A 115,343-nucleotide genomic window follows, 5' to 3' on the forward strand; every position below is an offset into this window, starting at 1 on the left:
TAACTGTTCTTCCGGAACAGGAACCATTCCACAGTGTTCACAATGAATAATAGGAATCGGTTCTCCCCAATATCTTTGACGATTGAACGCCCAGTTTTTCATTTTGTAGTTTGTTTTTGCTTCACCTAATTTATTTTCCTCAATATGACGGATGATTGCCGGAATCGCTTCTTCTACAGTCAAGCCGTCGAATTTGTCAGAATTTACAAGGATGTCTTGTGGTGAAGTTTTGTATACTTCATTTTGAACATCTCCGCCTTTTACGACTTCTACGATTGGAATATTGAATTTCTTTGCAAATTCCCAGTCTCTGCTGTCATGAGCAGGCACAGCCATAATTGCGCCGGTTCCGTATCCCATCATTACATAGTCGGAAATCCAAATAGGAATTTCTTTTTTTGTTAGAGGGTTGATTACGGTCAATCCTTTGATTTCAACTCCTGTTTTATCTTTTGCAAGTTGAACTCTTTCGAATTCGGTTTTTCTGGTAGCTTGTTCTTGATAATCTTTGATTTCATCCAAGTTTTGCAGCTTAGCTTCATATTTTTTGAGATAAGGATGTTCAGGAGCCATAACCATAAAGGTAACACCGAATATGGTATCCGGCCGAGTTGTGTAAATTCTTAAGAAATCTTCTGTACCCGAGATAGGGAAGTTGACTTCTGCACCATTGCTTCTCCCAATCCAATTTTCTTGTTCTAATTTGATTCGAGGTAAGAAGTCTAACTCTTCCAATCCATCTAATAATTTGTCTGCATATTCTCTGATTTTTAGAAACCAAACATCTTTTTCCATCTGAACAACATCATGTCCGCAACGATCACAAACACCGTTTTGAGATTCTTCATTTGCCAAAACCACCTTACAATTGTTACAGAAATTTACATAAGTGGTGTCTTTGTATGCAAGCTTGTGTTTGAACATTTGTAAAAAAATCCATTGTGTCCATTTGTAATAGTTTGGGTCGGTTGTATCAATAGTTCGTTCCCAATCAAAAGAATAACCTGCGGACTTTAATTGATCGGTAAATACTTCAATATTACGATCAGTAACAGTTCGCGGATGTTCTCCGGTCTGCATAGCATAGTTTTCTGTCGGAAGTCCGAATGCATCCCAACCGATAGGGAACAACACATTATATCCTTCCAGTCTTCTTTTTCTGGAAATTACTTCAAGAGAAGTATAGGCTCTGATATGTCCGACATGAAGTCCTGCACCTGATGGATATGGAAACTCAATCAAGTTAAAATATTTCTTTTTATTGTGGTCGATTTCAGAGCGGAATGTGTGGTTCTTTTCCCAATGGGATTGCCATTTTTTTTCAATTTGATTTGGATTGTATTCTCTCATAAACTCACTCCTTTAGATAATTTAAATAGCTTATTTTACAATATTTAACAGAGAATCATGAGTTCTATAAAAATTATGTTCTTCAAGAGATGGTATCAATAGAAATCTTACATTTTTCAGAAACAACTCTTTTAATGCAATAAAAAAATCTTCCTCTCTAAACGATAGAGACGAAGATTCGCGGTACCACTCTAATTGATAAAAAATTGATTTTTTATCCTCTTGAAGGATTTAACGCATTCCTTACGTCTGATTTTTCAGAAACTCCAAGACAAGTTCAAAAAGTTGATTTTATCGTTTTTCAGCAAGCAACGACTCTCTGTAAAAATTTTCTTTTTTACTACTTCTTTTCTTCGTTAAATATTTTATAATGTAGTTATATTATCAAAAAATATGAGATAACGCAACCACCAAACAAAATATTTCACAAATTATCAAAAAATATTTGACAAATGAAAATATGCGTATTATACTGTAAAAAATTAAAAAAACATATGTGCTAAAAGTCGTTTTTTTGTTATTTTTTTATAATAAAAGAACGGAAATTTAGTTTCGTGATTTCAAAAAAAGACAGCATTAACCTAATTTTTGAATAAATTTTTAAGGGTTTGCAAAATTTTTTTGCCCTTTTTCAGATTTTGCAAAATTATGAAAATGCTACAGATATCCTGATATTTCAATCTAAAATGTGTTTTTGCAACAGTTTTGAGAATTGTTTTGATGGAGTACATATCATAAAATAATTCAGTTTTATGATAATATGATAAAAGGAAATAATTTGGATTTGTGTATGTTCACAGTAGAATACACAATACTTGTTATTGAAAAAACATTCACAGGAGGCAAATTATGAAAAGAATTGTAGTGGCACTTGGTGGAAACGCATTAGGAAACAGTCCTGAAGAACAAATGCAGAAAGTAAAACATACTGCAAAACCTATTGTTGATTTGATTGCTGAGGGAAATGAAGTGATTGTTGCACATGGAAACGGCCCTCAAGTAGGTATGATAAACCTTGCGATGGATACGGCATCTAACAGTGAAGCAAAAACTGCAAAAATGCCGTTTCCGGAATGTGGAGCGATGAGTCAAGGATATATTGGATATCATCTTCAAAATGCAATTCGTGAAGAGTTAATTAACAGAGGAATGAATAAACCTGTTGCAACTATCATCACTCAAGTTATTGTTGATAAAAATGATGCAGCTTTTGAAAATCCTACAAAACCGATTGGTGCTTTCTATACCAAAGAAGAAGCGGAAAAAATGTCGAGTGAAAGAGGAGAAACTTTCAAAGAAGATGCCGGACGTGGATACAGAAGAGTTGTACCATCTCCACTTCCAATTGATATTGCAGAAAAAGAGACAATACAAGCCTTGATAGATGCAAATCAAGTAGTGATTACAGTAGGTGGAGGGGGAATCCCTGTCTATGAGGATGGAAATAAGTTAGTAGGTGTTCCGGCTGTAATTGATAAAGACTTTGCATCTTCCAAGTTGGCAGAAATTGTGGATGCAGATTATTTAATCATTCTGACAGCAGTAGAGAAGGTAGCAGTGAATTTCGGGAAAGAAAATGAAGAGTGGCTATCTGAATTGAGTATGAGTCAAGCGGAACAGTATATCAAAGAAGGACATTTCGCGGCAGGCTCTATGCTTCCGAAAGTAAAGGCTGCAATGGCTTTTGCTCAATCCAAAGAAGGAAGAAAAGCATTGATTACTTCGTTAGAAAAAGCTGCGGATGGAATCCAAGGAAAAACAGGAACAATTATTGTAAAATAGCATAGTAAGATTACTATATTTTTGAAAAGAGTAGGTGATAAAGATCATCCTACTCTTTTTTTGTATAGAAAGGTTTGAATGTAATAGGAAAGTTTGAACTGTTTCTGTTTGGATTTGGTTTTGGTTTTGGTTTTGGTTTATTAAAGAAGGGGATTGTTATGTGTAAAAATCATTATTAGTATGCTTAAGATAGAAAATTTTTATTTTTGATGTCGAATGAAATATTAAAATTGCATCAGTAGAAAAGAGGGTAGATAGGTAAGTCTAAAAGTATTTGTTAGGAATGTAATATGAGTCTTGATAATCAAGACAGGAAAAAGAAGCTTCACAATGTAAAGAAAGCAGCTCTTAATACTAAAACTTGGTAGAATTGTAATAAATTCAGATTAAAAATATCCCAGCAACTTCTTTCTTATCAAAGTTATGATAATAGTGTGTAATTGCTTATCCAAAATTAGAACTTGAACTATGAATTACAATTTGAATCAGTGATGATGTTAGGGACTTAAATACACATCGGTATAAATTGAAAACCTATAATCGAGTTATAGCAGACATTCTATAAGTGTCACATATGCCTGACAACGAGAGAAAAGTTTTACAAAAATATAGTTTTTGCAGTTGACATTATCATTTAATTGGCATATAATAATAAATTTTATCGTTTGACAATGTATGTATATTATGATATATTGATAGCGGATATATATAAAGAAATTGGATTCAAATAACTTGGATTGTAAGGAAGGTGGTAAATGTGGTGAACAATCATACACTGGACGAAATTAAGCGTGGATTAGAAAAATATTTAGGTAGAGACGTTGTGGTTAGAGCAAATCGTGGAAGAAAAAAATTCGTAAAAAAAGAAGGCGTCTTGGAGTGTACTTATCCCAATGTTTTTGTTGTTTCTTATGAAGGAAATGATAACCACGTAACAAGAGTTTCTTATAGTTATGCTGATATATTGACATCTACAGTGCAATTGACTTTGATGCGACACGAAGATTCTGAAAAACAAAAATATGCATAATATAAAATGGAATGAAAGTAGACTATTTTGTTTGAAGTAGTGTTACTTTCATTTTTTACATAAAATTTAGTTTGTGTTATTTCGCAGAAATTAGTATAATGAGGATAATGTGACTAATAATGATTAGTGAGATGAGGAGAGCAAGCAAGTGAAACAGTTGAGTCTCGATGTTTGTGGGAAAATAAATCTTTCGTTGGATGTGACGGGAAAAAGAGACGACGGATACCATTTTGTATCTATGATTATGCAAACGGTCAGTTTAAAAGATTCGTTATGTATTAAGAAGAGAGAAGATGATTTCTTTTTTTTAAATATAGGAAATTCGTCTATTCCATCCGGAGAAGATAATATCATTTATAAGGCTGTTTCATTGTACCATCAAATGACACGGACAGGATTGGGATATGAGATTACATTGGACAAGAAGATTCCCGTTGAAGCAGGAATGGCGGGCGGAAGCGCGGATGCTGCAGGGGTTTTATATGCACTTAATGAAATGAATCATTGCAAATTATCTCGTGAAGAATTACTGAAACTTTCTGTGCGATTGGGTGCGGATGTTCCATATATGTTGCTTGGAGGAACTTATTTGGCAACCGGAATCGGAGAACATCTTCAAAAACTGCCTGATGTATCTTATCATATACTGGTTGTGAAACCGAATAAAGGAGTCAGTACGAAGTCAGTTTACCAAAATTTAGACATAAATCACTTAAAAAACAGACCGAATAATGATAAAATGATAGAATGTATTCATTCTAAGAAATATGATGAAATCTATCCGTTTATGGGAAATGTTTTGTATGAATCTGCCAAAAAGTTTGTACCTGAGATGGAACGGATTATTTTTGATATGGAATCTAAGTTTTCATGTTCCAAAGCGATGATGACCGGGAGCGGTTCCACTGTTTATGGGATATTTGAAAATTTGGAAGATAGAAGCAGGGCGAATAAATATTTTTTAGAACATTACACTGAAGTATATGAGGTAGAAACAACAAATTATTCCATCTCTATTAGATAGACAAAGGAGTTTGATAGACAATGGTTAAACAAAATATTGCGATTTTGTTTGGAGGAAAGTCGGAGGAGCATGAGGTTTCCTGCAGATCTGCAAAGTATATCTTTGAGAATGTGGACAGGGACAAATATCGTCCGTTTTTGATTGGTATTGATAAATTAGGGAACTATTATTATATGAAGGAGTGTAACATAGAACATTTAATTGATTGCACATGGACAGATTTTATTGAAACAAATGAAGTTTGTTTTTCAAAAGGGGACGAACGATTCACTTTGCAGTTGCAAGGTGAAAAAATTGTATTTGATGTGGTATTTCCTGCGTTGCATGGACCTAACGGAGAAGACGGAAAATTACAAGGTTTAATGGAATTTGTAAATATTCCGTATGTTGGATGCAATTCGATCTCTTCGGCAATTTGTATGGATAAGGAGATTACGAAACGCTTAGTTGGAATAGAGGGTGTTCGGCAGGTGCCGTATGTGATATTGTATGAAGGGGTTGTCGCAGAAGAAAAACTTCTGGAAATGGAGGAAATTGGATATCCTTTGTTTGTGAAACCGGCCAATATGGGGTCAAGTGTAGGTGTTTCCAAGGCTGAAAACCAACAGGAACTGTTGCAGGCAATTCGGGTAGCAAGCAAATATGATGATAAGGTTATTGTAGAAAAGGGAATTGATGCATTGGAACTGGAAATAGCCGCGTTAGGTGACGGAAAAGATGCATATTTCTCTACGGTGGGTTGTATTAAACCGAGGGATATATTTTATGACTATGACTCTAAGTATTTGACAAATGATGCTGATTTTTATATTCCGGCACCGATTTCGTTTGAAAAAGAAACAGAACTAAGAGAAATGGCACGCAAGGCATATACGGCGATGCTGTGTGAGGGACTTTCCAGAATTGATTTCTTTATGGATAAAGAAACACAAGAGATTTATTTTAATGAAATCAATACGATGCCGGGCTTTACAGCCATTAGCCTGTATCCTCAATTGATGGATTATGATGGAGTAGGGGCAAAAGAGTTGATTGGAAGATTGATTGATTATGCATGGAGAAGATACGAAAAAAATAAGTAAGGGAAGAAGGAAGTTATACTTGCAAGATGCATTGATTAAAATAAAAACAACACAATTTCTCTCAAATCAGAAGGAACCGGAAGTAATGGAATTTGTAACACAAGGAAAAGCGGTGTGCAAAAAAAATTCTGTTTATTTGGAATACAAAGAGAGTGAATTATCCGGTTTACAAGGGACAACAACAATATTGAAATTTGTAGATAGCGGAGAAATCAAATTAAAAAGATTTGGAAACCAGACTTCGGATATGGTTTTTGCAAAGGGAAAGCGATTCAAGACAAAGTATAGAACAGAATATGGCACAATGTCTATGGAAATTTTAACGAAGGATATTTCTGTTGATATTTTAGAAAATCCATTTGATGTTCGTGCTGTAATACAGTATGATATTTCTGTGAAGGATTTTTTTGAAGGAAGAAACGAAATGATAATTCAAGCAAAGAAAATTTGATAATGTTTGGTGATGAGAAATGAATTTAAAAAATAAGGTGCTTGAGACAATAAGACAAAACAACTTGATTCAACCCAAAGAAAAGGTGATTGTTGCTTTTTCCGGAGGCCCGGATTCGGTATGTTTACTTCATTTGTTACATGAATTAAAGGCGGAATTGGATATTAAACTGTACGCATTTCATTTGAACCATCAAATCAGAGGTTTAGATGCTCACAGGGATGCATGGTATTGTTTGAGTCTCTGTGATGAATATGATATTCCGTTTTTTGTAGATTCTACGGATGTTCCCGGCTACGCACAAAATATGAAGATGTCATTGGAAGAAGCTGCTCGTGATGTGAGATACAAAAAATTATTTTATCTGAAATCTATTTTGAATGCGGATAAAATAGCGGTTGCACACAATATGGACGATCAGGTGGAAACGGTGCTGATGCGGATGATGAGAGGGACAGGATTGTATGGTTTAAAAGGAATGGAACAGCTATTGTCCAACGGAATTATTCGTCCTTTATTATCCGTTCAAAAGAAAGAAATTATAGAAGAATTGGAACAAAACGGAATTCATTGGCAAGTAGATACAACAAATCAAGAAGACAACTATACGAGAAACAAGATTCGTTTGAGTATGATTCTGTTGATGGAGGAGTGTTATCCGACAGCGAAAGAAAATATTTTTAGGATGTCGGCATCGATTCGAGAAGATAGCCAATACATTGAACAAAATGCAATGAGTTTTTTTGAAGAAAATCATACCTTGATAAATTCCAATACTGTAAAATTGGAGTTGGATGATTTTTTTGATATGGATTTGGCAATTCAGAAAAGAAGTGTTCGTTATTCTATCAATGTTGTGTTGCATTCTTTGAAGGGGATTGAAACGGTTCATTTGGATAGTGTGATTCAATTGGCAAAACGCTATGGAGATGCTCAAATCAATTTGCCTAAGAATTTGACTGTTTATAAAAAACAAAGTGCATTATATTTTTCGACAGAGGAGTTGAAGGAAGATATATTGAGTTTTTTTTATGAATTAGAACAAAATGAAACAATTGATATTTCAGAAATTTCTACTGAGATTGAAACAAAGGTGCTATTAAAAGACAAGAATTTCATGTTGTCTACAGGAGCCTATAAAAAGGCCTTTGACTTTGATAAAGTTTCGGGCAGACTTTTTGTTCGAAGCAGAGAAGCGGGCGATAGAATCAAACCTATGGGGTTGGAAGGAACGAAGAAGATAAAAAATATTTTTATTGATGCAAAAGTTCCTTTGGCTGAAAGAAATCGCATTCCGATTATATGTGATGAAGCAGGGAATATCTTGTGGGTTGTAGGTCATTGCATCAGTGAGGAATTCAAAATTGACGAAACAACAAAAAAAGTCATTTTGATTACAGTAAAACAGGAAAATGATTAAGACAGGGAGGATATTGTATTGAAAAAATTTTTGCAAGGAACGATGTTCTACATTGCACTAATATTTGTGATTATGTCATTAGTGTTTATTCAAAGTAATTCTACCTCAAAAGTAGAAAAAATCCCGTTTTCAGAATTCTATACAAGTATATTGGAACACAAGGTATCCGAGGTAGAGATACAGGACAATGGGATGATTCAAGGGAAGATGGCCGGTTCAGATAAAGTATTTACTACTTATGCCGGATATTTAGCAAAAACAGATGGTTTGACAAAAGAAATTTTGGAACAAACACAACAAGGTGTTTTAAAATCTAAGGTAAAAGAACCGACACAAACGCACTGGATTTTAGATTTGCTTCCTATGGTTATGCTGATTTTGATTATAGTGGCATTTTGGTTTATTTTTGTTCAACAAGCACAGGGTGGCGGTTCCAAAGTAATGGGATTTGGAAAGTCTCGCGCTAAATTGCACAAAGAAGATGAAAATATCAAGATTACATTTAATGATGTTGCCGGATTACAAGAGGAGAAAGAAGAGTTAAAAGAAATAGTAGATTTCTTGAGAAGTCCTCAGAAATATTGGAATCTCGGTGCGAGAATTCCGAAAGGAATTTTGATGGTAGGTCCTCCGGGAACAGGAAAAACTTATTTGAGCAAGGCTGTAGCGGGAGAGGCAGGTGTGCCGTTTTATTCTATCTCCGGTTCCGATTTTGTGGAAATGTTTGTGGGAGTCGGTGCATCCAGAGTAAGAGATTTATTTGAACAAGCGAAAAAAACTGCTCCTTGTATTATTTTTATTGATGAGATTGACGCAGTAGGGAGAAAGCGTGGTGCCGGACTTGGCGGAGGTCACGATGAAAGAGAACAAACTTTGAATCAATTATTAGTTGAAATGGATGGATTTAGAGTGAATGAAAGTATTATTGTAATGGCTGCTACAAATAGGCCTGATATTTTAGATCCGGCATTGTTAAGACCGGGAAGATTCGACAGACAGGTTATGGTAGGCTCGCCGGATGTAAAAGGAAGAGAAGAAATTCTTAAAGTTCATTCCAGAAAGAAACCATTGGCTGAAGATGTTGATTTGAAGGTAATTGCAAGAGGAACAGCAGGATTTACTGCAGCGGATATTGAGAATCTGATGAATGAAGCTGCACTTCTGACCGCCAGAAATAACGGAACGAAAATTAAAATGCAGACCATTGAGGAGGCAATTGTAAAAACGATTGTCGGTCTTGCTAAAAAGTCCAGAATTATTACAGAAGATGAGAAAAAATTGACTGCATATCATGAGGCTGGACATGCTATTTTAGCAACAGTTCAAAAATTCTGCGATCCTGTTCATCAGGTTACTATTATTCCACGAGGAATGGCGGGCGGATTCACTATGAGCAGACCGCAAGAAGATAGGTATTATACTACGAAACAAGAGTTGAAAGAAAAAATGGTAGAGTTGCTTGGAGGTCGTGTTGCAGAAGAACTTATTTTGGAAGATGTGTCTACCGGAGCAAGTAATGACTTGGAAAGAGTAGCTAAAATAGCAAGAGCTATGGTAACCACTTATGCAATGACAGACAAACTGGGAGCAATGGCATACGGAGATTCTTCGGATGAAGTGTTCCTCGGAAAGGATTTTACTACAAAACCGAATTATTCGGAGGAAGTTGCTTCGCAAATTGATCATGAAATTAAGATTATTGTAGATGAAGCTTATGCAACAGCGAGAAAACTATTGCAAGAAAACATAGATCGTTTACACAATGTGGCGCAAGCATTGATGGTGTATGAAACATTAGATTCAGAACAATTTAAGAAAGCGTTTAATGGAGAGTTGGATTTGAATGAAGATGTTGAAGAATCTATCAGTGAAGGAGCGGATACTTTTTTTGATGGTGAAAAATCAGATGATGCAAAGGTTAGTGATGAAAATAGTGATATTTCTGAAACTCCTATCAACGGGGAGTCGGGAGTTGTTGTAGATGTTACTACTTCTGTCGATGCTTCCGAACAAAAGTAATTTTTATATTCTGTTTTTATTTCACAAAAAGACAACTTAGAATGATAAAGACAATAATAACTTATCATTTTTTGAACCGACTTCAACTGTGTAGATTTTAGTTTAACAGTCGGAGTCGATTTGTTTCGGTAGGGGAAATATCATAAAAAAGAAAAGATAGGCATACGTATGAGATGTGCCTATCTTTTTTAATATTATTATAAATTTTGAAATGAAATTTTAGTGACATCCGCCGCCGCAGCTTGAACAGGAAGATTGAGGTTTGATATCCGGTTCAATGTAGATTCCTGAATTTGTACCGTCGCTGAAATGTTTGATTTCAAATCCTCCAAATTCATCAATCAATTTTTGTTCTGCTCTTAAAGTGAAACCGTCAATTTCAACAGAATAGTCTCCTTCTTTTGCAGGATCGATTGCTAAGTTGAATTGTGGACCGCTACAAGAAAATCCAGCAACAAATACTCGGATGTCCGTTGCTTCAATTCCTTTTGATGTTAATAATTCTTTTAAAGCATCTGCTGCTTCTTTATTCATTCTAATACTCATGTTATTTCCTCCTTGTGACTGTATAAAAACATAGCTGTGTGAGAATCTAATCACACAAATTTATTCTATTATATTGCGTCTGATTTGTAAATGAAATTGGGATAAATATTTTTAGTGAAGATATAATTCATGGTATACTAATCATTAAGAGATTCATATGATTGTATTGAAGATAAGGATTTGAGGATATAAATTAGACAAAAAGAAAGGATGAGTTATGATGGAAGTCATGAAAAAAAGAGATGAAACACCTGAATATTTGAAATGGGATATCAGTAGACTTTATAAGAAAGAATCGGACTATGAAGAAGATTTGAAAAAGTGTGAACAGATGTCTGTTGATATCGAAAAAAAGTATAAAAATAAAATTGTGTCGCCGGATACAGCAATCTGTGCAATCAGAGAATATAATGAGTTTTTAGAATTAAATGATGTCATTTCGCACTATGCAACATTATCTGTATCAGTAGATATGACAGATGCTCAACATCAAAAAAGAGAAAGTTATTATTATAGCAAAGCTGCAGAGATACAAACTCGTTTGAAATTTTTAGAAAAAGAAATTGTTTCTTTGGATGCACAAATTTTGGAGAAAGTAAAAGAGAAAGCTCCTGAATATCGTGTGTATATTGAGGATATTATGCTTAAGAAGGAATATATGTTGGATGATTCGGTAGAAGAAGCTCTGGCTACCTTGTCACCCGTGTTGCATAGCAGTATAAAGGGTTATGAGACTACAAAAATTGCAGATATTGAATTTGAATCATTTGTTGTAAGAGGAAAAGAATATCCGAACAGTTATGTATTATACGAAAACATGTATCAGTACAATCCTGATTTTGAAATAAGAAGGAAATCGTTTCAGAGTTTTTCAAACGGGTTGAAAAAATATCAGAACACAACAGCTTTTTATTATCAAAATCATATTCAAAAAGAAAAAATTATTTCTGCAATGAGGGGATTTTCTTCTGTGTTTGACTATCTTTTATTGGACCAAAAAGTAACGAAGGAAATGTACCATCGTCAAATTGATTTGATTATGAAGGAACTTGCTCCTTATATGCAAAAATATGCAGCATTATTGAAGAAAATTTATCACTTAGATAAGATAACCTTTGCGGATTTGAAAATTCCTGTAGATAAAGAGATTGTACCGCGCATTACCATAGAAGAATCAAAAAAATATGTGAGAGAGGCACTTTCTGTTTTAGGAGAAGAATATGTTGATTTGATTATGTCTTCCTATGAGGAAAGATGGGTAGATTTTGCTCAAAATATCGGAAAATCTACCGGAGGATTTTGTGCTACACCATATGGAAAACATTCTTTCATTCTATTGTCTTGGACAGGTCTTTTGAGTGAAGTATTTACTTTGGTACACGAATTAGGGCATGCGGGACACTTTACTTTAAACCAAAGAGAAAACAGCTATCTAAATCAAGAACCGTCATTATATTTTGTTGAAGCACCTTCTACGATGAATGAATTACTGTTAACAAATTATTTGTTAAAAGATGTGGGAGTCGATAAGAGAATGAAACGATGGGTATTATCCAATATGATTTCAAATACTTACTTCCATAATTTTGTAACACATCTATTGGAGGCTGCCTACCAAAGAGAAGTCTATAAAAGAGTAGATAGAGGTGAGTCTCTTCAAGCAGAAGATTTGTCTATGATTAAAAAGAATGTTTTGCAAGAATTTTGGGGAGAGGATGTAGAAATTACTGACGGCGCTGAATTGACATGGATGAGACAGCCGCATTATTATATGGGACTATATTCTTATACCTATAGTGCAGGGCTTACCATCGGTACACAAATGAGTAATAGAATTAAGGAAGAAGGATTTTCTGCAGCGCAGGATTGGATTAAAGTATTGAAAGCAGGCGGAACAAAAAATCCTGTAGAGTTGGCTCAGATGGCAGGAATTGATATTACAACAGACAAACCGTTATTAGATACAATTCATTTTATCGGTTCTGCAATTAAAGAAATCATTCAATTGACGGAAGAATTGGAGAAAAATTAGAATTTTTACACCCACATAAGAATGTATTGTTTTCTGAGAGTAGTTACGATAAAGCGATAGTATAATTCAAAACATGGAATCTATTTCAGTATGCATAAAGTACAATATATTAAATAGGAATTCTTGGAATCATAAAGAAGAGTGTATCTTTATAAAAGAACATTAACACTGGTTTGAGAAAAATTTTTTGTAAAAGATATAGAATGGATGCAATACTGCATAAAAACCTTCACACTTTTGAAATTTCGTGTGGGTGGTTTTTATTACGAGTTTAGTCAATTGAGCACATGAAATGAGGTGACCCCAAAAAGTTAGACAAAAAAATATCATCCGCTGTTAAAATATAGTTGTTCAAGCTTTATTATAAATAGGCGGATGATATTGATACAAACTAAATGAAATAGTTTGTATCACATGGAATAGATGTGTGAATACAATTTTTATCTTTTAGGATAGATGAATAGCGGTTGTTTATTCTTGGAGATATTCTATCAAATGCTCTTCTGACTTTAAGTCGGAAAGAGAAATTAAATCTTGAACCATTGTATTTCTTAAAGTAATGAATTCTTCTTCTTTACTATGTTCATAAGAATATTTCAATGCTTCCAATATTACAAGCAAGTCATGTTTTGAAATGTTTTCAATTGATATCTTGTTAAATGTTTCCATTTTGTTCACCCCGTTTGTCAATTTATTATGAATGATGCATTCATTTTCGTACTGGATAGATTCAAAGTTTTGTTCTTTACAAAAATAAAATCGAAACAAATTAAATGTATTTAGGTTTTTGTCTCGACACAGTTTATTTTACTATATCTTGATTTTATATGCAAGATTCGAAAAGTTTAATTGCAAAATAGATGGAGCAGTATTTCTTTGGAAACGGACAAGAGGTTGTCAATGTTTACCATGTGATTTTTTTTGAAATACCGAGAAGGCGATATAACAGGTGAAATAACAGTATTATTTTTATTTGTAGTTCCGCTTATAGTATCGAATTTTAGAATCAGAATATCGTCCTTGAAGGAGATGTCGAGTCCATCACAAAAGCTTATAAGAGGGATTTTGTTTTCAGTTTTCTCTATTAAGAACATGATGCTTGCAGTGTTTTTTGAAAAATTGTAATTTGACAGATACATATTGCAACCGAATGCAGGGAAATAAAAAGCCATGGATTTTTTCCAATTTTCAAACGCTGACTTTAACTTGAGCAGAGACAACAGTTCGCTTCTATTATGGCGCAGAACAGGGGCATCTTCAGTCCACTGAAATTCTTCAGATATTTCGTTTTTTGAAGTCCATTCGTGGACATCAATTTGTTCTACACGACGAATTTGAAAGTGATTTTCTATGGTACTTCTTCTATAGTCCGGAAGATTCAATATATGTCGAAAAGAAGAAATTGCCGGGGATAAATCATGAGCTTTATCGTACGGAATTTGGTTTGGAAGCAGTAATTTTTTTTGTTTATATTTCAAAAAAGGGAATTCAAAAATGTTTCCATGAAAGGTATAAATATTCTTTTTTGTGGAAAGCTCATCGGAAATGTTTTCTATGAGTTCTCTTTCATTGTCGTTATCAATACAGTATTGTAACAGTACCGTTTCTTTTTGTTCTTTTTTTATGAGTCCACACACTATGATTTTGTGACGATTTGGGAAAAGTCCGTTTGTTTCAATATCTAAAAAAATATCATCTTCTGAAAGTGATCCTGTGTGTGGAAGAACCATTTTGAATAATTTCATTGTGAATCAGTCCTTTTATTTTTTATAGTTAGGATTATATTGTTGAAAAATATTTTCAATCATATTGTATCATATTTTTGGAATAATAGTTATTGAAAACAAGTCTGTTTTGCGGTTGTTTACAGAATAACTTTTTGTGTAAAAATAAAAAAGCATTGAGTATTCTTGGCAAAGATATTAGAATAAAGGAAATTGTATTTTATAAAAAATGTATCACCTGATTAGAAATGAGGATGGGAATGTTAGTTAGAGAATCGCTTTTTGAGTTGAAGGAAAAAGAGTATGCGGATTTTCAAAGTAGATTGGTTCCGAATATTTCAAGAGAACATTTTATTGGAGTAAGAATACCTAAAATTCGTTCTTTAGCAAAAAAGTATTTGAAAGAAACCGATGAATTGAATATAGTGTTTTTGAAACAGTTACCACATTTATATTATGATGAAAATATTTTTCATAGCATAGTACTATCCGAATATCCGGAGTATGACGGGTGTATCGAACTTGTAAAAGAGTTTCTTCCGTTTATTGACAATTGGGCAGTTTGTGATGCGTTGTCTCCGAAATCATTTGCTGCTCATAAACATGAATGGAATGAGGATTTGTGTCAGTGGTTAAATTCTGAAGATGTATACACTTGTAGGTTTGGTGTCAGAATGTTGATGAATCATTATTTAGGTGAGGATTTTGATGTATCTTATTTGGAAGCTGTTGCAAAGATAAAATCGGAAGACTACTATGTGAAGATGGCTATCGCATGGTTTCTCTCCATGGCGTTGGTAAAACGTTGGAATGAAACAAGTAGATATTTACGGAAAAATACATTGGATAAGTGGACACATAATAAAACAATTCAAAAGGCAAGAGAGAGTTATCAACTAAAGAAGGAGCAAAAAGAGTATTTGCTAACTTTGAAACGACAGTAGGAAATTTTTTGTTCATTGTAAATGTGATATACAAAAATTACTATCCTGCTTTAGTTGGATAGTAATTCAGAAACAAAATTAGAGAATGAGGAATCTTTTTTCTGTTACGATGTACTGCATTTTGATGTCATGATTCTCTTTCGGGATATCCGGATAGATTTGTTCTTCAAATGCAAGAGCAACGATTTTAGCGTTTTTAGATAACGTGGGAAGGAAACAATCGTAATATCCACCGCCATACCCCATGCGATATCCATGAATATCAAAAGCAGCTCCGGGAACGATAACAAAATCAATGTCAGTAGGAGAAGCGATATTGTTGTCTTGCAGAATTGGAGAAAGAATTCCATAGAAATCCTTTTCTAAGTCTCTGTCAGGATCTTCAACTCTGCCGCACAAAAGTTTTTTTTCGTCGGGAAGAGTGATGGGTGCATATACTTCTTTGTTGTCTTGTAATGCACGGGATAGCAGTTGAAAGGTGTCCACTTCTGATTGAAAACTGAGATACATGAAAATTTTTTTGCTGTCTTGATAAATTTCGGAATTAATCAGATGTTGGAGTATTTGATTAGAAAAAGAAATTCTTTCTTCTGATGAAAGAGAGTTTCTTTTTTTGATTGCAAATTGACGAAATTCTTTTTTTGTCATAACACAGTTCTCCTAATATTTGTAATAAATTCACTTAAATAATCTAAACTTCTGGTATATAATGATTATAGTGTAGAGGATATCTTTTTTCAATTATAACAGTGAATACTGTTTTAAAATATGGAAATAGTGTATACTTATGAAAAAGATAATAACATACACCGGCATCAGAAAAGAGTGAATTTTTTATGATAACTTTAATCAGTGATTAATATAAAACAGGAAATGATGTGTAAACATGATTTTGTAATGAACTTTGATACTTGTTTTGCAGAATATGACAAAAGAGAGGGTACAAAATATGAAAATGACAAAATTTAAATTAATGTTATATACAATGGTTATTATTTTAATGACTAATATTTTAACGGTTCGATATCAGTTATCAGATTATGTAGAATCGAATCCGAATGGAAAAGATATGTTGAATTTGATGGAACTGAAAAATGTTGTTGAGGACGAATTTTATACAGATATAGACGAAGAAGAGCTGATTGTCGGGATGAAGAAAGGATTATTTCAGGGTTTAAATGATCCTTATTCTGAGTTTTACACAAAGGAAGAAATGAATGAATTGAAAGAACAGACAACAGGTGAACTGATTGGTATAGGGGTCATTGTCGGAATTAAAGATGATAATATTGTGGTCATTTCTCCTATTAAGGATTCTCCGGCGATGAGAGTAGGTTTAAAAGCGGGAGATATTATTTCTAAGGTGAATGGTAAGGAATATAAGGCGAATGAATTATCGGATGCTGTGAAAGAAATAAAAGTGCCGTTATCGGAAAAGAAATCTTCTCTCTTAGGAAAAGTAGATTACGGTAAAGTCAAAATAGAAGTTCTTCGGGAAGGAAAAGAGAGAGAGTTTGAAATACAAAGGGAAGAGATTTCTTTGCAAACGGTAGAGTATAAGCAACTGGAAAATAAGATTGGTTACATTGCTATTTCACAATTTGCAGATGGTACTGCAAAAGATTTTGTTAAGGAATTGGAAACTTCGAAAAAGAATGATGACCGTGCTTTGATTATTGATTTGAGAAATAATCCGGGCGGATTATTGAATGAGGTACAAGATGTGGCTGACAGCATTATGGGTGAAGCAACGATTGTCTATACACAAGACAGAAACGGTAAGAAGCAGTATATTAAATCGCGAGATGGTGGAGAGTTGAATATTCCTCTTGTTGTACTGATTAATGAAGGTTCTGCATCTGCTTCGGAAGTGCTTTCAGGCGCAGTAAGAGATAATGAAATAGGTACATTGGTGGGAGAAAAAACTTTTGGGAAAGCACTGGTGCAAACAGTAAGACAATTATCTGACGGTTCGGGATTCAAATTAACGGTACAACAATATTTTACTCCAAGAGGAGAAAATATTAATCATAAAGGGATTGTGCCGGATGTGGAAGTGAAATTGGATGAGAATCAACTTTTGAAAAATCAAGTGGATACACAATTACAAAAAGCAATCGAAATCATTCAGACAAAATTAAATCAAAAATAAAAAATCAGAAAAAATTTGGATTTGAGAAAGTGGTTAAAACAAAGAGTTTTTATCACTTTCTTTTTTTTAGAATTTTTTTCATAAAATTAGGGTAGAAATAAAGAGGCATTGTATAAAAAATCAAGAAGTATGAATTCGGTGTGATATTTTTCTTTTTTGATAAACTTTTCCCATTTTGAGGGGCAATGTGATATAATATTTGTAGAGATTGCAATGGATGGTAATAGGATGAAAAGAGAGAGGTTTTTTGTTTGAGAGAAAAGAAAATCAGCTTAAGATTAGAAAATATTTGTGATATGGTACCGAAAACCAGCAAAAAGATTTTGGATGTTGGAACGGACCATGGATATGTGCCTATTCATCTTGTAAAAAATAAGAGAGTTATTTCCGCCATTGCAGCAGACATCAGTGGTTCTTCTTTGCAAAAAGCAAAGGATGAGATAAAAAAAAATAATTTATCAGATGTAATTTTTGTTAGAGAAGGAAATGGATTGCAAGTAATCACAGATAAAGATGAAGTAGATACGGTAGTGATTGCAGGAATGGGTGGCGTGTTGATTTCTGATATTTTAGAAGAAGCAAGTCATCTTTCTCGTAAAGAGGAGATGTTTTTTGTTTTACAACCTGTTCAAGGAGTAGAAGAGTTAAGAAATTATTTGAGTGCGCATCATTATGAGATGAAACGAGAAAAACTTTTTAAATGGAGCGGGAAATTTTATCAGGTATTTTTGTGCAAAATTTCTAAAAATATGCAGCCTTCATCAGATGAGTACTATTATGAACTTAGTCAAGAATTGACAAAAAATCCGGATAGAGAGTTATTGGAGTATATAGAAATACAAGAAGCTATTTTGCAGAATATCAAACACTCTTTATTACAACTTCAACATAAATTTGAATTAAATTTAGAACAACAGAATAAGTTAGAATCAGTAAAAGAAAAAATATTATTTTATGAAAGGGTGAAATCGAATGCTTCTCAAGGATTTGGCAAACAGTTTGGATAGAATTACAGAAAAGGATTCTCAATATGCTTGGGACAATTCCGGATTGTTGGTAGGGGATTTATCAAAAAAAATCCGAAAAGTGCTTGTGACATTGGAAATTACACCGGATGTTCTACAGGAGGCAGAAGAAAAGGATATAGATTTAATTGTGAGTCATCACCCAATTATTTTTTCCGGAAAGAAAAAGTTGGTAGTCGGAAGTGATACATTTGATGTTGTATATGAGTTGATTCGATTGGGGATTGCGGCATATGCAACACATACAAATTTCGATATGTTGCATAATGGATTAAATGATTATTTTTTAGATGTGTGGGGCGTGCAAGACAGAGAGATTTTGTCGGATGAAGAAGGTAAGCCTATTGGCAGGGTGTTTTCTGTGTATGGAGATAATACAATATTGGACATTGCAAAACACATAAAGGATATTTTTAAACTTCCCGAGATTAGGATTATCGGAGATAAATTTAAAAAGGTAACAAAAGTCGGAGTAGTTACCGGAAGTGGAATAGATGTTTTATTTGGGTCAGATTACAAAGAAATTGATTTGTTTATTACGGGAGATGTGAAGTATCATCAGGCACATGATATTCTTCAAAAGGGTAAGAATGTAATTGATGCAGGACACTTTGGAACAGAAAATATTTTTCCTGACGCATTTCTTTCGTTAGTGAAAAATAAGATTACAGAGATTGAGTTTATCAAATCAGAGATGGATGTAAACCCGTTTCAGTATTTAGAATAGAGGTAGGTTATGAGGACTTTAATGAGAATTGACAAGGGATATACGATATTGCAAAGAGTCAAAGAACATTATGAAGAAGAGAAAATACTTCCTGAATTGGAAGAATTGAAAGAAAAAGTTCAAGATCTGGAAGAGTTTGAAAAAAGAATTCGGTTAGAAATAGATTGTTTGAGAAATGAGTTGAAAAGTCAAGAAGTTAGTCTGGTGGAAGCAGACAGAGAAATTGTTACTGTGGTAGAAAATATCTATCAGTGTTCTGATTTTACCGATAAAAACAAATTACGACTTCGAGAGGAAGAGTTAAAACAATCAAAGGTAAATATCAAAACGATGATGGTAGAGAAGTTTACAATGATAGATATTAAGTTGGAAGAATTAAAAAATTTGAAAAATAGAAAACAAATTTTGATGTTGGAAATGAGACCATACATTAAATTGATTGGTACAAAAGAACAAAAAATTATGGAAGATATCAAAAAGATAGAGAAGAAGATTCGTATTCTAAGAAAAGGAATTGATAATGATAAGTTGAAAGCTTATGACAAAAAAAGAGTATCTATGGGAAAGGTATTTCATCCTATTCTTGACGGAAAATGTTCTTTTTGTGGAGAAACCTTGGTTGTGACAGACGTTGAAGACGGAATTTTGGAATGTCCGAATTGTTCGCGGATTTTGTTTTTAGAGGAAGACGGAGAATAGAATAATTGTAGTGATGACAAATAGAACGAAAGAAATTGCGTTCTATTTGTCAAATGGGGGAATATACTCATGGAAAAAATAGTAATCTATACAGATGGGGGTTCAAGAGGAAATCCGGGTCCGTCCGCAATTGGTTACAAAATAATACAGCCTTCCACAGGAGAATTTTTGTGTATTGGAGAAGAGATAGGTGAAACAACAAATAATATCGCAGAGTACACAGCGTTGTGTGAATCTCTGAGGGTATGTCTTTGTAATCATGTGAAATCTGTAGAAGTATATATGGACAGCGAATTGGTGGTAAAACAAATTATTGGAAACTATAGGGTAAAGAATATCAACTTAAAACCTTTATATGAGCAAGCTAAAAATTATATTTCTCAGTTATCTGACTTCTCCATCCATCATATTTTAAGAGGAAAAAACAAAGAAGCGGATAGATTGGTGAATTTAGCTTTGGACAATAAAGCAAGAATTCAAGAAGGAAATCTGTTTAATTTAAATGTTTCAAAAAGAGAAGATGTGAAAGAAATTTCGGAAATGAAAGGATATCTTCATCAAAAGCATCTGTTTCAAGACTTTTTGATGAAAGAATTGAAATTAAGTTATCTTTCTGTTTCTGTGAAAGACAAGCAAGTTATGATTTGGGTTTCTGCACAGGAGTTTGGTGTGATATTAGAGAATAGAATAGCTATAATAAATAAAGCAAAGGAGTTTGGGTATGAGCAAGTTGTACTCAATTTAAAATCGTATGATGAATAACAGTGAGAAAATAAGTTGCATTGCAGTATGCTTATTTGGAATGGAGTCATCCGTTTCATATGAGTTGAAAATGATGGGAATTGAATTAGGGAAAGTTAGAGATGGTAGAGTAGGCTTTTATGCTACCGCATATGAGATAGCTAAAGCAAATATTTTTTTGAGAACAGCTGAACGAGTTTTGATTCATGTGGGCAGTTTCAAGGCGCAAACTTTTGAGGAACTGTATCAGGGAATCAAAAAACTGCCGTTTGAAAATTATTTATCTGTTGAATGTCAATTTCCTATTGCGAAAGCAAAAAGTTTGAAGAGCAAGTTGTTCACTATTCCGGATGTTCAATCTGTTTCAAAAAAAGCAGTGGTTGATAGACTGAGACAAGCATATCCGAATATAAAAAAATTTGAAGAAAAAGGAGAAGTATATCCGATTCATATTTTTTTAATGAAAGATGATGTAGAGGTTACAATTGATACTACAGGACCGGCATTGCATAAAAGAGGATATCGTGAAAGATCCGGAACTGCTCCGCTTAGAGAGACGATAGCTGCTTGTATGGTTATGTTGACTCCTTGGAAAAAAGATAGGATTTTATTGGATCCAATGTGCGGTTCAGGTACTATTTTGATTGAAGCTGCAATGATTGGAGCGAATATTCAACCCGGTGTCAACCGTAATTTTATTGGAGAAAAATTTCACTTTTTACCAAAAGAAGATTGGATGAGAGCAAGACAAGATGCCATTGAAGGAGAAAATATGGATGTAGAGATGGCTCTTTACGGAAGTGATATTGATGAACAAGTGATTGAGTTGGCAAAAGAAAATGCCGCTTTAGCAGGAGTAGAAGAGTATATTACTTTTTCGTTACAAGACATGTCAGAAGTGAGAAGACCGGAAGAGTATGGTTTTTTGATTACCAATCCTCCTTATGGAGAGAGAATTGGTGAGAAAGAAGAATTAGAGAAGACCTATTGTGATTTGGGGAAAACAATTTCAACATTAAAAAATTGGTCAGCGTTCCTTATTACAAACTATGAAAATACTGAGAAATGTATTGGAAAAAAAGCGACCAAAAAAAGAAAACTGTACAATGGAATGCTAAAGACAGTATATTATCAATTTCTGGGTCCAAAACCACCCAAAAAACAAAGTTAGACTTTGTGCATATCAGATAGAGAAGGATAGAATATGATTAAAGAAGTGATTGTAGTAGAAGGAAAAGATGATATTACTGCGGTAAAGAGAGCTGTTTCAGCAGAAGTTATAGCAACAAACGGATATGGGTTTCCTCATTTTGTAAAAGAAAGAATACGTAAAGCGTCAGAAACGAAAGGAATTATCATCCTAACAGATCCGGATTATGCCGGAAAGAAGATAAGAAGTGAAGTTGCAGCGATTGCTAGAAATTGCAAACATGCTTTTATTACACAAGAAGAAGGAATGAAGAACGGAGATATCGGAGTAGAAAATGCTTCTCCGGATGCTATTCGAAAAGCGTTAAATTGTGCAAGATGTGAAACAGAAACGGAATCATTTGAGTTTACGATGAATGATTTGGTACAGAACAATTTGATTATGGGTTCCGGAGCAAAAGAACGAAGAATTGCTGTCGGAGAGGCATTGGGTATCGGTTATACGAATGCAAAACAATTTCTTTCCAGATTGAATCATTATGGAATTACACGAAAAGAATTTGACGATGAAATAGAAAAGGTGAATCAAAATTTGAGATAGTGTTGATATGAGGAGAACTATGGAACAAAATTTAGCAACATTTGTAACTTTGAAAGAGATTACAAAAAAATATGGGTTTCAATTTACAAAATCTTTGGGACAGAACTTTTTAGTAGATACCAATATTTTACAAAAAATAGTTGATTCGGCAGATATTCAAGAAGAAGATATTGTTATAGAAGTTGGCACGGGAATAGGAACGTTGACCAGAGAATTAGCAAAGAGAGCAAAGAAGGTATATGCTATTGAAATAGACAAAAAATTGATTCCGATTGTAAAAGAAACCACCTCAAACTACAACAATATTGATTTTGTAAATATGGATTTTTTGGAAGTTGTTTTGGAGGATTTAATTCAGGAGAAAGATAGAAAAATCAAGGTTATTGCAAACATACCATACTATATTACAACTCCTATTATTATGAAATGTTTGGAGTCTTCACTGGATATTTCCACTATCTTGTTGATGATTCAAAAAGAAGTAGCTGACAGGTTGTCTGCTGAGCCGTCGACCAAGGCATATGGCAGTCTATCGGTAGCGGTTCAATACTATTCAGATGTAGAATTCGTCGGAAAGGTTTCAAAGAGTTGTTTCTATCCACAGCCAAAAGTAGATTCAGGAATTGTTAAATTAAGTAAAAAACACGAATATATTTTTGTGAGAGACAGGAAGTTATTTTCTCAAGTTGTGAAAAGTGCATTTGCGAAGAGAAGAAAGACGATTTCTAATTCTATGATTGGATTCTGTGAACAATTTACTAAAGATAATGTAATGAAGGCTTTGGAAAAAAGTGGAACAGACGCAAAAAGAAGGGGAGAAACATTGACAGTTGAAGAGTTTGCACATCTAAGTAACTGTATGTTTGAGGTGTTAAATTAAGTGCAGTGCAATGGAATGCAATCACTTTCGGTTTGATTAGGTTGAGTTATTTGTAGCGTAATCTTACTATACAGCTAAAGGAGAAAACATACATTTTGTTGATTGATAGGAGGAATGAAAATGAAAATTTTGATTAAAAATGTATCCTGTTTGACGATGGAAGAACCTATTTCAATAAAAGAAAATACGAATGTTGGGATACAGGAAGGCAGAATTGCTTTTGTAGGAGATGTTCCTGATGATTTCCATGCAGATGAGGTTTTAGATGGAAGAGATAAATTACTTATGCCTGGTTTGGTGAATGCTCATACTCATATTGCGATGTCACTATTCAGGAATTATGCGGAAGATGTTGCGTTTTGGCCATGGTTAACAGAGAAAATACTTCCTTTAGAGGAGCACTTGATACCGGAACATGTTTATGCAGGAAGTTTGCTTTCTCAAGCGGAGATGATACGCTTTGGGATTACTTCTTTTGCAGATATGTATTTTTTTATGGACGAAACCGCAAAGGCAACAGAATTGAGTGGAATGAGGGGCTTGCTTGCAAGATCTGTAGTGAGCGGAGATAAGCAGGAAGAGAAATTAAGAGAATCGCTTGAATTTCATGACAATTGGAATGGAAGGGCAGATGGACGTATTATGGTTTGTTCTGCTCCACACGCCATATACAGTTGCAATGGTGAATATTTGCAACAAATTATCCATGAATCTACGAAACGTGATATGAGAATTCATATTCATTTATCAGAATCGAAAAAAGAGGTAGAGGACTGTATCAACCAATATGGAGTCTCTCCGGTGGAATATTTGAAACAGTTGGGTATGTTTGATTTACCTACTATGATAGCACATGGAGTATATTTATCTGAACAAGATATGGACATATTGAAGGAATGTCATGTGAGTGTTATCAATAATCCGACAAGTAATTTGAAATTAGGAAACGGTTTTGCTCCGATTCATGAATTGTTGACAAAGGGAGTAAATGTCGCTTTAGGAACAGATGGATCGGCAAGCAATAATAATTTGAATTTATTTGAAGAAATGCACTTAGCAGGCATTTTGAACAAAGGAGTTCATTTAGATTCTACCGTAGTTCCAAGTACTGATGTTGTAAAAATGGCTACAATTAACGGAGCAAGGGCAATGGGATTGGAAAAAGTCGGACAGATTACGCCGGGTTGGAAGGCGGATATGATATTGATTGATTTAAATCAACCGCACTTTTTTCCAAGATTTCAATTGATACCATCTTTAATATACTCTGCTCAAGCTTCTGATGTGCATACTGTAATTATAGATGGAAAAATTGTAATGAAAGATAGAGAAATTCTAACATTTGACTTGGAAAAAGCTTGCTTTGAGTGTGAACGCATGGCAAAAGATTTGGTAGACAGACAATAGTTGAAATCATTTGGGGATATTATGAGAATAAGAACTTGGACAGTAGGAGAATTAAATCGATATATTAATCAGCTTTTTAAGACAGATCCATTGGTTCAAAACCTTTATTTGGAAGGAGAAATTTCCAGTGTAAAAATACATGGAACCGGAAATATTTATTTTACAATTAAAGATGATATCGGAAAAGTAAATGCAATTATGTTTCGCTCAAATGTTACTGATATAGAGTTGTTCCAAGAAGGCAATCAGATTGTTTGCCAGGCATCTGTTAATTTGTATGAAAAAGAGGGAAATTATAATCTCATCGTAAAGAATATCTCTTTGAAGGGGAAAGGAATCTTATATCTTAAATTTTTAGAATTAAAAGAAACATTAAAAAGTGAGGGGCTTTTTGATTCAAAGTACAAGAAGGAGTTACCACTTTTTCCAAGAAGAGTGGGAGTTATTACTTCAGAAACCGGAGCAGTGATTCACGATATCATCAACGTGAGTCGAAATAGATTCGGAAAAGCGGAAATTATTTTGTTTCCGGCAAAAGTACAAGGAGATTTGGCTGTTCAAGAGCTTATGGATGGAATTGATTACTTTAATCAAAAGAATGATGTGGATGCAATTATTCTCGGCCGTGGAGGTGGTGCATATGAAGAGCTTGCACCTTTTAATGATGAAAAATTAGCAAGAAAAATTTTTGATTCCCAAATTCCTATTATCTCAGCTGTAGGTCATGAGACAGATGTTACCATTTCTGATTTTGTTGCGGATAAGAGAGCTTCAACACCTTCTATGGCAGCAGAAATTCTATTTCCCAACATTGATACCATCTATGAAAATCTGGAACAAAAATGTTTTGAACTTCAACATCAATACAGGACTCAATTTCATGGATTGGATGTGTTGTTAAGAGACTACAAAGAGCAGTTGACGAGATATACACCGGGATGGAAATTACAGAAAGAACGTGCAAAAAATAATCAATATCTGCAGGAGATGAATTATATTTTCTCTGAAAAAATGATAAAAATGTATGCTGATTTGGAGAAAAATAAGCAACAATTATTGGCGCTGAATCCATTAAACGTATTGGAGAGAGGATATGGTTTGGTCAAGTCTAAAAATAGAATTATTTCCTCCACAAAAGAAATAAAATCTCAAGATATGATAGAGATACAACTGAAAGATGGGATGATAGTTGCAGAAGTGAGTGAAGTTCATATCCTACACAAACAGAGAGATTTTGAGAAGAAATAAATTTCATAGAAAAGGGATGTTTCATGATGAAAAAATTAAAGTATGAAGAGAAAGTAAATCGATTGGAAAAAGTAATAAAATCTTTACAAGAAGAACGGTTGGATTTGGAAGAATCTGTCAAGTTATATGAAGAGGGCTTGCAGTTGTATCAAAGTTGTAAGGAAGAACTTGACGGAATGGAAATGAAATTAAAAATTATTTTGGATGGAAAAGAAGAAACTTTTTTAGAGGAATAATAAGATGAAAAATAAATTTATATCAGCATATCAAGAACAAAAAAATTATGTTGAAAAATGCTTGAAGGAAATAGCTGAAAAACATACATTAAAAGCCATTGCTACATTGGGGATGGAATCAATGAATTATAGTTTGTTAGCAGGTGGAAAAAGAATCAGACCGATTTTGTGTTTGCAGTCTGCTGACTTATATCATATTTCTAATGAAGCAATTCTTCCTTATGCGTCAGCGTTGGAAATGATTCATACCTATTCGTTGATTCATGACGATTTACCGGCTATGGATGATGATGATTTAAGACGAGGAAAACCTACCAATCATAAGGTATATGGAGAAGCTATTGCTATTTTGGCAGGAGACGGATTGTTAAACTTGGCCTATGAGATAATGTTAAATGATTTGTTGCATGGATATACAGACGGAAAATTAAAGGCAGTCCATTATATTGCAAAAGCTGCCGGAATTCATGGGATGGTTGCTGGTCAGGTGTTGGATTTGCAGATGGAAAATCAAAGATGTGATGCAGATTTGTTGAAAAAAATTCATAGGAATAAGACAGGAGAGTTGTTGAAAGCATCGATTTTGGCAGGAGCTTTGGTAGGAGGTGCTTCAGAAGAAGATTGTTATTATTGGGAACAGTATGCTGATCATTTAGGTTTGGTTTTTCAAATTACAGATGATATGTTAGATGTTATAGGAAACGTAGAGTTAATGGGAAAAAATACCGGCATGGATAGCAAAAAAAATACCTATCCTCAATTATTCGGTTTAGAGAAGTCTGTTGAATTAGCAAAATGTAACGCAAACTCTGCTTTATGTTGTTTGGAAAAAATTGAAAAAGACACTTATTTCTTTGAAGAACTGATAAATCAATTGTTAGAGAGAGAGAGGTAAACGGAATGCAGGGTATTCATCAATTGTTACAGAATAAAGTGCTTGGAGTAGCAATATTGTGTTGGTTTGTTGCACAAACTCTTAAAGTGATTTTTACGATTATAATAGATAGGAGATTTGATTTTACCAGATTTGTCGGTTCGGGTGGAATGCCAAGTTCTCACTCTTCTTTTGTGATTGGATTGGCAAATTCAGTTGGATTGACAGAGGGTTATGATTCTACAATATTTGCGCTTTCTCTTGTGTTTGCGTTGGTAGTGATGTATGATGCGGCAGGAGTGAGACAATCTGTGGGACAACAAGCTGTTATTTTAAACCAGTTGTTTGATATGTCAGATAAACAAAGCAAAGTGTGGAGAGATTATGATAAATTAAAAGAATTGGTGGGACATACACCTATTGAAGTTTTTTTTGGTGCATTGTTAGGAATTATTCTATCTACAGTTTTGATATAATAGAGAAAGTAGTGTGGTGTGAAATTGAAACAACGATTAGATATTTTGTTGGTGGAAAGAAATTTTTTTACTTCCAGAGAACGAGCTAAAAGGAATATTATGGCAGGAAAAGTATTGGTTGATAACCGTGTCATAGATAAAGCCGGAATGATGATTGATGCAGATGCTGAAATTAGAGTGAAAGAAGATGTAATCCCGTATGTTTCTCGTGGAGGATTGAAATTGGAAAAAGCCATGAAATCATTCCTTATTTCGTTAGAAAACAAAGTATGTATGGATATAGGAGCTTCTACGGGAGGTTTTACCGATTGTATGCTTCGAAACGGTGCAACACGAGTATATTCTGTAGATGTAGGATACGGTCAATTGGATTGGAAACTACGAAATGATGATAGAGTGGTTGTTTTGGAACGCACTAATATCAGAAAATTGACAACGGAAAAAGTTGATTCACAGATAGATTTTTTTAGTATAGATGTCTCTTTTATTTCGCTAAAATTGGTATTTCCTACACTTAGAACATTTTCGAAAGAATATTTTCAATGTGTAGCATTGATTAAACCGCAATTTGAAGTAGGAAAAGAAGAAGTTGGAAAAAACGGAGTAGTTCGAGATGTATCCAAACACAAAAAGGCAATTGAAATGTGTGTTGGATATGCAAAAGAAAATAACTTTAGAATATTAGGTCTGACATGGTCTCCTATACGAGGACCGAAGGGAAATATAGAGTATTTATTGTACTTTGATTCTTCGGAAAATGAGGATTGTATCATTGACATCGACAAGGTGGTTTCACAATCTCATGAAGAAGATAATGTAGAGGATATGTTATGTTAAAAGAAATTTACATTGAAAATTTTGCTTTGATATCGCAGTTGCATATTGATATTAATCGTGGTTTTACAGTAATTACCGGAGAAACAGGAAGCGGTAAATCCATTATTATTGACGCAATTTCTTTGTGTTTAGGACGAAGAGGAAGCAAGGAATTTGTTCGTCATGGTGAAGATAAGGCAATTATTGAACTGAGATTAGAAAATTTACCAAAAAAAATTGAGAAAGAGTTGTCTGAAATCGGTATTGATACAGATGGTCAACTCATTGTAACTCGTGAACTTCAAAAGGATGGGAGTTCTGTTTCCAGAATGAATCGCAGAATGGTACCTGTTAGCGTTTTGAAATCTGTTATGATGGATTTAATTACAATACACGGACAAAATGAATATGAGTCTATCACTCAGACAGACAAGCAACTTCAGTTGTTAGATAATTTTGGTAAAAGTCATATTCAAGGAAGAAAACAGGAGTATTCAAAATTATATACAGAATACATGGAATTGTTACAACGTATTGATAAACTTTCCGAGCATAAAGACAGCGGTCAACTAACAAGAGAACTGGATTTGCTTTATTATCAGCGTGATGAAATTGAGTCTGCAATGATACAAGATGGAGAATTGGAGAAGTTAGAGGAAGAAAAAAGAAAGCTGTTACATTTTGAAAAAATTCAAGACTCTTTTAATGAGGTATATTCTTTGCTCTCTAAAAATGAACAAAATGCAATGAATCAATTGAATGAATCGATTTCTATTTTGTCTTCTGTAGAACCCTATAGTAACTTTGCATTGAATTGCAGAGAGGTTTTGCAGGAAGCATACTATATGGTAGAAGATATATCTGTTGAATTGGGAAGATGTATGGTAGCAGACAGTTATGATGAAGAACAGCTGGACGATGTTATTTCCAGATTGGATTTGCTAACCAGGTTATATCGTAAATATGGTGGCGATTATCATAAAACAAAACAATATTACGAAGAAGTTTGTGACAGAATTTATGAAATTGAAAAAAGGGAAGATTTATTGAAAGATTACCTTGTTCAAAGAGAAAAATTAGAACATCGATTATTGCAATATGCAAAAATATTACAATCAGAGAGAAAAAAAGTTGCAAGTTCTTTAGAAAAAAGAATGATAAAAGAGTTGAGTACACTTAATTTGAAAAATACAAAGTATGAGATTCGTTTTTTTGAAAAATCTTTTTCGGACAGCGGAATAGATGAGATATCATTCTTTATCAGTTTCAATACAGGAGAAGAACCGAAACCATTTCATAAAATTGCCTCCGGGGGAGAAATTTCTCGATTCATGTTGGCATTAAAAAATATTATTTCCACAACAGATGAGATTGACACGATGATCTTTGATGAAATTGATACAGGTGTCAGTGGGGTTGCTGCAAATCAAATCGGTGAAAAGTTGCAAGAAATCGGACAATATAAACAGGTGCTTTGTATCACACATTTACCTCAAATTGCATCTTTTGGAGCACAACATTTGCTGGTTGCCAAAGAAGAAAGTCGGGGAAGTATGAATACACATATCTATGCATTAACGAAAGAAGATAGAATTAGAGAAATAGCAAAGATGACAGTTGGAGAAAATGTAACACCTATTTCATTAGAAAATGCATCAGAATTACTTCACAAAAATCAAAAGGAGAGGGAACTACAATGAATAAAGAAAATACTATTGACAGCAAGTCTATTTACAGTGGAAAAATTGTACAGTTGAAGGTTGATACTGTTGAAATTGTAGGAAAAGGATATGCTCAAAGAGAAGTGATTTCTCATCGTGGCGGTGTTTGTTGTGTTGCAGTAACAGAAGAAAATAAAATTGTTTTAGTTCGTCAATTTCGAAAAGCTGTGGAGCAGGAACTATTGGAATTACCTGCCGGAACATTGGAAGTGGGAGAAACTCCAAAGCAAGCAATTATTCGAGAGTTGAAGGAAGAAACAGGATATCATTTTACAGAAGTTGAGTCTATGGTGGAATTTTTTCCAAGTCCGGGATATACAAATGAATTAGGACATTTGTTTATAGGTAAGGCAAAAGACAGAGGAGAAATGGAACTGGACGGAGACGAAGAAATCGAGGTGGAGGAATTTACATTAGACGAATTGTTGAATAAAATCAATCAAGGTGAAATCAAGGATGCAAAGACAATATTGGGTATTTGTATGTATCGACTGTTTTTAGACAAGAAGATGGAATAGTTACGAAGAAGGGATTATGTATGAAGTGTAATATTTTTAGAGTTCTGACATTGATTTTATTATCAATAGTTTTCTTCACAGGATGTGTTTTCAGAGCAGATTTATCTCCGGTAGACAGCACAGATTCCAATATGCAACTTTTTGAGGTAGAAAACGGTTCTAATGTAAAGACTGTATCAAAGCAGCTGGAATCTGAAGGGTTGATTAGAAATGGAAAAGATTTTTTGAGGTATGCGAAAAAGAATAATTTGACGAATATTAAAGCTGGGAAATATCATTTTTCAAAATCCATGTCATCTCAAGAAATATTAGATAATATGGTTAACGGGAAAATATATCTCGGTGAAAAGATTATTGTTCCGGAAGGATTTGAAATCGGTCAAATAGCAGAACGATTAGCAAAAAGCGGAATTGTTGATAAAGATAAATTTTTGGAATTAGCATCACAACCGAAGTTGTTTGAAGAACAGTATTCTTTTTTAAGAGGGATGACCCAGAAAAATTTGGAAGGGTACTTGTATCCGAACACATATTTTTTTGAAAAAAACACTTCGGAAGAAGAAGTGATTATTGCGATGTTGGATGAATTTGACAAAGTGTATCGCATGGAATTACAACCTCTTTTGAAAGATTCGGAATTTACAATTCATCAAGCAGTCATATTAGGTTCTATTATTGAAAAAGAAGTAGCGTTAGAGAAAGACAGACCTCTTGTTTCTTCTGTTTTTCATAATCGCTTAAAAAAAGGAATGAGATTACAATCTGATGCTACAGTACAGTATGTTTTGATAGAAAGAAAAGACAAAGTGTTGTATAAAGATTTGAAAATAGAAAGTCCATATAATACTTATCGTGTAAAAGGATTGCCAATCGGTGCGATTTGTAATCCGGGGAAAAGTTCTGTTATAGCAGCTCTAAAGCCTGCTGATACAGACTATTTGTTCTTTCTAACAAAAAATGACGGAAGTAAAGAGCAGGTCTATACCAAAGTTTATGAAGAACATTTAGAAAATAAAAAGAAATATTTGGATTAAAAAGCAACTGTTGATTAAAATAAAATGATATATTGATAGAATGTAGGATAAAGACATGAAAATGATGGAGCCTGATTTATAATTCTTGCAGGAAGTCATGTTCACTTCTTTATTTAAAAAGATTGAAAAAATAAATCAATGTTGATATGATTGTAGAAAATTTTAGAAAAATTATTTGAAATGTGAATAGAGGATTCATTGATATGGAAATTGTCGAAAAGCATGTAGAAAATTATATAAAAGAACATATTCCTACTAAAGATTCTTTTTTTTGTGAGATGGAACAGTATGCAAAGGAATATTATGTACCGATTATATCTCCGGAGAGTCTTAGATTTTTGGAGACAATTTTGTTGTTGCATAAGCCCAAAAAAATTTTGGAAATAGGAACTGCGATTGGATATTCTGCATTAAATTTTTGCAGGATTCTAAAAGGTGACTGTACTGTAACAACCTATGAGAGAAATCAAAAACGATATGATACAGCAAAAGCTTTTATTACTAGAAGTGAGTATTCAAATAATATTGATGTGGTTTATAGCGACGCGACGGAAGGAATAGATTTAGGGGACGCAATATATGATATGGCTTTTATTGATGCAGGAAAATCACAATATCAATTTTTCTTTGATCAAATTTATCCTCATATCAAAAAAGGCGGTATATTGGTTTCTGACAATGTACTTTTTAGAGGAGAGGTTTGTCAAAAGAGTGAATTGGATGTAACAAAAAGAAATCGTACCATTTATCGACGAATGAACAACTATCTGTCTTTTTTGATGACAGAAAACAATAGATTTCACACCTCACTGATTCCAATTGGGGATGGAATGGCAGTAACAATCAAAATGGAGGATGAAATGACTTTGCGTTAATCTAAGAAAAGAAAATGAGATGATTAAAAAATTAAGGAAGGACATAGGGATGAAAAAAATTGAGTTACTTTCTCCTGCCGGAGATTTAGAAAAACTGAAAATGGCAATTATATACGGTGCGGATGCGGTTTATATCGGAGGAACCAACTTTGGACTTCGTGTAGCATCTAAAAATTTTACAGATGAATCTATGCAGGAAGGGATTGAGTTTGCACATAGCCATGGAAAAAAAGTCTATGTAACTTGCAATATTATACCTCATAATGAAGATTTGGTAGGATTGGAAGATTATCTGAAAAAACTTTATAAAATGGGTGTGGATGCTATTATCGTTTCTGATCCCGGTATTTTTATGATTGCAAGACAAACAGTGCCTGAGTTAGAGATTCACATCAGTACACAGGCAAACAACACAAATTATCAAAGTGCTTTATTTTGGTATCAACAAGGAGCAAAAAGAGTTGTTACAGCACGAGAACTGTCCTTTGAAGAAGTCAGAGAGATTAGAGATAGAATTCCGAAAGATATGGACATCGAATCTTTTGTTCATGGTGCAATGTGTATTTCTTATTCCGGACGTTGCCTGATTAGCAACTATATGACAGGAAGAGATGCGAACCGTGGAGAATGTGCACATCCATGTCGTTGGAATTATGTTTTAATGGAACAAAATAGAGAGGGAGAATATTATCCTGTAGAGGAAGATGAGCATGGAACCTATTTTTTCAATTCGAAAGACTTATGTATGATTGAATATATTCCGGAAATTGTAGAGTCGGGAATTACAAGTCTGAAAATAGAAGGAAGGGTAAAAACAGCATATTATGTGGCAACGGTAACAAGAGCATATCGTATGGCACTAGACGAATATCTGAAAGATCCTCAAAATTATAAATTCCGTCCGGAGTGGTTAGACGAGTTGAAAAAAGCAAGTTATCGTGATTTTACAACTGGTTTCTATCAAGATAAACCTACAGGGAAAGATCAGAACTACGGAACGAGCTCCTACATTCGAAATTATGATTTTGTAGGAGTTGTAAAAGATTATGATAAAGAAAAAAATTTGATTCAAGTAGAGATTCGAAACAGATTGTTTAAAGATGATGAAATTGAGATGATTGGTCCAAATGTTCCAACGGAATATCTCAAAGTCAATGCGATGTATGATGAGGATATGCAAGAGGTTCAAGTTGCACCACGACCAATGGAATTATTGTGGTTGGATTTGGGAACTTCTGCAAAAGAGAACTATATTTTACGGAAGAAAGCAGCAAATGCGATTATCGAATAATTGATAAAAATAATTTGAAAAACAAAAAACTTCAATATAAAAAATTAAAATTTTTAGAATAATTTAGTATTTACATTGACATAAAAATTAATCACGATTAGAATATAACTGTATCTTGTGATTTTTTAAGATATTTTTTAACTGGAAATGAATAAAAAGTGAAAACGAGAAGAAAAGGAGGTGGATAACATCGAACCGATTACAATTATAGTAGGTGCTCTTTTTGGACTCGTTGGGTTGTTGATTGGATATATTATTCGAAAAAATATAGCAGAAGGAAAGCTAAAGCAAGCAGAAACTGTTGCGGATCAGATTATATCAAAAGCAAATGAGCAAGCTGAGAGTATAAAGAGCGATGCGAAAAGAAAAATTAAAGATGCTGAAGCAATGAAAAAGGAGAAACTTCTGGAAGCAAAAGAAGAATCCCATAGAATCAAACAGGAAGCTGATCGCGAATACAAGGAACGTAGGATAGAGTTGCAAAAGTTCGAAGATCGAGTGATTCAAAAGGAAGCTACTTTGGATAAAAAAATGAGTCAATTAGAAGCGAGAGAAACAAAGCTTTTTGATAAAGTAAAAGAAGTAGAGTCCAGGGAAGAAGAAGTGGAACATATCAAAGCGGAACAACTTGAAAAATTGGAGAATATCTCTAATTTGACAGTAGAAGAGGCAAAAGAACAAATTATTTCCAATGTTGAAAAAGATGTTCGTCGAGAACTATCAGTAATGATTAAGGACATGGAAGCTGAGGCAAAAGACCAAGCAGATAAAAAAGCAAGGGAAATCGTATCTTATGCGATTCAAAAATGTGCAGCTGACCATGTGGCAGAGACTACAGTTAGTGTAGTAAACCTTCCTAATGATGAAATGAAAGGTAGAATTATCGGAAGAGAAGGAAGAAATATCAGAACATTGGAAAGCTTGACAGGGGTAGATTTTATTATTGATGATACTCCGGAAGCAGTTGTATTATCAGCTTTTGATCCGATTAGAAGAGAAATTGCTCGTATTGCACTGGAAAAATTGATTTCTGATGGTCGAATTCATCCGGCACGTATTGAAGAAATGGTGGAAAAAGCAAAAGAAGAGATTGAGGTAATCTTGAAGGAAGAAGGAGAAAAGGCTGTTTTTGAAACAGGAGTATACGGTCTTCATCCGGAATTGGTAAAATTATTGGGAAGGTTGCATTTTAGAACAAGTTATGGTCAAAATGTTCTAAAACATTCTATTGAAATTGCACATCTTACTTCTATTATGGCGACAGAACTTGGCGCAGATGCTAAGATTGCTAAAAGAGCAGGTTTGTTGCATGATATCGGAAAAGCATTAGACCACGAAATCGAAGGAACTCATGTAGAGATTGGAATGGATTTATTGAAGAGATACAAAGAATCTGAAGAAGTAATTCATGCGATGTCTACACATCACGGAGATTATGAGCCAAGAACAGTGGAAGCAGTGTTGGTAACAGCAGCAGATGCAATTTCTGCAGCAAGACCTGGAGCAAGAGGAGAAACATTAGAGGCGTATATAAAACGACTAGAAAAGCTGGAAGAGATTTCTAATAGCTTTGAAGGCGTAGATAAATCCTATGCAATCCAAGCGGGTAGAGAAGTTAGAATTTTGGTAAAACCGGATAAGATAGATGATGATTACTTACCATTATTAGCTCGAAATGTAAAAAAACAAATTGAAGAGCAAATGGAGTATCCGGGACAAATTAAAGTCAGCATTATCCGTGAAACCAGAGCTGTTGACTATGCAAAATAAATGATAAACTATTCATTTCTTATTCATAAAAAACCGGAGATTATCAATCTCCGGTTTTTTGTATGTTGAAAGCAATGAATTGACGAATACCTCAATATATCCATGAGGTTGATGAAAAATTTTTGTTATATCAGTTAAAGGATTTAACGGCTATGGGATATATTTTGTGCTATCATCATTTACTTGATTGAGCATAAAAATCAGCATTTCTGTAGTTGATTTTACTTGTTTTACATAGAAATAGTTTTGTTGTTAATAGAGAGTTTCGATTTTTGATATTCAAAATTGAAAACAACTCTATAGTTGAGATACTATCCTGCTCAAAACATCGCCGATACTGTCTCTGAAGATAAGATTTGCCATAGAGTCATAGGTAGTTTCATCACGATTAATGAGAACAAGTTTGTTGTTTTTGTAGTAACGTACGAGTGATGCAGCAGGATATACTACTAAGGACGTTCCGCCTACTATCAAAATATCAGTATGTTCAATATAGTAGATTGCTTTTTCAAAAACAGACATATTCAAAGCCTCTTGATACAACGTAACATCGGGTTTGATGATATTTCCACAGTCTTTGCAGAATGGAATGTCAGAAATAGGATAGATATCATCCAAAGAATAGTATTTTCCACAACCTGTACAATGATTATGCAAAACACTTCCATGCAGTTCAAGAACATTTCGGGAGCCTGCCAGTTGATGAAGTCCATCAATATTTTGTGTAATAATCGCTTTTAACTTTCCTAATTCTTCTAATTTTGCAAGTGCAAGATGGGCATTGTTGGGTTTGGCATCCTTGTAAATCATTTTATCGTTATAGAATTCATAAAATTCTTTGGTATGTTCAAAGAAAAATGGACTGCTCAAAATTTCTTCTGCTGAAAAATTTCCAATGTGCATATTATAGAGTCCGGTATTGCTCCGAAAATCCGGTATATTACTCTCTGTTGAAACACCTGCTCCCCCTAAAAAGACAATATTATTGGAGTTTTTTATCATGGAATAAAATTTTTCCATTTCCGGATTCATCATAAATATCACTTCTTTCTTAAAAAATTAATTTGCTTATGTTTATTATACAATATAAAATACAGTATTTAAAATATTTCTATTTATGATGTTCAATTGTAACACTATAATTTTGTATCTCTGTCAAAAAGAGGATAATTTTCTTATGAGATTTAGAGTTCATGTGATATCATATAGATAGCAAAATTAAGTTATCAATAGAAAAATGTTATTAATAACATTTAACTTAGGAGGGAAACATGAAACATAGAACTATTTTGGCAGGAGTTTTTTTACCGGTAGGGATAATGCTTTCTTCTTGCAATCAAAATGCAACGGATGTGGATAGCAACATAATTTCTCCAGATAAAAGTGAAAGTACTGAAAATAAAGTAGATATTTCTCATGGGAAATTTAAAGGAACTTCTTTGGGACCGGAATACTCTCTTCAACAATCAGATGGGAAATATGTTATTTTTTGGGTCGAAAACGTTGGAGATAATAAAGTAAATGTGTCAATTGATGAGTCTGATTTAGTGATTAAGCAGGGAGAAGAAGGAACATTGGTAAAAGAAGTTTCCAAGAAACAACAAGATTTTAAATTTAAGATTGGACCTACTGCTGATTATGGTGGTGAAATCAATGTACGATATAAAATATGGCAAAGCAACACAAAATCAATGGAAAAAACATTCTGATAATAGACAGGGAACATATTTTGATAATAGACAGGGAACATATTTGCTGTAAAGTTGAATTCTATATGATGGAAAAAAGCACTTTGAAAAGAGTGCTTTTTGTGTGTAAAAACTTAATTTGTAAGGTTAATTGTAAAATGAAAATGAACTAAAAAAATTCCATAGAAAATCACGTTTGGTATAATTGAATCACCACAAAACAAAAAAACCAAAGGTGATGACTATGGAATATAATAATACTACAGCAAATTCAAGAAAAAATAAACATTTAAACGATTTCGAAAGAGGACAAATTCAACTTCTGCATAATAAAGGATATTCAGCATACAAAATAGCAAAAGAACTTCGTAGAGCATCCAACACCATAAGAAATGAGTTAAAAAGAGGTACAGTAACTCAAATAAAAGGAATACATGATGTACAAGTATATTATCCGGATACAGGTAAGTTAGTATATGAGAAGAATCGAAAAAATTGCAAAAAGAAATTTAAAGCCTTGAAATGTAGCAAATATTTAGACTTTGTAAAGCAAAAGTTTAATGAAGAAAAATGGTCGTTAGATGCAATTTGTGGATATGCAAAGTTAAATAAGCTATATGAAGGTCAAAGAGTCTGCACCAAGACATTATACAATTATGTAGATATAGGTCTAATAGGAATAAAATCTATTGATTTGCCCTTAAGAGTGAAAAGAAAACCGGCTAAAAAACGAGTAAAAGAAAACAAAAGAAAACTTGGAAAAAGTATAGAAGAAAGACCGCAAGAAATAGAAACAAGAAAAACATTTGGAAATTGGGAAATAGATACAGTAATACCAAAGAAAAACAAAGAAGAAGCATCATTAATAACCATAACAGAAAGAAAAAGTCGAATGGAACTAATCTTAAAATTAAACAGAAGAAAAGCATCCATAGTAAATGAAACATTAAAGAACACATTGAACAGATTGAAGGAACCACAAAAAATATTTAGAAGCATAACAAGTGATAACGGCTTAGAGTTTGCGAAATTATGTGAACTTGAAAAAACATATATAGGAAACATCTATTACTGTCATCCCAATAATCCCCAGGAAAGAGGAACAAATGAAAAGCACAATAGCCTAATCAGAAGATTTCTACCGAAAGGAAAATCATTAAATGATTATGAAGAAGAACACTATATAAAGATAATGAATTGGATGAACAATTTGCCAAGAAAAATCCTAAATTACCGCACTCCTATAGAAGTTTTTATAGAAGAACTAAATAACTTAGGACTTTTAGATGATAATGAGGAATTAGTTCAATTTGATATTGCAATTTAAGACTTAATTTGTAATATTGAATATGAAATAAGGTCGAAGGATAAAAATATTTTATTAAAAAACAAAATCGTTTTTAGAATTTAATAATAAATGTGCTTAAAATGTTGATTTTTTTAATTTTTTTCGTTATAGTGAAATATATAAATATTAACTTTATTAATACAAATCATAGTTCGCATATAATCGTATGATATATATGGATAATACGAAATATATACGGAAAACAAAAAGGAGAAGTAATAATGAAAATAGCAATTGTTATGGGATCGGTATCTGATTACGATAAGGTGAAAGAAGCGTGTGAGTTTTTGAATATGTTAGAAGTTCCTTTTGAGATTAGAGCTTTGTCTGCTCATAGAACATCAGTAGAATTGGATTCTTTTATCGAGAAGTATGATGATGAGATTGATGTTTATATTGCTGCAGCAGGAAAAGCAGCACATTTACCGGGTGTTATTGCAGCAAAAACTTGTAAGCCGGTTATCGGAATTCCTATTAAATCATCCGCTTTAGAAGGTATGGACGCTCTTTTATCTATTGTTCAAATGCCACCCGGAGTACCGGTTGCTACTGTTGCAATTAACGGATCAAAGAATGCCGCTATCTTGGCATGTCAAATACTTTCATTGAAGTATGCGGAACTTGCGGACAAGATGAAAAAATATAAAAAGGATATGGAAACAGATACTTTGAGAAAAGAAAAAGAGTTTTTGGATAGCATTCGTTAAAAGGTAAGTATTTTGTATGATAGGTAAATTATGTTAAGTTCAAATTAAGGGGTGGTTGATTACATTGGCAGGAATTTTGGGGATAAAAAGCACACAAAATGTTAGCAGAAAACTGTTTTATGGTTTGAATTCTTTACAGCATAGAGGACAAGAAGGTTGCGGGATTGCCGTTAATACAGGTGAAGATATCGTTAGAGTAAGACATTCGGGTTTGGTAATTGACTCTATGAAAGAAGATGTATTGGATTCTACAACCGGAAATATCGGAATCGGAAATGTCAGATATGCGATGGCATCTACTTCTGTCAATGCGACAGGAGAGCCGTTTTTTGGTTTTACAAAGGGAGAGAAACTTTCTATTGTCAATGACGGTTCTTTAATCAACCATCAATTGTTAAGAACTCGTCTTGAAGAAGAAGGAATGATGTTTCAAACAAATTCGGATACAGAAGTGATTCTATATCTTATTGCAAGGTATTATGATGGAGATATTATCAAAGCTGTAAAGAAGGCAGCAAGCTATTTGGAAGGAGCTTATTCTTTTATTTTAATGTACCAAGATAAATTGATTGCAGTAAGAGATCCAAACGGATTTAGACCTTTGGTTATGGGACATAAAAATGGAGAATATATTTTTGCTTCAGAAAATGCTGCAGGCGATATTCTCGGGATGACATTTGATAGAGATGTAACACCGGGAGAAATTGTTGTAACCGGAGAGAACGGATTTGTATCACACAGGTTGAAAGACAAAGAAGAAAAGCATTCGTTCTGTATTTTTGAACATGTGTATTTGGCACGAAATGACGCTAACTTGGAAGAAGTAAATGCATATTTATTCAGATGGAGAACAGGAAAAATATTATACGAAGAATCTCCGGTGGATGTAGATTTGGTAGTTCCGGTTCCGGACTCAGGTTATCCGGCTGCGATTGGCTATTCACAAGCATCCGCGATTCCGCTTGGAGAAGGTTTGGTAAAAAATAGATACATGGGCAGAACTTTCATCAAGCCGACGCAAGAAGAAAGAGAAATTGCCGTTCGATTGAAATTAAATCCTCAATATCATGTTGTAAAAGGAAAGAAAATTGTTTTGGTAGATGACTCTATTGTAAGAGGAACGACTTCCAGAAATTTAATTCAAAATTTGAGGGATGCAGGAGCTACAGAAGTACATGTGAGAATTACTTCTCCGCCGGTTGAATATCCATGTTATTATGGAATTGATACACCATCCAGGAACAATCTGATAGCATCGCAACACTCTGTAGAAGAGATAAAAGAAATCATAGGAGCAGATTCTTTATCATTTATTTCTTTGGACGGATTGTATAGAGCGAGTGATTTGGAAAATAGAGATATATTTTGTAATGCTTGTTTTACAGGAAACTATAATGTAGATCCTTGTTTACTGTAATATAGTGATTGAAATATTTTTAGTATAGTACATGGAATAATGACGAAGATAGGAGGATTTGTATGAAAAAAATAACATATGCAGATTCAGGAGTAGATATTACGGAAGGAAATAGAGCCGTAGAACTGATGAAAGCTAAAGTGAAAGAAACTTATACAAACGGTGTTGTAGGAGATATCGGATTGTTTGCCGGAGGATTTTCCTTAGGAAATATGTCAGGTATGGAAGAACCTGTCTTATTAGCATCTACAGATGGCGTCGGAACAAAAATTATGATAGCACAACAGATGGATGTTCACGATACAGTAGGAATCGACTTGGTTGCAATGTGCGTGAATGATTTGATCTGTCAAGGAGCTAAACCTCTGTTCTTCTTGGATTATGTCGCAACAGGAAATGTGCAGGCAGAAAAAATTGCAACGATTGTAGGAGGAATTGCCGACGGTTGTAAGGAGTCTCTATGTGCATTGATTGGCGGAGAAACTGCAGAAATGCCGGGATTGTATTCAAAAGATGAATATGATTTAGCAGGTTTTTCAGTTGGAATTGTTGATAAGAAAAAAATGATAGATGGTAGTACCATTCAAGAGGGAGATATTGTAATAGGACTTGCTTCTACAGGGCTACATTCTAACGGATACTCCCTTGCAAGAAAGTTATTTTTAGAAACGCTAAACTTAAAATTAGATGATGTATATGAAGGAATGTCAGAGGCAATTGGAAAAGCACTATTACGTCCGACAAGATTATATGTAAAAACAATATTGGATTTAATTTCTGAGTTTAATATCAAAGGAATTTCAAATATTACAGGTGGAGGCTTGATTGAAAATGTGCCACGTATTTTGCCAAAAGATGTAGATGTTGTAATCGATACGGAAAGTTGGGAATATCCTGAGATATTTGAAGTGATTCGTCGTTTGGATATGGTTGAAAAAAATGAAATGTATCGAAGTTTAAATATGGGAGTTGGCATGGTTCTAATCGTTCCAAAAGAAGAATCATCTCAAATAATAGACTGGATTCATAACAATACACAAGATCGTGCTTATGCGATTGGAAGTGTTGTGAAAGGAGAACAAAAATGTCGTCTTCAGTTCGGAGAATAGCAGTTTTCGTATCTGGGGGAGGTACAAATCTTCAAAGTTTGTTAGATGCTGAACAAGATAAGTTTTTTCAATCTAAAATTTGTTTGGTGATTTCTAATAGAGAAGATGCTTATGCATTGGAGCGAGCAAAAAATTATAATGTGCCTGCTTTTGTTTTGAAATCAGAAAATGAAATTTTAGATAAGCTATCGGAATATGATATCGATACTATTGTATTGGCAGGTTATTTAAGAATACTTGGAACAACTTTATTAAAAGAATATCAAGATAGAATTATCAATATTCATCCGTCACTTTTACCAAAGTACGGCGGGAAAGGGATGTATGGTTTAAATGTGCACAGAGCAGTTTTTGAACATAAGGAAAAAGAAAGTGGTGCTACTGTACATTTTGTAAACGAGACTGTAGATGGTGGAAAAATTTTGATACAAGAATCTATATCAATTGAAGGAGCAATGTCTCCTGAAGAAATACAAAAGATTGTTTTAGATGTAGAACATAGGATATTAAAAGAAGCGATTTTGAAATTGGAGGAAGAGAATCTTGAAGAGAGCATTATTAAGTGTTACAGATAAGTCGGGAATTGGGGCATTTGCAAAGGAATTAGAGGATTTAGGATATGAAATTATTTCTACCGGTGGAACATTGAAAACAATATGCGACTATGGTGTGAACGCAAAATCAATTGAAGAAGTGACCGAATTCCCCGAGATGTTGGATGGCCGTGTAAAAACATTGCATCCGATGATTCATGGAGGCTTGTTGTATCGTAGAGATTTACCGGAGCATGTCAAAACAGTAGAAGAATACGGAATTCATCCTATTGATATTGTAGTAGTGAATTTGTACGCGTTTGAAGATTCTTTGAAGAATAAGAAACCTCATGCAGAAATGATTGAAAATATCGATATCGGTGGTCCTTCTATGGTAAGGTCAGCTGCGAAAAATTATAAAGATGTGTTGATTGTAACAGATCCAAGCGATTATGATAGGGTTGTAGAATTACTGAAAAATGGATTGGTGGATATGAAGTTCAGAGAAGAAATGGCAATGAAGGCTTTTTCTTTAACAGCTTACTACGACTCCATGATTGCACGATATTTTGCATCCTATACCGGAAAACAATCTAACACATTCACAATAGGTCTAAAAGAAGATAGTACTCTTCGTTATGGTGAAAATCCGCATCAAAGAGCTATGTTGTACTCTGATAATTTTGTAGATGGATTGTTAAGTGATTATGAGCAGTTGCACGGAAAAGAGCTTTCTTTTAACAATCTGAATGATTTGAATATCGCTGTTGAATTGGCACAGAGTTTTGTAAAAGACGGAGTTACCGTTACTGTAGCTTTGAAACACGCTACTCCATGCGGAGTGGGCATGGGTGAGTCTGTGTACGATTCCTACAATAAAGCATATCAAGCAGATCCGCTATCTATCTTCGGGGGAATTGTCGCTTGTACAGGAACGATTGATTTAGATACAGCAAAATTGATGAATGAGATTTTCTTAGAAATTGTATGTGCCCCTGATTTTACAGAAGAAGCATTAGAAGAATTGAAAAAGAAAAAAAATCTTAGAATACTGAAAATAGATTTTTCAAAAGAAACGCTTGATATGGATTTGAAATATATCAATGGAAAAGTATTGATTCAAGATAGAGATTTTGTAGAAAAAGAAGGTTTTGACATCGTAACGATAAAAGAGCCCACTGCTCAAGAAAAACAAGATATGTTGTTCGGTATGAAGGTTTGTCAATATGTTAAATCTAATGCAATCGTATTGGTAAAAAATGGAGTGACGATGGGAATCGGAGGAGGACAAACTTCCAGAATATGGGCATTGAACAGTATCAGGAGCAATCATCCTGACAGAGATTTTCAAGGTTGTGTTTTGGTATCAGACGCATTTTTTCCGTTTTCCGACTGTGTGGAATTGGCAAAAGAAATGGGTGTTACAGCAATTATTCAACCTGGTGGCTCAATTCGTGATCAAGACAGCATTGATAAATGTAATGAATTTAATATGAGCATGGTATTTACCGGAATTAGACATTTCAAGCATTAAATTTTGGAAGAGTATCAATATATGATTGATATTTGATATAATAGATATAGAAAGATACAGAATGTTAATTTCGGTAAAAAAGTATACACGTACAGAAAGGAAGATTGCTATGAATATTTTAATTGTGGGTAGCGGAGCAAGAGAACATGCAATTGGATATAAAATTCACATAGATAACCCTGATGATAAGTTATATTTTGCACCCGGCAATGCCGGATGTAGTATGATTGGAGAATGTGTTGATATTTTAGCAACAGATAAAGGAAAAATAGTAGACTTTGCAAAAAACAATAAAATAGATTTCGTTGTAATAGGTCCGGAAGATCCTCTGTGCGAAGAATTAGCAGATGCTTTAGAATCAGAGCATATAAAAGTTTTCGGAGTAAAGAAAGAGTCAGCTCGATTAGAAGAGAGCAAGGCTTATGCAAAAGAATTTATGAATCAACACAATATGCCTACAGCAAAGTACAAAAAATGTACTACAAAAGAAGAAGCTGTGGCTTATGCTAGAGAATTAAGAACGAATAATCCTTCAAAAACTGTTGTTTTGAAAGCAGATGGATTGTGTCAAGGCAAAGGAGTTGTGATTGCTGAAAATGATACAATGATAGAATCCTATTGTTCTGATATCTTTGACAAAAAAATATTTGGAGAAACTTCTCTAGTTGTTGAAGAATACTTAGACGGATTTGAAATTTCTCAATTATGTTTTGTAGACAATCATACGATTGTTGCAATGCCAACTGTGAAAGATCATAAAAAGATTTATGAAGGAGAAAAGGGAGATAATACCGGTGGGATGGGGACATATAGCCCTAATCTACAAGGGGATGCCTACTATTCCGAGATAGAAGAAAAAATTATGAAACCTTTTATGGAAGGTTTGAAAAAAGAAAATTTAGATTTCCGAGGAGTTATTTTCTTTGGACTTATGGTAACAACGGATGGTGTGAAAGTATTGGAGTTCAATACGCGATTCGGGGATCCTGAGACACAATCTATTATGTTAAGATTAGATACTAATTTGATGGATATCTTTGTTGCTGTTAGTGAAAATAAATTGAACGAAGTAAAGCCTGTTTTTAATGATAAAAAAGTTATTACAACGGTTATGGCATCCAACGGATATCCTAAAAAATATGAAAAGGGTGCTGTAATTGAAGGGTTAGATAAAGTAGATGAAGATGTTACAGTATTTCATGCAGGAACATCCTATAAAGATGGTAAAATTGTGACAAACGGTGGTCGTGTGCTTAGTATTTCTACTGCACAAGACGATTTTGAAACAGCCTATGATAAAGTGTATGATACAATTTCGAAGATAACTTTTGACGGTGCAGTTTATAGAAAGGATATTTCACCATTGGTAAAAAGAGTATATGTTGCTAAAAAAGATAACTATGATATAGAGAGTGAACCTCTAAAAAAAGAGTTGGAAGAAAGTTTGAAGATAACGATTCCTCGCTTGAAAATATATCAACGATACGATATTCAGAATTTAACGGATGAAGAAATAAGAAGAATTTCCAGAACCATTTTGAGTGAGAGTCCGGTAGATGATATTTACTTGTTTGACGATGCATTACAATTGGAAAAAAGATTAGGTCAAAGTATCGTTGTAAAATATCATAGAGGACAGTTTGATCAAAGAGAACAAGGTTTGATAGAAGCAGTCGCGGTAGCAATCGAAAAAGACGATGTATTGGCGAGAAGTGAGAAGGTATATTTTTTTGAAGGAGATTTTTCAGAATCTGAATGGAAACAGATAGAATCTCTGTTGATTAACCCTGTAGATCAACAAAAAGGTAAGTTGTTAGGTATTCCTACTACTTTGGAAGATCAATTTGAGACAGAGATTAACAATGAAATTTATGAAGGGTTTATTGAGTATACAGAATCACAATTAAAAGAATTTTTTCATGAAAAATCTTTAGCAATGAGTTTTGAAGATTTGCTTTGTATCTATCACTATTTTAAAGAAGAAAAAAGAAATCCGAGTCATACGGAATTAGATATGCTGGATACTTATTGGTCTGATCACTGTAGACATACCACTTTCCAGACAATTTTGGAGGATGTTCATTTTCCACAAGTAAAAAATAAGTTGGATGAGTTGGTACAACAGGCATATGAAGATTATTTGAATACCAGAACGGAATTAAATAGAACGAAACCGGTTACGTTGATGGATTTGGCAACCATTGTAGCCAGATATATGAGAGCAAACGGAAGCTTAGAAGATTTGGAAGTATCCGAAGAGATTAACGCTTGTTCTATCAAAGTAAAAGTACGTGTAGGAAACGAATTAGAAGATTATTTGTTGATGTTCAAAAATGAAACACATAACCATCCAACTGAAATAGAACCTTTCGGGGGTGCAGCTACCTGTTTAGGTGGAGCGATCAGAGATCCGCTTTCCGGAAGAGCTTATGTATATCAAGCAATGAGAGTTACCGGTTCAGCCGATCCTAGAGAATCATTGGAAGAAACTCTACCTGGAAAATTACCTCAAAGAAAGATTACACAAGGAGCGGCGAAAGGATATAGTTCTTACGGAAATCAAATTGGATTAACAACAGGTTTAGTTGATGAAATATATCACGAGGGATATAAAGCAAAGCGTATGGAAGTAGGTGCAGTGATTGCTGCTGCACCGGCTGAAAATGTGAAACGAGAAGAGCCTGTGAAAGGAGATGTCATCTTATTATTAGGAGGAAAGACAGGTAGAGATGGAGTAGGTGGAGCGACAGGTTCATCCAAAGTTCACACTGCTGATTCTATCACAACATCATCTGCCGAAGTACAAAAAGGAAATGCTCCTACAGAAAGAAAAATCCAACGTCTCTTTAGAAATCCGGATGCGGCCAAAATGATTAAAAAATGTAATGATTTTGGTGCGGGAGGAGTTAGCGTTGCGATAGGAGAATTAGCTGATTCTTTAGAAATACACTTAGAAAATGTTCCGTTAAAATATTTGGGATTGACACCGAGAGAAATTGCAATTTCAGAATCTCAAGAGCGTATGGCTGTAGTGTTGGATGCAAGAGAAGTCGATAGATTTATGAATCTTTGTTATCAAGAAAACTTAGAAGTAACAAAGGTTGCAGAAGTTACAGACACCGGTCGTCTCATTATGAAGTACAACGATATGGTAATTGTTGATTTATCAAGAGAGTTTTTAAATTCTGCCGGAGCGTCAAGACGTCAGTCTATCAAAGTAGAATCTGTGCAAGAACAAGATTTCTTCAAACCGGAATTACCGGAAGGCTCATTACAGGAACAGTTAGAACAAGCAATGTCAGATTTGAATCGTTGCAGCAAGAAAACATTAGTAGAAAGATTTGACTCTTCTATCGGAAAGAATACAGTTCTTTCTCCATTGGGAGGAGAGTTCCAAATTACTCCAAGCCAAGCGATGGTAGCCAAAATTCCTTCCTTAAAAGGAAATGTCAGCACAGTAAGTATTATGAGCTATGGATTTGACCCTTATCTAAGTGAAAAAAGTACATTTTTAGGTGCTTACTATGCAGTAGTGGAGAGTTTGTGTAAGATTGCTGCAGTTGGTGCAAATGCACTTCTTTCCAGATTATCTTTCCAAGAATATTTTGAAAAATTGGGAGAAGAGGATACAAAATGGGCAAAACCGTTTATGGCTTTGTTGGGAGCATATAAGATTACAAAAGAGTTGAATATTCCACCGATTGGAGGAAAAGATTCCATGTCGGGAACTTTTCATCATCTGAGTGTGCCACCGACTTTAATTTCTTTTGCAGTTGCAACGGAAGATATTGAACAAATTATTTCGACTGAATTAAAAGGAAATGCAAAATTAGGACTCTTAGTTACTGATAGAACAGAAGAAGGCGTGTTAGATATTGATTCCTTCAAAAGAAATTTAGAAACATTGAGAAATGGAATAAAAGACAAGAATATTATCTCCTGTAATGCAATTACTCATAAAGGAAGCTTGCCATTACTATTAGAGATGGCAATGGGAAATAATATCGGAATTGATGTAAGTTATGATGAATCACTGTTCTATGAAAAATTATTCGGCTCATTTGTTATTGAGTACAAAGACGAAATAGATGGAGTAGAGAATATAGGGATTTCTTCCATCACAAATTCAGATTGGATCGTAAATGGAGAAAAACTAAAGAAAGAAAAAATATCTTATGCATATAGAAACACTTTAGAAAAGGTATTTTCACCTGAAATTCCAACAGATGATTCTGTTAAGTTATCTGATATTAAACCAACTGAAAAATCAGTCAGAAAATCCACAAAACCGGTAGATGTACCTAAAGTAATCATTCCTGTGTTCCCAGGTACAAACTGTGAGTATGATTCAGCAAATGCATTTGAACAAGTTGGAGCAAAGGCAGAAATCTTTATCTTGAATAATCTGTCCATCGAGGATATGAAAAAATCCATTGATGAGCTTGCAAGAAAAATATCGGAATCACAAATTCTGTTTATTCCGGGAGGGTTCAGTTTGGGTGATGAACCGGACGGCTCCGGAAAATTCATAGCAAGTGTGATTCGAAATCCAAAAATTGCTGAAGCGATTAACCATCTTCTAACAGAAAATGACGGTTTAATTCTTGGTATTTGCAATGGATTTCAAGCATTGATAAAAACCGGATTATTACCTCACGGAAAAATTTGTGATGTAGAGGAAACAAGTCCTACCTTGACTTACAATAATATCGGTAGACATATTGCAAGAATGGTGGATACAAAAGTAGTTTCTATGACATCTCCATGGTTATCTCATGTAGATGAAAAACAAATATACCGTATTCCTATTTCTCACGGGGAAGGAAGATTTATTTGCACGGAAGAAATGTTAAATTCATTAAAAGAAAACGGACAGATAGCATTTGCTTATTTAGATAACCCGAACGGTTCTGTAGCAAATATCGAAGGAATTACAAGTCCTGACGGAAAAATTTTAGGAAAGATGGCTCACTCTGAACGTGTCGAGAACGATTTATATAAAAATATTCCTAATATGGAAAAACAACAATTATTTAGAAGTGGGGTAGAGTACTTCTTAAAATAGGAAGGATGTAAAAAATTAGTAGTAATATTATACAAAATTAAACATTGAATTATATTGAAATACCGACTTTTAGAATAAGAATCGAAATTCTTATTTTAAGGTCGGTATTTTTATGAGTGAAGAAAAACGTGGAAATTGTTTGATTTTAGTACAAAAATAAAGAAAATCCCACGCCTATGACCTAACTCAACAATGTTATAGCATGTGATTTAGCTCATAAACGAGGGATGTTTAATAGATTTTATTTAAGATAGTACTTTATTTTCTTCCGGGATAAGCTTGAAGAGCTTTGTCCAAAACAGTCATAGCTTTTTGAAGTTCTTCTGTATTTAAAATATATGCGATACGAGCTTCATCTTCACCGATTCCAGGTGTAGAATAGAATCCTTCTAAAGGAGCCATCATTAAAGTTTCTCCGTTATAATCAAACTCTTCAAGACACCAAATAATGAATTTTTCTGCATTATCTACCGGTAATTTAACAGATACATAAAATGCACCTTTTGGTTCTTTACAAATTACCCCATCCATTTTTTGTAGAGCACCATAAACAATATCTCTTCTCTTAGTGTATTCTTCATTTACTTCTTTGAAATAATCAGTAGGTGTTTTGTATAATTCTATTGCACCTATTTGTTCTATTGTAGGTACGCATAATCTTCCTTGACATAATTTTAATATTTCTTGGATAAGATCCTTGTTTTTGGAGGCAATAGAACCGATTCTTGCTCCGCAAGCACTATATCGTTTTGACACGCTGTCAATAATGATGACTCTATCTTCTGCTTCTTTGAAGTTTCCAAGAGAAATATACTCTAATCCATCGTAAACAAACTCACGATAAACCTCATCAGCAAGAATAAATAGATTGTGTTCAATACAAATATCAACAAGCATTTTTAATTCGTCTTTTGTATAGACAACACCGGTAGGATTTCCGGGATTTGATAGAATAATAGATTTTGTATTGGGCTTGATTTTTTTGACTAAATCTTCTTTTTTGGGAAGATGAAAACCTTCTTCTGCTTTAGTAGTGATTCCATCTACGGTAACATTTACTGCTGAAGCAAATCCGTTATAATTTGTATAGAATGGTTCAGGAACTAAAACTTCATCTCCTGCGTCACAAGTTGCGATAATGGCAAATAAAAGAGCTTCGCTACCACCGTTGGTAATCAATATTTCATCGTCTTGAAAATCCATATTGTATGTTTTGTAGTAGTTGGAAATTGCTTTGATTAACTCCGGATTTCCTTGAGAACCATCATATGCCAAAACTTTTTTATTAAAGTTTCCTAATGCTTCAAAAAATGCAGGTGGAGTTTTGATATCGGGTTGACCTATATTCAACGGATATACTTTTTTTCCTGCTTTTCTTGCTTTTTCTGCATAAGGAACAAGTCTTCTGATAGGAGAAGCTTGCATAGAAGTAATACGGTTTGAAAATTTCATAATTTATCCTCCAAATAGAAAAATTTTACATAATAAAGTATGTAATTATAGTGATATAGTATATATTATATACAAAAAAATGAAAGATTGCAATTGAATGTAATGTTTTAAAAATTATTCTTTCTATTTTACATTTGATGTGTTTTAAGATATAATATGTAGTGTACAGGATAGATGAAAATCATGTGGTTCTTTTATACATTAACTGAGACTCGAGAGGTGTAACAAATGGAGAATATAATGGTTTGTGTGACAGGACAGATGCAGTGTAAGAGACTATTGTCGTACGCACTTGATTTACAGAAAGATAAAGAACAAGAGGTTTATTTGGTGCATGTTTCAGTAACAGAAAATAAAAATTTTACTGATTCGATGGATGCACTGGAGTATTTATATGATCAAGCGGTAAAGAATGGTGCAAGTCTTAGTGTTTTGAAGCCGAAAACAACGATATTAGATACTCTTGTAGATTTTATCAAAAAGAATCACGTTGTTTCGGTAGTGATGGGAGAGACAAGAGAGGCGATATCAGAAAACAGTATGATAGAGAGACTCAAAAAGAAAGCAAAAGAAAGTGATATGGAGATAGAAATTCATATCGTAAAGAAATAGAAGGACTATTATACACAATATATAGTCTTATATGTAAAACGAAAACTAGGAAATTAGAATATTCCTAGTTTTTTGTATAAAGAAAACCACGCGATAGTCGCGTGGTTCAAAAAAGCTTAAGCGGTGAAAAAAAACCTCCTAATGTGCTAAACTGTATAAAAGCCTGCCAGCTGATGAAAAACAGAATAGATTAGGAGGAACATTAAAATGTCTCAACAAAATAATGTCAATAACAGTTTAGCACATACCAAATGGAATTGTAAGTACCATGTAGTATTTGCACCAAAATATAGAAGAAAAGTCTTTTATGGAGAAAAAAAGGAAGCGATAAGAGATATAATAAGAACATTATGTCAGTGGAAAGGAGTTGAAATAATAGAAGGAGAAGTTTGTCCCGATCATATACATCTATTACTTAGTATACCACCAAAAATAAGTGTATCGAGTTTCATGGGATATCTGAAAGGAAAAAGCAGTCTAATGATATTTCAAAAATATGGAAACATGAAGTTTGCATATAGAAACAGAGAGTTTTGGTGTAAAGGATATTACGTAGATACCGTAGGTAAAAATACAAAAGCAATACAGGAATATATATCAAATCAATTGAAAGTAGATAGAGAAAGTGATCAATTAAGTATATTTGATCCGAGAGACCCGTTTACGGGTAGCAAATAAAAAATGCATGGCTGGCAGGCCAATAAAAAGCACACGTGTGTGCTGCCAGTTAAGATAGGGCTATGCCCGAAAATGAAAAACCACCGGCTATGCCGGTGGATATTTATTTATTATTTCTGCATTTTTTCACTAAATATATTATAACAATTTATACCATTGTAGAAATCATACCAAAATCCGATTAAATTATTGAATTTATCCAACCTCTACAAATTATCCTTTTGATTGTTTCATGAATCAGTTTATGTACACTTTCACAGAGTTTGTTGATAACTTTTTTAAGTGTCTGAAACAATTCGTTTTTCAGGGAATCGTGAAATGTTTCTGTTGAGTTTTAAGTATAAGATAACTTTATAAATAGATATAAGATGTGTTTTACATAATTTAGGAAAATTATAATCAGGTTGAATAAATGATTTTGCTTTAAAGTAATGATTTATTTTTTTGTTCTTCAAAATTTTTTTGACATTTAGGGCATATTCCAACAAATTCTAAATTATGACTAAGAATGGCGTATCCTGTTTTTTTATGGATAGACTGTTCAATTTCATTCATTGGACAATGGGGTAGAGTGGTGACAGCATTGCATATTTTGCAAATTAAGTTATGAGAGTGTTGGACACAGTTTCTTTGGTAGCAACTTTTTCCATCCATACCGGTATTTTTTAACAAAATACCATTGTCAGACAAAAATCCTAAAATTCGATAGACAGTAGATAGACTCATAGATGTTGATTGTTTGATTACAAAAAAAAGTTCTTCTGCTGTAATTGGAGCATTATAACGATCAATCGTTTCTAATATTATTTTTCTGTTCTTCGTCATTTTAATATTATTTTTTTCATTATTGTTATTCATTATTACAATCCCTCCATTCCTGAAATTATTTTTTAACCTAAATATATTAATATCATATCTTATTGAAAAAATTTTCGCAATATTATTTTCTATAAGCATACTTGTATAGATTCATTTTGTTTAAGGTGATGTGTTGACATGTAGATTGATAAGGGATATAATTTACTTACAACATATGAACATATGCTCATCTATAGATTTGTTAGACTGTTATGTTCTGAAAATTTTTTTAAGGAGGAGGACTATGGTTTCCGGAAAATTTGACAGCAACAAAGATTACATTCATACTCAGGAAGATATTGTAGAAGTCTTAGAGAATACTATGCCTCAGGAGGAAGTTCTTTATGATTTAGCAGAACTATTTAAAGTATTTGGTGATTCTACAAGAATTAGAATTTTATATGTATTATTTGAAACGGAAATGTGTGTATATGACTTGTCAAAAATATTGAATGTCACTCAGTCTGCTATTTCTCATCAATTGAGAGTTTTGAAACAAAATAAATTGGTAAAGTTCCGTAGGGAAGGGAAAAATATTTTTTATTCACTTGCTGATGAGCATGTTCGGACAATTATCAATCAAGGAATGGAACATATTGAAGAATAGGAGGATATCATGAAAAAGAAATTAAAACTACAAAATTTAGGCTGTGTGAACTGTGCTATGAAAATGGAGACGGAAATTAAGAAATTAGACGGTGTTCAAGATGCATCTGTGAACTATATGTTTCAAAAGTTGGTGATAGAATGTGATGAGGATAAGTTTGATTCTATTTTTGATTCCGCTAAAAAAATATGTAGTAATATTGAACCGGATTGTGTTCTCATCAAGTAATTTTTGAAAAGTTGGTGATAGAGAATGAATCAAAATCAAAAAAAAGAAAGAAATAAGATAATAATAGCATCTGTTATTTTTGGTATTTTTCTCTTTACAGATATCAATGAAACCATTGATTTTATAAAGTTTTTGCTGTTATATCTCTATATAGGATGGGATATATTAAAGAAATCATTTAAAAATATAATAAACGGAAATGTCTTTGATGAGAATTTTTTGATGAGTATTGCAACTATAGGTGCATTTTTGTTGGGAGAATATCATGAAGCACTTGAGGTTATGATTTTTTATAGAGTAGGAGAATTGTTTCAAGACTATGCGATGGAACAGTCAAGAGAATCAATTGTTGAATTGATGAATATTGCTCCTGAATACGCGACTTTGAAACAAGGAGATGAATTTGTTCAAGTAGATCCGGAAGATGTTTCTGTGGGAAGTATCATTATGGTAAAAGCAGGTGAAAAAATCCCTTTAGATGGAAGAGTTGTTAGTGGAAGTTCTATGCTGAATACAGCTGCTTTAACCGGGGAATCTAAATTAAAGACGGTTACAGAAGGGGATGAAGTTGTCAGTGGATGTATCAATGTAAATCATGTTTTGATGATACAATCCACAAAGAGTTATGAAGATTCAACTGTTTCTAAAATTATGGAATTAGTAGAATCTTCTTATGAGAAAAAAGCAAAGACCGAAAAATATATTACCAAATTTGCAAGATACTATACACCGTTTGTTGTCATATTTGCAGTGGTATTGTGTTTGATTCCTCCTGTTTTATTTCATCAATCCTTCCATACATGGATTTATCGCTCCTTAACGTTTTTGGTTATTTCTTGTCCTTGTGCGCTAGTTGTTTCTATTCCGCTAAGTTTTTTCTCCGGAATCGGTTCAGGAGCACATCATGGTGTTTTGATAAAAGGCGGGGAGTATATTGAGAGATTGTCGAATTTGGAGACAATTGTTTTTGATAAGACGGGAACTTTGACAGAAGGCAATTTTAAAGTGGAGGGGTTATATTCCGATAGTATGCCACAAGAGTTATTGTGGGATTATGTAGTTTTGTCGGAAGTTTATTGCAATCATCCAATTGCGATTTCTTTAAGAGAACAGTATCATGGAAGTATTGATTATAAAAGGATAAAGGATTACAGAGAATTTGTTGGACTTGGAATTGTATCACAAATTGATGATAAAGAGATATGCATAGGTAACGAAAAGTTGATGAGACAAGAGGAAGTAACCATTGATAATACTATCCTATGTAACAGTAATGTAGTATATATCGCTATTGATCATGAATATGTAGGGTATATTCTTCTGGAAGATAAGATAAAAGAAGATTCCCCTGAGGTAATCGATAGAATAAAGAGCATGGGTATAAAAAATATTGTTATATTTACCGGAGATGAAGAAGAGATATCAAAGAGTGTAGCAAAATCTTTAGGAATAGAGAATGTATGTTATGAACTTTTACCTCAAGATAAAGTGTATCATATCGAAGAGTTACTACACAGTAAAAGTAAGAATAAGTTTGTAGGATTTGTGGGAGATGGTATCAATGATGCTCCTGTTCTTTCAAGAGTGGATGTCGGAATTTCAATGGGAAGATTGGGAAGCGATGCAGCGATAGAAGCATCTGATGTTGTGCTTATGGATGACAATATCTTAAAAATACCATTTGCTATCGAATTATCCAAACGAACTATGCTTATCATAAAAGAAAATATTATATTTTCTTTAGGTGTAAAAGGGATTGTATTATTCTTGACAGCTGTCGGAATATTAGGAATGCAATGGGCTGTTTTTTCTGATGTGGGTGTCAGTGTTTTGGCGATATTAAATGCATTTCGTATAAAAAAATAAAAAAGCACTGTTTTTTTAGAGATAGAAAAACAGTGCTTTTTCTTTGGTCTATCTTATTTTTGTTAGATGGATGGTAAATATTTTTTTAGTTTATCTTCAATATGTGTACTATCATCCACATTAAATGCGATGATAATAGTGAATTCTCTTTTTTCAGATAAGGTGTCTACTAATTCGATGAAATCCACAACCGATTCATCTATAGTAGGGATAATTTTATCCAAACTATCAAGGTAGATTGTGTTGATATCATAATTTGCACTAATCAAACCACACAAAAGTCCATAGACAGAATTTGTACAACTGATTTGAAATTCTTCTGTAGAGATAAAACGAATATCTCTATGTAGCTGATGTAAATGTTTAGGAGTAGGTTCTATAAAGACGATTTCTCCAGTCGTTGTTTCAGCTTCTGTATTTGCCATTTCCAACATTTTTTTAGTTTTCCCACTACCTGCTTCTCCTAAAAATAATTTAACCATGAAAAAGACCTCCTTGAAATTAGTTAAAATGTGAAACTTCTGTAATATGACAAATGAATATCAAAAAATGATATCATTGTACGCGATAGGAAGAATGACTGAGTTTTCTTCTTCTCTTTCTTCTTCTTTTTTTTGAAATAAGTCTAACAGCCGCAAAAATAGTAATTAAAACGATAAAAATTCCAACCATTGTAAGAACACTCAAGAACTTATGATTTTTTGAAAAATGAACGAAACCCTGTAAAGAATAGACGGAGTGTATTTCATTTTTTGCAAATATAGGTAATTCTTCAAGAATAACTCCATTGTCTTTTAGTTTTAATGTTCCGATTTCTTCATCCACATGAATAGGAAACTTTATATTTTCATTTAGAAAAACCTCTTGTTCTATCTCACTCTTACTATTAATATTCTCTATAGAATAATAATCTTCCTTTACATAGAAATCTAAATTTTTTTCCAAACTATCTACGATAACAGTTGTACCTGCTACCTCATTTGCAGTGAAAATCTTTTTCTTAGTAAAATTTTGGAATCCGTAGTCTAATAATTTTCTGGAATTAGCATATACTTCAAGGCCTTGATTTTTCATTACAACGGCAATTAGACGAATACCATTTTTTTCACCGCTGGAAACTAGACATTTTCCTGCTTCCGGAGTATAACCTGTTTTGATTCCGTCAATGACATCGTATTTGATAGGAGTACTGATTCCTTTATAGTCTATAGTTTGTTTGGACCATAAAAATTTGTTTGTGTTTCTGAAATACCTTATTTCAGGGGTTTGTTCTGTAGCATGAATTTGTACGAAGTCAGTTGACACAAGTTCTCTAAACTTTGGATTTTTCATGGCTTCTCGTGCAATTAGAGCAAGATCGTAAGCAGATGTAGTGTGATTGGGATCGTGCAAACCGTTTGGATTCACAAAGTGTGTATTTTGACAACCAATTTCTTGGGCTCGTTGATTCATCAAGTTAGAAAATTCTTCAACGGATCCGGAAATATTTTTAGCAAGTAATATGGCAGCATCATTTGCAGATTTTACCAGCAATCCTTGTAATAATTCTTCTACAGTGAATGTTTCACCGGGAAGAAGGTACATTGCACTTCCGTCAGCCGGTCCCATGTCTTCGGGAACGGTAATTTTTTGATTTAAATCAAGATGTTCCAGAGTCAGTAAGGCAGTCATAATTTTTGTGGTAGATGCCGGATAGACAGGTACATCCTTTTGTTTTTCATAGAGAATTTTACCTGTCTCTTCTTCTATCAATACTGCTGTAGAACAATTTAGCCCAAGTGAAGGAGTATTGGTGGCTACAGCATGTATATCATGTAAAAAGACTGTATTAAAAAAAATGATGACTGCGAATAACAAATTTTTTGTTTTTAGATTATATTTTGACATCAGAAATAAATCCTCCCTGTAAAACAATTATGTACTTTCCTGTAAAACAATTATGTACTTTATAGATTATATATGAATTATTAGATAAAATGCAAGTAAATCATATGAAACAAAGTTATATTTTCATTGAAGTTTTTCATTTAACATTAAAAAGGCTCCAGTTCTGTTTCTGGAACCTTTTTGGTCATTTATTACTTTAGAACACCGAAAACATATCCTTGATCTTTATAATATTGAATAATTTGAGGAAGTGCTTCAGCTGTGAATTTTTTATTTTCAGCATCATGCATCAATACGACAATTACATCCTGATTTTTATTTTGTTGAGTTGTTTTTACCGTAAAATCATACATTCCTTGTGCAGATGTTGGTCTTGTACGTCTTGGCTCTCCGTCTCCACACAGTGCATTCCAGTCAATCCATTCAACACCATATTTAGAAAGTGCAGTATCAGCAGCATCCATATTTTTCCAAGACATATGCCCGCCCGGATATCTAAAAACTTTGGAATTGAAGCTTGGACCGAATATATTTTTCATGGCAGTAAGGGTATCCATATACTCTTTTGTGATATGTTGTACGTTTGCAACTCTGTTTGGATACAGTATTTTGTAGTTATGTGTAAAGCTATGAATCGCAATTGCATGACCTTCCTCTATCTCGCGGAGGAGAACGGATTTATTTTTTTCGCCTACTGTTCCGCCGACAATGAAGAAAGTCCCGTGAACTCCATGTTCTTTTAGAGTATCCAACACAATAGGTGAAATTTTCTGGTTTGCTCCGTCATCAAAGGTTAAAAACACCAATTTGTCTTTTCCTGTATATGTTGTTTTTCCGGAGATATAGTTCCGAATTTCTTTTGTGTCATATGCATATTCTTGGGCAGCACCTATGTGATTGGAGTCAGGAACAATAGAGAATTTCCAATTCAAAGTTTTTTCAAGCATTTCTGTGGGTCGATTGACAGGAGACAGCACAAAAAGAGATTCACGAGAATATAGTGTTGTTTGATTAGAACGCTCAAGCGGTGTACTTTTTTCAGAAAAAATTAATGCAATTCCCTTTCCGATTCCTAAGGAAAATGCTGCGACTATGAATAGAATAATAATATTTTTTGCAAGACGATACTTCTTTCTTTTTTTTCTTCCGGAAGTCTTTGGAACTGAAGTATATGTGTTAACTTCATGTGATGAAGTAGAGTAAGTATTTTTATAATTCATTTTGATATTCCTTCCTTTACTGTTATATTAATCTGACTTTAGTGTTATTGTACAACAAATATTGCAAAAAAAGGTTACATTTTGGTGTTATTTTTTATGTAATAAAGTTTTTTGTGATATAATCAAACAATAAATTGCGTGATTTTTAGAAAGAGGTGTTGTTTTGTTTATAGATAAAGCAGAGATTTTTATAAAGGCGGGAAATGGTGGAAATGGCGCGGTTGCATTTCGTAGAGAAATTTATGTTCCTGCTGGCGGACCGGCCGGAGGGGACGGTGGAAATGGCGGAAATATTATTTTTAGAGCAGATGCTAACTTGAGAACGCTGATGGATTTTAAGTATAAAAAATCTTATCAAGCGCCTTCCGGAGAAGATGGGAAGGGTTCTAATATGCACGGAAAATCAGGGGAAAATTTAGTTCTTAAAGTTCCAATCGGAACGATTATTCGTGATAAAGAGAGTGGATTGGTTTTGGCAGATTTAAAAGAGAATGGTGAAGAAGCCATTGTAGCGAAGGGCGGCAGAGGTGGAAGAGGAAATACACATTTTAAAACATCGACACGACAAGCCCCTAATTTCGCAAAAGCGGGAACTGAAGGTCAAGAAAGAACCGTTACTTTGGAGTTAAAGTTGATTGCCGATGTGGGCTTGATAGGATTTCCTAATGTAGGGAAATCAACATTTCTATCTATTGTGACAAAGGCAAACCCAAAAATTGCGAACTATCATTTTACAACACTGACTCCTAATTTGGGAGTAGTAAACTTAAAAAATGGAACAGGTTTTGTCATAGCTGATATTCCGGGAATTATAGAGGGAGCACATTCCGGAGTTGGATTGGGACATGATTTTTTGCGACATATTGAGAGAACAAGAATTTTATTGCATGTTGTAGATATTTCCGGAATTGAAGGAAGAGATCCGCATGACGATTTTTTGAAAATAAATGAAGAGTTGCACCTTTACAATGAAAAATTATCTAAAAGAGAACAGATTGTGATTGCAAATAAAATGGATTTGTTATTTGAAAAAGATAGGTACCATGAATTTAAAAATAAAATCGAAAAATATGGATACAAGGTATTTCCACTTTCCGGGGCAACGAAGGAAGGTTTGGATGATATTTTAGATTATGTTAGTCAAAGGCTTTTAGAAATTGAAACAGAACCTCTTTACACGGAAGAAGAGATGTGGTCAGAAGAGTATCAACCTGTAAAACTGGAAGAAGAAGAAATTACGATTGAAAAAGAAAAAGATGCCTATGTTCTTTCAGGAGTTAGATTGGAAAAATTGTTATATTCCGTGAATTTTGATGATATGGAGTCTATTCGGTATTTTCAAAAAATTATGGAGAACAACGGTGTATTTGACCGATTAAGAAAAATGGGAATACAAGATGGTGATTTGGTAAAAATGTACGATTTGGAGTTTGAATTCTATGAATAAGACTTTGGATTATGATAAGATAAAAAATAATAATAGAGGAGGCAGAGTGTGATACTCTGATAGAAAAATATGATAACAACAAAGCAGAGAGGTTTTCTTAGAGGATTGGCAAATAAGTTGGAACCTGTTGTATTGATTGGGAAAGGTCAAGTTACCGAAGAAGTGGTAGAATCAGTCGATCAAGTTCTTGAAAAGAGAGAATTGATTAAGGTAAAAATTCAAGAAAATGCATACTTGGATACGAAGGAAACAGCACAGAAGATTGCTGCTCTTTTAGATGCTGATATTGTTCAATGTATCGGGTCTAAATTTGTTTTATATAGAAAATCAAAAACTAATTCTAAAAATTTAATATAGGAAATTATTGGAGTAGATAGAATGGATGCTGAAAAAAAAATAAAGTTACTTAGGGAACGCTTGGAATACTATTCTGCTAAATACTATCAGGAGGATGCACCGGAAATTAGTGATGCAGAATATGATAGTATGATGAAAGAGTTGATGTCTTTAGAAAAAGAGCACCCTTCTTTAAGGTCGGCAGAGTCTCCAAGTGAAAAAGTTGGGGGAAGTTATTCTAAGAAGTTTGCAGAGTATGTTCATAGAGTGCCGTTGTTGTCGTTATCAAATGCTTTTTCTTATGAAGAACTGCTTGAATTTGATCAGAAAATAAGAGAGCGTTGTGGAGATATCTCATATTGTGTAGAATTAAAAATTGACGGATTGTCTGTTGCCTTAGAGTATAAGAAAGGAAAATTTATTCATGGCGCTACAAGAGGAAACGGACAGCAGGGAGAGAATGTGACCGATAACTTAAATGAAATCGTTACAATTCCAAAAGAATTGAATCAGAAAGTTGATTTGGTAGTCAGAGGAGAAGTTTTTCTTCCGAAAGATCGTTTTTTAAAGTTAAATGAACAGCAAGAAGACTTAGGGTTACCTCTATTTGCAAATCCCAGAAATGCCGCTTCCGGTTCTTTGAGACAATTGGATTCGAATATTACAAAAGACAGAAATTTAGATATTTTTATTTTTAATGTTCAAGAGTGGATGGACAACTCTGATAAAGAAAAAGAACAGGAACTAAACTCTCATTCCAAGCAGTTAAACTACCTGGATGATTTAGGATTTAAAACAATATCTCCCAGAGAACATTGTGAGTCTATGGAAAAAGTAATTGAATTTATCAAGTATTGGACGGAACATAGAGAAGAATTGTTGTTTGATATCGATGGGATTGTTATAAAAGTTGACGAGTTAAATAAGAGAGAAATCTTAGGGCAGACTGCAAAAGCTCCACGGTGGGCGATTGCATATAAATTTCCCGCTGAACAAAAAGAGACTACAATAGAAGCAATTACGGTCCAAGTAGGAAGAACAGGAGTTTTGACACCTATTGCCGAGTTGACACCGGTTTTGATTTCAGGCTCTACAGTATCAAGAGCGACCTTGCACAATGAGGACTATATTGCAATGAAAGATATTCGTGTAGGAGATAGGGTCATTGTTCAAAAAGCAGGTGAAATTATACCGGAAGTACATGCTGTTATGAAAGATAAAAGAGATGGAACAGAAGTTGTTTTTCATATGCCGCATACATGCCCTTCGTGTGGTGCTGCAACTCAAAAAATTGATGGAGAAGTTGCCGTTAAATGTACTAATTTTGCCTGTCCGGCACAGTTAAAACGTAGAATGATTCATTTTGTTTCAAAGAGTGCAATGGATATTGATAATTTTGGTCCGAGTATTGTATCTTCCCTTTATGAAAATGGTTTGATTAAAAATATAGCGGACATCTATTTGTTGAAAGAAAAGGATTTGTTACAACTAAACGGTTTTGCAAAGAAGTCTGCGTCCAATTTAATTTCGTCCATTAATCATTCCAAATCAAGAAATTTAAATCAATTATTGGTAGCATTAGGGATTGATTTTGTGGGAGAAAAAGCAGCTAAGGTGCTAAGTAAAAATTTTTCTTCGCTTGAAGAACTGGAAAAAGCAAATTTAGATGATTTGATGAGAATAGAAGAAATTGGATTGAAGACAGCACAGAGTATTTTGAACTATTTTCAACTGGAGGAAAATAGAGCTGTTCTTGAGAGATTGGTAGAATATGGTGTTAATACAAAATCAATTTCCGGTACGGACCAAAACAGTTCAAAAGTATTTTCCGGAAAGAAATTTGTTCTGACGGGAACATTAGAGGGAATGAAACGCTCTGAAGCAAAAAAAATAATAGAAACTTGTGGTGGAGAAGTGATGTCGGCTGTCAGTACATCTGTTGATTATTTGTTGGCAGGAGACAGTCCGGGAAGTAAATTAAAAAAGGCTCAGGAATTGAATATTCCAATCTTGACGAAAGATGAATTCTTGGTTATGGTAAATGAATAAGAATGTTTTGATAAATTTAAGTGATGATATAATGAAAAAGGAGGAAGATTGATTTCAGGTCAATCGATAAGTATGGTAATAGATAAAAAAGTACTGGATTATATGAGTCATCTATCTAAACTAAAAATTGATGATGAGAAACAAGAAGAAATGTTGGAATCTTTAGAAAAAATATTAGGATATATATCCTCTTTAGAAGAATGTGATACAGAAAACACAGAAATTACTTATAATGTTTTAGGATTAGAGAATGTTATGAGGGATGATACAATAACTCCGTCCTTTGACAGAGAAGATATACTCAAGAATGCTCCGTCAAAAGAAGCAGGATGCTTTATTGTTCCAAAAGTTTTATCTTAGAACGTAACTTTCAAGAGAGTAGATAGAAAGAAAATATATTAATAGGAGTAGTTTTATGGACTTGAAAAATATTAGTATTCAAGATGCAAATTGTATGTTAAAAAAGGGAGAATGTTCTGTTTCGGAACTATTGACCTCTTCTTATGATAGGATTGAAAAAATAGATGAAGAGGTTAAGGCATTTATTACTCTATCAAAGGATGTGTCGGAAGAGCAATCTCTTGTTGCACAGAAAAAATTTGAAGAGAAAACAGATACATTGTTGACAGGCATTCCTTACTCTGTAAAGGATAATATTTCAACAAAAGGTGTGAAAACAACCTGTGCGTCTAAAATGTTGGAAAATTATATTCCTATTTATGATGCCACTGTTATAGAAAAATTAAATACTCATATGCCGATTATGGTTGGAAAAGTAAATATGGATGAATTTGCAATGGGAGGCTCTACAGAGAAATCTGCATTTTTTCCTACAAAAAATCCTTTTGATACTGATTATGTACCGGGAGGTTCTTCGGGTGGTTCTGCCGTTTCTGTTGCATCCGGAGAAGTTTTGTTTTCACTCGGTTCAGATACCGGAGGTTCTGTTCGTCAACCGGCATCCTATTGTGGAATTGTAGGAGTAAAACCGACTTACGGAAGAATTTCAAGATATGGTTTGGTGGCATTTGGTTCATCATTAGATCAAGTTGGAATTCTAACGAAAAATGTTGCAGATTCAGCAATTGTTTTGAATGCAATTTCCGGGAAAGACAGTATGGATTCCACATCGGCAGATATTCAAGTAGATGAATATTTGAATCAGTTGGATGGTAATATAAAAGGATTGCGTATAGGAATCATCAAGGATCTGTTTGAAGATGGGATTGATGTAGATGTAAAGGGAGCTGTACAAAATGCAATTGAGAAATTTGAAGAGTTGGGAGCAATCTGTGAGATAGTGGATTTGAAACATATTCGTCATTCTATTGAAACCTATTATATTATAGCTCCCAGCGAAGCTTCGTCAAACTTATCCAGATTTGATGGTGTGAAATACGGTTATCGAACAGAGAATTATTCCGACTTAGAAGAAATGTACATCAATACAAGAAGTGAAGGATTTGGAGATGAAGTAAAGAGAAGAATTTTATTGGGAACATTTACTCTGAGTGCGGGATATTATGATGCATATTATCAAAAAGCATTGAAAGTACGCACATTGATTAAGCAAGATTTTGTAAATGCGTTCAAAAAATATGATCTCTTATTGAGTCCCACAGCTCCTAATGTGGCATTCCGTTGTGGGGAAAAAACAAACGATCCTCTTTCAATGTATTTGGAAGATTTGTGTACAATACCGGTAAATTTGGCAGGATTACCTGCAATTTCAATCCCTTGCGGAAGAAAAGGAAAGCTGCCAATCGGTTTGCAATTGATTGGAAACTATTTTAAAGAGGGAACAATGCTAAAGGCAGCAGATGCATTTGAAAAAAATACAGATTATCATAAAATGGTTGCAGAATTAGACTAGGAGGAAACAACATTGAATTATAAAACATTAATTGGAATAGAAATTCATGTGGAACTCTTAACGAAAACAAAAGCGTTCTGTGGTTGCAAGAATGAGTTTGGTAGTGAAGTGAATACAAATTGTTGCCCTGTGTGTGTGGGAATGCCGGGAACTTTGCCCGTATTGAATGAACAAGTTTTGAAATATGCCATTATGGCGGGTTTGTCTACAAATTGTTCGATTGAAAGAAATACAAAAATGGATCGAAAAAATTATTTTTATCCTGATTTGACAAAAGGTTATCAAATTTCTCAATTTGATAGGCCGCTATGTTATGAAGGATATGTTGAAATTGAAGATGAGGATGGAAATGAGAAGAAGATTAGATTGATTCGCATTCACATGGAAGAAGATACAGGAAAATCCATCCATGATGTTTCGGGAGACTCTTTGATTGATTACAATAGAGCAGGAGTTCCGTTAATCGAAATTGTATCTTATCCTGATATGAATTCTCCGATAGAAGCATATCGATATTTGGAAAATTTAAAAGAGATTCTTTTATTTACCGGAGTATCCGATGTTAAGATGGAACAAGGTTCTCTTCGTTGTGATGTTAACATCAACGTTGTAAGGGAGGATGGTGTTAAATCTAATATTGTAGAATTGAAGAATTTGAATTCTTTTAAATCAGCATTAAAGGCAATGGAATACGAAGAAAAAAGACATATTGAACTTTTGGAAAAGGGAGAAAATTCTCTAAAGGAAACAAGAAGATGGGATGAACAAAATCAAGTGACTATTTCTATGAGAAGTAAAGAAAATGTACAAGATTATCGCTATTTCCCAGAAGCGGACATTGTGGATTTTGTGATTTCGGAAGAGTATATCAATGATATTAGAGATAGTTTGCCTGAACTTCCGTCAGAGAAAAGGAAACGATTTATAAAAGAATATGGAGTTACTCAAGCTGATGCGACAATTCTAAATTCAAGCAAAGAAATTTCTGCTTATTTCGAAAAATTGATTGCATTGACAGAAGATAAGCAAGTAACAACGAACTTTTTCTTGTCTGAATTTTTGAGAAGGTTGAAGGATTCTGAGTCTACAATCGGAAATGAGAAGTTTGACATCAATCAATTTGCATTTTTGTTGAACCAAATTTCACAAAAGAAAATCAATAATAATATGGCAAAGAAAATTTTTAGAAAAATGTTTGAAGATGGAATTGATCCGAAAGAACATATAGAAAAAGAAGGATTAACACAAGTTCAAGACGAAGGATTCATTCTTGACATTGTAAAAGAAGTATTATCTCAAAATCCTCAATCGATAGATGATTTAAAAAATGGAAAGGATAGAGCATTTGGATTTTTGGTGGGACAAGTTATGAAACAATCCAAAGGAAAAGCGAATCCTCAAATTGTAAATACATTGTTGAAAAAAGAAATTGACAGTATGTAATACACCTATATTTATGATAAGTAGTTGACAATATGGATAAATAACGATATAGTTAAAGTAATTTCATAACAAGCGATGATTAGGAGAGTATTTTATAAATTAAAACGTTCAGCGAGTCAAAGCAGGTGAGAGTTTGACCGTTTTTTATAAAGGAAGAACACCTATGAGCTTTCAACCAAAAGATATATGTTGAGTAGGCTTGAACGGATTTTCTAAGCGTTAAATTAGAAAAAGTATGTTTGTACTTTATTGAGTTGGTATTTTACCAAGAATTAGGGTGGTATCACGAACGATGACTCTTTCGTCCCTATATATTTCTGATAGATAATATATAGAGATGAGAGAGTTTTTTATTTTCAGAAATTATGATGTCTGTTTAGAACAGTAGTACATTTTTGTTAGGAAATGAGATGGAAATGTTCAAAAAATGGAAATTCTGTCACCAAAATAAAAAAGAAGATGTTAATTGGAGGAGGGTATGAAATGGCAGTAGATAAGTTAATTTTACCGGAAGGATATGTAAATGAATTCACTGTTTTGGAAACAGAGATTGCAATCAAAAAAATAAAAGATTTGTTTCAAAAAACATTGGCAGAAAAATTGAAACTGACAAGAGTGTCAGCGCCCCTGTTTGTTAAAACAGATAGTGGGTTAAATGATGGATTGAACGGAGTAGAGCGCCCGGTTGCTTTCGATATGAAGGATTCGGGAGATAATTTAGAGATTGTTCAATCGTTAGCAAAATGGAAAAGATTGGCATTATACAGATATGGATTTTCCAGAAATACTGGTCTTTATACCGATATGAACGCAATTCGTCGTGATGAAGAGTTGGACAATATTCATTCTATTTATGTAGATCAATGGGATTGGGAAAAGATTATTGATGAGGAAGATAGGACAATAGAGTATTTGAAGGATACTGTGCGAACGATTTATCAAGTGTTTTTAGAAGTAGAAGATTTTTTGGAAAAAGAGCATAGTTTCTACAAAAAAGCACTTCCTTCTGAAATTTTCTTTATCGATTCTGAAGAGTTAAGAGCGAAATACCCTTCGCTATCTTCTAAAGAAAGAGAGTATGAGATTACAAAAGAAAAAGGAGCAGTATTTATTATCGGAATTGGCGGGATGTTGGCGGATGGAAGTATTCATGATTCCAGAGCAGCTGATTACGACGATTGGAAACTGAACGGAGATTTATTATTTTATGATGAGGTTCTTGACCTTGCATTAGAGTTGTCTTCCATGGGAATTCGTGTAGATAAAGTTTCTCTAAAAAATCAATTGAAAGAAAAAAATGAAGAGTATAAGCTAAAATATGATTTTCATCAAAAGATTCAAAATCAAATTCTTCCGCTGACAATTGGTGGCGGAATCGGACAATCCAGAATTTGTATGTTCTTTTTGAGAAAAGCACATATCGGAGAGGTACAAGTTTCAATATGGCCTTCTGAAGATAAGAAATTATGTGCAAAAAATAACATATTTCTTTTATAACATTAAAAAGTATACTATAATTTTACTATATGTTGGAGATTTATGATTAAAAGGAGTCTTGTGATGGATGATAGAAATATAGATTTTTTAAGAAAAAACTTTGGAATCACAGAAGAAATTCTTTCTTTTGAAAAAACTGCAGAAGAGCAAATACAACATGTTTTTGAACAGTATCAAGATATTCAAAAGTATAATCAATACAAAGTATTGAATGCGATGCAAAAATGCAGACTTTCCGATACTCATTTTAATTGGACGACAGGTTATGGATATAATGATGTCGGAAGAGAGAAAGTAGAAGAAATTTTTAGTGTTGTATTTGAAACAGAAGATGCATTAGTGCGTTCTAATATAGTAAATGGAACACATGCACTTACATTATGTTTACAGGGCTTGCTTTTTCCCGGGGATGTTATGCTTTCTATTTCCTCTAAGCCTTATGATACATTGGATAAAGTGATTGGAATTTCGGAAGATAGCCATTCGTTGGTTTCTTATGGAGTCAGGTATAAGCAGGTAGACTTTTTGGAAGACGGTTCATTCGACAGAGTGTCTATTGAGAAAGTAATGAGGGAAACACCTGATTTGAAAATGGTATACATTCAAAGATCAAAAGGTTACAGTAATCGAAAATCCCTGTCTGTAGAGGATATCGAAAGTATTGTAACATTTGTACGTTCTATCAACCGAGATGTAATTATCATGGTCGACAATTGTTATGGTGAATTTTTAGAGACAAGAGAACCCACAGAGGTTGGAGTAGATATTATGGCAGGCTCTCTTATCAAAAATCCGGGAGGAGGGCTTGCTTTGACTGGAGGATATATTTGTGGAAAAAAACATTTGATAGATGCTGTTGCTAAAAGATTAACATCCCCAAGTATAGGAAAAGAGTGTGGACTTACTTTCGGAATGACAAGAACGATTTTACAAGGGTTGTTTTTAGCTCCATCTGTTGTAGCAGGTGCTGTAAAAGGTGCGATTTTTTGTAGTAAATTATTTGAAAATCAAGGATATAGAACATTTCCTCAATCCAATGATGTCCGCAGTGATATTATTCAAGCTGTTCAGTTAAATTCTGCGGAAGAGATTATTGCTTTTTGCAAAGGTGTTCAGGAAGCATCTCCTGTAGACGCATTTGTATCTCCTGAACCGTGGGAAATGCCCGGATATGATGATCCTGTTATTATGGCGGCGGGAAACTTTATTCAAGGCTCTTCCATAGAGCTGAGTGCAGATGCTCCCATTCGTGAACCGTATACGGTGTTTTTTCAAGGAGGCTTGACCTATGAATACTCTAAAATTGGCTCTTTGCTTGCGTTGAAAAATATTATAAATTTGAAAAAATAGGAGATGATATTATGAATTTAAATAATACTCAGATTAAAAACCTGTTATTCACTATAAGTAAGAAAAATCATTCTTATCGTGAGATTATCAATATATTGACAAACCATACAGAAGTACAATTTGTTTCTTTTGTTGCGATAGATTTTAGTGGAAATGGAACAGATGAAAAAATACCGGTATCTACCTTCATAGAAAACATAGAAAATTTATTAACCGTAGGAGTTCAAACAGACGGCTCAAGTGTAGTTTTACAAAATATTGCGACATTAGATAATGCAAAAGTTATTATCTTACCTGACTTGGAAGTGGATTGGTGTGTGGACTATAACTTCAGAAATCTTTTAGAGGATGAACAAACTCCTGTAGGAACGCTTAGAATTCCATCATTCCTTGTTCATAACGGAAAAAAAGTCTGTTCCCGTTCTATTCTGCAAAAAGCTGCTTTAAAATTAAAAGAAGACTCTATGAAGTTTTTGAAGGAACATCCTACTATTTGTGAAGAAATGGGAATGTTATCGGCGGATGAAGTAGAGTCTATCAATTTAACTTCGGCTACAGAATTGGAATTTTGGGTACAAACTCCGGAAGATACAGTGGATGTGGAAAAATTATCTGCATCTCAAAGATTAAAGCAACAATATTGGAAGCGAACAGACGGAATTGTAAGAACGGCACTTGAAAATACCATCTATATTATGGATTTGTATGGATTTGATGTAGAAATGGGTCATAAAGAGGTAGGTGGAGTGACTTCTCCGATTTCTGTAACCGGAAAATCCGAACATATCATGGAGCAGTTAGAGATAGATTGGAAGTATGATGATGAGATTCATACATGTGATAAAGAACATTTTATCCGACATTTGGTAAAAGATATTTTTCATATGCATAAATTAGAGGTCACTTTTAGAGCAAAGCCAATTGAAGGAGTTGCAGGAAGTGGAAAACATGTGCATATTGGAGTATCATGCAAATTGAAAAACGGAGAAAGAAGAAATTTGTTTTCTCATAAAGATTTGACGACAAGATATACGACATCTTATGGTCTTTCTGCTTTGATGGGTATCTTGAAAAACTATGAAGTAATTAATCCGTTTGTTGCTTGGACAAATGATTCTATCAATCGTTTAAAGCCTCATTTTGAAGCTCCTATTTGTATCGTTTCTTCCTTGGGAATCAGTCCTGAGATTCCATCCAGAAACCGTTCTATTTTGATAGGATTGATTAAGGATTTTTCAAATTCTTTGGCAACAAGATTTGAGTTGCGTTCTCCAAGCCCTCACAATAACGTATATCTTATTTTGGCAAGTTGCTATCAGGCAATTCGTGACGGATTGTGGAATGCGGCAATGAATATGTCTTTGGAGCAGTTGGAAAAAGAATTTTCTAAGAATGAAAAAGAAGATGGTATTTATTTGGAGCAAGGAAGAGAATACCGTAGTGAAAAAAATATTTTTGAATATTATAGCGAGGACGAAAGGTATAGAAAATTTGGCATTCCACCTAAAACAGTGTATGAAAATTTGCTGCATTTTCAACAATTTCCGGATAAGTTATCCGTTTTGAAAAAAGATGATATTTTCACAGATGAAATCATTGATTCTTATGCATCATCTATTTTGGAAAAATGGGTAAACCAATTAAGTTTTCACATGATAGAAAACAATATGAAAGTGGTTCGTTCTTTTTCTATTCTGCATGATAATAATCAAGATATTTCCGATTTGGATATTGTAAATTGGACAAAAATCAATGCACTTCGTTGGGAGTTAATGAAAGATAGTGTTGATAAGAAATGTTTATTTTCAAGGATAAAAAATGCATTGTTGGAAAAAAATTACTCCTATGCTTCTGATTTACAACTGGAAATGGATGAAAAAATGGCGCTGTTAAAGACATTATATACGTCCTATCAGAAAAATATATTTTAATCATAGGTGTATGGGTTTAATAGAATGTGGACTATTCAGAGGTTTTTAAGGAAAGGATGCTTAAAAAACCTCTTTTTATTTTAGTATCTTATATGTAAAAACCGGAGACAACTATTTTTGGAGGTCTCCGGCAATTAAGTTTATTATTTTACTTTAATATCATGGCTAATTCGTCATCAGAAACAGAGTCTCCTTGAGAAATTAAAATTTCAGAGATTGCTCCATCTGTTTTTGCCAGAATTGTGGTTTCCATTTTCATTGCCTCTACAATCATAAGAGGTTGATTCTTCTTAATAGAATCTCCGGGGTTGACTAAGATTTCAGCAATGGTTCCCGGAATAGGAGAAGCGATATGTTTAGGATTGGACTTATCTGCCTTTCGTTTACTATCTTTTTTAGTTTGAACGGAACGGTCTAAAATTTCGACTTCTCTTGCAGAACCGTTTAATTCAAAATAAACAGACCTCATACCGTTTTCATCAGCATCACTGTATCCTGTATAACAGATATTAAGCAGTTTTCCATCTTCAATTGCGACATCAATTTCTTGACCTTTTTCCAAGCCGTAGAAGAATACAGTGGACGGAAGGTTGCTGATATCATTATACAAATCAATATGTTTGCAATAATCATCATATACTTTTGGATAGAGAGCATAACTTAAAATATTTCGTTCGTTTGCAATATCTCGATACTTTTCATTTAGGTGGAGTTTGATTTTTTCAAAATTTTCCTCCGGAAGAAGTAGTCCCGGACGTTCTGTAAGAGGAGTTTTTCCTTTTAAAACGATTTTTTGTAATTCTTCAGGAAACCCTCCGTCAGGTTGACCAATCTGTCCCATAAAATATTCTACAACAGAGTCAGGGAAAGAGAGGTTTTCGCCTTCTGTGAGTATATTTTCAGGAGTTAAATTATTTTTTACCATAAAAATTGCCAAATCCCCAACAATTTTAGAAGATGGAGTTACTTTTATAATATCTCCTAATAAAAGATTTGCTTGACGATAAGCTTCTTTCACCTCTTCAAATTTATGTTCAAGTCCTACTGATTTGGTTTGTGGTAACAAGTTAGAATACTGTCCTCCCGGAATTTCATATTTATAAATTTCAACAGAAGGTGTTTTTAGTTCAGACTCAAATTTTTTATAAATTTTGCGTACTTCTTTGAAATAATTACTTACTTCATTTAATTCTTCTAAATCCAGTCCTGTATCTCTATCTGTATTTTTTAGAGCTGCAACAACAGCATTTAAAGAAGGTTGTGATGTAAGACCTGACATGGATTCAAGTGTAAGATCTGCAATATCAACACCTGACTCAGCAGCCATTAAAATGGTTGCAACTGAGTTTCCAGAAGTATCGTGTGTGTGAAGATGAATAGGAATATGCAGTTCTTTTTTTAGTTTGGAAATTAATTTTTTTGCTGCATAAGGTTTTAGCAGACCCGCCATATCTTTAATTCCTAAGATATGAATACCCGTTTTTTCCAACTCTTTTGCCTTGTTAATGTAGTACTCCAAAGGATATTTTTTGTTATTAGGATTTAAGATATCAGAAGTATAACAAATCGTTCCCTCTACGATTTTTCCTGTGTTTAATGCAGTTTCAATCGGAAGTTTCATATTTTCTAACCAGTTTAAGCTGTCAAAAATTCTAAAGACATCAATTCCTTGTTTAGCAGAAACTTTGATGAATTCACTTACTACATTATCAGGATAATTTTTATATCCTACTGCATTAGAGGCACGTAACAACATTTGTTGTAGTACATCCGGCATGGATTCAGACAGTTTTTCCAGTCTTCTCCATGGAGATTCTTTTAAGAAACGGTAGGCTACATCAAAAGTGGCGCCTCCCCATGTTTCCATGGAGAAAGTATCTCTAAAAATTTTATTGCAATAAGGTGCTGCTTGCAACATGTCATAGGTTCTCATACGAGTTGCAAAAAGTGACTGATGAGCATCGCGCATAGTTGTATCAGTAATATATAATTTCTTTTCATTCATAATCATTTGAGTAAAATCTTTGGCGCCCATTTCTTTGAATAATTGTTTGCTACTCTTTGAGTTTGTGGATAAATCCATTTTAATTTTCGGAATTTTGATATCTGATATAGAAGGATCATATTTTTCATTTACGATAATATCTCCAATAAAATTCATTAATTTGCTCGCACGATCCTTACTGCCTTTTATATTGAATAAATCTTTTGTATCTTCAATGAAGGAGGTATAGCAGTTTCCTTCTAAGAAAGTAGGGTGATTTAGGACATTGATTAAAAACGGTACATTCGTTTTTACACCTCGAATCCGAAATTCTTTAATGGAACGAAGTGCTTTTCTGGCTGCTCCGTGGAAAGTTCTGTCCCAAGAAGTTGTTTTTACTAAAAGGCTATCGTAGTAAGGACTGATTTCAGAACCGGTGAATCCATTTCCTCCATCCAGACGAATTCCAAATCCGGAAGCACTTCGATATACAGATATTTTGCCCGTATCCGGCATGAAGTTTGCCGTTGGATTTTCTGTAGTAATACGACATTGGATAGAGTAGCCTCTGATAGAAATGTCTTCTTGTGAGTTAATATTTATTTCTGAGGAGTTGAGAGGATGTCCCATAGCGATTAAAATTTGACTTTGAACAATATCTACTCCGGTAATCATTTCTGTAACAGTGTGTTCTACTTGGATACGAGGATTCATTTCTATAAAGTAGTAGTTTCCGGATTGATCCACCAAAAATTCCATTGTTCCTGCACTGATATAGTTCACATATTTAGCCAGTTTAACGGAATCTGAAAGAATTTTTTGTTTGATGGATTCGTCAAGAGAAATAGAAGGAGCAAACTCTATAACCTTTTGGTGACGTCGTTGCAAAGAACAGTCTCTTTCAAAAAGATGCACGATATTCCCAAGTTTGTCTCCTAAAATTTGTACCTCAATGTGTTTTGGATGGTGGAGATATTTTTCCATGAAAATAACATCGGAATCAAAAGCTTTGATAGACTCGCTCATAGCATTTTTGAATTCATTCTCCATTTCTTCAACCGAATTTACAATACGCATTCCTCTTCCGCCGCCACCGTTTGCAGCTTTTAAGATAACAGGATAACCTATTTTTTCGGCGATATCTTTTGCTTCCAACGAATTTTTGATAGGTTTTTGATGTCCCGGAATAGTAGGGACACCACATTCTAAAGCAACTGATTTTGCAGAGATTTTATCACCCATTTGTAACATTGTGTAGGGAGTAGGTCCAATAAATTCAATTCCGTTATCCAAACACATTTGTGCAAATTTAGGATTTTCTGATAAGAAACCATATCCCGGATGAATAGCATCTACATTTTTGTCTTTTGCGATTTGGATAATTGATGCCATATCTAAGTAAGCGTCAATAGGGCCCTTGTCTTCGCCGATTAAATAAGATTCATCTGCTTTGGTGCGAAACAGAGAATATTTATCTTCTTTGGAATAAATTCCGACGGTTCGAATTCCAAGTTCTGTAAGAGCACGGAAAATACGAATTGCTATTTCGCCACGGTTTGCTACTAAAACTTTTTTGAATTTTTTTGTTTCCATAAAATCAGTCCCTTCTAAAAATATTGTGTTGTATGTTGTATACGTACAAGTTATATAATTAAATGACACTATATCATGTAATACAGCATGTGTCAATCATTCATTTTGAATTTTTGAAATATTACGATTTCTTATGCAATTACAATAAAATATGTGAATGGATAATAAACGAATGATATGAATAATATTATTCATTTTTTTATTTTGTGAGAAAATAACTATATTGGTTACTTATATCAGCAAATTATAAAAATACCCTCTTTACCTAATAAATGGTAAAGAGGGTATTAGTAGATTTATTAATTATTTTTATGATAATTAAGCGATTAAAAAATTAATCTGCATAATTATCAAAATATCCTTGAATTAATACAATAGGAGTTCCTTTGTCACCGCTTCCGGAAGTCAAGTCACAAAGCGAACCAATCAAATCAGTTAGTCGGCGTGGTGTTGTTCCTTGAGTAACCATAGAACCTTTTAAGTCTTTTTCTTTCTTTTGGATAGAATTTACAATAGCTTCTTTCAGTGCTTCTCCCTTCAAAGATGCAAAGTCATTATCAGCAAGATATTTTAATTTTATTTCATTTGGTTGTCCGTCCAGTCCTTTGGTATATCCGGGCGATACAACAGGATCCGCTAACTCCCAAATTTTCCCGACAGGGTCTTTAAAAGCACCGTCTCCATATACTAACACTTCCAATGTTTTTCCAGTTGCATCTTTAATTTTATTTTGAACTTCTGTTACAAATTCGTTGGCATTTCTAGGGAATAACTTTACAGATTCTTCTGTAGATTTGTTGGAACCTAACAAACCGTAATCGGCATTATACCCACTTCCGTTAATGGAATAATTCATGATATCATCCAAACTTAATACTTGTTCCGCACCACTTTCTAATAAAATTCGTTTTGTTCTGGCTCTGGTATGAATATCACAATTCAATACATATTTTGTGTGTTCAAGGACAGTGTTGGGATTATTAGATAGAATTACTTCCACTTCGCAATTTTGAGATAAAATTAATTCTTTATAGTATTCAATATAATCAACACCTGTAAAGACATGTGCTTTGTATCCAAATAAATCACGATATCGTTCTTCTGTCAAAACATCTGAATAAGGATTTATCTTTTCACGGTCCAAATCATCTAATGAAATTAAATGGTTTCCTACCTCATCGGAAGGATAATTCAGTACAAGAGTAATTTTATCAACACCTTTTGCAATTCCTTTCAAGCAAATAGCAAACCTATTTCTGCTTAAAATAGGAAAGATTAATCCGATATGTTTATTTTTGAATTTTTCTTTCACATCACATGCAATCTGATCAACAGTGGCATAGTTTCCTTGAGCTCTTGCAAGAACAGCTTCGGTCACTCCTAAAACATCACGATCATTTAGCTTTATATTATCTGATTCACATGCTTCCATCAAAGAATTTACTACCATTGATGAAAGATCATCTCCTTCGCGAATAATACCGGTTCTAATACCTCTTGATATAGTTCCTACACATCTTGACATAATAAATTTACCTCTTTCTCTTATGGATTATAAAAGACTTAATATTTTTGTGTAAGCTATTCTCTAAACTTACAATTTATTATATACTAAACTTATCGAATTAGCAAACTCAAAAGTATATTTTTTTGTTTTTCAAAAAATTAATTCGATAAAAACGGAACATTATACATAGTGATAGTATATATAGTTCGTTTTTTAACGAAACACTGAAAAAGTTTGATAAAATCTTTGAATCATAAAATGATGAAATTTACCGGTTTATGATATAAGTTTGGAGAATAAATATGAGTAGTATATGGATGGAAAGGAACGATAAAACGTATATTGGAGAAGTTGATGAAGGTTTGGGATTACTTTCTGCTATGATAAAAAATCGTGGCATTGAAGATGTGGAAGAATTTTTAAATCCGGATGAAGACTCCTTTATTGATCCATATTTGATGAAAGGGATGGATGAAACGGTAACGAGGTTACAATTTGCAATGGCTCATAAAGAGAAAATTGTAATTTTTGGGGATTATGATGTAGACGGGGTCTCATCGACATCCATTTTATTTCGTTATTTTGAAGAAATAGGATATGAAGTAGGAGTGTATATTCCGGATAGAAGAAAAGAAGGGTATGGATTAAACGAAGAAGCAATTGTCCATTTAAAGGATTTGGGATATGATTTAATTATTACAGTTGATTGTGGAATCTCTGCAATCAAAGAGGTGGATTTGTGCAATCAACTTAAGATGGATATTATTATTACAGATCATCATCAGTGTCCGGAGCAACTTCCAAAAGCGTATGCGATTCTTAATCCTCATCAAAGCGATTGTAGTTATCCGTTTAAGGAACTATGTGGTGCAGGGATTGCGCTGAAGTTGGTACAAGCGTTAAAAAATAGTAGTATAACTGAGTTGATGAGTTATCTTGAGATAGCAGCAGTTGCTACTATTGCAGATTTGGTTCCTCTTTTAGGAGAAAACAGAAGTATTGTTAAATTTGGATTGAATAGTATCAATCAAAACAAATTAAATCTGGGAATTCAGGTATTAATAGATGTTGCACAATTAAAAAAACAACAAATAACTTCATACAATGTGGGGTTTCAATTAGCTCCGCGGATTAACGCTGGAGGTAGGTTAGATTCTGCTATGACAGGAGTTTTACTTTTAACAACACATTCTGTTGATGAAGCAATGCGATATGCTGTTATTTTGAATGAATATAATGCACAAAGGCAACTGATAGAACAGACGATGTTAGAGGAAGCAATCACTATGATTGAATCTCACGAAAAGCACAGAAACAATAATGTGATTGTGGTGTATGAGAAAGGATGGAATGAAGGCGTAATCGGAATTGTATCATCTAGAATTACAGAACGATATGGGAAACCTTCTTTTGTATTTTCAATAGACGAGAACGGAATTGCAAAAGGCTCCGGGAGAAGTATATCTGATTTTCATCTGTTTCACGCATTACAAGAAATAAGTGATTGTATGTTGGGATTTGGCGGTCATAGTCAGGCTGCCGGATTATCTATTAGAGTTGAAAATTTGAATATTTTTGAACAAAATATCAATTTCGTTTCTGAAAAATATTTAACCAATCAATCTTTCAAAAAAAAGTTCTTTTTTGATTCTGAATTGAAAGAGGAATATTTGAACTTGGATTTTCTGAATAAAGTTAAGCAGATGGAACCTTTTGGCATAAAGAATCCAACCCCCCTTTTTTTGATGAAAAACGTCAGAATAAAACAGGTCGGTCGGATTGGGAAGAATCAAACACATTTTCGCGGACAATTAAATCGTTACACTATCTTAGGATTTGATTTTGGAGAACTTTCAGATGATATTTTAGCTAATAGTGACAAGGAGTTGGATATTCTGTGCTCTATAGAAGAAAACGTATATCGAGATGCTGTCAGTTTGCAATTGAAATTAAGAGATTATAAGTGGATTGAACAAGATGATATGATAGAAGATATGATACCCTTGGCGGAGTGTATTATAGAAGAAATTTTAAAAGAGGAATCTTTTTTCAAAAACATTGCAGTTTGGGAAAAAAGAGATTTTGATTCGAACACTTTATTTCTAACATCAATTCCTTCTATTTTAAAACAACTAAAGAGGGAACAATTGTATCTGGATTGTGCTACAAATCAAGTTAAATTTATTTCCAATATTGAAAAAATATTCTTAAAAGACTATAATAATATCATTATTTGTGACAGTTTGTCAAAGTGTATTATTTCTCATCAAAACAATTTAAATTTCGAAAAAATATACTTTTTTAATTTCCTAAGCAATCCACTGAAAATATCTAAAGTATTTTCTTTTCCGCAAGGAAAGAATATTTCTTTTTTAGAAAAGATAGAGAGGAATCAAAAGATAAAGATATCTGCTGATATAATCGAAAATATGGCATTAGATAGAGTTTTGAAAATGTGGATACAAATTTTATTGTTGCAAAAATTAGAGATGGTTTCATTTCGATATTCTTCCGGTAATATCTTTTTGGAAGACTTATTCATAAAGAACAGAAAAGAGGACTATCTAAAAATACTGAAGAAGTTGGAATCTTTTTTAGAAGTGGAATATTAAAATTTAGAGGAGAAATTTATGGATTTAAAATCAAAAATCAGAGTTATTGAAGATTTTCCGAAGAAAGGGATTAGTTTTAAGGACATTACAACATTGTTGAAGGATGGAGCAGCTTTTCGAGAAATTGTTGATACCATTGCAGAGGATTTAAGAGAAAAAAATATAGATATTGTTGTAGGACCGGAAGCAAGGGGGTTTATGATTGCTGCTGCCGTTGCATATGCACTTGGTGCTGCATTTGTTCCTGTAAGAAAACCGGGAAAGTTGCCGGCTGAAACAAGGACATATGAATATGATTTGGAGTATGGTGTAGATCAGCTGGAAGTTCATGTAGATGCAATTTATGAAGGTGCAAAAGTTGCTGTTGTAGATGATTTGTTGGCTACAGGAGGAACGGTGAGTGCAGTGATTAAGTTAATTGAATCTTTAGGCGGAACGGTTTCTCAATGTGAGTTTTTGATTGAGCTTGAAGAATTGAAAGGAAGAGAAAAATTGCAAGGGTATGATATTGAATCCTTTGTGAAGTACCCGTGTTAGTTTTGGTGTGACAATAGTACACGTATTTCTATATAAAGTGGATTGCGAAAAAGGAGGGATATAAGATGCTTAGTGCTCTTTTAGATAAGATTAGAGAATACAATTCAGGTGCGGATGTTTCTATTGTAGAAAAAGCATATTTACATGCGTACGAAGGACATAAGAACCAATATAGAAAATCAGGAGAAAAGTATATTATACACCCTGTTGAAGTAGCAAAGATTTTAGCTGAATTGGAAATGGATATGGATACCATAGCTGCCGGTTTATTGCATGATGTGTTGGAAGATACCGATATGACTTATGAAGAAATGGCAAGTGAGTTCGGTACTACAATTGCCGATTTAGTAGATGGTGTTACTAAACTGGGGCAAATCAAATATCAAAGTAAACAAGAAATGCAAGCAGAAAATTTCAGAAAGATGTTTTTTGCTATGGGTAAGGATATCAGAGTTGTTTTGATAAAGCTCGCTGACCGTCTGCATAATATGAGAACAATGAAATATATGCCTAAAGAAAAGGCAATTGAAAAGTCTAAGGAAACAGCTGAAATTTATGCTCCAATTGCTAACAGATTAGGAATTTTTCGCATTAAATGGGAAATGGAAGACTTGGCATTACGATATTTGGATCCGGATGGCTACCGAGAATTAACAGAAAAAGTATCACTTAAGAGACAGGAACGTGAAAAATATATCGAGAGTGTTATAGAACAGATAGAGGTTAAGCTCGAAGAAAATGATATTACCTGTGATATCAAAGGAAGAGCGAAACATTTTTATAGTATCTATAAAAAAATGAAGTATCAGGATAAAACTTTTGAAGAAATTTATGATTTGATGGCAGTTAGAATTATTGTAGATAATATAAAAGACTGTTATGGTGCAGTAGGGTTAGTTCATACTATTTGGAAACCGATTCCAACAAGGTTTAAGGATTATATTGCTATGCCAAAACCCAATATGTATCAATCTTTACACACAACTGTAGTTGGTCCTGACGGGGAACCTTTGGAAATACAAATCAGAACATGGGATATGAATCGAATTGCAGAATTTGGGATTGCTGCACATTGGAAATATAAGGAAAGATTTAGTGCTAATGGTAATTCTGATGGTGAGATGGAGAAAAAATTGTCTTGGATAAGACAAATGATGGAATGGCAAAAAGAAGTTTCAGATCCGGAAGAGTTTATGGAGTCGTTGAAAATTGACCTGTTTGCTAATAAAGTATTTGTGTTTTCTCCTCGAGGAGATGTTTTGGAATTGCCGGCAGGCTCCTGTCCTCTGGATTTTGCATATAAAGTCCATTCTCAAATTGGAAACAAGTGTGTAGGTGCAAAAGTAAATTCCAGAATGGTACCTATTGATTATAAATTAAAAACGGGAGATATTGTCGAAATTATAACATCAGGAAATTCTAACGGTCCGTCCAGAGACTGGTTAAATATCGTAAAAAGTTCCGGTGCTAAGACCAAAATTCGACAATGGTTCAAAAAAGAAAAAAGGGAAGAAAATATTGAAAAAGGTAGGGAACTTTTAGAGAAAGAGACCAAGAAATTAGGATATCCAATCAATGACTTTTTGAAACAAAAATATATCTCGGCAGCAACCAAAACATTAACAAATGGAAATGTAGAAGATTTGTATGCTGCTTTAGGATATGGAGGCATTACAATTAACCAAATTATGCCTAAATTGAAAGAAAAATTTGAAGAAGATAATAAAGAACTTCTTTTAGAACAAAAGGCATTGAAAGAAAAACAAGAGGCTGAAAAAAGGGCCAATATTCCAAGGAAACAGTCTAAATCCAGCATCGGAATTCATGTTGAAGGAATTGACAATATTTTGATACGTTTGGCAAAATGTTGTAATCCCGTTCCGGGAGACGAAATTGTCGGATATATAACGAAGGGGCGGGGAGTATCTGTTCACCGTAAGGATTGTACAAATGTATCTTTGAATGATGGGAAAAATAATGATAAACGTGTTGTTGTGTATTGGGATAGTAATGATTTAACTTCGAAAGAGTTTGAAGCTGAAATTCAAATTATAGCCTATGATAGAAAAAGCTTATTTATGGATATCACCAGATTATTTACGGAAGAGAAGGTTTCTTTGAATGGGATTAATGCAAAAACCAATAAGGAGAATGTAGCTGTTATGAATTTCGTAATACAAGTTTCAAGCGTTGACAAATTAAGAAGTATTATGAGCAAATTGAGAAAAATTGAAGGCGTTTCAGATGTAAGAAGAGCAGTTCAGTAAAGGTGTAACAGGAGGAGTTTCATGAGATTAGTGATTCAACGTGTAAATCATGCCGGTGTTCAAGTGTCCGGGAAAGAAATTGCAAGTTGCGGGAAGGGATTGCTTGTTCTTCTTGGGGTTACACATGATGATTCCATGGAGGATGTAGAGTACTGTGCTTCCAAAACATTGGGTTTGAGAATTTTTGAAGATGAAGACGAAAAGATGAATTTGTCAATACAGGATATTCATGGAGAAATCCTTGTTGTTTCTCAATTTACTTTGTATGGTGATATCAGAAAAGGGAGAAGACCTTCTTTTGTAAATTCTGCAAAACCGGATAAGGCGAATGAATTGTATGAAGAATATGTTAAATATTTACAGAAAGAAAACATTCTTGTTAGCACTGGGCAGTTTGGGGCTGATATGAAAGTAGAATTAATAAACGATGGACCTGTTACCATTTTGGTAGACAGTAAAAAAATGTTTTAGTTGTATTTGTTCGCTATTACAAGACTCATTAGAAGATAGAGAGGAATTATTTTGATGGAATTGAAAGTATTTTTCCAAAATCATTATCAAATTAACAGTTATGTGTTATATGATCCAGAAACAAAAAAAGCATATGTAATTGATCCCGGGTTAAACGGTTCTGCATTGATTCAATTTTTAAAAGGGAACAATTTGAATGTAGAAATGATATTTCTTACACACGGTCACGGAGATCATATTTCTGATGTTCCGATGATATTAGAGCATTATGATGCAAAGATATATGCACATAGAGCTGATTCGGTACTATTTGAGTCAGCTGAGAAAAATCATTCGCCATTGATTTCCGGAAAATTCACAGAATTTAAAATTGATTTTTTTGTAGATGAAGGGGATAGCATTACTTTAGGTAAGAAGCATATGGATGTTATCCATACTCCGGGACATACCAAAGGTGGAGTTTGCTTTCATTTTGAAAATATGTTGTTCACAGGAGACACTTTATTCAAAGGATCTATAGGGAGAACGGATTTATTTGGTGGGAATTATGATGAATTGCTGAATTCACTGTTACACATAGCTAAATTAGATGGAGAAACCATAATTTATCCCGGTCATGGACCGGGTACAGTATTAAGAAAAGAACTGTTGACAAATCCTTTTTATAAAGGACTCATATAATTTTACAGATATATGGAGGATGTAATGGATAATATTTGCGGATTAAAACGAACAAACTATTGTAATGATTTGACAATGAGTTTTGTTGAAAAAGAAGTTGTATTAATGGGTTGGGTACAACGTGCAAGAGATTTAGGCGGCTTGATTTTTCTTGATTTAAGGGATCGTACAGGAATTGTTCAGGTTGCATTTGACATTAACGATAGTGCAGAAAATTTTTCGAAAGCAAAAGAATTGGGATCAGAGTATGTTATTGCAATTAGAGGAGTTGTGAAAGAAAGAAGTTCAAAGAATAACAATATTGCTACCGGAGATATTGAAGTTTTTGCAAAAGAGCTTCGTATTTTAAATACAGCGAAAACACCACCTATTTATATTAAGGATGATGATATCGTTTCTGAAGATTTACGTTTGAAATATCGATATTTGGATTTAAGAAAACCAAAAATGCAATATAATTTTTTGATGCGTCACAAAGTAACACAGTCAGTTAGAAATTTTTTGTCTAAAGAAGGTTTTCTTGAAATTGAAACTCCTATCTTGACAAAACCTACACCGGAAGGAGCTAGGGATTATTTGGTGCCAAGTCGTGTAAATAAAGGACACTTCTATGCGCTTCCTCAATCACCGCAATTATTTAAACAATTGTTGATGACTTCCGGTATGGATAGATATTTTCAAATTGCAAAATGTTTTAGAGATGAAGATTTAAGAGCAGATAGGCAGCCTGAGTTTACTCAAATTGACTGTGAAATGTCTTTTGTAGAGATAGATGATGTTTTGGATGTTACAGAACGATTGATGAAAACTGTGTTCCATGAAGTGTTAAATATGGAAATTCAAACTCCGTTTAAGAGGATGAAATGGCAAGAAGCAATGGATAGATATGGTTCAGACAAACCTGATATTAGATTTGGGTTTGAAATTAATGATGTTTCAGATATCGTAAAAGATTGCGGTTTTAAAGTTTTTGACGAAGCGGTTCTATCAGGAGGAACAGTTAGAGCAATCAATTTGAACGGATACGAAGCGGAATTTTCCAGAAAGTCAATTGATGCTTTAGGAGAAACGGCAAAAACGTATGGTGCAAAAGGTTTAGCTTGGATGCGTGTCACTGAATCAGGAATTAATTCGCCGATTGCTAAATTTTTGAGCGAAGATGTACTAAATTCTATTGTTGAAAAAATGGGTGCAAAAAAAGGTGACTTATTGTTATTTGTTGCAGATAAAACAATGACTGCATTAACTTCTTTGGGACACATTAGATTGGAAGCTGCAAAAAAATTAGGAGTGATAGATGAAAATGAATTTGCATTCCTTTATGTGGTAGAGTTTCCGTTGTACGAATACAATGAAGAAGAAAATCGATATGTTGCCGCACACCATCCTTTCACTGCACCTATAGATGAAGATTTGAAACTTTTCAATTCTTCTCCCGAAAACATGCATGCTAAAGCGTATGATATTGTATTGAACGGAATAGAACTTGGTGGCGGTAGTATTCGAATTCATACCAAAGATGTTCAAGATAAGATGTTTGAAGCGCTTGGTTTCACAAAAGAAGAAGCGGAAGAAAAATTTGGATTTTTATTAAATGCATTCCAATACGGAACTCCGCCTCACGGAGGAATTGCATTCGGATTGGATAGGTTGTTGATGTTAATGTTGAAGAGAGACAATATACGTGAAGTGATTGCTTTTCCAAAAAATCAAAATGCAATTTGTCCGATGACGGAAGCACCGGCTATAGCAGATAAGAATGCATTACAAGAATTAGGAATAGAGTTGTCTGCAAGAAAATAAGAAATTCCATGCTAACAAAAAATTTTTTCTATAAGAAGTTATTGTTTTTTCATAATCTAAAAGAAGGTGCTGTGCCAAGAGGAATAATTTTTGGTACAGTACCTTCTTTTTTGTTCTTTATTGAAATATGGAAGAGATGAAAAGTTTTGAATTATCAAACATACTTTAATTAACGGAGAAGCAATTTATTATTCTCTTTTATATATTTTGGTGACGGAAGAAGAATTATTTGCAAATATCATCGCTCCATAGTATAAATCAAAAGAGATAATGTCTCCTTCCTTGATATCTTCTTTCACATCTTCGATATCCAAGATTAAGTGATCGCTGCTTCCGCCTATAATTTCTGCATTTTCGAGTTTTACAATAAGAGAATCAACAGAGCCGACATCTCTTTTTCCAATTGCAAGTAAAGCTTTTTTTCGGATTCCTTTATCTATATATTCAGGTTTATTTCCAAAAGCATCTACAAAAATAGTGCCAATCGGATAGGAAGGTTTTTCTCTCACTTCAATCACTTCTGCTGAGATAGTATATACATCTTTATGCATAAAAGGCATATCTATATTCCAAATATCAATCAAGTCTCTTGAAAGAACGATTCCTTCACCAACTCTTAGATGGTTGATTCTTTTTGGAATGCTTCCGTTAAGAACAAGAGGTAGAGAAGATGTTGCACCGCCTGAAATAATTTCTAATTTTCTGCCGATATGAAATTCTATTTTTTCAGCAATGGATACTAAGCGCCCTAAGTTAGAAGTATCCGGACGAATAGAGCCATAGCAACCTAAATTAGTTCCTATTCCTTTTAGGTGTAAATGTTTCATTTTTTTCTCCACGATACTTGCTACATGAATTAATTCGTTTTCATCGAAAAAACCTTCTCTTAAATCTCCTAAATCCATCATTAATATCACGTCATGGATGATGTTGTGTTTAGAAGCTGTTTCGTTTGTCTTTTCTAATACTGTTAAACTGGATTGCAAACTACAATCTGCATAATGAACAACATCATCTAATTCAGAAATCATAGGTACTCTTAACAATAATAATCTTCCTTCAAAACCATAATTTCTCATTTGGATAATAGTATTCATTCTGGAATCTGCAATAGACGTACATCCGGCATCTAACAGTGTGTTTGAAATTGTATTATAGGAATGTTCATAAGAATCTGTGCCTTTTACAACACCCGTGACAGAAATACCGTGCTTTTTGCATTGTTCAACAATATTTTTTGCATTTTCATAAAGATGATTAAGATTAATTTCCATAATAGGATATTGTATTTTCTTTTGCATAAGTCAGGACTCCTTAAAACTACGTTAAAATCATTCAACACTATTCAATAATATCATTATAGTATAAAAAAAATAAAAAGTCATTAAAATATGACGATTAATAAAATAATAGTAATAATAGTCATAATATTAAAAAAACAATACAGGAAAATATTCTTATAATTTTAAACTGCACACCTATATACAAATATGTTCAAAAAACTTAAATTATACATATTTTTTTGTATAATCGTGCTATAATGTAATGATATTATAGAAAATAAAGTCAAAATAGGAGTTTTATTATGAAAAATAAAAAGTATGGAATATTTCATAAAGGCCTTAAAAAAAGAACAACTTCTTCAGAAGAATACAATTCTCATTATGAAATGATAGATTTAGCATCTGTAGAAGACGGTAGTGTAAATGAAACAAAAAACAATTCATCTGCTGGTTCGGAAGATAAGTATTCTTTTGAAAATAAGAAAGAATCTACAGGTAAACCTCTTGTATTACAAATAAGAGATTGTATTTTAAATATTTTCTTAAAAAAGAATGATAGAAAAAAAAGCTTTACAAACACGAGGGGGAATATTCGCAACAAATCCTACAGTGGTAACGATGGAGTAAAAGCTAAGTATTTTCTAATACCTATGTTTTTTTAATTTTAGTGGGAGGAATATATATCTATCGTTTGTCTTCAGCTCCTGCACTAAAAGAAACAGATCTCACAAATCAAAAAAACAGTTGGAATGGAATGGTTTATGAATACGGTCCTCTTCATCCATATGAGATGTGCTCTATGAGAAAGCCTGATTTGATTGCTCATTTAGGAGAACCGATGGGAGAAGGAGATGGGACAGAGGAAGAGACTCGTTTCTTGAGATATGAGTATGAGTGGTTTTCTTTACCGACAAGATCTAAAATTTATTATGCTCGAGAGCAAAGAATTTATAAAGCGGTTATTACCTTTAGAGATATTGAGTTTGATGATTTGCAAAAAAGAATAACAGATGGCGTAGGAGAACCGGTATCTGTGGAAGAATCCCATGAATTTAAAGATGTGATTTGGATGAAAGATTCTATTAAGTATTGGTTAACCAAAACAGAAGAAGGAGAATTGAATTTAGAAGTCCGATTGGCCTATTATGAAAATCCTGAGGATTTAGATTTGGGATATCGTCCAACCATCGTTCAAAGAAGTAAAACAACTGATGTAACCGGAGATAATAAGCCGGATGATGTTATTTTAATAGGAAGCAAACGAGCTTATACTCAAATTTCATATGATCACTTATATCTGCTCATTATATCCAATGGAGAGATTTATACGGAGGATTTTCCGAAAGATATGGATGGAGGACAATATCCGCAAATGAGAATTGAAACAGAGAAAAATAAGAATGAAATTGTAGTGGAATCAGGAAACAATTTTGTGCTAAATCAAAATGTATTTGTATTTGAAAATAATAAGATTAAGAATATAAGCAGTACAAATGAACCGATAAAAAAATAAGTTATGGAGGACGATTTTGAATATTTGTATCGATATTGACGGAACAATGACAGTACGAGATTATTATATCCCGTTCTTTAATTGTTTTTTTCACAAGAATATTAAATTTACACAAATGGTTGAATATGACTTACAAAAAGTGTACGGAGTTAGTGAAGAACAAATAATAGATTTTTATCAAAAATGTGGTCATACTATGCATGCATCTGCTGGAATTCAGGAAAATGTGGTAAAAACTTTGTTGAAATGGCAAAAAAATCATGATGTTTCTATTGTTACAGCTAGAACACCGGAGATGAAGGAAGTAACGGTTAATTGGTTAGATAAAAAGGGATTGGGTAAAGTTCCTCTTCATTTACTCGGAACCAGTAAAAAAACGGAATTTGCAAAATTATTAAAATGTGATTTGTTTATTGAAGATCATCCTGAAGAAATAAAAAGAATGGCAAACTCCGGAATACGAACTTTGTTGATGGATAATCCTTATAATCAAAATATTACTCATAAAAATATTGTTCGAGTGAATGATTGGTACGAGATTGAAAAAATTGTAGATACAATGAATTAATGTTAGGAGATATGTAATTTTTAGAATAGGAAGATGAGGATGGCAGAAAAACAACAAGTATTGTTGAATGTATTAAAGGCAACTATCTATTATTTTTTGGTAGCGATATGTAGTAATTTTATACTGAGATCTATTTATCTATATAAAGTTTTTCCGGAAGTAATGTATCTATTTTGGATATTATTTATTTCTCTAGGTTCTACAATGCATTTTGTCAACAATCAAATACAAAGACTGATTTCTGTAAGCGTGCCTTTCTTGCTTAATTTGATATTTATCGTATATGCACTTAGTGTATCAGGTAATTTCCCGCATTTGTTATCAGACGGAGAGCTTTATAGTTGGAATTATCTTCATTATTTAAATCTCCATTTTTTGTTATCTCCAATACTAATGCTAAAGTCAATGTATTATTTTAGATATCTTGTCATCTTGATAACTCCTTCCATCCTTCTATATCTTGGAATGAGTTTATCAAACATTTTGAAATGTAGATATCAAGATAAGATAAATTCCATTTCGTTCAAAAAAATGGACGATTAGTTTATTTATAGAGTGGTCAGAAAGGTATTTTTAAATGAGTAAAAAGGCTAAAAGAGTAGTTGTTAAACTGGGCTCTTCCAGTTTAACTTATGAGAACGGAAAGTTAAATTTAATACAAATTGAACAATTAGTAAGACAAATTGCAGATTTAAAAAATCAAGGACACGATGTTCTTGTTGTAAGTTCCGGAGCGATTTCTGCCGGTATGGGTTATTTGAATTATTCTAAGAGACCAAAAACTTTACCCGAAAAACAGGCATGCGCTGCAATTGGGCAGGGGAAATTATTGCATTTGTATGAAAAACTGTTTTGTGAATATGGATATTCAGTGGGGCAAATTTTGTTAACAAAAGAAGATTTTGCTGATAGAGAAAGATTTTTGAATTCCAGAAGTGTACTAAATGAATTGTTATCAAAAAATATTATTCCTATTATCAACGAAAATGACGCAGTTGTTGTTTCTGAAATAAAGTTTGGTGACAATGATACACTGTCTGCTTTAGTCAGTACCTTAATAGAAGCTGATTTATTGATTATACTTTCAGATATAGATGGTTTGTTTGATAAGAACCCTCAAGTTCATAAAGACGCAAAGTTGATAGAATATGTAGAAAAAATAGATTCTAAGATTGAGAGCCTTGCAGGAGACAGTATTTCTAATGTAGGAACCGGAGGTATGCGAACAAAAATTAATGCAGCTAAAATAGCTACTCGATCAGGTGTCTCTGTAATTATTGCAAAAAGTAATAAACAAAATGTGTTAAATTGTATCTTAAACGGACAAAAAATAGGGACCTTTTTTGTTGAGGAACCTCATCAACTAAAACTTAGAAAAAGCTGGATAGCATATAACGCAAGAGGAAAAGGGCAAATTGTTATTGACCTTGGTGCATATCAAGCTATAGAAAATAATAAAAGTTTGTTACCTTCCGGAATAATAGAGGTTCGGGGAGAATTTAGAAAAGGGGATGTTGTGGACATTCTTTTTGAAAATAAAATAATCGGAAGAGGGCTTACTTATTTTGATTATGATGCTCTCAATAAAATTAAAGGAAAACATTCTGAAGAAATTGAAGACATTATCGGGACGAAGGATTATGATGAGGTGATTCATAAAGATAATTTGGTCAGGAAGGAGATTACGATTGAATAATTTGATTACGCAAGAGTTGAAAGAGATGGCAAAAAAAGCTAGAGATGCATTTGCATATTTGAGCATAATCGGTTCTGAAGAAAAAAATATTGCGCTAAAAAATATTGTGGATAGTTTGAAACAAAACAGAGAAGCTATTTTGCAAGCTAACCATTTAGATGTCACAAAAATGAGAGAGCGCGGAGAAAAAGAAGCATTAATTGAAAGACTTGCTTTAGATTCCAATAAATTTGAATCAATTTGCATCGGTATATTGGACATTATCAAATTGAATGATCCTGTATATGAAGTGTTCGACGTTATAAAGCGTCCAAACGGTTTACAAATTGCAAAAATGTATGTTCCTTTTGGCGTAATTGCAATGATTTATGAATCAAGACCAAATGTAACAGTGGATGCAGCAGTTATGGCATTGAAAACATCAAATGTTGTAATATTAAAGGGTGGAAAAGAAGCCATTAATACAAATTTAGAATTAGTTCGAGCTATGAGAGAAGGGTTAAAAAAATCAGGATTTCCTGAGGACTGTATCCTTTTTGTAAATCGTATTGAACGTGAATATGCTACTCAATTGATGAAATTAAAAGGTGATATTGACTTGCTAATTCCCAGAGGAGGTGCCGGTTTGATTCGTTCTGTTGTAGAAAATGCGACAGTACCTGTGATTGAAACAGGCACAGGAAATTGCCATTTGTATGTTGATGCTCAAGCAAAAATAGAGAATGCTTTAGATATTGCATATAATGCAAAAGTGCAAAGACCGGGTGCTTGCAATGCAATTGAAACAATTTTAGTTCATCGTGATATTGCAAAAGAGTTTTTGTCTAAATTAAAAGATAGATTTTATAATAGGGTTCATATTAAAGGAGATAATGGTGTAAAACAGATTTTGCCATCGGTTGAAATTGCAACTGAAGAAGATTTTCAAAAAGAATTTTTGGATTTTATTGTAGCTGTTAAAATAGTAGACAGTATTGATGAAGCAATTACACATATTAATCTGTATGGAACAAAACATTCCGAAATTATTGTAACTGAGGATTACAGCAATATCATAAAATTCCAAAAACAAGTAGATGCGGCAGTTGTTTATGTCAATGCCTCTTCCAGATTTAGTGATGGTGGGGAATTTGGATTTGGTGCCGAAATTGGAATCTCTACACAAAAATTTCATGCGAGAGGTCCGATGGGATTGAAAGAAATTATGACATATAAGTATGTTGTGATAGGTGAAGGACAAATAAGGTAGTTTTTAAAGCAGTTGTTATAGAAAAATTTTAAAAATATTTTCTCTACATTCAGGTGTTCACTAACGTATCAATTATTTTTCGTGCATAATCATTTTGTTGGCAGTGTGGGGAGAAAGATGAGTTAACTTTAATTATAATTCTAACTTTGTATTATGAAAATAACTCATATTAAACAATAGTAAATTCTGTGTAAAAAATTACAAATATATTAAAAAGGTAAAATAAAGCGATGAAGGAACCAACAATAATTTTTTCTCATAATAACGCCATGTTTAAGTTAGCTCTTTCTTTAAATAAACAAAAATTTAGAAAGAAACATTCTCTATTTTTAATAGAAGGGACAAGAGCTGTTTTACAGGCGAAAGAAAATAATATAACAATCAAGTATATTTTTGTAAGCGACGATTTTAGAAAAAAACGGGATGATGTTTGGAACGAGATAAATTGTTCTATGATAACAGAAAAATATATTTTAGATGATAATTTATTCAGCAAGTTATCAGACACAGTTGCATCACAGGGAGTTATAGGAATGTGTGAAATTCCAAAATATGATGCAAAATCGATTTTATCTAAAGAAAAATCGTTTATATTGTTGCTGGATCAGATTCAAGATCCGGGGAATTTTGGGACTATCATTAGAACTTCATTGGCATATGGCATAGATGCAATATTTTTTACAAAAGGTTCTGTAGATTCGTTTTCTCCTAAAGTAACCAGAGCTTCCATGGGAGGGAATCTTTGCTTGCCGCTTATAGAAGCGGAAGATGGGATAGACTATTTTAAAAAATTCAGATATACTGTATATTCAGCTTCTCTCAGCGAAAAATCTGTTTCCTATAGAGATGTTAATTTTGAATCGAAGGTGGCATTGATATTAGGAAATGAAGGAAACGGCATTTCTGCCGATATATTAAATACTTCTGACTATCAGATTATTATTCCTATCAAAGAGGGCATGGAATCATTAAACGTTGGAGTAGCAGCAGGCATATTAATAAATGAAATTTCTTATAAATTATATGGGTAAAGAAAGGATTGTGATTGTATGAAAAAAACAAGAGTAGGTATTTTAGGAGCCACAGGAATGGTTGGACAAAGATTTGTTTCTCTTTTGGAGAACCATCCCTATTTTGAAGTGGTTGTCTTGGCAGCAAGCAGTAATTCATCAGGTATGAAGTATATAGATAGTGTAAATGACAGATGGAAATTAAATCAACCTATTCCGGAGTATGCAAAAAATATTATTGTAGAAGATGTACAAAATGTTGATTCCGTTAAAGAGAAGGTAGATTTGGTATTCTGTGCATTAAATATGGACAAGGATGAAATTATTAAGATTGAAGAACTGTACGCAAAATCAGAAGTAGTTGTGGTTTCAAACAATTCAGCACATAGATGGACAGAAGATGTACCGATGCTTATGCCTGAAATAAATTCACACCATTTAGAAGCGATTCAAGCACAAAAAGATAGATTGGGAACAAAAAAAGGATTTATTATTGTAAAACCGAACTGTTCTATTCAAAGTTATGTACCTGCTTTAAATGCTTTAAAGGATTTCGGATTGGAGAAAGTTGTAGTCAGCACTTATCAAGCAATTTCCGGAAGTGGAAAAAATTTTTCCGATTGGCCGGAAATGGTGGATAATGTGATTCCTTTCATTTCAGGAGAAGAAGCAAAAAGTGAATTGGAACCATTGAAAATATGGGGAACATTTGATGGAAAGAAATTTGTAAATGCAAGTGAACCGATTATTTCTGCACAGTGTATCAGAGTGCCGGTTTTAGATGGACACCTTGCTACTGTTTCTGTAAAATTTAAAGAAAAGCCATCAAAAGAAGAAATTATTAAAAGATGGAAAGAATATAGAAGTGAGATAGAAAAGTACCGATTACCTCTTTCTCCGAATAAATTTTTAACATATTTTGAAGAAGAAAATAGACCGCAAACAAAATTAGATAGAGACTTATATAATGGAATGGGTATTTCTATCGGAAGGTTGAGAGAAGATAATATCTATGATTATAAATTTGTTTGTTTATCCCACAATACGTTAAGAGGAGCTGCAGGTGGTGCACTTTTAGGAGCGGAATTACTGAAAGCAAAAGGATTATTAGACTAATAAAAAAGAGGATAATAAATATCCACCGGCATAGCCGGTGGTTTTTCATTTTCGGGCATAGCCCTATCTTAACTGGCAGCACACACGTGTGCTTTTTATTGGCCTGCCAGCCATGCATTTTTTATTTGCTACCCGTAAACGGGTCTCTCGGATCAAATATACTTAATTGATCACTTTCTCTATCTACTTTCAATTGATTTGATATATATTCCTGTATTGCTTTTGTATTTTTACCTACGGTATCTACGTAATATCCTTTACACCAAAACTCTCTGTTTCTATATGCAAACTTCATGTTTCCATATTTTTGAAATATCATTAGACTGCTTTTTCCTTTCAGATATCCCATGAAACTCGATACACTTATTTTTGGTGGTATACTAAGTAATAGATGTATATGATCGGGACAAACTTCTCCTTCTATTATTTCAACTCCTTTCCACTGACATAATGTTCTTATTATATCTCTTATCGCTTCCTTTTTTTCTCCATAAAAGACTTTTCTTCTATATTTTGGTGCAAATACTACATGGTACTTACAATTCCATTTGGTATGTGCTAAACTGTTATTGACATTATTTTGTTGAGACATTTTAATGTTCCTCCTAATCTATTCTGTTTTTCATCAGCTGGCAGGCTTTTATACAGTTTAGCACATTAGGAGGTTTTTTTTCACCGCTTAAGCTCTTTTGAACCACGCGACCATCGCGTGGTTTTCTTTATACAAAAAAGGATTCCCGTGTTTAACACGAGAATCCTTTTTATCTTATAACCCCAAAAGTGCATCAATCTTTTGTTTATCAAAACCCATTACAAGCTCTTCGTCTATATAAATAGCGGGAACACCCATAATTTTTTGACTCATTAAAAATTTTCTTGCTTCAGGATCTTTACTAATGTCTTTTGCTTCAAATTCTACATTTTTTTCCTTTAAATAGTCCATAGCCTGGTGACAAAAATGACATGTCGGACTTGTATAAATAGTTACATGTTTCATAGTATTATCTCCTTTACAGTATGTTTAATATATTGATTTATATATTCCAATAATTATTATACCAAGAAAAATAAGAATTAAAACAAGAATGAATATTTATTTTCCTGTAAATCATAAAATAATTTGTTGAAGAGTATATTTTATGAGATAATAGGACTGTAAGATAATAGGACTGTAAGATAATAGGACTGTGAGATAAAATAGAACATAGAAATGATTTGAGGTGAATACGATATGGTGAAAAAATATGACGAAAGTCAAATTTCTATAAAACAGATGATAGTTGATTTAAATATTGATATCATCACAATGCCGGAAGATATGGATTATACTCTATATACTTCGGATATCAACCGTCCCGGAATTCAATTGGCAGGTTTCTATGGATATTTTCCTTCAGACAGAATTCAAATAATCGGACAGGTGGAATATGCGTACTTAATGTCTCTGAATGAAAATGCTCAAAAAGAAGTGTTGGAAAAATATTTATCTTATAGAATGCCGGCAATTTTTATGACGAGAGGACAAAAGCCAAGTGAGTCATTTGTTAAAATTGCAAAAAAATACAATCAATATCTGTTGATTAGTGAATTGTCTACAAAGCAACTGGTAAATAAACTGGTTACATATATCAATGAAATCATCACTCCTAAAGAAGTAGTTCACGGAGGATTATTAGATGTAGATGGAGTAGGGATTTTGATTAAGGGAAAGAGCGGAATCGGAAAAAGCGAGACTGCTCTTGAATTGATTCGCAGAGGACATAGATTAATTTCAGATGATGTGGTAGAAATAAGAAAATCTGAAGATGGAATTCTTGTTGGAACATCACCTAAAATTACAAAAAACTTAATGGAGATCAGAGGGATTGGTTTATTAGATATACAAAATTTATTTGGAGTAGGTGCAGTGAAGCAATCAAAAGCAATTGATATGATTGTTTATTTAGAAAGTTGGGAAGATGGAAGGTACTATGATAGATTGGGTATCGATTCAGAATATGAAGATATCTTTGGAATTTCTATTAATAAAATAATAATGCCTGTTCGACCGGGTAGAAACATCGCTACCATTATAGAAGTTGCTGCCAGAAATTTTCGACAAAAACTTTTAGGATACAATGTTGCAAAAGCATTTGATGAAAAATTAATAGAAGAATTATCAATAAAAAAACAAGATAATAGATAGTGTGTAATTATTCTTTTTTGGGGGAAGCATGGAACGGTTGTTGTCAAATGAAGTAAAAGAAATTTTTCAAATTTTACAAGAAAACGGTCATCAAGTCTATCTGGTTGGAGGAATTGTGAGAGATTATTTTTTAAATCGTGAGAATTACGATTTTGATATGGCAACCTCTGCAACTCCTACTGAAATGATTTCTTTGTTAAAGCATTTTGATTTAGATGCGACCGATAGCCGTTTTGGAACGATTAGAATTAAAGTTGCCGGCAAAAATGACATTGAAATCACAACGTTTCGTATGGAAGAATATGAAGATGAAACAAGATATCCCACAAAAATAGATTTTGTAAACGATATTTTGATTGATTTGAAGAGACGGGACTTTACAATGAATGCGTTAGCGTGGAATCATAAGGGATTGATTGATTGTTTTCATGGATTAGAAGATATTCGTCAATCATGTATTAAAACAATAGGAGTTCCAACAAAAAGATTTTTGGAAGATCCGTTAAGAATGTTGAGAGCAATTCGTTTTTCTGCACAATTAGATTTTAGAATAGATGAAGATAGTTATCAGGCGATTGTAGAAAATGCTTACCTTATTTCAAGGTTGTCTATGGAGAGTATGAGAAATGAATTTGTAAAAATTTTGATTTCTAACAATCCAAATTATGCGATAAAATGTCTTTTTGATAGTAATATAGTAGAATATATTTTTTTTGATTCTGATATTGAGTGGGATAGAATCTATCTTCAGATTCGAGAGAACAATTGCAAAATATTATTTTTGTTGCAACGATTATCCCGATTACCTTGTCAATTAGAAGTCAGATTGTCAGCATTCCTATACCATCTTTTTTCATGTTCCTTAGAATCCAAGAAAGAGGTAGCAGGTAAACTGATTTCCATAGAACAATTGTCCGAAAAATTATTAAAAAGATTAAAATTTTCAAAACGAATGATATCTCGTGTTTGTAATATCATAAAATATTATCCGATAGAGGAATATATTTCAGCTCAAACTAATATCAATCGCCTAATTTGTGCAGCGGGAGAAGATTGTTGGAAAAATATCATGGATATTAGAATACAGTATTTTTCATATTTGGGAGTACAAGACGGTTGTTATGAAATTTTAGACAGAATAAGGAAACGGATGAAAGAAAATAGCATTATACACAAAAAACAACTTTGTGTTACAGGTAATGATATGATATCTTTAGGATACAAAGGGAAGGAAATCGGTAAAATAATAGATGTACTGTATGATGCTGTGATAGAAGGTAATCTGAAGAATACAAGAGTTTCTTTGATGAAAAGAGCAGCTGATATGATGTCATCAATAAAAGCAGATTTCACTGAAGAATAAAAACAACATCAGGATTAATAATGTAAGCGAGGAGTAGTATGGATATAGCAGAGTTAAATAAAGAACAGTTAGATGCTGTGCAAACAGCAGGCGGAAATATGTTAATCTTAGCCGGGGCAGGTTCCGGGAAAACAAGAGTGATTACTTATAGGATTGCATACTTAATTAACCATGGAGTTTCACCGTCAAACATTCTTGCATTAACCTTTACAAATAAGGCGGCAAATGAAATGAAAGATAGATTATCAAGCATTTTGTCTGAGGAGTTTTCTCCTTCTTGGATAGGAACATTTCACTCTATTTGTTTGAGAATTTTGCGCATGAATATTGAAAAGGTAAACTATAAAAAAGAGTTTGTTATCTATGACACCTACGATCAAACCGCAATTATAAAAGACTGTATGAAGCAATTAAATATCAGTCCGAAAATAAAGCCGTCTTTTTTTCTTTCCAAAATATCCGATTTTAAAAATCGTTTCAAATCACCTAATGAGTGTGGACTGGATAAAGAAAAAGACTCTTCCTCTATTCAAATTCAGGAAATATATGATATGTACCAAAAAAGGTTATATTCAGCTAATGCGATTGATTTTGATGATATCATTTTTTATACGGTAAAAATTTTAGAAGAATATGAAGAAATAAGTTTTTTTTATCAGGGAAAATTTAAGCATATATTAGTGGATGAATATCAAGACACGAATTACTTGCAGTATCGATTTATCAAAATACTGTCTGAAAAACATCAAAATTTATGTGTGGTGGGAGATGATGATCAGTCTATTTATCGTTGGCGTGGAGCAGATGTGAGAAATATTTTAGAATTTGAAAAAGATCATAAAGATACAAAAATTATCAAATTAGAACAAAATTATCGTTCTACACAAACTATCTTGAATGTAGCTTATGATGTAATTTCTAAAAATATTGGGAGAATGAACAAAAAGCTTTGGACAGAAAACGGAACGGGAGAGTTGATTATCCTAAAGAAATTATACTCAGAAAAAGAAGAGGGTGCTTGGGTTGCCAATCAAATAAAAGAATTAGTGGATAAATTTGATTATTCCTTAGATGAAATTGCTGTTCTATATCGAGCAAATGCACAATCACGCGCCATAGAAGATGCCTTTGTTTTGAAAGATATGCCATATCAAGTATTTGGCGGAATCAAGTTTTATGACAGAAAAGAGATAAAAGATTTGTTAGCTTATCTTAGATTAATTTCTAACACCAGTGATATCAGTTCTTTCAGAAGAATTATCAATATTCCTAAGAGGGGAATCGGAATAAAAACGATTGAAAAAATAGAATTCAACGCTTTGTCAGATTCCAAAACAGTATACGAGTATCTGTTGAGTGATGAGCTGTTAGATTTTTCTGTTAAAGTGAGAAAAAATTTAAAAAACCTTATTTCTATGATGGAAACATTTCGCTCTATGTCAGAGTTAATTCCTTTGGATGAGTTAATCGAAACAATTTTGGATCATACAGGATATCGCAAAGAGTTAGAGGAAGAAAAGACGGAAGAAGCAAACAATAGATTAGAAAACTTAAGAGAGTTTTTGTCTGTTGCAAAAGACTTTTATCAAACAAAAGAAAAAGAGGAAGGTTTATCCGATTTTTTATTCGGTTTATCATTAGCAACAGAGCAGGACGAAGATGAAACGGAAGGAAAAGTATCCTTGATGACATTGCATAGTGCAAAAGGGCTTGAGTTTCGAGCGGTATTTATTGTCGGTATGGAAGAAGGATTATTTCCGATTTCCAGAGCCGTATATGATGAGTATGAACTGGAAGAAGAAAGAAGACTCTGTTATGTAGGGATTACTAGGGCAAAAGAAAAATTATATCTTACTTACACCGGGGAAAGAATGATTTACGGAAAAACAGAAAAAAGAGTAATTTCTCGATTTGTAAAAGACATTAATTCAAAATATATTTCCGGTAATTTACATGATTCGTTGGAACAGGGAAAAACGCTCTCATTGTATCAAAAATATCGTGAAAAATATAAAGTAGGATTAGAAACAAAGAAAAAAGATGATAGTTTCCCTCAAGATGCTCAGAAAATCTCTTTAGGAAGCAAAGTGAAACATAAAGTGTTCGGAATAGGGACAGTTGTTGCAAGAGAAGAAGGAGTATATACTATCGTATTTGATTCAAAAGGAATCAAAAAAATTGATACAAAGTATGTTAATTTGGAGGTTTTATCTTAGGGTCAAATTTGAAAAGTAAAATATTAGAGTATAGATTGAATTTCGTAACAATTAGAGATAAAATTAATCATAGAAATAGAAGATATACTATGTTACTATATTGATAAGAGTATGACTTGATAGCGAAAAAGGAGATGGTCAATTTGGAAACCAAAAAAGTCTTTTTTGAAAAAATACATGAAGATGCAATTTTACCTTCTTATGCACATGAAGGAGATGCGGGAATGGACTTATATTCTGTAGAAGAGGTGACAGTTTCTTCGGGAGATTCTGCGATGATTCATACAGGATTAAAAATGAAGTTGCCGATGCATACAGAGGGGCAAGTAAGACCCAGAAGCGGTTTAGCACTAAAACATCAGATAACACTATTAAATTCTCCCGGAACAATTGATGAAGGATATCGAGGAGAGTTATGTATCATTTTAATCAATCACGGGAAAAAAGATTTCGTAGTGGAAAAAGGAATGAAAGTGGCGCAGATGGTAATTGCTCCTGTGATGCAAGTTAAGATAGAAGAAGTATCTTGTATTGGAGAAGATACTATTCGGGGTGCAAACGGATTTGGTTCCAGCGGTTTGAGATAATTTTCAAAGAAATATAGAGGAGCGGTGTCATTATGAAAGAAAGAATAAAAAAAATCTTTGAAGAAAGTATTTCTATAGTAAGTTTCACGAATACAAAAACAGAACGAGATATTGAAGAGTACATTTATCAATATATGTCTGAAATGAAATATTTCAAACAGTATCCAAATAATTTTGGAATGAAAGAAATTCCAAATGATGTACATGGTCGTAGGGTAAATTGGGGTCTCGTAAACAGTGGAAGAAAAGAAACCGTTATTTTATTTCATCACCATGACACTGTAGATATTGAAGATTATGGTTCTTTACAGAATATTGCTTTAGAAAATGAACCCTTGAAAAAAGAACTATTAAAAATGGATTTACCGAAAGAGATTCAATCCGATATTTGTTCAAATGAATGGATTTTCGGAAGAGGCTCTTGCGATATGAAAGCATCTTTAGCCTTGCAATTAGCAGTATTGGAAGAATATTCCAAAGCAAAGAATCCTAAAGTTAATGCATTGTATCTTTCTGTTGCGGATGAAGAATCTTATTCTCAAGGAATGCGTTGTGCAATTACATTGTTGGCTGAACTGAAAGAAAAATTTGATTTAGAATATATTTTGGCAATCGATTCCGAACCTTTTGAAAGCAATTCTAATGATGTGAAAGGGTTACATGTCGGGACTGTAGGAAAGATGATGCCGACTATTGTAGCGCAAGGAGTAGTTTCTCATATCAAAGAACCTTTAAAGGGTATAAATGCTATTTCACTACTATCGAGAATTGTATCTACAATTGATTTAAACCCTAACTTGTATGAATGTGCCAAAGGAGAAAATTCTCCTTTGCCTTCTTGGAGTTATGCCAGAGATTTAAAAGAAATCTATGATGTTTCAACAGCATTGAGAGCAGCAGGATACTTCAGTGTACTGCATTTAGAAAGAAGTCCGAAGGAAATTATGGAAATCATCTATACATTATGTGAAGAAGCGATAGATGAGTTTTATGATAACTATGTTAAATTACAAGATAGATTTTGTGTAGAACATATGATAGCAAAGCCTAAAATATTGTTTTTTGAAGACTTGATGAAGTTGTGTCAAGAAAAAGAAGGTTTTGAATCTTTTTGGAGCCAATTAGAGCAAGACTCTGCAAAAAAATTATCTGAGGGAACAAGCTATCAAGATATTACCATTGATAACATTCAACAATTATTGGAATTCTATGGTAAAAAAGAGGCAATTATTGTTTTGGCGATTGCTGCACCATACTATCCTGCATTAAGCTCCAGAAATGTTAAGAATTCTAAAATCGAGATAGAGAAACTTGTTCAATGTTATGCTGACTATTTAAAAACAAATTATAACTTTTCACTAAATGTAGAAGAATATTTTATGGGAATCTGTGATATTAGCTACTGTGCTTTAGAAAAATCTTTGAAAGATTATACATCTGTTATGGATTCTATGGCAGTATCCAAGTCAGTATATGATATTGATTTTGAAAATCTAAACAAAATCAATATTCCCGGAATAAATTTAGGACCTTGGGGAAAAGATTTGCATAAATTTACAGAAAGAGTATACGAAAAAGATGTGTATGATACTATCCCTAATTTCTTATTATATTTGCTTAACAACATTGAAAAAATAAAAAAATAAGAAATTAGTATAAAAAAGAAGGAGTTTATTATGGAACACGAATTAAAATGGAATCAACTGAAAAAGCAAGAGTTAAAGAAAGTAGAGGAGTATGCTAAGGGATATATGAACTTTTTGGATTCTTCTAAGACAGAAAGAGAATGTGCGAAAGAGATTATTCGTTTAGCGGAATTGAATGGATTCAAAGATATAGAATATTATCAGAAAAAAGGAAAAATTACTGCCGGAAGTAAAGTGATGATAAATCACAAAAATAAGAGTGTGCTTCTTTTTGTGATGGGAACAGAGAGTTTGGAAAAAGGATTCCACCTTGTAGGATCTCATATTGACTCTCCAAGGGTTGATTTAAAGGCAAATCCACTATATGAAGACGGAAATTTGGCATTGTTAAAAACTCATTATTATGGCGGAATCAAAAAGTATCAATGGGGATGTATTCCGTTGGCAATGTATGGAGTTTTGTTTACAAAAAACGGAAAGATTGAAATTAGTATCGGCGATAAAGAGGAGGATCCTGTATTTTGTATTAATGATTTGTTAATACATCTTTCTGCAAAACAAATGGAGAAAAAAGCTTCTGTTGTATTGGAAGGAGAACAATTAAATGTTGTCTTTGGACACATTCCTGTAAAATCGGAAGAAAAAGATACTATAAAAAAGAATGTATTGAATATCTTGTTAAAAGAATATGGTATAGAAGAGCAGGACTTTTTGTCAGCTGAAATTGAAATGGTGCCTGCAGGAAAGAGTAGATTTGTAGGATTGGATAAAGGATTAGTAGGTGGATATGGGCAAGATGACCGTGTTTGTGCATATGCTTCTCTAAAAGGAATTTTAGAAATAACTTCTCCTAAGTATACAGCTTGTTGTCTATTTGCAGATAAAGAAGAAATTGGATCAACCGGAAACACCGGGATGAATTCAAAATTGTTGGAGAATGTAATTTCTGAATTGGTTGATTTAGAAGGAGAGTATAGCGGACTGAAAGTAAGACGTGCATTAAAAAATGCAAAAATGTTGTCTGCTGATGTAAACGCAGCATACGATCCGACTTTTTCAGACGTAATGGATAAACAGAACTGTGCTTTTGTCGGTGAAGGAGTATGCGTCACAAAATATACCGGAGCAAGAGGAAAAGGCGGTTGTAGTGATGCAAATGCAGAGTTTTTGCATGAAGTAATTACTCAGTTTAATAAAGCTAAAGTAGTTTGGCAAACAGGAGAACTGGGAAAGGTAGATGCAGGTGGAGGCGGAACCATCGCTTGTTTCTTAGCAGAGTATGGTGCTGAAGTTTTGGACTGTGGAACAGCTGTCTTAAATATGCATTCACCATTTGAACTTTCAAGCAAATTTGATATCTATATGACCTTTTTGGCATATCGTATGTTTTTATCATAAAAATATATTGCTTATTTAAGAAGAATAGAATATAATGTTAAAAAATAAGAGTTCCTTTAATTGATGTACGAGATACACAAAAGGTAAATTGCAAGTTTGTAAGATTGAGCTTTCTGTATCTTTTTGTGCAGAAAGCTTTTTTGTTGCAAAGTAAGAAAGGAGGAGATTGATAATGTTGAGAGAAAAAGCTATGATTATGGATCAAAAATCCATGGAAAGAGGAATTACTCGAATCAGTCATGAAATATTAGAAAAAAATAAAGGTGCAACTGATATTGTTATTATCGGAATTCATCGCAGAGGGATTCCGCTCGCAAAGAAGATAGCACAAAAAATATTTGAAATAGAAAACATACAAGTCTCGGTTGGCGGAATTGATATAACTAATTATAGAGATGATATTAAAGAAAAAAACATTAAAAATATTGAAAATGATATTTCCAAATTAGATATTAGCGAAAAAAAGGTTGTTTTGGTGGATGATGTACTTTACACCGGAAGAACAGTTCGAGCGGCTATGGATGCATTAATAGATATGGGGCGACCTAAGGCGATACAGCTTGCCGTTTTGATAGATAGAGGACATCGAGAATTACCGATTCGAGCAGATTATGTTGGGAAAAACCTTCCTACCTCAAAAGACGAAATTGTAAAGGTATATTTAGAAGAAATGGATGAGAAAACAGGAGTGTTTATTTTAGAAGAAGAATAATGGAGGAGTTCTTATGACAGATAGTAAAATAGTAGAAACAGTTGGAACGGATATCATTCAAGATACAACCCCGACGCAAAAAATTATACTGGCATTACAGCACTTGATTGCTATGTTTGGAGCAACGGTATTAGTTCCCATTTTAACCGGATTAGATATTTCTGTTGCATTATTCTGTGCAGGGATGGGGACTTTGATTTTTCATCTTTGTACAAAAAAGAAAATTCCTGTTTTTTTAGGTTCATCATTTGCGTTTATTCCTGTTATTGTTGTTGTGGGAGAGCAATATGGAGATTTGAGATATGCTCAAGGTGGGATTGTTGTTTCCGGACTGTGTTATGTAATACTATCTTTTGTTGTAAAGAAAATCGGTGCGGAAAAAATTACGAAATTCTTCCCGCCTCAAGTAATTGGACCTATGATTATAGTAATTGGATTTAATTTAATTCCCACTGCTTGGAATATGGCATCTAATCATTTTTTAGTAGCTTTTGTTACTTTAGCGGTTGCATTAGGAATTGCGAAATTTGGAAGAGGTTTTTTGAGACAGCTTGCAATTATTATCGCGGTTGCAACAGGGTATCTCTTATCGTTCAAATTTCATATTATAGATACCGATATCATTACAAGTTCTTCTTGGGTTCAAATACCGAACTTTACTTTTCCTAAATTTGATTTAGGAGCTATTTTAATCATAGTTCCTGTTATTTTAGCTGTTTTCATGGAACATGTCGGAGATATTACAACAAACGGAGCTGTTGTAGGGAAAAACTTCATAGAAGATCCCGGATTGAACCGCACATTGCTTGGAGACGGAATGGCAACGATATGTGCAGGGTTTTTGGGAGGACCTGCAAATACCACTTATGGTGAAAATACAGGAGTATTGGCAATTACCAAAAATTATGATCCCGGAATATTGAGAATTGCAGCTGTGTTTGCTATTCTTTTGGGAACTATCGGAAAAGTAGGTGGAGTGTTGAGGAGTATTCCTGTACCGGTTATGGGAGGAATTTCTTTGATGTTATTTTCAATGATTGCCTATATCGGATTTAAAAATATAAAAGATAAAAAAGTTCAAATGAATCCAAAAAATATTTTTATTATGGCAACTATTATTATCATAGGATTGGGTGGACATGTCGGCTTAAAGATAGCAATTCCAATCACACAAAATGTGTCGCTGTCAGGATTGAGCCTGGCTGCTTTAGTAGGTATTATATTAAATTCAATCTTATATCGAAAAGAATTAGTATAAATTTTTTACTATCTCAATATAAAGAAATAAATAAATATCCACCGGCATAGCCGGTGGTTTTTCATTTTCGGGCATAGCCCTATCTTAACTGGCAGCACACACGTGTGCTTTTTATTGGCCTGCCAGCCATGCATTTTTTATTTGCTACCCGTAAACGGGTCTCTCGGATCAAATATACTTAATTGATCACTTTCTCTATCTACTTTCAATTGATTTGATATATATTCCTGTATTGCTTTTGTATTTTTACCTACGGTATCTACGTAATATCCTTTACACCAAAACTCTCTGTTTCTATATGCAAACTTCATGTTTCCATATTTTTGAAATATCATTAGACTGCTTTTTCCTTTCAGATATCCCATGAAACTCGATACACTTATTTTTGGTGGTATACTAAGTAATAGATGTATATGATCGGGACAAACTTCTCCTTCTATTATTTCAACTCCTTTCCACTGACATAATGTTCTTATTATATCTCTTATCGCTTCCTTTTTTTCTCCATAAAAGACTTTTCTTCTATATTTTGGTGCAAATACTACATGGTACTTACAATTCCATTTGGTATGTGCTAAACTGTTATTGACATTATTTTGTTGAGACATTTTAATGTTCCTCCTAATCTATTCTGTTTTTCATCAGCTGGCAGGCTTTTATACAGTTTAGCACATTAGGAGGTTTTTTTTCACCGCTTAAGCTTTTTTGAACCACGCGACTATCGCGTGGTTTTCTTTATACAAAAAGACGAGAAGATATAAATAGCAAATCAGAAAGAACTAACCTTAAATTGCAATATCAAATTGAACTAATTCCTCATTATCATCTAAAAGTCCTAAGTTATTTAGTTCTTCTATAAAAACTTCTATAGGAGTGCGGTAATTTAGGATTTTTCTTGGCAAATTGTTCATCCAATTCATTATCTTTATATAGTGTTCTTCTTCATAATCATTTAATGATTTTCCTTTCGGTAGAAATCTTCTGATTAGGCTATTGTGCTTTTCATTTGTTCCTCTTTCCTGGGGATTATTGGGATGACAGTAATAGATGTTTCCTATATATGTTTTTTCAAGTTCACATAATTTCGCAAACTCTAAGCCGTTATCACTTGTTATGCTTCTAAATATTTTTTGTGGTTCCTTCAATCTGTTCAATGTGTTCTTTAATGTTTCATTTACTATGGATGCTTTTCTTCTGTTTAATTTTAAGATTAGTTCCATTCGACTTTTTCTTTCTGTTATGGTTATTAATGATGCTTCTTCTTTGTTTTTCTTTGGTATTACTGTATCTATTTCCCAATTTCCAAATGTTTTTCTTGTTTCTATTTCTTGCGGTCTTTCTTCTATACTTTTTCCAAGTTTTCTTTTGTTTTCTTTTACTCGTTTTTTAGCCGGTTTTCTTTTCACTCTTAAGGGCAAATCAATAGATTTTATTCCTATTAGACCTATATCTACATAATTGTATAATGTCTTGGTGCAGACTCTTTGACCTTCATATAGCTTATTTAACTTTGCATATCCACAAATTGCATCTAACGACCATTTTTCTTCATTAAACTTTTGCTTTACAAAGTCTAAATATTTGCTACATTTCAAGGCTTTAAATTTCTTTTTGCAATTTTTTCGATTCTTCTCATATACTAACTTACCTGTATCCGGATAATATACTTGTACATCATGTATTCCTTTTATTTGAGTTACTGTACCTCTTTTTAACTCATTTCTTATGGTGTTGGATGCTCTACGAAGTTCTTTTGCTATTTTGTATGCTGAATATCCTTTATTATGCAGAAGTTGAATTTGTCCTCTTTCGAAATCGTTTAAATGTTTATTTTTTCTTGAATTTGCTGTAGTATTATTATATTCCATAGTCATCACCTTTGGTTTTTTTGTTTTGTGGTGATTCAATTATACCAAACGTGATTTTCTATGGAATTTTTTTAGTTCATTTTCATTTTACAATTAACCAGAAAGAACTAACATTTTTTGAGTTGCTATTTTTTCTTGTAATTTTTTGTAAAATATGATTCAAAGAATTGACATAATTGTAATAGAACTAGTATGATGTTCGATAGGTATCATTCATATTTGAAACAGAAAGGAATTATGTTTTATGTGGAGTAGTCTATTTTTGAAGAAAAATTTATATTTTCGAATAGCTATTGGTTTTTTTGTTGGAATTTTCACGGGTATTTTTTTTCCTGTTCTATCTAAAAATTTGAAATTTTTAGGAGATATTTATTTGAATTTAATCAAGATGATGATAGTTCCTATTATTTTTTTCTCTGTAACAACCGGAATCTTAAATTTAGGAGATAGAAGAGAGTTTAAAAGAATTGGCTTTAAGACGATTTTTCTGTTTGTATTCATGTTTTTGGCATCATCTGCAGTTTCGTTATTAGTTGCTTATGCAATTCAACCTGGTCACAACTTGATATTGGAAAATACACCGACATACACCGGAGAATTGACAACGCCTTCTGCTGTTGATTTTTTTTCTAATATTGTTCCGAGTAATATTATAGATGCTATGGCAAAAGGAAATATTTTATCGGTCATCCTTTTTTCGGCATTGTTTGCGATTGCATCCGTTTCTATAGAAAAAGAATCGCAGAAAGTAAGAGAGCTGTTGCAGAGTTTTTCGTCAGTGTTTTTTAAAATTTTGGATTATGTTATGGAAACTTCTCCGCTTGGAGTGGCTGCTTTGATGGCATATTCTATCGCGGAGTATGGAGAAGGAATTTTCACAGCATTGAGCAAGTATATTTTGACAGCATACCTTGCATGTATTGCAGTATTTATCGTCGTTATGCTTGTTCCAACATTAGTTTATACAAAGATTTCTTTTAAAAGATTCATAGTAGGACTTTCAAAAATCTGGTTAGTGACATTGTCTACTACAAGTTCTGCCGCTGCATTACCGACATCATTAAAAATAAGTAAAGAAGAATATCTTGTCCCCGAAGAAATCAGTAATTTTGTTCTTCCGTTAGGTTGTACAATCAATATGTGTGGCGGAGCAGCTTCTTTTTGTTGTTTGGCGGTATTCGTATCAGGATTTTACAACATTACATTTTCTTTTGAACAAATCGTATATTTTGTTATTATTGCTACACTAATTAATATGGGAGCGCCCGGAATTCCGGGAGGAGGCATTATTTTAGGTGCATCTTTTTTGTCAATTATAGGATTGCCGTTTGACTTGATGGGTCCGATTGCAGCATTTTATCGATTGTTAGACATGGCGTTTACCACGATGAATGTTACAGGGGATATCGCAGCAAATTTATTGATTGCAAAATCGGAAGAAAAACACAGATAGTAAAAAGTCCGAAAAAAAGAATCAGTCGATTCTAAGTTGAATTATACAAGGTTCACTTTATATCGGAGACATTTTGAATATTTGTTTCTGTTTTTATGAAAATTTTCAGTTTTTAACAATGTAAAATAACCATTGGAATACGCTTGTTTTACATTGTTGAATAAGGATGTTATTTATGGTATCATAGTACTAAAATATGATGTTTATCACGCTTTCAGAAAGGAAATCCTATTGAAAAAACAATCCTTAAAAAAAGAAAAAAATAACGCTGTGCCTTCCGTTAGAAAGTTGGCATACGATAGTGTTTATGCAGTGAAATATAAAGGTGTTTATTCGAATTTATATATTTCCCAATCCATCAAAAAATACAGATTAATAGATAGAGATAGGGTTTTTTACACAGAATTGGTTTATGGAACCTTGGAAAATATTAAATTTTTAGATTATGTCATTGATAAGTTTTCAAATGTTAAAGTAGATAAGCTTTCCAAGGAAGTGTTGACTATTTTAGAGGTGTCTTTGTATCAGATTCACTATATGGATGGGGTTCAAAATTTTGCCGTAGTAAATGAAATGGTTAATTTGGCAAAGGTGGTGTGGCATAATGCAAGAATTCCTTCTTTTGTAAATGGAATTTTGAGAAATATTCTAAGGAACCCGAATGCTTTCGATATTTTGTTGCCACCTGGGAAAAAAAGACTCAGTATTGAATATTCAGTAAGTGAGTGGATATCAGAGTTGTTGATAAATCAATACAGTTTAGAAAAAGCAGAGGACATTCTATATGCCTTATCACAACACCCTGCAATCTATCTTAGAGTGAATATGAATAAAGTTACAACAGACAGATTAAAGGAAAAACTATGTTCTTTAGGAGTCGATACAGAGAAAGTGGTGGGATTTGATAATATATTACAAACGAAACATTTCAATGGAATTGAAAAAAATGAATATTTTTTGAAGGGATATTTTACGATTCAAGACATCAGTTCCGTTTGTTGTATAAAAGCACTTTCTCCTAAAACCGGAGAAAAAATATTGGATATTTGTGCTGCTCCGGGAGGAAAAACAACAGCAATTGCAGAAATAATCGGGGAAAAGGGCATTGTTTTTTCTAACGACAAGGGAGTAAATAAGCTAAACTTGATTTCTCAGAGTGCAAAGAGGTTATGTTTAGATAATATCGAGCTTTCAGATATAGATGCTTGTGAATTTCAAGAGAATTGGAAGGAAATGTTCGATCGTGTGTTAGTAGATGTTCCGTGTTCCGGATTAGGAGTTATTAGAAGAAAGCCTGAAATCAGATATAAACAGGGAGTAGAGTTTAAATCATTGTATCCTATTCAAAAAAAGATTTTAGATAATGCTTCACAATATGTAAAAAAAGATGGAATTCTTATTTATAGTACTTGTACTTTGAATAGAGAAGAGAATCAAGAAGTAATTCATCATTTTCTATCAACTCACACTAATTTTACCTTAGATGATATGATCATTCCAACACTTGGACAAGTATACGGAATGGTTGAGTTATTGCCCGATGAGGGTCAGTGGGACGGTTTTTTTATCAGTAAATTAAAGAGAATACAGTAGGAGTTTGATGATATGTGTGTTGATTTAAGAAGCATGGAGTATTATGAAGTAGAAGAAGTGGTGTTGAATTTAGGTGAAAAAAAATACCGTGCAAAACAAATCTATAATTTTTTAGCCAAAGGAGTTTCTTCTATTGATGAGATGTACACACTTTCAAAAGATTTTAGAGAAAAATTAAAAGAACGTTACTATATCTGTAAAACTGATATTTATCATAAACTGGAATCTAACTTGGATGGAACTCGAAAGTATTTGATTGAATTAGGTGATGGTAATTTAATCGAAACCGTTTTAATGATATACAAAAACGGACCTTCTATTTGTTTATCTACACAGGTGGGATGTAGAATGGGATGTAAGTTTTGTGCTTCCACAGTAGACGGTTTGGTAAGAAATCTTACACCGGGTGAAATCATCGGTCAAATGATTACCGTTCAAAAAGACTTGGGAGAAAGAATTGCAAATATTGTAATCATGGGTTCAGGAGAGCCGTTTGATAACTTTGATAACCTGGTTAAGTTTTTGAAATTGGTTCATGAAGATTATGGATTGCAGATAGGATATCGACATATCACTATATCCACTTGCGGTCTCGTTCCCAAGATTAGAGAAATGGAGAAGTTGGGAATTCCAATCAATTTGGCAATTTCTTTGCATCAAGTAGAACAAAATAAAAGAGAAGAGATTATGCCGATTGCAAAAGTGTATGACATTGAAGAATTGATTGAAGCAGGAAAGCATTATGCAAATGTTACAAAAAGAAGAGTTACTTATGAATATGCATTGATTGAGGGTGTGACAGATTCTTTAGAAGAAGCACATAAATTAGGAAGCTTATTAAAAGGGAGTTTATCTCTAATCAATCTTATTCCTATTAATCCCATAAAGGAAAAAAGTTTTAAAAAGCCTAATTTAAAAAGAGTACAGGCTTTTCAAAAAGTTTTATTAAATTATCACATTATTACCACAGTTCGAAGAGAATTGGGTTCGGATATTAACGGAGCTTGCGGACAGCTGCGCAGAGATGTCATTAATCGAGATAAGAGGTGAATCATTTGAAGTATAGTTTATTGAGCGATAAAGGAAATGTAAGAGAAATGAATGAAGATTACACTAAAAGTTTGAAAGTATCTGAAAATGCTCATTTATTCCTTCTTGCAGATGGAATGGGAGGCCATAACAAGGGAGAAGTTGCAAGTGAACTTGCCGTAGAGTCAGTTGTGGAATATTTTCAACGGCACAGGGAAATTATCTCTAATCTTCATCAAAAAACAGATCTTCCGAAAATTCAGGAGTTTATAAAAAGAGCTATTATTTTTTCAAATGAAAGGGTAAACAAAGAATCATTGAAAGAAGACCAACATGGAATGGGCACAACTCTTGTGTTATCTTATCTCACAAAGGAATTTGTCGTAATTGCGAATATTGGAGATAGCAGAGCTTATCTATATTGCGACAATTCTTTTGAGCAAGTTACAAACGATAATTCCTATGTTCAAGAATTGGTCAAGTTGGGAGTTATTTCCAATGAAGAAGCGCGAAATCATGAGAAAAAAAATATAGTTACAAGAGCCATCGGAACAGAATCCGGTGTAGAAATTGATTTTTATAATTTTGAAATAAAGGAAAAAGATGTTTTGTTGATGTGCAGTGACGGTTTAACTAATATGTTAAAAGATTTTGAAATAAAAGAAATCCTGGATAGGAAATATCTCCCTTCTTTTTGTTGTGAACAGCTGGTAAAGGAAGCAAAACAAAAAGGTGGATATGACAATATTTCTATCATTTTGGTGTATCTTTAAAATGGTATTCAAGAGGGAGTAGTGGAGAAATTGATAGGAAAAATTTTAGGAAACAGATATGAAATATTAGAAAAAATAGGCGAGGGCGGAATGTCTGTTGTCTATAAAGCGAAGTGTCATATTTTAAATAGAATTGTTGCGGTAAAAGTATTAAAACAGGAATATTCCAATGATGATGAGTTTTTAGTCAAATTCAAAAATGAAGCACTTTCGGTTGCAAAGTTAAATAACGGAAATATTATCAATGTGTTTGATGTAGGACAAGATGGAAACATCTCTTATATTGTAATGGAGTATGTAGATGGAAAAAATTTAAAGCAACTATTAAAAACGCAAAAGAAATTTCCCGTTGAACAAGTTCTTGATATCTCAAAACAGATTGCAATGGCATTAGAAGAAGCTCATAATAAAAAAATTGTTCACAGAGATATTAAAGCACAAAATATTATGCTTACTACAAAGGGTGTGGTAAAGGTTGGAGATTTTGGGATTGCAAAAGCAGTGAGCAGTTCTACAATTACAGCATCGGGAGCAATTATGGGATCTGTTCATTATTTTTCTCCTGAACAAGCACGCGGAGGGTTTGTAGACGAGAGAAGTGATTTATATTCTCTGGGAATCATTATGTATGAAATGGTGACAGGAAGACTTCCGTTTGACGGAGATAGCCCTGTTAACATTGCTTTAAAACATATTCAAAATAATATTACCTTCTTAGAATCTGATGATGTTCCTTTGGAATTGCAGGATATGATTCTGAAATTAACTCAAAAAAATCCGGATAAACGCTATTCCGGTGCAACGAGTTTGATTCAAGATATCAGTTATTTACAAGATGGTAAAAAAGTGCATAGGTATTCTTATGATGAAGAAAGTGATTATTGTACTAAAAAGGTTCCAACTTTAAAGCGGGATGATTTTTATCAAAATGCGATATCAAAAAATCAAGATGATATTGAGTTTGATTTTGAAAAAAAAGGCAGAAAAAAGCCTTCTATTGTAACGTTGCTTGCCATTATAACGGCAATAGGACTGTTGGGGATTGTTTTTTCTATGAGAGGATTTTTATTTCAATCATCAAAAAATACGATTCCGGTTCCTCATATTATAGGTTTGTCTGAGCAAGAGGCAAGAGAGACTCTTGAAAGAGCGGGATTGCAACTTAATGTTATAAAAACAGAACCTAATACAAAATATGAGAGCGGGCAGGTAACTGATACTAACCCCAATGAGGGAATTAAAGTTCCAAAAGGTACGATTGTAAATGTAGTTTTAGCTGATTCTTCAAAAGAGAAATTGACTTTAGAAAACTTTGTAGGACAGGATTTTACTGAAGTGGAAAAAAAGTATGTTGGAAAATTACAATTTAAAACAGAATTTATTCCCAGTACAGAACCTACAAATAGAATTTTAGAGCAACAACCTTCAGAAGGAACAGAAGTAGAATTAGGAAGTCAAATTATTTTATTTTTGAGTAAAAATGCAAATGATATTCCGATTTCCGTTCCGAATGTAGTTGGCAAAGATGCGTCTGAAGCCAAAGGAATTCTTTCTTTGTTCAAGGTGTCTGAAAGCTACAAAGAAGATAAAGAACAACCTGAGGGGGTTGTGTTATCTCAAAAACCGGAAGAGGGAGAACAAGCAAAACCAAAATCAACAGTGCATATTGTTGTAAATAAGTATGATCGTCCGAAAACAATAACAAAAAGAATTGTGGTTACTTTGCCGCGAGATAATGAAGTGGTTTCTGTAAAGATAACAGATCAAAATTCATCCAAGATAATTTTTAATAAAAATGTGACAGTCTCAGAAGTGGATGGCGTATTATCGGTAGATGTAGAAGGCTTACAAGGAGAAACAAAAAAGTTTGAAATTGAAATTGATTCAAATTTTTATGATACTACAGAAATCAGTTTTTAACATCATTTAGAAAGGACAAGTATTTTATGTTAGAGGGCATTATTACAAAAGCAATATCGTCCTTTTATTCAGTGGATACAGAAGAAGGTGTTTTCATCTGTAAAGCGAGAGGGTTGTTTAAAAATAAAAAACAATCTTTGCTTGTTGGGGACAAAGTAAACATTGTTATTACTGATAATGTTTCTAAAGATGGAATAATTGAAAAAATAATTCCAAGAACGAACATATTGATTCGCCCATCTATTGCTAATGTTAGTCACGCTCTATTGTTCTTCTCTATCAAAAATCCGGATCCAAATCTATCATTAATTGATCGATTTATTGTTTTAGCTCAAGAACAACAGTTGAAAATTACACTTTGTTTTTCTAAAGTTGATTTAGATGATGGAATAAGATTACAAAAACTATTGGAGATTTATAAAAAAGTAGGGTATCCTGTTATTTCTATCAGTACTTATGATAATAAAAATTTGGAGGAACTCAAGAATACTCTGAAAAGTCATATTACAGTGATAGCAGGCCCTTCCGGTGCAGGGAAAAGTTCTTTTATCAACACGTTAAGCCAAAATTTTAATATAAAGACAAATTCCGTCAGTAGTAAAATCGGAAGAGGAAGACATACAACAAGACATGTTGAGTTGATGAGGATAGGAACTGATTCGTGGATTGCTGATACTCCGGGATTTAGTTCATTGTCCTTGTCGCATATCCCATATACTGAATTAAAAGAGTACTTTTTAGAATTTCATGATTACGATTTAAATTGTAAGTTCTCTAATACCTGTCTACATTATAAAGAGCCGGATTGTTGTGTCATTAATGCAGTGAAAAACAAAGAAATTTCTTTAGAAAGATATCAAAGTTATCTGCAATTATTGGAAGAGATTAAAGAAACCGAGAGACGGAAAAGTTGGTAATAAATAGTATTGTTTGTTATATAATTTTTTAGGGATAGGGGTAATTGTTATGATAAAATTAGCACCATCTATACTTTCAGCAGATTTCAGTCAGTTGGCAGAAAGTGTGAAAGCGGTTGAAAATGCAGGATGTGAATATTTGCATATTGATGTAATGGATGGACATTTTGTTCCGAATATCACTTTTGGAGCCGTTGTTTTTGAAAAACTGAGAAAAAAATCAAATATGACTTTTGATTGTCATTTGATGATTGAACAGCCTGATTTATACTTGGAAGATTTTGTAAAAGCAGGAGCTGATATCATTACAGTTCATCAGGAAGCTTGTGTTCATCTCAACCGTACCATTCATCATATCAAAGAGTTGGGTTGTAAAGCAGGAGTAGCGATTAATCCTGCGACATCACCACAAGCATTAGAATATGTTTTGCAAGATGTAGATATGGTTTTAATTATGAGTGTGAATCCCGGATTTGGAGGTCAAAAATTTATTCCTCAGTCATTAGATAAAATTAAAAAATTAAAACAAATGATTGATGCAAAAAATTATAATGTAGACATCCAAGTGGACGGCGGCGTGAGTGTGGACAATATTCATGATATTGTAACAGCAGGAGCGAATATAGTAGTTGCCGGATCGGCCATTTTCGGAAAAGACAATATTCAAAAAGCGGTATCAAATTTGAGAGATTCAGCAGAACAATCTTGAAGAACAGGAGAGTAAGTTAAAAAATGAGTCTTTTAGGAAAGAAAGCAGCTATACTATGGAACGGAGATTTACAAGATAAAGAGTTTATTGTTTCTCGGTTAAATCACTTTGATATGATTATCTGCGCAGATGGGGCTGCAGATTTTCTGAAAGAATATGATTATTTGCCTGATGTCATTATTGGAGATTTGGATTCAATTTGTGAAGATACATTAGAATACTATAGGGAAAGACAAGTTGAATTTTTAAGATTTCCACCGGAAAAAGATTTTACGGATAGTGAGCTTACGATACGATATTTGTTAGAACAAGGTATTTATCATGCAACAGTATTCGGTTTTTCAGGGAGTAGATTAGATCACAGTATTGCAAATTTAGGTTTGTTATATTATGCTGTAAATCAAGGAATATCAATAAATTATATATCTCGAAGAAATAGAATAATGTGCCTAAAACCGGGGACTTATTTTTTTGAGAACCAATATAAATTTTATTTTTCTCTGGTTGCTCTTTTTGGAATTGTAAAGAATATTTCATTATCCGGTGCAAAATATTCTCTTTCTTCTTATACAATGAAACAAGGAGAAACTATTGGTATCTCTAATGAATACATCGAAAATATTTGTTTAGAATTTGAAGATGGACATCTACTCGTCATAGAGAGTGAGAAAGATATTTCTATCTAATATTTTCTTTTGGTGTATGGTATAATGACATTGCCGAATGAAACATTTCATAGGCAAAGTTTGAATTTTGGAAACTCAGATAATCTCTGTAATTCTTGATAATAAGGACTGTCAAGTCATAGTCTATGGTATTGTAAGACGGTATTTCTAATAATTCAAAAAATAAGGAGTGTGCTAATGAAAGAACCTGTCGGTGGACAAGCGTTAATTGAAGGTGTGATGATGCGTTGCGGAAAGAAAAAAGCAATTGCTATTCGTAAATCCAATGGTGAAATTCTTACAACTAAATTGAAACCACACATACTTTTTGAAAACAGTGTAATATATCAGATTCCGTTTATAAGAGGTATTTTTGTTTTGATAAATTCAATGATAGAAGGCAGTAAAGATTTAACTTATTCTGCAAGTTTTTTCATGGAAGATGAAGAAAATTCTAAATTAGAACAATTGTTGGAAAATGTTTTTGGAAAGTATGCTCAAAAAATAGTAGACGGAGCAATATTTGCATTCTCTTTTTTTCTTGCCGTTTTCCTGTTTGTTGTTTTACCTACAATGATAGCAAAGAATCAATCGCAAAATACATGGTTTATCTCGCTTAAAGAAGGAGTTATTAAAATATTGCTGTTTATTTCATATTTATTTTTGGTGTCAAGAACAAAAGACATGCATCGTGTTTTTCAGTATCATGGTGCGGAGCATAAGAGTGTATTTTGCTATGAACAAGGAAGACCGCTTACTGTAGAAAATGTTAGAAAAATGAG

At 33.3% G+C, this 115,343-nt stretch carries 100 protein-coding genes and 2 other annotated features (2 of these 102 cut by a window edge); of the genes, 82 read left to right on the top strand and 18 right to left on the bottom strand.

Going from position 1 to position 115,343, the window contains the following annotated elements; translation table 11 throughout:
- On the bottom strand, positions 1–1,350 hold the 5' portion of the coding sequence (gene leuS / locus HMPREF0389_RS00480) for a leucine--tRNA ligase (RefSeq protein ID WP_014261776.1). Its footprint begins 1,062 nt before the window's first position; the window shows 1,350 of its 2,412 coding nt (coding positions 1–1,350); the start codon lies at positions 1,348–1,350; its stop codon lies off the left edge, out of view.
- Positions 1,351–1,513: 163 nt separating this feature from the next.
- Positions 1,514–1,713 (bottom strand) — a binding site (T-box leader).
- 486 nt (positions 1,714–2,199) lie between these two features.
- Between leuS and arcC the strand changes: the two genes are divergently transcribed.
- The 7 genes from arcC (at position 2,200) to ftsH (ending at position 10,158) form a co-directional block, all read left to right on the top strand.
- Positions 2,200–3,132 (top strand): carbamate kinase, encoded by a 933-nt coding sequence (gene arcC / locus HMPREF0389_RS00485; protein ID WP_014261777.1) that lies wholly within the window; start codon positions 2,200–2,202, stop codon positions 3,130–3,132.
- Between the two features lie 757 nt (positions 3,133–3,889).
- Positions 3,890–4,162: a Veg family protein gene (locus HMPREF0389_RS00490; protein WP_156775214.1), complete on the top strand. Its 273-nt coding sequence runs from the start codon at positions 3,890–3,892 to the stop codon at positions 4,160–4,162.
- Between the two features lie 148 nt (positions 4,163–4,310).
- Positions 4,311–5,186, top strand: a complete 876-nt coding sequence (gene ispE, locus HMPREF0389_RS00495; RefSeq protein WP_014261779.1) for a 4-(cytidine 5'-diphospho)-2-C-methyl-D-erythritol kinase — start codon at positions 4,311–4,313, stop codon at positions 5,184–5,186.
- A 20-nt stretch (positions 5,187–5,206) separates the two neighbouring features.
- On the top strand, positions 5,207–6,268 hold the full coding sequence (locus HMPREF0389_RS00500) for a D-alanine--D-alanine ligase family protein (RefSeq protein WP_014261780.1): 1,062 nt from the start codon (positions 5,207–5,209) through the stop codon (positions 6,266–6,268).
- Positions 6,269–6,287: 19 nt separating this feature from the next.
- Positions 6,288–6,719 carry a DUF1934 domain-containing protein gene (locus HMPREF0389_RS00505; protein ID WP_014261781.1) on the top strand — a complete coding sequence of 144 codons (432 nt, stop codon included), beginning with the start codon at positions 6,288–6,290 and terminating at the stop codon, positions 6,717–6,719.
- A 19-nt stretch (positions 6,720–6,738) separates the two neighbouring features.
- The gene (gene tilS, locus HMPREF0389_RS00510) at positions 6,739–8,139 is read left to right on the top strand and encodes a tRNA lysidine(34) synthetase TilS (RefSeq protein WP_014261782.1); all 1,401 of its coding nucleotides are present in this window, start codon (positions 6,739–6,741) and stop codon (positions 8,137–8,139) included.
- 18 nt (positions 8,140–8,157) lie between these two features.
- Positions 8,158–10,158 (top strand): ATP-dependent zinc metalloprotease FtsH, encoded by a 2,001-nt coding sequence (gene ftsH / locus HMPREF0389_RS00515; RefSeq protein WP_014261783.1) that lies wholly within the window; start codon positions 8,158–8,160, stop codon positions 10,156–10,158.
- 219 nt (positions 10,159–10,377) lie between these two features.
- Here ftsH and HMPREF0389_RS00520 read toward each other — a convergent pair whose 3' ends face one another.
- Positions 10,378–10,704, bottom strand: a complete 327-nt coding sequence (locus tag HMPREF0389_RS00520) for an iron-sulfur cluster assembly accessory protein (protein ID WP_041250730.1) — start codon at positions 10,702–10,704, stop codon at positions 10,378–10,380.
- Between the two features lie 220 nt (positions 10,705–10,924).
- On the opposite strand from HMPREF0389_RS00520, the gene pepF reads away from it, so the two are divergent.
- On the top strand, positions 10,925–12,736 hold the full coding sequence (gene pepF / locus HMPREF0389_RS00525) for an oligoendopeptidase F (RefSeq protein WP_322785210.1): 1,812 nt from the start codon (positions 10,925–10,927) through the stop codon (positions 12,734–12,736).
- A 471-nt stretch (positions 12,737–13,207) separates the two neighbouring features.
- Here the strand turns inward: pepF and HMPREF0389_RS00530 are convergent, their stop codons facing one another.
- Both HMPREF0389_RS00530 and HMPREF0389_RS00535 read right to left on the bottom strand, forming a co-directional pair.
- Positions 13,208–13,405 carry a hypothetical protein gene (locus tag HMPREF0389_RS00530; RefSeq protein ID WP_041250731.1) on the bottom strand — a complete coding sequence of 66 codons (198 nt, stop codon included), beginning with the start codon at positions 13,403–13,405 and terminating at the stop codon, positions 13,208–13,210.
- A 176-nt stretch (positions 13,406–13,581) separates the two neighbouring features.
- On the bottom strand, positions 13,582–14,481 hold the full coding sequence (locus HMPREF0389_RS00535) for a ribonuclease H-like domain-containing protein (RefSeq protein ID WP_014261787.1): 900 nt from the start codon (positions 14,479–14,481) through the stop codon (positions 13,582–13,584).
- A gap of 239 nt (positions 14,482–14,720) precedes the next feature.
- Between HMPREF0389_RS00535 and HMPREF0389_RS00540 the strand changes: the two genes are divergently transcribed.
- Positions 14,721–15,404 carry a DNA alkylation repair protein gene (locus HMPREF0389_RS00540; protein ID WP_014261788.1) on the top strand — a complete coding sequence of 228 codons (684 nt, stop codon included), beginning with the start codon at positions 14,721–14,723 and terminating at the stop codon, positions 15,402–15,404.
- Positions 15,405–15,482: 78 nt separating this feature from the next.
- Here HMPREF0389_RS00540 and HMPREF0389_RS00545 read toward each other — a convergent pair whose 3' ends face one another.
- Entirely contained in the window at positions 15,483–16,052 is a 570-nt protein-coding gene (locus HMPREF0389_RS00545) for a 5-formyltetrahydrofolate cyclo-ligase (protein ID WP_014261789.1), read from the bottom strand.
- Between the two features lie 301 nt (positions 16,053–16,353).
- Between HMPREF0389_RS00545 and HMPREF0389_RS00550 the strand changes: the two genes are divergently transcribed.
- The 20 genes from HMPREF0389_RS00550 (at position 16,354) to rny (ending at position 35,644) form a co-directional block, all read left to right on the top strand.
- Positions 16,354–17,556: a S41 family peptidase gene (locus tag HMPREF0389_RS00550; protein WP_014261790.1), complete on the top strand. Its 1,203-nt coding sequence runs from the start codon at positions 16,354–16,356 to the stop codon at positions 17,554–17,556.
- A gap of 251 nt (positions 17,557–17,807) precedes the next feature.
- On the top strand, positions 17,808–18,563 hold the full coding sequence (locus HMPREF0389_RS00555) for a tRNA (adenine(22)-N(1))-methyltransferase (protein ID WP_014261791.1): 756 nt from the start codon (positions 17,808–17,810) through the stop codon (positions 18,561–18,563).
- A complete protein-coding gene (locus HMPREF0389_RS00560) occupies positions 18,529–19,308 on the top strand; it encodes a Nif3-like dinuclear metal center hexameric protein (protein WP_014261792.1) in 780 nt (259 codons plus the stop codon). Before HMPREF0389_RS00555 ends, HMPREF0389_RS00560 begins: the two co-directional genes overlap by 35 nt.
- A gap of 21 nt (positions 19,309–19,329) precedes the next feature.
- Complete coding sequence (locus HMPREF0389_RS08665) at positions 19,330–20,007, top strand: hypothetical protein (RefSeq protein WP_049770185.1); 678 nt, start codon at positions 19,330–19,332, stop codon at positions 20,005–20,007.
- A 69-nt stretch (positions 20,008–20,076) separates the two neighbouring features.
- The gene (locus tag HMPREF0389_RS08830; RefSeq protein ID WP_014261794.1) at positions 20,077–20,769 is read left to right on the top strand and encodes a ribonuclease HI family protein; all 693 of its coding nucleotides are present in this window, start codon (positions 20,077–20,079) and stop codon (positions 20,767–20,769) included.
- Positions 20,762–21,919, top strand: coding sequence for a THUMP domain-containing class I SAM-dependent RNA methyltransferase (locus HMPREF0389_RS00575; protein ID WP_156775216.1), 1,158 nt, complete (start codon positions 20,762–20,764; stop codon positions 21,917–21,919). The genes HMPREF0389_RS08830 and HMPREF0389_RS00575 overlap by 8 nt, the downstream gene beginning before the upstream one ends.
- 33 nt (positions 21,920–21,952) lie before the next feature.
- Positions 21,953–22,498: a ribonuclease M5 gene (rnmV, locus tag HMPREF0389_RS00580; protein WP_014261796.1), complete on the top strand. Its 546-nt coding sequence runs from the start codon at positions 21,953–21,955 to the stop codon at positions 22,496–22,498.
- Positions 22,499–22,517: 19 nt separating this feature from the next.
- A complete protein-coding gene (rsmA, locus tag HMPREF0389_RS00585) occupies positions 22,518–23,378 on the top strand; it encodes a 16S rRNA (adenine(1518)-N(6)/adenine(1519)-N(6))-dimethyltransferase RsmA (protein ID WP_014261797.1) in 861 nt (286 codons plus the stop codon).
- Positions 23,379–23,498: 120 nt separating this feature from the next.
- Positions 23,499–24,785 (top strand): amidohydrolase, encoded by a 1,287-nt coding sequence (locus tag HMPREF0389_RS00590; protein WP_014261798.1) that lies wholly within the window; start codon positions 23,499–23,501, stop codon positions 24,783–24,785.
- A 21-nt stretch (positions 24,786–24,806) separates the two neighbouring features.
- Positions 24,807–26,033, top strand: a complete 1,227-nt coding sequence (xseA, locus tag HMPREF0389_RS00595) for an exodeoxyribonuclease VII large subunit (RefSeq protein ID WP_014261799.1) — start codon at positions 24,807–24,809, stop codon at positions 26,031–26,033.
- Between the two features lie 26 nt (positions 26,034–26,059).
- Positions 26,060–26,269, top strand: a complete 210-nt coding sequence (gene xseB / locus HMPREF0389_RS00600) for an exodeoxyribonuclease VII small subunit (RefSeq protein ID WP_169308498.1) — start codon at positions 26,060–26,062, stop codon at positions 26,267–26,269.
- Between the two features lie 4 nt (positions 26,270–26,273).
- Complete coding sequence (locus HMPREF0389_RS00605; RefSeq protein ID WP_014261801.1) at positions 26,274–27,164, top strand: polyprenyl synthetase family protein; 891 nt, start codon at positions 26,274–26,276, stop codon at positions 27,162–27,164.
- A gap of 5 nt (positions 27,165–27,169) precedes the next feature.
- The gene (locus HMPREF0389_RS00610; RefSeq protein WP_014261802.1) at positions 27,170–27,619 is read left to right on the top strand and encodes a divergent PAP2 family protein; all 450 of its coding nucleotides are present in this window, start codon (positions 27,170–27,172) and stop codon (positions 27,617–27,619) included.
- Positions 27,620–27,643: 24 nt separating this feature from the next.
- On the top strand, positions 27,644–28,456 hold the full coding sequence (locus HMPREF0389_RS00615; RefSeq protein WP_041250903.1) for a TlyA family RNA methyltransferase: 813 nt from the start codon (positions 27,644–27,646) through the stop codon (positions 28,454–28,456).
- A complete protein-coding gene (recN, locus tag HMPREF0389_RS00620) occupies positions 28,450–30,135 on the top strand; it encodes a DNA repair protein RecN (RefSeq protein ID WP_014261804.1) in 1,686 nt (561 codons plus the stop codon). Before HMPREF0389_RS00615 ends, recN begins: the two co-directional genes overlap by 7 nt.
- Entirely contained in the window at positions 30,132–30,674 is a 543-nt protein-coding gene (locus HMPREF0389_RS00625; protein WP_014261805.1) for an NUDIX hydrolase, read from the top strand. Before recN ends, HMPREF0389_RS00625 begins: the two co-directional genes overlap by 4 nt.
- Positions 30,675–30,694: 20 nt before the next feature.
- Positions 30,695–31,708 carry an endolytic transglycosylase MltG gene (mltG, locus tag HMPREF0389_RS00630; protein ID WP_014261806.1) on the top strand — a complete coding sequence of 338 codons (1,014 nt, stop codon included), beginning with the start codon at positions 30,695–30,697 and terminating at the stop codon, positions 31,706–31,708.
- 203 nt (positions 31,709–31,911) lie between these two features.
- Positions 31,912–32,583 carry an O-methyltransferase gene (locus tag HMPREF0389_RS00635; protein WP_014261807.1) on the top strand — a complete coding sequence of 224 codons (672 nt, stop codon included), beginning with the start codon at positions 31,912–31,914 and terminating at the stop codon, positions 32,581–32,583.
- Between the two features lie 49 nt (positions 32,584–32,632).
- Positions 32,633–33,874 carry a peptidase U32 family protein gene (locus HMPREF0389_RS00640; RefSeq protein ID WP_014261808.1) on the top strand — a complete coding sequence of 414 codons (1,242 nt, stop codon included), beginning with the start codon at positions 32,633–32,635 and terminating at the stop codon, positions 33,872–33,874.
- A 180-nt stretch (positions 33,875–34,054) separates the two neighbouring features.
- Positions 34,055–35,644 carry a ribonuclease Y gene (rny, locus tag HMPREF0389_RS00645; protein ID WP_014261809.1) on the top strand — a complete coding sequence of 530 codons (1,590 nt, stop codon included), beginning with the start codon at positions 34,055–34,057 and terminating at the stop codon, positions 35,642–35,644.
- Between the two features lie 297 nt (positions 35,645–35,941).
- Here the strand turns inward: rny and HMPREF0389_RS00650 are convergent, their stop codons facing one another.
- Positions 35,942–36,676 (bottom strand): NAD-dependent protein deacylase, encoded by a 735-nt coding sequence (locus HMPREF0389_RS00650; RefSeq protein WP_014261810.1) that lies wholly within the window; start codon positions 36,674–36,676, stop codon positions 35,942–35,944.
- 239 nt (positions 36,677–36,915) lie between these two features.
- Here HMPREF0389_RS00650 and HMPREF0389_RS00655 point away from each other — a divergent pair, with 239 nt between their 5' ends.
- The 8 genes from HMPREF0389_RS00655 to HMPREF0389_RS00690 all read left to right on the top strand — a co-directional run bounded on the left by HMPREF0389_RS00655 (position 36,916) and on the right by HMPREF0389_RS00690 (position 49,045).
- On the top strand, positions 36,916–37,353 hold the full coding sequence (locus tag HMPREF0389_RS00655; RefSeq protein ID WP_014261811.1) for a hypothetical protein: 438 nt from the start codon (positions 36,916–36,918) through the stop codon (positions 37,351–37,353).
- 223 nt (positions 37,354–37,576) lie between these two features.
- On the top strand, positions 37,577–38,659 hold the full coding sequence (locus HMPREF0389_RS00660; RefSeq protein WP_049770186.1) for an IS30 family transposase: 1,083 nt from the start codon (positions 37,577–37,579) through the stop codon (positions 38,657–38,659).
- A 242-nt stretch (positions 38,660–38,901) separates the two neighbouring features.
- Positions 38,902–39,387, top strand: a complete 486-nt coding sequence (purE, locus tag HMPREF0389_RS00665; protein ID WP_014261813.1) for a 5-(carboxyamino)imidazole ribonucleotide mutase — start codon at positions 38,902–38,904, stop codon at positions 39,385–39,387.
- A gap of 64 nt (positions 39,388–39,451) precedes the next feature.
- The gene (purF, locus tag HMPREF0389_RS00670; RefSeq protein ID WP_014261814.1) at positions 39,452–40,804 is read left to right on the top strand and encodes an amidophosphoribosyltransferase; all 1,353 of its coding nucleotides are present in this window, start codon (positions 39,452–39,454) and stop codon (positions 40,802–40,804) included.
- 62 nt (positions 40,805–40,866) lie between these two features.
- The gene (gene purM / locus HMPREF0389_RS00675) at positions 40,867–41,913 is read left to right on the top strand and encodes a phosphoribosylformylglycinamidine cyclo-ligase (RefSeq protein ID WP_014261815.1); all 1,047 of its coding nucleotides are present in this window, start codon (positions 40,867–40,869) and stop codon (positions 41,911–41,913) included.
- Entirely contained in the window at positions 41,889–42,488 is a 600-nt protein-coding gene (gene purN / locus HMPREF0389_RS00680; RefSeq protein WP_041250733.1) for a phosphoribosylglycinamide formyltransferase, read from the top strand. The genes purM and purN overlap by 25 nt, the downstream gene beginning before the upstream one ends.
- Positions 42,454–43,980, top strand: a complete 1,527-nt coding sequence (gene purH / locus HMPREF0389_RS00685) for a bifunctional phosphoribosylaminoimidazolecarboxamide formyltransferase/IMP cyclohydrolase (protein ID WP_156775217.1) — start codon at positions 42,454–42,456, stop codon at positions 43,978–43,980. The genes purN and purH overlap by 35 nt, the downstream gene beginning before the upstream one ends.
- 109 nt (positions 43,981–44,089) lie before the next feature.
- Positions 44,090–49,045 carry a phosphoribosylformylglycinamidine synthase gene (locus tag HMPREF0389_RS00690; protein WP_014261818.1) on the top strand — a complete coding sequence of 1,652 codons (4,956 nt, stop codon included), beginning with the start codon at positions 44,090–44,092 and terminating at the stop codon, positions 49,043–49,045.
- Between the two features lie 258 nt (positions 49,046–49,303).
- On the opposite strand, the gene HMPREF0389_RS00695 is transcribed toward HMPREF0389_RS00690, so the two are convergent.
- Positions 49,304–50,497 carry a pyridoxal phosphate-dependent aminotransferase gene (locus HMPREF0389_RS00695; RefSeq protein WP_014261819.1) on the bottom strand — a complete coding sequence of 398 codons (1,194 nt, stop codon included), beginning with the start codon at positions 50,495–50,497 and terminating at the stop codon, positions 49,304–49,306.
- 228 nt (positions 50,498–50,725) lie between these two features.
- Between HMPREF0389_RS00695 and HMPREF0389_RS00700 the strand changes: the two genes are divergently transcribed.
- Both HMPREF0389_RS00700 and tnpA (HMPREF0389_RS00705) read left to right on the top strand, forming a co-directional pair.
- Positions 50,726–51,109, top strand: a complete 384-nt coding sequence (locus tag HMPREF0389_RS00700; protein WP_014261820.1) for a universal stress protein — start codon at positions 50,726–50,728, stop codon at positions 51,107–51,109.
- A gap of 207 nt (positions 51,110–51,316) precedes the next feature.
- On the top strand, positions 51,317–51,787 hold the full coding sequence (gene tnpA, locus HMPREF0389_RS00705; protein WP_014261821.1) for an IS200/IS605 family transposase: 471 nt from the start codon (positions 51,317–51,319) through the stop codon (positions 51,785–51,787).
- 423 nt (positions 51,788–52,210) lie between these two features.
- Here the strand turns inward: tnpA (HMPREF0389_RS00705) and HMPREF0389_RS00710 are convergent, their stop codons facing one another.
- On the bottom strand, positions 52,211–52,645 hold the full coding sequence (locus HMPREF0389_RS00710; RefSeq protein ID WP_014261822.1) for a Fur family transcriptional regulator: 435 nt from the start codon (positions 52,643–52,645) through the stop codon (positions 52,211–52,213).
- Positions 52,646–52,889: 244 nt separating this feature from the next.
- Between HMPREF0389_RS00710 and HMPREF0389_RS00715 the strand changes: the two genes are divergently transcribed.
- The 3 genes from HMPREF0389_RS00715 to HMPREF0389_RS00725 are packed head-to-tail and all read left to right on the top strand — an operon-like array spanning position 52,890 to position 55,346.
- Complete coding sequence (locus tag HMPREF0389_RS00715) at positions 52,890–53,252, top strand: ArsR/SmtB family transcription factor (RefSeq protein WP_049770188.1); 363 nt, start codon at positions 52,890–52,892, stop codon at positions 53,250–53,252.
- Positions 53,253–53,261: 9 nt separating this feature from the next.
- Entirely contained in the window at positions 53,262–53,480 is a 219-nt protein-coding gene (locus HMPREF0389_RS00720; RefSeq protein WP_014261824.1) for a heavy-metal-associated domain-containing protein, read from the top strand.
- A gap of 24 nt (positions 53,481–53,504) precedes the next feature.
- On the top strand, positions 53,505–55,346 hold the full coding sequence (locus tag HMPREF0389_RS00725) for a heavy metal translocating P-type ATPase (RefSeq protein ID WP_014261825.1): 1,842 nt from the start codon (positions 53,505–53,507) through the stop codon (positions 55,344–55,346).
- Positions 55,347–55,408: 62 nt separating this feature from the next.
- Here HMPREF0389_RS00725 and HMPREF0389_RS00730 read toward each other — a convergent pair whose 3' ends face one another.
- The 3 genes from HMPREF0389_RS00730 to HMPREF0389_RS00740 form a co-directional block, all read right to left on the bottom strand.
- A complete protein-coding gene (locus HMPREF0389_RS00730) occupies positions 55,409–55,828 on the bottom strand; it encodes a hypothetical protein (RefSeq protein WP_014261826.1) in 420 nt (139 codons plus the stop codon).
- A gap of 73 nt (positions 55,829–55,901) precedes the next feature.
- Positions 55,902–57,233: a D-alanyl-D-alanine carboxypeptidase family protein gene (locus tag HMPREF0389_RS00735; protein ID WP_014261827.1), complete on the bottom strand. Its 1,332-nt coding sequence runs from the start codon at positions 57,231–57,233 to the stop codon at positions 55,902–55,904.
- 191 nt (positions 57,234–57,424) lie between these two features.
- The gene (locus HMPREF0389_RS00740; RefSeq protein WP_014261828.1) at positions 57,425–58,453 is read right to left on the bottom strand and encodes a polysaccharide deacetylase family protein; all 1,029 of its coding nucleotides are present in this window, start codon (positions 58,451–58,453) and stop codon (positions 57,425–57,427) included.
- Between the two features lie 163 nt (positions 58,454–58,616).
- Between HMPREF0389_RS00740 and obgE the strand changes: the two genes are divergently transcribed.
- The 9 genes from obgE to HMPREF0389_RS00785 all read left to right on the top strand — a co-directional run bounded on the left by obgE (position 58,617) and on the right by HMPREF0389_RS00785 (position 70,379).
- On the top strand, positions 58,617–59,900 hold the full coding sequence (gene obgE, locus HMPREF0389_RS00745) for a GTPase ObgE (RefSeq protein ID WP_014261829.1): 1,284 nt from the start codon (positions 58,617–58,619) through the stop codon (positions 59,898–59,900).
- 69 nt (positions 59,901–59,969) lie between these two features.
- Positions 59,970–60,257, top strand: a complete 288-nt coding sequence (gene yhbY / locus HMPREF0389_RS00750) for a ribosome assembly RNA-binding protein YhbY (protein ID WP_014261830.1) — start codon at positions 59,970–59,972, stop codon at positions 60,255–60,257.
- A 21-nt stretch (positions 60,258–60,278) separates the two neighbouring features.
- Positions 60,279–62,285: an NAD-dependent DNA ligase LigA gene (gene ligA, locus HMPREF0389_RS00755; RefSeq protein ID WP_014261831.1), complete on the top strand. Its 2,007-nt coding sequence runs from the start codon at positions 60,279–60,281 to the stop codon at positions 62,283–62,285.
- A 48-nt stretch (positions 62,286–62,333) separates the two neighbouring features.
- A complete protein-coding gene (gene gatC, locus HMPREF0389_RS00760; protein WP_156775219.1) occupies positions 62,334–62,645 on the top strand; it encodes an Asp-tRNA(Asn)/Glu-tRNA(Gln) amidotransferase subunit GatC in 312 nt (103 codons plus the stop codon).
- A gap of 55 nt (positions 62,646–62,700) precedes the next feature.
- Complete coding sequence (gatA, locus tag HMPREF0389_RS00765) at positions 62,701–64,158, top strand: Asp-tRNA(Asn)/Glu-tRNA(Gln) amidotransferase subunit GatA (protein WP_014261833.1); 1,458 nt, start codon at positions 62,701–62,703, stop codon at positions 64,156–64,158.
- A 12-nt stretch (positions 64,159–64,170) separates the two neighbouring features.
- The gene (gatB, locus tag HMPREF0389_RS00770; protein ID WP_014261834.1) at positions 64,171–65,601 is read left to right on the top strand and encodes an Asp-tRNA(Asn)/Glu-tRNA(Gln) amidotransferase subunit GatB; all 1,431 of its coding nucleotides are present in this window, start codon (positions 64,171–64,173) and stop codon (positions 65,599–65,601) included.
- Positions 65,602–65,667: 66 nt separating this feature from the next.
- Positions 65,668–65,913 (top strand) — a binding site (T-box leader).
- 171 nt (positions 65,914–66,084) lie between these two features.
- Positions 66,085–67,098: an aspartate--ammonia ligase gene (gene asnA / locus HMPREF0389_RS00775; RefSeq protein ID WP_014261835.1), complete on the top strand. Its 1,014-nt coding sequence runs from the start codon at positions 66,085–66,087 to the stop codon at positions 67,096–67,098.
- A 63-nt stretch (positions 67,099–67,161) separates the two neighbouring features.
- Positions 67,162–68,448 (top strand): methionine gamma-lyase family protein, encoded by a 1,287-nt coding sequence (locus HMPREF0389_RS00780; RefSeq protein WP_014261836.1) that lies wholly within the window; start codon positions 67,162–67,164, stop codon positions 68,446–68,448.
- 11 nt (positions 68,449–68,459) lie between these two features.
- Positions 68,460–70,379, top strand: a complete 1,920-nt coding sequence (locus HMPREF0389_RS00785; RefSeq protein ID WP_014261837.1) for a type I glutamate--ammonia ligase — start codon at positions 68,460–68,462, stop codon at positions 70,377–70,379.
- 148 nt (positions 70,380–70,527) lie between these two features.
- Here the strand turns inward: HMPREF0389_RS00785 and HMPREF0389_RS00790 are convergent, their stop codons facing one another.
- On the bottom strand, positions 70,528–73,956 hold the full coding sequence (locus HMPREF0389_RS00790; RefSeq protein ID WP_014261838.1) for a pyruvate carboxylase: 3,429 nt from the start codon (positions 73,954–73,956) through the stop codon (positions 70,528–70,530).
- A 334-nt stretch (positions 73,957–74,290) separates the two neighbouring features.
- Positions 74,291–75,481: a coenzyme F420-0:L-glutamate ligase gene (locus HMPREF0389_RS00795; RefSeq protein ID WP_014261839.1), complete on the bottom strand. Its 1,191-nt coding sequence runs from the start codon at positions 75,479–75,481 to the stop codon at positions 74,291–74,293.
- Between the two features lie 284 nt (positions 75,482–75,765).
- Here HMPREF0389_RS00795 and recJ point away from each other — a divergent pair, with 284 nt between their 5' ends.
- From recJ to aspS, 6 genes are all read left to right on the top strand, one after another.
- Positions 75,766–78,075, top strand: a complete 2,310-nt coding sequence (gene recJ / locus HMPREF0389_RS00800) for a single-stranded-DNA-specific exonuclease RecJ (protein ID WP_014261840.1) — start codon at positions 75,766–75,768, stop codon at positions 78,073–78,075.
- Positions 78,076–78,093: 18 nt separating this feature from the next.
- Positions 78,094–78,612 carry an adenine phosphoribosyltransferase gene (locus HMPREF0389_RS00805; protein WP_014261841.1) on the top strand — a complete coding sequence of 173 codons (519 nt, stop codon included), beginning with the start codon at positions 78,094–78,096 and terminating at the stop codon, positions 78,610–78,612.
- A gap of 65 nt (positions 78,613–78,677) precedes the next feature.
- A complete protein-coding gene (locus HMPREF0389_RS00810; RefSeq protein WP_014261842.1) occupies positions 78,678–80,879 on the top strand; it encodes a RelA/SpoT family protein in 2,202 nt (733 codons plus the stop codon).
- A gap of 21 nt (positions 80,880–80,900) precedes the next feature.
- Positions 80,901–81,350, top strand: a complete 450-nt coding sequence (dtd, locus tag HMPREF0389_RS00815) for a D-aminoacyl-tRNA deacylase (RefSeq protein WP_014261843.1) — start codon at positions 80,901–80,903, stop codon at positions 81,348–81,350.
- Between the two features lie 54 nt (positions 81,351–81,404).
- Entirely contained in the window at positions 81,405–82,031 is a 627-nt protein-coding gene (locus HMPREF0389_RS00820) for an MBL fold metallo-hydrolase (protein ID WP_014261844.1), read from the top strand.
- Between the two features lie 24 nt (positions 82,032–82,055).
- Positions 82,056–83,834: an aspartate--tRNA ligase gene (gene aspS / locus HMPREF0389_RS00825; RefSeq protein WP_014261845.1), complete on the top strand. Its 1,779-nt coding sequence runs from the start codon at positions 82,056–82,058 to the stop codon at positions 83,832–83,834.
- Between the two features lie 188 nt (positions 83,835–84,022).
- Here aspS and HMPREF0389_RS00830 read toward each other — a convergent pair whose 3' ends face one another.
- A complete protein-coding gene (locus HMPREF0389_RS00830) occupies positions 84,023–85,135 on the bottom strand; it encodes an alanine racemase (protein ID WP_014261846.1) in 1,113 nt (370 codons plus the stop codon).
- A 284-nt stretch (positions 85,136–85,419) separates the two neighbouring features.
- On the opposite strand from HMPREF0389_RS00830, the gene HMPREF0389_RS00835 reads away from it, so the two are divergent.
- The 8 genes from HMPREF0389_RS00835 to asd all read left to right on the top strand — a co-directional run bounded on the left by HMPREF0389_RS00835 (position 85,420) and on the right by asd (position 92,269).
- Positions 85,420–85,779: a hypothetical protein gene (locus tag HMPREF0389_RS00835; protein WP_014261847.1), complete on the top strand. Its 360-nt coding sequence runs from the start codon at positions 85,420–85,422 to the stop codon at positions 85,777–85,779.
- Positions 85,780–85,916: 137 nt separating this feature from the next.
- Positions 85,917–86,630, top strand: a complete 714-nt coding sequence (locus tag HMPREF0389_RS00840) for a hypothetical protein (RefSeq protein ID WP_156775221.1) — start codon at positions 85,917–85,919, stop codon at positions 86,628–86,630.
- A gap of 16 nt (positions 86,631–86,646) precedes the next feature.
- The gene (locus HMPREF0389_RS00845; RefSeq protein WP_014261849.1) at positions 86,647–87,198 is read left to right on the top strand and encodes a 5' nucleotidase, NT5C type; all 552 of its coding nucleotides are present in this window, start codon (positions 86,647–86,649) and stop codon (positions 87,196–87,198) included.
- 39 nt (positions 87,199–87,237) lie between these two features.
- The gene (locus tag HMPREF0389_RS00850) at positions 87,238–87,741 is read left to right on the top strand and encodes a hypothetical protein (protein ID WP_014261850.1); all 504 of its coding nucleotides are present in this window, start codon (positions 87,238–87,240) and stop codon (positions 87,739–87,741) included.
- A gap of 34 nt (positions 87,742–87,775) precedes the next feature.
- Complete coding sequence (proB, locus tag HMPREF0389_RS00855; RefSeq protein ID WP_014261851.1) at positions 87,776–88,894, top strand: glutamate 5-kinase; 1,119 nt, start codon at positions 87,776–87,778, stop codon at positions 88,892–88,894.
- Complete coding sequence (locus tag HMPREF0389_RS00860; RefSeq protein WP_014261852.1) at positions 88,887–90,143, top strand: glutamate-5-semialdehyde dehydrogenase; 1,257 nt, start codon at positions 88,887–88,889, stop codon at positions 90,141–90,143. Before proB ends, HMPREF0389_RS00860 begins: the two co-directional genes overlap by 8 nt.
- Positions 90,144–90,373: 230 nt before the next feature.
- A complete protein-coding gene (locus HMPREF0389_RS00865) occupies positions 90,374–91,174 on the top strand; it encodes a TrmH family RNA methyltransferase (RefSeq protein ID WP_014261853.1) in 801 nt (266 codons plus the stop codon).
- 18 nt (positions 91,175–91,192) lie between these two features.
- Positions 91,193–92,269 carry an aspartate-semialdehyde dehydrogenase gene (asd, locus tag HMPREF0389_RS00870; RefSeq protein WP_014261854.1) on the top strand — a complete coding sequence of 359 codons (1,077 nt, stop codon included), beginning with the start codon at positions 91,193–91,195 and terminating at the stop codon, positions 92,267–92,269.
- Positions 92,270–92,390: 121 nt separating this feature from the next.
- Here asd and tnpA (HMPREF0389_RS00875) read toward each other — a convergent pair whose 3' ends face one another.
- Both tnpA (HMPREF0389_RS00875) and HMPREF0389_RS00880 read right to left on the bottom strand, forming a co-directional pair.
- Positions 92,391–92,861, bottom strand: coding sequence for an IS200/IS605 family transposase (gene tnpA / locus HMPREF0389_RS00875; RefSeq protein ID WP_014261821.1), 471 nt, complete (start codon positions 92,859–92,861; stop codon positions 92,391–92,393).
- Between the two features lie 174 nt (positions 92,862–93,035).
- Positions 93,036–93,266: a glutaredoxin family protein gene (locus tag HMPREF0389_RS00880; RefSeq protein WP_014261855.1), complete on the bottom strand. Its 231-nt coding sequence runs from the start codon at positions 93,264–93,266 to the stop codon at positions 93,036–93,038.
- Positions 93,267–93,500: 234 nt separating this feature from the next.
- Here HMPREF0389_RS00880 and hprK point away from each other — a divergent pair, with 234 nt between their 5' ends.
- The 8 genes from hprK (at position 93,501) to HMPREF0389_RS00920 (ending at position 103,634) form a co-directional block, all read left to right on the top strand.
- Positions 93,501–94,454 (top strand): HPr(Ser) kinase/phosphatase, encoded by a 954-nt coding sequence (gene hprK, locus HMPREF0389_RS00885; protein WP_014261856.1) that lies wholly within the window; start codon positions 93,501–93,503, stop codon positions 94,452–94,454.
- A 28-nt stretch (positions 94,455–94,482) separates the two neighbouring features.
- Entirely contained in the window at positions 94,483–95,817 is a 1,335-nt protein-coding gene (locus tag HMPREF0389_RS08670) for a CCA tRNA nucleotidyltransferase (RefSeq protein WP_014261857.1), read from the top strand.
- 38 nt (positions 95,818–95,855) lie between these two features.
- On the top strand, positions 95,856–98,033 hold the full coding sequence (locus tag HMPREF0389_RS00895; RefSeq protein ID WP_014261858.1) for an ATP-dependent helicase: 2,178 nt from the start codon (positions 95,856–95,858) through the stop codon (positions 98,031–98,033).
- Positions 98,034–98,167: 134 nt separating this feature from the next.
- Positions 98,168–98,620 carry a dUTP diphosphatase gene (gene dut / locus HMPREF0389_RS00900; RefSeq protein WP_041250913.1) on the top strand — a complete coding sequence of 151 codons (453 nt, stop codon included), beginning with the start codon at positions 98,168–98,170 and terminating at the stop codon, positions 98,618–98,620.
- Positions 98,621–98,652: 32 nt separating this feature from the next.
- Entirely contained in the window at positions 98,653–100,266 is a 1,614-nt protein-coding gene (locus HMPREF0389_RS00905) for a M20/M25/M40 family metallo-hydrolase (protein ID WP_014261860.1), read from the top strand.
- Positions 100,267–100,296: 30 nt separating this feature from the next.
- Positions 100,297–101,664 carry an aminopeptidase gene (locus HMPREF0389_RS00910; protein WP_014261861.1) on the top strand — a complete coding sequence of 456 codons (1,368 nt, stop codon included), beginning with the start codon at positions 100,297–100,299 and terminating at the stop codon, positions 101,662–101,664.
- Positions 101,665–101,836: 172 nt separating this feature from the next.
- The gene (gene pyrR, locus HMPREF0389_RS00915) at positions 101,837–102,376 is read left to right on the top strand and encodes a bifunctional pyr operon transcriptional regulator/uracil phosphoribosyltransferase PyrR (protein WP_014261862.1); all 540 of its coding nucleotides are present in this window, start codon (positions 101,837–101,839) and stop codon (positions 102,374–102,376) included.
- A 13-nt stretch (positions 102,377–102,389) separates the two neighbouring features.
- Complete coding sequence (locus HMPREF0389_RS00920; RefSeq protein WP_014261863.1) at positions 102,390–103,634, top strand: uracil-xanthine permease family protein; 1,245 nt, start codon at positions 102,390–102,392, stop codon at positions 103,632–103,634.
- A 137-nt stretch (positions 103,635–103,771) separates the two neighbouring features.
- Here the strand turns inward: HMPREF0389_RS00920 and tnpA (HMPREF0389_RS00925) are convergent, their stop codons facing one another.
- A complete protein-coding gene (gene tnpA / locus HMPREF0389_RS00925; protein ID WP_014261821.1) occupies positions 103,772–104,242 on the bottom strand; it encodes an IS200/IS605 family transposase in 471 nt (156 codons plus the stop codon).
- 177 nt (positions 104,243–104,419) lie between these two features.
- Positions 104,420–105,502, bottom strand: coding sequence for an IS30 family transposase (locus HMPREF0389_RS00930; RefSeq protein ID WP_049770186.1), 1,083 nt, complete (start codon positions 105,500–105,502; stop codon positions 104,420–104,422).
- Between the two features lie 244 nt (positions 105,503–105,746).
- Here HMPREF0389_RS00930 and HMPREF0389_RS00935 point away from each other — a divergent pair, with 244 nt between their 5' ends.
- From HMPREF0389_RS00935 to HMPREF0389_RS00975, 9 genes are all read left to right on the top strand, one after another.
- Complete coding sequence (locus HMPREF0389_RS00935; RefSeq protein ID WP_014261864.1) at positions 105,747–106,955, top strand: dicarboxylate/amino acid:cation symporter; 1,209 nt, start codon at positions 105,747–105,749, stop codon at positions 106,953–106,955.
- A gap of 231 nt (positions 106,956–107,186) precedes the next feature.
- The gene (gene rsmB, locus HMPREF0389_RS00940; protein WP_049770189.1) at positions 107,187–108,548 is read left to right on the top strand and encodes a 16S rRNA (cytosine(967)-C(5))-methyltransferase RsmB; all 1,362 of its coding nucleotides are present in this window, start codon (positions 107,187–107,189) and stop codon (positions 108,546–108,548) included.
- A 12-nt stretch (positions 108,549–108,560) separates the two neighbouring features.
- Positions 108,561–109,598, top strand: a complete 1,038-nt coding sequence (rlmN, locus tag HMPREF0389_RS00945) for a 23S rRNA (adenine(2503)-C(2))-methyltransferase RlmN (RefSeq protein ID WP_014261866.1) — start codon at positions 108,561–108,563, stop codon at positions 109,596–109,598.
- 5 nt (positions 109,599–109,603) lie between these two features.
- Positions 109,604–110,350, top strand: coding sequence for a Stp1/IreP family PP2C-type Ser/Thr phosphatase (locus HMPREF0389_RS00950; protein WP_014261867.1), 747 nt, complete (start codon positions 109,604–109,606; stop codon positions 110,348–110,350).
- 21 nt (positions 110,351–110,371) lie between these two features.
- Positions 110,372–112,270 (top strand): Stk1 family PASTA domain-containing Ser/Thr kinase, encoded by a 1,899-nt coding sequence (gene pknB, locus HMPREF0389_RS00955; RefSeq protein WP_014261868.1) that lies wholly within the window; start codon positions 110,372–110,374, stop codon positions 112,268–112,270.
- 26 nt (positions 112,271–112,296) lie between these two features.
- Positions 112,297–113,187: a ribosome small subunit-dependent GTPase A gene (rsgA, locus tag HMPREF0389_RS00960; RefSeq protein WP_014261869.1), complete on the top strand. Its 891-nt coding sequence runs from the start codon at positions 112,297–112,299 to the stop codon at positions 113,185–113,187.
- 49 nt (positions 113,188–113,236) lie between these two features.
- Positions 113,237–113,896, top strand: coding sequence for a ribulose-phosphate 3-epimerase (gene rpe / locus HMPREF0389_RS00965; protein WP_014261870.1), 660 nt, complete (start codon positions 113,237–113,239; stop codon positions 113,894–113,896).
- 23 nt (positions 113,897–113,919) lie between these two features.
- Positions 113,920–114,582: a thiamine diphosphokinase gene (locus HMPREF0389_RS00970; RefSeq protein ID WP_014261871.1), complete on the top strand. Its 663-nt coding sequence runs from the start codon at positions 113,920–113,922 to the stop codon at positions 114,580–114,582.
- A gap of 177 nt (positions 114,583–114,759) precedes the next feature.
- Positions 114,760–115,343, top strand: partial view of a DUF1385 domain-containing protein gene (locus HMPREF0389_RS00975; protein ID WP_014261872.1) — the 5' portion only. 304 nt of this gene lie beyond the right edge of the window; the window shows 584 of its 888 coding nt (coding positions 1–584); its start codon is at positions 114,760–114,762; its stop codon lies off the right edge, out of view.

The sequence above is a fragment of the Filifactor alocis ATCC 35896 genome, from assembly GCF_000163895.2.
In the GTDB taxonomy this organism is placed as follows: Bacteria; Bacillota; Clostridia; order Peptostreptococcales; family Filifactoraceae; genus Filifactor; species Filifactor alocis.

Bases quoted from the DNA above. Each gene is read 5' to 3' on its own strand.
- recN (WP_014261804.1), top strand. From the start codon at position 28,450: ATGTTAAAAGAAATTTACATTGAAAATTTTGCTTTGATATCGCAGTTG.
- tnpA (WP_014261821.1), bottom strand. From the start codon at position 92,861: ATGTCTCAACAAAATAATGTCAATAACAGTTTAGCACATACCAAATGG.
- HMPREF0389_RS00535 (WP_014261787.1), bottom strand. From the start codon at position 14,481: ATGAAATTATTCAAAATGGTTCTTCCACACACAGGATCACTTTCAGAA.
- aspS (WP_014261845.1), top strand. From the start codon at position 82,056: ATGGATAATATTTGCGGATTAAAACGAACAAACTATTGTAATGATTTG.
- HMPREF0389_RS00970 (WP_014261871.1), top strand. From the start codon at position 113,920: ATGAGTCTTTTAGGAAAGAAAGCAGCTATACTATGGAACGGAGATTTA.
- HMPREF0389_RS00780 (WP_014261836.1), top strand. From the start codon at position 67,162: ATGGATGATAGAAATATAGATTTTTTAAGAAAAAACTTTGGAATCACA.
- HMPREF0389_RS00550 (WP_014261790.1), top strand. From the start codon at position 16,354: ATGAAAATGACAAAATTTAAATTAATGTTATATACAATGGTTATTATT.
- HMPREF0389_RS00805 (WP_014261841.1), top strand. From the start codon at position 78,094: ATGGATTTAAAATCAAAAATCAGAGTTATTGAAGATTTTCCGAAGAAA.
- HMPREF0389_RS00635 (WP_014261807.1), top strand. From the start codon at position 31,912: ATGGAAATTGTCGAAAAGCATGTAGAAAATTATATAAAAGAACATATT.
- HMPREF0389_RS08665 (WP_049770185.1), top strand. From the start codon at position 19,330: ATGAGAATTGACAAGGGATATACGATATTGCAAAGAGTCAAAGAACAT.
- HMPREF0389_RS00520 (WP_041250730.1), bottom strand. From the start codon at position 10,704: ATGAGTATTAGAATGAATAAAGAAGCAGCAGATGCTTTAAAAGAATTA.
- recJ (WP_014261840.1), top strand. From the start codon at position 75,766: ATGAGTAGTATATGGATGGAAAGGAACGATAAAACGTATATTGGAGAA.
- HMPREF0389_RS00735 (WP_014261827.1), bottom strand. From the start codon at position 57,233: ATGTCAAAATATAATCTAAAAACAAAAAATTTGTTATTCGCAGTCATC.
- HMPREF0389_RS00715 (WP_049770188.1), top strand. From the start codon at position 52,890: ATGGTTTCCGGAAAATTTGACAGCAACAAAGATTACATTCATACTCAG.
- HMPREF0389_RS00865 (WP_014261853.1), top strand. From the start codon at position 90,374: ATGAAGGAACCAACAATAATTTTTTCTCATAATAACGCCATGTTTAAG.
- HMPREF0389_RS00545 (WP_014261789.1), bottom strand. From the start codon at position 16,052: ATGACAAAAAAAGAATTTCGTCAATTTGCAATCAAAAAAAGAAACTCT.
- rsgA (WP_014261869.1), top strand. From the start codon at position 112,297: ATGTTAGAGGGCATTATTACAAAAGCAATATCGTCCTTTTATTCAGTG.
- rlmN (WP_014261866.1), top strand. From the start codon at position 108,561: ATGTGTGTTGATTTAAGAAGCATGGAGTATTATGAAGTAGAAGAAGTG.
- HMPREF0389_RS00610 (WP_014261802.1), top strand. From the start codon at position 27,170: ATGCAGGGTATTCATCAATTGTTACAGAATAAAGTGCTTGGAGTAGCA.
- HMPREF0389_RS00790 (WP_014261838.1), bottom strand. From the start codon at position 73,956: ATGGAAACAAAAAAATTCAAAAAAGTTTTAGTAGCAAACCGTGGCGAA.
- HMPREF0389_RS00710 (WP_014261822.1), bottom strand. From the start codon at position 52,645: ATGAATAACAATAATGAAAAAAATAATATTAAAATGACGAAGAACAGA.
- HMPREF0389_RS00655 (WP_014261811.1), top strand. From the start codon at position 36,916: ATGAAACATAGAACTATTTTGGCAGGAGTTTTTTTACCGGTAGGGATA.
- HMPREF0389_RS00930 (WP_049770186.1), bottom strand. From the start codon at position 105,502: ATGGAATATAATAATACTACAGCAAATTCAAGAAAAAATAAACATTTA.
- xseA (WP_014261799.1), top strand. From the start codon at position 24,807: ATGAGAATAAGAACTTGGACAGTAGGAGAATTAAATCGATATATTAAT.
- HMPREF0389_RS00690 (WP_014261818.1), top strand. From the start codon at position 44,090: ATGAATATTTTAATTGTGGGTAGCGGAGCAAGAGAACATGCAATTGGA.
- HMPREF0389_RS00625 (WP_014261805.1), top strand. From the start codon at position 30,132: ATGAATAAAGAAAATACTATTGACAGCAAGTCTATTTACAGTGGAAAA.
- HMPREF0389_RS00500 (WP_014261780.1), top strand. From the start codon at position 5,207: ATGGTTAAACAAAATATTGCGATTTTGTTTGGAGGAAAGTCGGAGGAG.
- HMPREF0389_RS00850 (WP_014261850.1), top strand. From the start codon at position 87,238: ATGGCAGAAAAACAACAAGTATTGTTGAATGTATTAAAGGCAACTATC.
- HMPREF0389_RS00605 (WP_014261801.1), top strand. From the start codon at position 26,274: ATGAAAAATAAATTTATATCAGCATATCAAGAACAAAAAAATTATGTT.
- gatA (WP_014261833.1), top strand. From the start codon at position 62,701: ATGGACTTGAAAAATATTAGTATTCAAGATGCAAATTGTATGTTAAAA.
- hprK (WP_014261856.1), top strand. From the start codon at position 93,501: ATGGTGAAAAAATATGACGAAAGTCAAATTTCTATAAAACAGATGATA.
- purM (WP_014261815.1), top strand. From the start codon at position 40,867: ATGAAAAAAATAACATATGCAGATTCAGGAGTAGATATTACGGAAGGA.
- HMPREF0389_RS00650 (WP_014261810.1), bottom strand. From the start codon at position 36,676: ATGAATCCGGAAATGGAAAAATTTTATTCCATGATAAAAAACTCCAAT.
- HMPREF0389_RS00820 (WP_014261844.1), top strand. From the start codon at position 81,405: ATGGAATTGAAAGTATTTTTCCAAAATCATTATCAAATTAACAGTTAT.
- rpe (WP_014261870.1), top strand. From the start codon at position 113,237: ATGATAAAATTAGCACCATCTATACTTTCAGCAGATTTCAGTCAGTTG.
- HMPREF0389_RS00830 (WP_014261846.1), bottom strand. From the start codon at position 85,135: ATGCAAAAGAAAATACAATATCCTATTATGGAAATTAATCTTAATCAT.
- pepF (WP_322785210.1), top strand. From the start codon at position 10,925: ATGGAAGTCATGAAAAAAAGAGATGAAACACCTGAATATTTGAAATGG.
- HMPREF0389_RS00540 (WP_014261788.1), top strand. From the start codon at position 14,721: ATGTTAGTTAGAGAATCGCTTTTTGAGTTGAAGGAAAAAGAGTATGCG.
- HMPREF0389_RS00795 (WP_014261839.1), bottom strand. From the start codon at position 75,481: ATGTCAAGATGTGTAGGAACTATATCAAGAGGTATTAGAACCGGTATT.
- arcC (WP_014261777.1), top strand. From the start codon at position 2,200: ATGAAAAGAATTGTAGTGGCACTTGGTGGAAACGCATTAGGAAACAGT.
- HMPREF0389_RS00935 (WP_014261864.1), top strand. From the start codon at position 105,747: ATGTGGAGTAGTCTATTTTTGAAGAAAAATTTATATTTTCGAATAGCT.
- purE (WP_014261813.1), top strand. From the start codon at position 38,902: ATGAAAATAGCAATTGTTATGGGATCGGTATCTGATTACGATAAGGTG.
- dut (WP_041250913.1), top strand. From the start codon at position 98,168: ATGGTCAATTTGGAAACCAAAAAAGTCTTTTTTGAAAAAATACATGAA.
- HMPREF0389_RS00575 (WP_156775216.1), top strand. From the start codon at position 20,762: ATGAATAACAGTGAGAAAATAAGTTGCATTGCAGTATGCTTATTTGGA.
- HMPREF0389_RS00590 (WP_014261798.1), top strand. From the start codon at position 23,499: ATGAAAATTTTGATTAAAAATGTATCCTGTTTGACGATGGAAGAACCT.
- asd (WP_014261854.1), top strand. From the start codon at position 91,193: ATGAAAAAAACAAGAGTAGGTATTTTAGGAGCCACAGGAATGGTTGGA.
- HMPREF0389_RS08670 (WP_014261857.1), top strand. From the start codon at position 94,483: ATGGAACGGTTGTTGTCAAATGAAGTAAAAGAAATTTTTCAAATTTTA.
- purN (WP_041250733.1), top strand. From the start codon at position 41,889: ATGTCGTCTTCAGTTCGGAGAATAGCAGTTTTCGTATCTGGGGGAGGT.
- HMPREF0389_RS00740 (WP_014261828.1), bottom strand. From the start codon at position 58,453: ATGAATTATAAAAATACTTACTCTACTTCATCACATGAAGTTAACACA.
- HMPREF0389_RS00840 (WP_156775221.1), top strand. From the start codon at position 85,917: ATGAGAAAGCCTGATTTGATTGCTCATTTAGGAGAACCGATGGGAGAA.
- HMPREF0389_RS00725 (WP_014261825.1), top strand. From the start codon at position 53,505: ATGAATCAAAATCAAAAAAAAGAAAGAAATAAGATAATAATAGCATCT.
- HMPREF0389_RS00530 (WP_041250731.1), bottom strand. From the start codon at position 13,405: ATGGAAACATTTAACAAGATATCAATTGAAAACATTTCAAAACATGAC.
- proB (WP_014261851.1), top strand. From the start codon at position 87,776: ATGAGTAAAAAGGCTAAAAGAGTAGTTGTTAAACTGGGCTCTTCCAGT.
- xseB (WP_169308498.1), top strand. From the start codon at position 26,060: ATGAAAAAATTAAAGTATGAAGAGAAAGTAAATCGATTGGAAAAAGTA.
- tnpA (WP_014261821.1), bottom strand. From the start codon at position 104,242: ATGTCTCAACAAAATAATGTCAATAACAGTTTAGCACATACCAAATGG.
- HMPREF0389_RS00720 (WP_014261824.1), top strand. From the start codon at position 53,262: ATGAAAAAGAAATTAAAACTACAAAATTTAGGCTGTGTGAACTGTGCT.
- HMPREF0389_RS00905 (WP_014261860.1), top strand. From the start codon at position 98,653: ATGAAAGAAAGAATAAAAAAAATCTTTGAAGAAAGTATTTCTATAGTA.
- mltG (WP_014261806.1), top strand. From the start codon at position 30,695: ATGAAGTGTAATATTTTTAGAGTTCTGACATTGATTTTATTATCAATA.
- ligA (WP_014261831.1), top strand. From the start codon at position 60,279: ATGGATGCTGAAAAAAAAATAAAGTTACTTAGGGAACGCTTGGAATAC.
- HMPREF0389_RS08830 (WP_014261794.1), top strand. From the start codon at position 20,077: ATGGAAAAAATAGTAATCTATACAGATGGGGGTTCAAGAGGAAATCCG.
- HMPREF0389_RS00695 (WP_014261819.1), bottom strand. From the start codon at position 50,497: ATGAAATTTTCAAACCGTATTACTTCTATGCAAGCTTCTCCTATCAGA.
- dtd (WP_014261843.1), top strand. From the start codon at position 80,901: ATGAGATTAGTGATTCAACGTGTAAATCATGCCGGTGTTCAAGTGTCC.
- asnA (WP_014261835.1), top strand. From the start codon at position 66,085: ATGGCAGTAGATAAGTTAATTTTACCGGAAGGATATGTAAATGAATTC.
- HMPREF0389_RS00920 (WP_014261863.1), top strand. From the start codon at position 102,390: ATGACAGATAGTAAAATAGTAGAAACAGTTGGAACGGATATCATTCAA.
- pyrR (WP_014261862.1), top strand. From the start codon at position 101,837: ATGTTGAGAGAAAAAGCTATGATTATGGATCAAAAATCCATGGAAAGA.
- tilS (WP_014261782.1), top strand. From the start codon at position 6,739: ATGAATTTAAAAAATAAGGTGCTTGAGACAATAAGACAAAACAACTTG.
- HMPREF0389_RS00560 (WP_014261792.1), top strand. From the start codon at position 18,529: ATGCTTCTCAAGGATTTGGCAAACAGTTTGGATAGAATTACAGAAAAG.
- HMPREF0389_RS00835 (WP_014261847.1), top strand. From the start codon at position 85,420: ATGAAAAATAAAAAGTATGGAATATTTCATAAAGGCCTTAAAAAAAGA.
- HMPREF0389_RS00700 (WP_014261820.1), top strand. From the start codon at position 50,726: ATGGAGAATATAATGGTTTGTGTGACAGGACAGATGCAGTGTAAGAGA.
- HMPREF0389_RS00660 (WP_049770186.1), top strand. From the start codon at position 37,577: ATGGAATATAATAATACTACAGCAAATTCAAGAAAAAATAAACATTTA.
- rsmA (WP_014261797.1), top strand. From the start codon at position 22,518: ATGGAACAAAATTTAGCAACATTTGTAACTTTGAAAGAGATTACAAAA.
- HMPREF0389_RS00730 (WP_014261826.1), bottom strand. From the start codon at position 55,828: ATGGTTAAATTATTTTTAGGAGAAGCAGGTAGTGGGAAAACTAAAAAA.
- HMPREF0389_RS00895 (WP_014261858.1), top strand. From the start codon at position 95,856: ATGGATATAGCAGAGTTAAATAAAGAACAGTTAGATGCTGTGCAAACA.
- HMPREF0389_RS00880 (WP_014261855.1), bottom strand. From the start codon at position 93,266: ATGAAACATGTAACTATTTATACAAGTCCGACATGTCATTTTTGTCAC.
- HMPREF0389_RS00810 (WP_014261842.1), top strand. From the start codon at position 78,678: ATGCTTAGTGCTCTTTTAGATAAGATTAGAGAATACAATTCAGGTGCG.
- HMPREF0389_RS00640 (WP_014261808.1), top strand. From the start codon at position 32,633: ATGAAAAAAATTGAGTTACTTTCTCCTGCCGGAGATTTAGAAAAACTG.
- HMPREF0389_RS00910 (WP_014261861.1), top strand. From the start codon at position 100,297: ATGGAACACGAATTAAAATGGAATCAACTGAAAAAGCAAGAGTTAAAG.
- HMPREF0389_RS00785 (WP_014261837.1), top strand. From the start codon at position 68,460: ATGAATTTAAATAATACTCAGATTAAAAACCTGTTATTCACTATAAGT.
- tnpA (WP_014261821.1), top strand. From the start codon at position 51,317: ATGTCTCAACAAAATAATGTCAATAACAGTTTAGCACATACCAAATGG.
- rnmV (WP_014261796.1), top strand. From the start codon at position 21,953: ATGATTAAAGAAGTGATTGTAGTAGAAGGAAAAGATGATATTACTGCG.
- yhbY (WP_014261830.1), top strand. From the start codon at position 59,970: ATGATAACAACAAAGCAGAGAGGTTTTCTTAGAGGATTGGCAAATAAG.